Below are 115,343 nucleotides of genomic sequence, written 5' to 3' on the forward strand. Positions count from 1 at the left end.
ATGGAAAATTTCTGGCAGTCCTGTTCCCAGCAACTGGAACTTGAGCTGACGCCGCAACAATTCAGTGCCTGGATTAAGCCGCTTGTGCCTCTCGATTTCGAGAACAACAAGCTGCGTGTTGCTGCGCCAAACCGGTTCAAGCTGGATTGGGTAAAGACCCAATTCGCGAGCCGCATCACGGCCCTGGCCTGCCAGTATTGGGAAACCGTCATCGAGGTGCAGTTCGTCCTCGACCCGCGCACCCACGCCCCGAAAAAGCCTGCCGCACCGGCCGTGGTCTCCGGCCCGCTGAGTGACATGCGCCCGGAAAGCCCGGCCGCCGCCGCCGCCCCGACCGCCGCCGCCGAATACCAGAACCCGAAAACCCGCGAAAACAGCCGCATCAACCCGGACCTGACCTTCGAATCCTTCGTGACCGGTAAGGCCAACCAGCTGGCGCGCGCCGCCGCGATCCAGGTAGCGAACAACCCTGGCGTGTCGTACAACCCGCTGTTCTTCTACGGCGGCGTAGGCCTGGGCAAGACCCACTTGATCCACGCGATCGGCAACCAGGTAATGGCCGACCAGCCAGGCGCCCGCATCCGCTACATCCACGCAGAACAGTATGTTCGCGACGTAGTGACCGCTTACCAACGCAAGGGTTTCGACGACTTCAAGCACTACTACCACTCGCTGGACATGCTGCTGATCGATGATATTCAATTCTTCGGCGGGAAGTCCCGCACGCAGGAAGAATTCTTCTACGCGTTTGAAGCGCTGATCGCAGCCAAGAAGCAGATCATCATCACCTCGGACACGTATCCCAAAGAGATCACCGGCATGGACGACCGCCTGATCTCGCGCTTCGACTCCGGCCTGACGGTGGCGATCGAGCCGCCGGAACTGGAAATGCGCGTGGCCATTCTGCTGAAAAAAGCCAAGTCCGAAGGCGTGACCCTGAACGACGACGTCGCCTTCTTCGTAGCCAAGCACCTGCGCTCCAACGTGCGTGAGCTGGAAGGTGCGCTGCGCAAGATCCTGGCTTACTCGCGCTTCCACGGTAAGGATATTTCGATCGATATCGTGAAAGAGGCGCTGAAGGACCTGCTGTCTGTGCAAAACCGCCAGATTTCTGTGGAAAACATCCAGAAAACGGTGGCGGACTTCTTCAACATCAAGGTGGCGGACATGTATTCCAAGCGCCGCCCAGCCAACATCGCCCGCCCACGCCAGATCGCCATGTACCTGGCCAAGGAGCTAACCCAGAAATCGCTGCCGGAAATCGGCGAACTGTTTGGAGGACGCGACCACACCACCGTGCTGCATGCAGTGCGCAAGATTGCGATGGACAGGACCAAGAACCCGGAGTGCAATCATGAGTTGCACGTTCTCGAACAAACGCTGAAGGGCTAAAACCGGCAAACCGTTGTCTGACCCGCAGGGTCAGACACCAAGTATGCCAAGGCCGCTGGCCGTAGATCAGATGGTGTCTGACCCTATGGGTCAGACACCGGTTTACCGGGTCCCAGACTGCTATACTGTCGAGTTAACAAAAGAACCAACGTACCAACCCATTAACTGAGGATATTTATGCAACTGGTCAAAACCACCCGAGACACGCTTCTCCGGCCACTGCAGATTGTGAGCGGTATTGTCGAGCGTCGGCACACTATGCCGATTCTGGCCAATATCCTCATCCGCAAGGAAGGCGAAAGCGTCTCGTTCCTTTCCACCGACACCGAAGTCCAGATCACGACCCACGCAGACATCGGCTCGGGTGCCGACGTCACCGGCACCACGGTCGCCGCACGTAAGCTGCTGGACATCCTGCGCGCCCTGCCGGAAGCCGGCGACGTGACCATGACCCTGCTGAACAAGCGCCTGACCGTCCAAAGCGGCAAATCGCGCTTCGCCCTGCAGACCCTGGCCGCCGAAGAATTCCCGACCGTGCAGCAAGCCGAAAGCTTCACCGCCAGCTTCCAGCTGCCGCAAAAAACCCTGAAGCACCTGTTCAACATGGTGCACTTCTCGATGGCGCAGCAGGACATCCGCTACTACCTGAACGGCCTGCTGCTGGTCCTGGACGGCAACAAGGTGATCGCCGTAGCGACCGACGGCCACCGCCTGGCCTTCTGCCAGGTAGAGACCGACCAGAACTTCGCCCGCGAAGAAGTGATCATCCCACGCAAGACCATCATCGAACTGCAACGCCTGCTGGAAGAAACCGACGAACCAGTCTCGCTGGACATCGCCGCGAGCCAGGTCAAGCTGACCTTCGCCGACATCGAGCTGATCTCCAAGCTGGTGGAAGGCAAGTTCCCTGACTACACCCGCGTGATCCCGAAGGGCTACACCAACAACTTCACCATTGGCCGCGAAGAGCTGCTGCGCTCCCTGCAGCGCGCCGCGATCATGACCAGCGATAAGTTCAAGGGCGTGCGCTGCATCATCACCCCAGGCTCGCTGAAGATCTCGTCCACCAACGCGGACCAGGAAGAAGCGGTTGAAGAACTGGAAATCGACTACGGCGGCGACAGCGTGGACATCGGCTTCAACGTGACCTACCTGCTGGACGTGCTGAATAACCTGAAGTGCGACCAGGTGAACGTGGCGCTGGGCGATAGCAACTCGTCCGCGCTCATCTCGATTCCTGAGAACGCAGACTTCAAATACGTTGTAATGCCGATGCGCATTTAAAACCGGTAAAGCGGTGTCTGACCCGCAGGGTCAGACACCGGTCTGCCGGAGCCGCTGGCCGTAGAACAGATGGTGTCAGACCCTACGGGTCTGACACCGGTTTACCGGTTTAAAAAAGAGCAGAAAAAGAAATTCGTTAAGAGAGAAAGCAGTCCATGTCCGAAAGCCACAACGAACAACCAAAGGCCAAAGCAGAAGAATACGGCGCCTCCTCGATCCAGATCCTGGAAGGCCTGGAAGCAGTCCGCAAGCGTCCCGGCATGTACATCGGCGACACGTCGGATGGCACCGGCCTGCACCACCTGGTATTCGAGGTGCTGGACAACTCGATTGACGAAGCCCTGGCCGGCCACTGCTCCGAGATCCACGTCACCATCCACAGCGACAACTCGATCTCGATCACCGACAACGGCCGCGGCATTCCCGTCGGCCTGAAGATGGACGACAAGCACGAGCCAAAACGCTCCGCAGCCGAAATCGTGCTGACCGAGCTGCACGCCGGCGGCAAGTTCGACCAGAACGCCTACAAAGTCTCCGGCGGCCTGCACGGCGTGGGCGTCAGCTGCGTGAACGCACTGTCCAAGCTGCTGCGCGTGACCATCCGCCGCGACGGCAAAGTCCACCAGATGGAATTCGTCAAAGGCGTCGCCCAGAACCGCGAGATCGAAATGATCGACGGCGTGGCGACCTCCCCGATCAAAGTGATCGGCGAAACCGACAAGCGCGGCACCGACGTGCACTTCTGGGCCGACGAAGAGATCTTCACCCACGTGGAATTCCACTACGAGATCCTGGCCAAGCGTATCCGCGAACTGTCCTTCCTGAACAACGGCGTCAACATCAAGCTGACCGACCAGCGTACCGGCAAGGAAGAAGTGTTCGCATTCGAAGGCGGCACCCGCGGCTTCGTTGAATACATCAACAAAGCCAAGACCGTGCTGCACCCGACCGTGTTCCAGGCCACCGGCGAACGCCAGTCCGACCAGGGCACCACGATCTCGGTCGACGTCTCCATGCAATGGAACGACGCCTTCAACGAACAAGTACTCTGCTTCACCAACAACATTCCGCAACGCGACGGCGGCACCCACCTGACCGGCCTGCGCGCGGCAATGACCCGCGTGATCAACAAGTACATCGACGAAAACGACTTCGCCAAGAAAGCCAAGGTCGAAATCAGCGGCGACGACATGCGCGAAGGCCTGACCTGCGTGCTGTCCGTGAAAGTGCCGGAGCCAAAGTTCTCCAGCCAGACCAAGGACAAGCTGGTCTCCTCCGAAGTGCGCGGCCCAGTGGAAGAAATCGTCGCCAAGACGCTGACCGACTTCCTGATGGAAAAGCCGAACGACGCCAAGATCATCTGCGGCAAGATCGTGGAAGCAGCACGCGCCCGTGAAGCAGCGCGCAAGGCCCGCGACCTGACCCGCCGCAAAGGCATCATGGACGGCCTGGGCCTGAGCGCCAAGCTGGCCGACTGCCAGGAAAAAGACCCAGCCCTGTCCGAACTGTACATCGTCGAGGGTGACTCCGCAGGCGGCTCCGCCAAGCAGGGCCGCGACCGTAAGTTCCAAGCCATTTTGCCGCTGCGCGGCAAGGTGCTGAACGTGGAGAAGGCACGCTTCGAAAAGATGCTGTCGTCCGAGCAGATCACCACCCTGATCGCCACCCTGGGCACCAGCATCGGCGCCGACGAATTCAATATCGAAAAGCTGCGCTACCACCGCATCATCATCATGACCGACGCGGACGTCGACGGCGCCCACATCCGCACCCTGCTGCTGACGCTGTTCTACCGCCAGATGCCGCAGCTGGTCGAGCGTGGCCACATCTACATCGCCCAGCCGCCGCTGTACAAGGTAAAGGCAGGCCGCGATGAGCGCTACCTGAAGGACGACTTGGAAGAAGCCGGCTACATGATGAATGTAGCGCTGAACACCGCCGCCCTGACCCCGCGCGAAGGCGCCGACATCATCCAGGGCGAAGCGCTGGGCGAACTGGCCCGCACCTACAACATGGCCAACGCGATCATGACCCGCCTGACCCGCGTGATCGACCGCGCCGCGCTGACCGCCATCATGACCGGCGTAACGCTGGACCTGGGCACCATCGAGTCCGCACAGAAGTCCGCCGAAGCGCTGATGGCCAACATCGACGACAGCGCTGTGAAAGTCGTGGTGACCACCGACGAAATGACCGACAAGCACACCCTGCGCATCGAGCGCCTGCACCATGGTAACGTGAAGGTCTCCTCGATCGACGCCGACTTCGTGCAGGGCGCCGATTACAAAGTGCTGGCCGACGCCGCCGCCACCTTCACCGGCCTGATCGGCGAAGGCGCCGTGATCCGCCGCGGCGAAGGCGAGCGTACCAAGGAAAGCGCCGTGGTCGACTTCCACCACGCCATGCAATGGCTGCGCGACGAAGCGGAACGCACCGTTTCCAAGCAGCGCTACAAAGGTCTGGGCGAGATGAATCCAGAGCAGCTGTGGGAAACCACCATGGACCCAACCGTCCGCCGCCTGCTGAAGGTGCAGATCGAAGACGCGATTGCCGCGGACCAGATCTTCACCACGCTGATGGGGGATGATGTGGAGCCGCGACGGAACTTCATTGAGACCAATGCACTGCGCGCAGGTAACATCGACGTCTAAAGTTTATCGTGTAGGGAGTCACGATAATTGAAAAAATCGTCACTCCCGTGAAAAAAATCGTCACAACAAGTGATAAAGAACAGGGGCCATCGGCCCCTGTTCTTTTTTCCATACTATCTTCTAGAAAACCGTAGGCACTTCCCTGCCACAAATGGAAGTATCTCCTCGCATGCAAAACATAGTGACCTCTCTTTGAACTATTTCCGTCAGCCGAATGCAGAGCCACGAGGGACGCTGTAACCGCAAGGCAAACAGCGCCCCTTCCGTGAACTTGTAACCTAACGATTGAATTACATCGGTATCTATGGAAAAAACGTAACTGCTCTGAGCTCCATTAATTCCGACGCAGTGGGCAAACCATCGGCATATAGCTCCCTAGGTAGGATCGACGCGATGAAAAGATGAGTCTTTTCGGAGATTCATGGCTGCATGAAAATCAGAGGACGTGCCCCGATTTCCAAGCATGCGTGCATAAACCCGCTCAAGAGCCAGAAGGCCTGGATGGTGCTGAGACCGGCCGTACCAGCTCGGATATTTCCCAATTCGGCGGTGAGATAGGCTGCCGAATAATTGGGTACTACCAAGGCGACCTCATATACTGCCATTGGATCCGATGCGGTCGTGTCAAACATGGTTCGCATAGCATTGAGGTCGGCAACCGCGCCCCGGCGTACTCGCGCAATAGAACTCGCTCTTGGCAAAGAACAGTGCTCTACCAGCCAACGCTGGCATCGCTGATCAAAAGTTGCTTCTGATGAGGAAATGCGCAGCCTCGACAGGTTCTTTGTAGCTTGTCCAACTACCTCCTGAAGGTCAGACGCGCTCAAGGACCGAGAAAGCGAGACGGGGCCATACTCTTTGTCTGAAAGTGGTTGTCCAGCGCGCTCCTGCTGAGCTCGCCTCGCCCGACTCGCAGGCGTTTCGACTCGCTGAACCTTAGCGTGAATCCACCTCATCCGAGGCTGCATTGCATCGAGCTCCAGATAGTCACACCACTCGTCTGTAGAGTCGTCACAAATAAGCACTGATGTGGGAGCGCTGAGTGCAACATCGTTTTCGATTGCAAAGAATGCGCTCGATGGCGAGAAACTACGACTTCGCTGCGCGACGTTTCCCTTCTCTGTTTCAACATTTGCCAGCGCATTAACGGGACGGAAAATCTTCGTAAGCTGATTCGTTGCTAGCTCCAGATTGCTTGACCGGAAGGCGCCCTCAGAACAAAACAGCGCACTCCCATTTTCGAAAACGACCCGAAACGTGATCGTTTCATTTAGCAGTTCATCAAGAGGTGTTGGATCAACCTGACCGTTCTGCAACGCGAAACGTCCAGCACCCTTGGGTAGGATGACCTTACATGTTCGCGTCGTAACACGCACCTTCAGAGGATCGTTTCCTGCAAAATGCGTAAGTGGTGGGTCAGGAAAATAGAAAACCTCCTTAGGTAGCGGATTCATTGCGATCACATTTCCAGAGCGATCTCTTGGGGTGGGGTCAAGTCGCATTGGTTCCGATAAGTGCTCGATCATTTCCTCCAACGTCCATCCAGCCGGTGTCCTTCTCGCGTCGGGCTCCCAAACTTTGCCCGTCGATGCCATAAAACGCAGCGTCGCTGAGTTTAACCGTTGCCGTTCTATGAAGAGACTCGACGGTACTTTGTCGACTAAATCAAGAAGTGGTTGCGCCATTTGAGCGAGAAAGGGCGACGCAACGGTTACTACGTTTCTTGAGGAAAAGAACCCCACTGTACAAGTCGAGATCCAGGTAAGTAGACCCTCATACGAAATCCTGGATGCGCCAGTGCGCACACGGTGCCGGTGCGGTGACAAATCCATCTGCTGGCTTTTAGCGCCCGCTTGCCTGGTCACTGTCATATTTCCGGCAATCGTCCGGTGTAATCCCAAGCTAGATGTAGACGCCGCCACGTCATACGAATCGATTATCTTCTGCCGTATCTCACCTTGGGCTGATGCCATCATACGCATGGCCATTCGTTCAATTCGGGTTGGTGCGCGCGTACCTGGCTGATCGTCAATGAATTGATGAAGAAATGCCGCGAAGTCGATCTGCTCTGTGAAATTGCTGAACCCGTGCTTCATGGGATCAATTGCACCGTCGCGCTGAACAAATAAGTACTGCCTCCTATCTGCGCCTCGTTGCACGCTGAGCTCAACTACGAAAAGGTAGGCAAACGTGTACTCTATTAGCCCGGACCGGGGCGCAAACACAGGTGCATGAGCATAGGACCTAACAAACAGAGAGGCACGAAGGTCCACTGCATGCCCTTCAATTTGTTTCTGCGCTATTACACGTCGGATATCTCGACGTTCAATGTTTGCATTGGCCGCAAGAGGCCCGTGCAGTACCCCTTGAGGGCCGGCGGCCGGGATTCGTTGGTTTTGTTCTCGAATAGCCGCGTCAAATAAGTCAGTAACAGCACCGTCAGTAAGATCACCCGTCAGCAAGAAGAACTGTCCGGCGCGCTGAAATCTCAGGGTGTCACGAATAGTGTCCAAATGAATATCCTTACGTGATAAGGGAGTACCAGCCCAACTATCGGGCCGGCTAACTCGCTACCGCAGGTAAGAATCTCACAAGAACAAGTCCTCCCACAGCAGGCTAAACAAAAGTGATCATTCCGTCATCAGAAGCTGAGCCGGTGACGGATCAATTGCCCCAATTACTGGACGTCGCATGTGCGTAAAGCTGACCAGTGCCTGGCCGGGTCCTAGACTACGCACCAGCCCCCACAAACTGTCATCAGAGTTGGGGATATAGCTCTTAAGGCGACGAATAGTTGCTTCATCGACTTTGTACACAATCCAATTGTTCACGAGGCCGAGCACATCATCAGGCAAATCGTTCGGCGACTGAGTAACAAAAGTCAGCCCCAAATAGCGCTTACGTCCGCGTTTCGCAATCTTCATTAATTGATCACGCAGCGTTGGCATCTTCTGAATCCGCCGCGCAGACAGGAATTCATGAGCCTCTTCGATGATTACATTAGTCATCAACGGAGTTGTCTCCGCCTTCACTGCAGCGTCATAAGCTACTTGCTGCTGTGCCAGAAAGCCGCGCAACATCTCTGCAATCGCCAAATTGCGAACGTCCATATTCTCTACGTCGGACAAATCAATTATGTTCACGCGTCCCGCCGCAAGCATGGTCTTATAGTCAATGGCGTGTTGCGTTCCACGATCGAAGATTTGAAGACGCTGTAATCGACTGATTTTGGCCATGAGCGCCTTCCAGCTAATTGGGTGCGAGATCCGAAGCTTCTCCGGTTTGTCCTTACTCTTTTTATCAGTTTCCTGGCTTGCCTCACCGCCACCAAAATATGAGCAAATACGTTTCTTGGCCTTGTCCCAGTGTCCATAAAACTGAGAAGCGCGAAACTGAGGCTCTCCCTCACTAGTTTGCTCGGCGATTGCAATGATCCCGCTAATAAGGTAGCGAAGATCCTCTAGCTTCATACGGGGCCAACCTGAGTCGAATTCGTCGATGTCAAGCACACCTCGTTCATCAGCCTTAGTGGGGAAGATTTCAAGCTCCCTCATCAGCTGCTTAGCAATTTCATATGTCTGGATCAGTCGCTCGTTTTGCGGGTCTGAGAGGTCCATGATCTCTGCAAACGCAAAGGGCGAAATCTGATCGAACTGAAGGGTAAATTCATGAGATGAGGGATGACCTTCGTTTGCTGCAGCGGTGCCCACCAATCGATACACATGCGTATTTGCAACTCCATCCTCCCTTAGCCCTCGCTGCGAGAGGACCTCTCCCATTTCTGCGTTGTCGGTAGCCTTGTTGAGTGCTGTATATTCGCCCTCCACATCAAAGACAATGACGCAGATCCCCGCCTTTTGAAATTCGTAGATCGCTCGACCAACACCCGTACTCTTCCCCCCACCCGTCGTTCCGATGTGAGCACTATGACGAGGCAACACGCTCTTCTTTTTCGAGTCAACACAGATCTGAACGTCGTCATGGCCATTCAATAAGCCCAGCCGTATTTCGCCCGACAAATTTAGGATGGACGACACGTCTGAACTGGAGACCAGGTGAACAGGCGAGTTCGGGCGGGGGCGCAGCCGAGCCGGGATAATCCCCTTACTGGTCTTCTCGCCGATAATGGTTGCCTGGAGCCGACCATGATGCCGTGGCATTGACCGATGCCCACGCACTGCGGTGACGACGAGCTGAGGTGCAGTTGCAGACAGCCCGTCTGGTTCACAGAAAGGCCCCGCTGTTACTGTAGCGATGTACTCGTGACCATCCGGTTGGCTGATGATGTGCATGAGGCTCTGAGATGGAATATCTCCTATACGCTCAGCCGGAAATACAATTGTTAAAGACCCGTCTTCGCTTGATCGGTCATCGAAAAGAGTTCGCCCAAAAGCACCGGCATAAGCGCCCTCAGCTTCGAATGCACCTCCGTTGTGGGCAGCCTCATCTGCCAACACTTGCGCAGCTGACACGGGAGCTGGCCTGACAATGTCCTGCACAGAGGTTTCACGGTTGCCCGTTGCGGTGCTATTGGACGTCATACTCATGCTTTGGATCCTTTCCATTTCAACTAGATCAAACGCGTGTTGCTCGTTCAGCCAAATGACGGAACGGCGCGTCAGTTGCCCCGAAGGCGGCCAACGCTGGTCGCTCAATTGACTGTGCGCCGAAGTAGGTGCGGCACATGTTGTCAGCCACTTCTATCAACATTGGAAAACCTCGATGATCAAGATAAGAGCTGTCCGCAATGACGATGCGAGCAGCTTCGTGAACAAAATCTCGGTGTGAATAAAACAGCTGCGGAGGTGAAAATTCAGATGCTCGGTAAGCGCCCACAACAATCTGCTGGGCTGCATCGTCCATAAATCGCTCAAGCCCATCTTCAAGTACGGTGCGCCACTCCCCGCGATAACCGCCGCGCTTCAACCTGCCCACGTACTCCGACAGGTCATCAATAATTGCGTATTCGCGCGGCTCAAGTGCATCGCCGATTGTCTTGTAATGCAGTTCGTTGGTATCGCTTGGTACAAAAATAAATTTGCGATGGTCAAGCAGACTTTGCAAAACTGGAATACTCAGCCTAATGAGGTCGTGGCTGCCGGATCCCGTAAGCAACTCATAAGGAAGCGGGTGCCCATGTCCGATGCGCCACGGTGCGCGCAATGCAGTTGCTAGAATCTGCCGCTCCATATATGTCATCACGCCCCGCGTCATCATGGATGTGATCTTGCGCTGCTTATTGTTGTCCTCGTCGGGGGAACGCAACTTCAAGAGCTTGAGTGTTTCCTCGACGATGTCCGCCTCGGGCGTAATCCGAATGTCTCGCTTAAAAACTCGATGAGCCCAGGACTCCTCCTGAGCACGATAGCTAACCCCTACAACTGCAATCTGGACAATTTGGAGCGCCATAGTATTGAAGAGATGCACGTTTCCGTCGCAACCTTCGACCAGACCATTCATCAGCACATCGCGCTGAGTCTGTTCAATGTCTTCCACACTGAGTTTCCAGACGCCAGCATCTTTCAGATTGGATTTGACCTCCCTAAGAGCGGGAAAGATCATTTCACGAATTGCGCGTCGAACCTCTGCCGACGTCGACTCAGCCGCCGCTACTTCGGCTTCGATCTTGTTGTAATCACATAGCGCTTCGATGCCTTTTTTCCAACGTGAGATATCGACCGTGGATTGAAGATCTTCTCCGGTCATTTTTTGGAACACGTCGGCCGTGATCTCGAACTCCGGTGGAGAGTCCGATGTCAGGGTGAAATCCTCGTCGGAAGACAGCGGCGAATCTAGCACTTTCATGTGGAAAACTCCTTGCTCGTTTACTTAAAGTTCTCGCCGTGCGGCAAAGTTCGACAGCGTTAGGAAATTTTTTTTCTTACGACTAACTCAAGACCTCTTACGAGCGATTTTTTGGGGACTGCCTTAATCTTCATCGTCCGGGCGTATTCAGCAGCAGCCCATGAGGGCAACCCAAAATGGTCGATCAAATACCGTGTAGGCTCGGCAGAACGTGGCATCCGCTTCACATCCTTTTTCGGAGCCAATAGCTCAAGTGCAACCAGATCAGCTTGCTCTTCAATAGCTACGATCGCATCAGTAGGCCGCGCCTCGGCGCCTCGTCCCAAATAGTCTTCAAAAGTTCCTATCTGCAAGCCGCGTAGTACGCCTGCGAGACGCTCTGCGGCGGTAGCTAATCGCTTACCGTCGAGAACAGGAAGAATTTCCGAACCGAAATGCGCTAACGCAGCTTGCCTAGGCCCGAGGTAGTGAACAATAAAATGTGCGAATTCATGAGCAATGGCAAAACGCCGCTCATCTTCGGCGAGTAAGCTGTCCAGAAAAATGAGCCCGTGCCCGCCTCGTGCGATTAGGCCCGCACTTAGTGGCCGGTCCCTCTTCTGGCCAAGAACCTCGCGTCCCCGCTCGCTTAACCAGCCGGAAATTCCGGCAATGCTCAACCGAGGCAATTCGACAATCGCGACAGGATATGCCTCCATAACCGGCAGCGCTAAGTCGCGGGGGAACGCCGGTGGCGAACCGACGTGAGCCCAGATCTGGCAAGCGATTTCTTGTGCGTCAAAGTGCTTTTTCAAGGCGCATCTTTCTCACTGTCTGAGTGGGCCAGACTGTCACGCGCCGCGAGAAGAATTTGACTATTCGTTTGGGCCAAGGCTTCAATACTCTGGGCCTGTCGAACGATGGCCAAGAACCTCGTCTTATCAATGCTCGTTTCTTCGACAATTCTTTCGACGTCATTCCGAAAGGTCTTTTGCTCAATTCGAGGTGCCCGCATTAGAGATACTCGAAGTGCCATTTCTGTAGGACACCTCAACTCTTCGGCGACTCTCTGCATCGAGACATCTCCTGCGAACGCGATCGAGAAAACGTGCGCCAGAAACCCAGGTCGGCTTGCAAGTCGAACAACAGCGCCTTCGATTTGGACTGCTTCGGATCCGGTGATTTTTGAATTCATCATTTTCCCTTTAGCCGTTTCAGTCTCTTTTCAATTCGATCTTTTCGCCGCTTAATCTCGGCGGTTTGAGCATTGACCGAAAGATCATTAAGTTGAAGTGCCTTCGCATAGACGCTGTAGTCTCGTTCGTCTTGAAGGATAAGACTCAGAACTGCCTCGTCAGACGGGTCGCTCACGATTTCGTCGAAATTTCGCTCCAAGATACCCATAGCATCCATCTTGATTCCCGGGTCTACTTCATAAGTATTCCCGCCGATCTCTTGAACTTCGACAGCATGCATCGAAAATATTTGTTCGCGATTTCTGAGATCTCGTCCCCAATTTATCGCGTCGCCGTCCAACGCCATACAGAGGTAACCAAATAGATTACCTCTCCCATCCTGAAATTGCTCGGGACGCTCAATCAGGCTTACCAGCACGTTCAGGGCGAGATCTGCCGCTCGGTCACGATCAACACCGAACCGGTGATGTTTCTTCAGGGCATAAGATGTTAAAGGCAGATAAAGCGTTTCAATGAGATCCGCACTCGCAATGGGATCGCCCTCTAACAATCGAGCATGTAGAGGGCCTAGCTGCGCAATGTCAACACGTCGTGCCTGTATCACCGTCGCTTAGTTGGTACGTTCAAATGTAAGGATGGTTTCTGTTCTCATCCGCTTTCCTAAGGCACCCTCTTGGGTTACCGGTAAATAACGACTTCCTGCTGGCAAGTCGCGCTCATAAGAATTTATCTCCCGGAAACCAAGTATTGACGCCGCCATGGCAACTCCTGCTGAATTTTGCACAAATGTACCTTTTAAGCAAGAATTTCCAACTACAAACGTTGCAATCCCGCCGGGCCTGGTAACGCGGGAGATTTCCGACAGCATCTGATAGAGGTCCTGTGAATATCTGTCGATCATTGGCCTAAATCGGGGCGGCAAGCTGGTCACGTCACACATTGCAGTTCGAATGGCATCAAGTTGCTCGTTGCGCCCTGGGCGATCAGGGGCGCGTTCAGCGCCGATTGAATTTGATCGAATATTTCGCAGCTTCTCAACGGGGTGACCAAGCCAAACCAATGACATCCTGTGCCCGCGCAAATAATCAATTGCATTGAGATATGGTGGCGACGTAAGAACTGCGTCGACGGACGCATCCGCGAGACCAGAGAGTGCGCGAGCATCGCCCAATTCAACGGATGCACGACCAGCTGGTGGATTTTCAAGCATTCGCTTCCTGACTTGTTTTAGCGATCGCGCCAGCCCATCAAAGACATCATAATTTGATTCGTCGGCAACCTTGTGTGGGCGGCTATGAGAAGTATCGCGAGCAAGCGATGCAGCCTGCTCTTTCGTCACAATGATGCGGCTCAATGCGATTCTGACTAGATCCGCGGCTGCATGATTTTCCGCCGGAAGATCAAGTGATGAATATTCGGACAGGACATGCGCTAGCTTCCGCAAAGGGGTTCTTTGCCGCAACCCGAACCAATATTTCACAAATTCTTTTGTTTCCTCACTCTTATCAATCCAAGGTAAGCGAACATCTTTTGCCTTCATGAGGCGGGCCTGGTCGATGATCTGCTGTCCCACTTGTTCGACCAATGCATCGTCAACCCTTGTGGTCCAAGCCCGCGCCATAAGAACCGCTAAGGGATCCATGTCGAATCCAATGGGTTTGAGCCCCAATTCCGCAGCTTGGCGCATAACGGTCCCCGAGCCTGACATCGGGTCCAGCACCACACTGCCAGCAGGCAGAGAGGCTAACGAGGCCAACGCAAGCTCTGGTGCCATGCGAGCTGGAAATGGGTGGATAGAACGGATCATGGATTTTCCTTGTTATTAGGACGAGCGTTTGGGAAATGGGACTTAGCAGTTATCACAACCGCCTCGGCGTCAGGATCAAAATAGACTTCGAGTTCGTCTCCCACGTCGACACCCAAATTCGCGAGCGCGGCCGGGCCAAGAGCAAGTCGACCTGATGGCTGCACTTTAGATGTCGTCAAAAAGACTTTTTTTAGACGTTTTATAGGATTCATAGGGGCCATGATACGACATCTGTGGATCCTCATCCAGACGCTATAGCAATGGCCAGCGGCAAGCTGAACTAAGTTAGGTGGAAATCAAGACAATCTAAGACCTGATTCATCAAACACTTGCAAGTCGATGGCTGCTTATGCTTCTGAAAAGGTCAGTGGGGATACTGGAGCATTGAAAATTGCGGCCGTCGGCCGCATGTCTGCGGAGGCAACGTGTGGCCTTCCCCCGCCATGACGGACTCTTCCGAAAAATGTTCAACGATTGCGACGTCCCTGCGTCCTAAGGCAAGAACACATTTTTGCGATGATAGTCGAGATACGGAAGCTGCGCAGCGCGGAAGGGAGCACGTGCCTGGTTGATCGCGTGCTCCAGTCCAAGTCGGGAAATGTCTGACGAATCGTAAGCGTACAGTCACCACCGTCTGGACCGTCTAGCAGGTCCCAGCCATGATTGAATTTTGGCACAGCAGTTGTGCCCACAAATTTGATTATGGACACGAATTTTCAACCAGTCATTCAGCGCGCGCCGAGAGGTAATTACCGGCGCCACTCCCTGGAGTTTAAGCGCAGGCTCGTCGCGTTGACCTTGGAGCCTGGCGCCTCGGTCGCTCGCATAGCGCGCGAACACGGCGTGAACGCAAACCAGGTATTCAGTTGGCGCAAGTTGTTCGAGGCGGAACTGCCGGTGCCCGATGGGTCAACGCAGGAGGCTGCGTTGCTGCCGGTGATGTTGGCGGCGCCAACAACAGCGCCAGTGCCGGAACAGCCCAACACCGGTGCCATCACGCTGGAGATTGGGCGTGTGAGATTGCGCATTGACGGTCAAGCAGATCCCTCTACGTTGGCGCAAATACTGGATCGGGTGCTGCGATGATCGGCCTACCGGCGGGAACCAAAGTCTGGCTGGCGGCCGGCACCACCGACATGCGCAGCGGATTCAACGGCCTGGCTGCGAAGGTAGAGACCGCGCTGGCGGAAGATCCATTTAGCGGCCACGTGTTTGTGTTCCGTGGCCGGCGCGGTGATTTGATCAAATTGTTGTGGTGGACCGGCGACGGCTTGTGCCTGTTGGCCAAACGGCTTGAGCATGGCCGCTTCATCTGGCCACAGGCCAGCAGCGGCAGTGTGGCACTGACGCAGGCGCAGTTGTCGATGCTACTGGAAGGCATTGACTGGCGCCGGCCCGAGCGAACTTGGCGCCCACAGTCGGCCTTGTAAACATGACAGCATTCTCGTAAACTGAGACGCATGCTGACCGCCACCGATCTCCCTGACGACATTGCCGCCCTGAAGGCAATGCTGTTGGCGCGCGACGAGCAAGTGCAGCGCCTGACGGCGCAGCTCGACACCCGCGCGGCAGAGATTGAACACCTAAAGCTGTTGATCGCCAAACTGCAGCGCATGCAGTTTGGCCGCCGTTCCGAAAAGTTGGAACGCCAGATCGAGCAGCTGGAGTTGAAGTTGGAAGACCTGGAGGCTGAAACGGGCGCCGCCGAAGAGGCCGAACCAGAGTCCAACCCGCCAGCGCGCCGCAAGGCGGCGCGCAAGCCGTTGCCAGATCATCTGCCACGCGATGAATGCGTGCATACCCCGGAGGTAGATGCCTGCCCGGCATGCGGCGGCGGCTTGCGCCACCTTGGCGAGGATGTATCGGAGCAGTTGGAATATGTGCCAGCCAGCTTCCGCGTGGTCCGCCACGTGCGTCCGAAGCTGGCCTGCAGCTGCTGCGACGTCATCGTGCAGGCACCTGCGCCAAGTCGGCCGGTGCAACGAGGGATTGCTGGCCCTGGCCTGCTGGCTCACGTGCTGGTGGCAAAGTACGCTGACCACCTGCCGCTGTATCGCCAGAGCGTGATCTATGCGCGCGAAGGCATCGAGTTGGATCGTTCGCTGCTGGCCAATTGGGTTGGCGCCGCTAGCAGCTTGCTGCGCCCCTTGGTTGATGCGGTTCGGTGCCACGTATTTGCCGCCACCAAGCTGCATGCTGATGACACCCCAATTCCGGTGCTTGCACCTGGAAACGGTACAACGCGCACGGCACGCCTGTGGACCTATGTGCGCGATGATCGTGCCAGCGCATCGGCGGTGCCGCCGGCTGTCTGGTTTGCCTATAGCCCAGATCGCAAAGGCATCCACCCGCAAACCCACCTGGCCCAATTTAAAGGCATCCTTCAGGCCGATGCGTATGCCGGCTTCGATGCCATCTTCGACAGCGGCCAGGTACGCGAAGCCGCGTGCTGGGCGCACGCGCGACGCAAATTCCATGACCTGCATGTGGCACGGCCATCGACCGTGACCACCGAGGCGTTGCGGCGTATCGGCGCGCTCTATGCCATTGAAGCCGAGATCCAGGGCCAGCCACCGGATCTGCGGCGCGACGCTCGATTGCTGCGCGCACGCCCCTTGCTGGACGATCTTGAACGCTGGCTGCGCGCCACGCTCACCACCTTGTCGAACAAGTCCGACACGGCCGCTGCCATCACGTACTCGCTCAAGCTGTGGCCAGCGCTGACCCGCTATTGCGATGATGGCCAGATCGAGATCGACAACTCGGCCGCAGAGCGCGCCCTGCGCGGCGTTGCCCTGGGTCGCCGCAACTACCTGTTTGCCGGTGCAGACAGCGGCGGCGAACGCGCAGCCGCCATCTATGCGCTGATCGGCACGGCCAAGCTAAACGGTGTCGACCCCGAAGCTTGGCTGCGCTATGTGCTGGCCCACATCGCCGACCACCCCGTCAACCGCGTTAACGAGTTCCTGCCTTGGAACTGCGCGGCGCAGCTCGCACCTTCCAATTAACTACACGCCGCTTCCCAGCGGTGTGTTCACATCATCAGGGAAGTAGGCGCTTCATTCAATACGGTATTGAACGGACGCTTACGACGAATCCACATGCGACGATACGATTACACTGCCGTCCTCCATAAAGCCGATGAGGCCTCGATCAAACAAGAGATCAACGTTTGGCGACAGTAGGAGGCCGTTATTCCCGTCAAGACGCTCGTTGCCGTTGACGCAAGATCGCCAAGGCTTGATGTGGCTGGCGATCAGGAACTGTGGTGAAGAAATTCCGGTTAGTCGACAGCTGCTCTCAAAGCGCATCACGTTTTCGCGAAACGCCCCCTGACCGCAACGCGCATTGATCTGCTGCTTCTTCTCAGTACTTGAGAGAGTGATGTCGGCTCTGATCTTCTCTTGAACCTGTTCATCCGTTAACGTTGTTTGTAGCCCGTTCTATACCGCAAAGCTGGCATGTCCGAACAGTGCGTCAAGATTGATTTGTTCGGGCCGAATTAGTTCAACGAAAAGTTCTTCACTTATCTCTGCAAGATAAACCGCCTGATTGCCATGACCGGTCTTCAAGTTCAATGGCGAGTACTTTGAAGGAAATAGTGTTCGCGTTCGTTCGAACGATGCTTTCGGACTGATCTTGGGGGTCAATGGGCGCCATAAAATTGGAAGCATCCAACCTTCATTGTCCCAGGCGTCCCCAGCAGTCCCAAACTCGTCTGGCTTGATTCGACTAAAGGCGAAATCGCAAACTTGGCCAATGTGTGAAATTTGACCATCTGCATAAGAGAGTACAAAGTCACCAGGCTCAGCACGCCTCATATTGTCGTAGAAGCGATTCGACGAGCCATCGCGCTTCAGTTTGGGCGACCATAGATATCCCCCGCCGATCTCTTCGCGCGAAGTTTGTTTATGGTTTACCCACCAATATCGTGTCATTCTTTCTTGTCGGACTTTATCGACAAGATATTAATTTTTAAACCTTCTCTTAGTCAACCTTAACTATTACTTTTAAGTTGATGGCTGCTTGATTGGCCTACCCTATCGTGGATGATGACAATTGCCGTCGCATGCAACACCTCGCCTCTTGTAGTATTTCGAATTCATGAAGCTTCCCCCAGATAATTCACCCGCGATGAAAAGCACCACCGATCACAAAGTCCGACGCGAGCCCAGGCAGCAAAGGTCAAGGCAAACCGTGAATACGATGCTCGACGCCGTCACGGTTGTGCTCAAGCGCCATGGTCCTGATGGTGTCACGACCAATCGCATCAGCGAGGTTGCGGGTTTTAGCATCGGCTCGCTCTATCAATATTTCCCTGACAAGCAGGCAATCTACCGGGCGCTTCACGAACGCCATGTGAATGAAGTGCGCGCAGCCATTACGCAGGCGATAGCGGAAAACGCATCCGGGTCGCTTGAAGACTTCACTCGCGCACTTGTAGAAGGGCTGGTCAATGTCCATTCCTCCGACCCGCAGCTGCATCAACTCATCACGGCCCTGGTGCCGGAAGGCCCGGCGGAGTTTCGCTCAGCGCTGTGCGAGATTTTTGAACAAGTCGCCGTTCCCGCCGACGATGAAACAAGGCGGATGCTCTTTGTGCTTTCTGGTCTCATTGAGTCGCTGGTGCATGGTTTGGCCGAGTGGCCTCCTCATATCCCGCTCGAAGAGACGAAAGCGGAGACCGTCAAGACTGCGCTCTCCTACCTCGAGACTTGCCGGGCGCTGCGAACTCAGTGACGTTCTCGGCCACCCATTCTTCGAAAGAACGCGGTGCTCGCCCGAGGATGCGTTGAACCGCGTCCGTCGTCGTGGTTACGCGCCCTTCCCTGATCGCCCGCCAGATATCGGTCATCGCTTCCGCATAGGCATCGCTACCGAAGCTCGCTTCATCGTCACTGATGGGAACGTATCGAATGCGCCTTCCAATTGCGGCACCGATCATTTCCGCCATCTCGGCATAGCTCAATGCTTTCGGCCCGGTGATCACCACGGCTTGGCGACGAAGATCGCGCGTAGTCATGGCATGGACGGCGATATCTGCGATGTCGGCCGGGTGGATGAAGGCGATTTTGCCCTTGCCGGTCGAGGACCGCAGGATGCGCTCGGTCTGGATCGCTTCCGCCCAATACAGCGCATTGCTCATGAAACCTGCGGGCCTGATGAACGTGTAATCGAGTCCGCTCTCCTGCACCGCCGTTTCACTCAGGGCATGCCAAGGCCCCGTACCGACGCCAGACAGGACGTCCAGTGTGGAGAGTTTGACCAAGTGACTGACGCCGGCTTTTTTGGCGGCAAGCGCTGCCACGCGGTCGCGGGCGGCAAGGTCGGGGCCGCTGTTGAGGAGAAAGAGCGTGTCAATTCCCGCAAAGGCGGCGGCTAAAGACCGCTGGCTTGCACCCAGGTCTCCAACGCGTATATCGACAGCGTCGCCAAACAGCGCGCGCGCCCTCGCTTCGTCGCGGACAAAGATGCAAGGCCGGATGCCGCGTTCAATCAGGCGGTGGGTGACCAGTGAGCCGATGTTTCCAGTTGCGCCTGTCACGAGATGCTTCGTGGTCATAGTACGCTCCAGCCGCGGACCACTTCACGGGCGATGCGCTTTTGCCCCTCAAGTGAAAGGTGGAGGCCGTCGTCCATCAACATTTCCGGCGCTGGCAGAGCACCCAAGGCTGAGAAGAGGTCGATCACGGGGTCGCCAAGGATGCGCACATGTTTCGCGACCTGCGCCACGTCTTCATTGCGTAAGCGGACGCCGAAGCGTGACAGGCCCCAGTGCGCAGCCACTTGTTCTTCGTTGACCGCAGGCGGCGTGATCCACAGGCGCTGTGCCTTGCATTCGCCTATGGCGCGGCTGCGCATTTCGACGAGGTTGCGCGCGGTCTCTTCGTGGCTGACGATCGTTTTGGTCGGCTTAGGCCCCTGCGTTCGGGCGTCGTTGGTGCCCATGAAGAAAATCAGCCAATCGGGCTGACCCACGAGTGATTCGCCAAGCCGCACCAGCCCATGCGCTGTCGTTTCGCCCGGGACCGCGCTGATCATCACTGTCAAGGCGTCATTGGGCCGGCACGCAGCGAGCATTTCCGCCAGGATCACAGCCCAGGCCTGGGGATCGGCGGTCAGGCTGTCACCGAAGACAATGATTTGCGCACCCTTGCGCAGCGGGAGTTGGTCGACCAGCTTGGCCATGCCTGGTTCATCAAGCAGCGCGGCGGCGGCTTCCTTCGCGTTTTGGCGCATCGTATTGAGCTCTGATCGGTAAAGCTCCGGATCAATGCCGATGAGTGCGGCGAGACTGTCTTCGGTGAGCGCAGCAATGCCAGGCAATGAGGCCAGCGCCTTCTCTGGTTGCAGCACTTTCAAGAGCCATTGAATTCGTTCGTTTGACATGAATACTCCTTTGTAGTGCAAGGAGCTTAGAGCTCGAAGAGGTGTTCCGTCAGCTCGCTTTACGAGTTCAGTAAGCCATTGAATCTGTTGCCGAATTTTGAACGTTCGGGGCAATTACTCAAATTTGAAACGCTCAACTCATGCTTCCAAAACAGTGACGCAAATCTAAAACTCATTGAACGTCGCGACGTTCGCAAGGTCATGATTGCCACCGTTATACGGCTTCGGCTGTAATTTCTACCTGCGGCACCACCGTCTTCGCCGTTTATAAATAGCAGGCTCAACTAACCAACTGGCGGTATTTGCCGTGCTAAACTTGGTTGCATCTAATCAATAGGCATGCAACCAACTTTATGGCGACAGGTCCGAGCGAGGTAAAGACTGACGATTGGTCTTCGTTCGAGCTGGAAGCTGCCGTGGTCGCCTATCTGGAAATGCTCCGGCAAGAACTTAACGGGGCTAAGTATGTGAAGGCGCATTTCAACAAGGCCCTTCGCGAAAACGAACTGTCCTCCCGCTCGCCTGGCTCCGTCGAGATGCGCATGCAAAATATTTCGGCAGTCATGATGGAGCTAAGGCTCCCGTTCATTCCTGGCTATTTGCCCAAAGGGCAGGTAGGCAGTCGCGTGAAGCCAGTCTTGATTGCCGCAATTGAGAGACATAGCGGGAACATGCCGTGGGCTGCAACCTCCGATCCGAGAACGTTGGATGAACGCGTTGCCGTCATGCTTTCGCAGCCGCTGGTGGATGCGCCGCCGGGGAATTCGACGCCTAAGCAGTCTATATCTCAAGTCACTGTATTTGAGCGTAGTCCAGCAGTTAAGGCTTGGGTACTAAAGCATGCCGGACCATATTGCGAAGGCTGTCACTCAGTCGCGCCTTTCGAGGTTCAGCCTGGGGTTCCATACCTGGAAGTGCATCACGTGGTGCCACTGGCTGCTGGAGGCGAAGATACGGTGGAAAATTCCGTAGCATTGTGCCCAAACTGCCACCGTCGCTGCCACTATTCACACGCACGGTCGGAGTTCATTCGCGAACTCTATTACAAGGTTCCGCGACTATTGCCGCGGCCGGCCGAGGATGATCAGTTCAATGCCTTCATCTGACCGAACAGAATGACGGGCTCTGGACAAATATTTCGCTTATTGATGAACTAGCTCGTTGGCCTGGGTCTAATGGAGCTCAACACCTTCTCCCATAGGTAAAGGGCCTCGCGATCAGAGATGCTGGCTCTAACGCCGCCAATCACGTTGTCTTTAACTCCGGTCTGCATCTGAATATCCAACACTGGCAGCAGAGGGTTCTTTGGTTCCCCTTGGCTCACGTATCCAAATTCGTGATGTTCGTCTCCGGTCTTTTGTGCGGGCATCCGGGCTCCGACTTCGAAGCCATCCCAGTTATCCACCTTCCTCGGCCCTCTGCTCAAAAACTTGATGCGGCTATGCCACTCCCCATTCCCATTTGCGACTGCATCCCTTTCTGCAGCCTTCAATCGCGGTTCGAGTGCATCCGAATCGATGTATATGTCCTTTTTGGTCATCTCAATAGAGATATGGACATCTGCGAACTCCTTCAGGCGTATCCCGATTGAGACCGCTTCCACCATGTATTTGTGAGGCGGATCAGCAAGGAAAGCGCCATCAATACACACGCCGGGTTCGCTCGGTATTTCGTCTTCCGCACGCGGGCGAAGGCGCTTGGCGACTTGCCTGGCGTCGTCGACATCGTCCAGGAACTCGTCTCCTTCGCCAAAGGCTTCGTACTCTTGCACGTAAAGATCCGAGCCTAGCTTTATCAACGACTGCACATTGTAAAAAGCACCGTCGCCCCGGCCTACACCAAAGACTATTTTCTGGTTTGGAGAGAAGCCTTCTCTTATCGTCCCAACCAGCGAACCTTTTTCCTTTAACGGCCCGTAAGCAAGCCATCTTCTCGACTCGCTCTCAGCCACCGCGCTCTTGATCGAAGCGTCGAAATTATTGCCTTCACCCGCCTTCCTCCAAATCTCAACAGGCAAGCGAGCTGGCCCGAAGACTATCTCCGCATTCTTCGGAACATCGACAATGAAACGTCCAATGCAAGTTGGCCTGACGTCTTCCGTTGTTGAAATGAGCCGATTCGAATCATTGTTCATTCTTCGCTCCGTTAACTTTCCGCAGCCAATACCAGCCACCATTGCGGTAGCGCACGCAAGAAGTTGGGTCCGCAAACCGATTCTGCTCACGTGCCCTCCCATCGCATTTGAGCAGCAATCTTGGCGATGCTGAACAACGTCGAGTGTAGGGCCCGGACATCCTTGTAGCTATTCTGATGTTCGTAGCCTGTCTGGAGATATTGCACCCTATTTGGCTTAAGCTCGGTCCACACGGTGAGCTCCTTGAACGTGAGCTCGTCACCTACGAGCTGGTTGGACCGTTATGACGGAAAGCTGAGCGCGCACACAAGCGCAGCACGTTTATATCGGGCATTTAGCCGCGCCTTGCGGGCGAGCCGGATGTGCACACCAAGTTCATCGAAGCGCATCGCGGGGCTTAGCGATCTGCTCGACATGGCGTTACCGCCGAAGTCGGTCAATCGGCAATTCACCGGCGTGGAGTGCTTTGCCCGGCGCTACGTCTTCGGCCCGGTGATCACCACGGCCTCGCAACGAAGATCGCGCAGGATTACCAGCCATGCGGAGCAAGTACACTGGAAGCGGAGACCGTGGGGCTCACTGGCGGCGGTGGCGCCTATTTTCGCGGCTTACCGATGGCCCATGGCCTTATGGAGGACGTAATCCTGTCCCAGAGGTAAAGTGCCTCTTGGTCAGATATGCTCGATCTCATACCGCTCGCCTTATTGCCCTTTACCCCCGTATCAAGCTCAATCTCGACTGACGGGACCATATGATTGCCGGGCTCTCCATGCGAAAAGAATGCGAATTCATGCGACTCCATCACCTGATTAATTCTTGGCTTTCTAGCCAGATACTCCGATCCAATCCAATTGCCGATCTTTCGTTCTCCTCGACGAATTACCCGAACCCGGTCGTACCAGCCTCCAGCACCGGACTGCCTTGCATCTTCTTCCGCAGCTGCGGAACGCGCTTCTAGCGAATCGCCTTCGACTTTCCTATCTTTGGTGATCAACTCTATCGAGAAATGGACGTCAGGAAATTGGTGCAAGCGAACACCCAACGTTACCGCCTCATAAATGGGTGATGAGGGTTCTACGATGAAGGCTCCATCAAGGCAGATTCCCGGTTCCGCTGGCACAGCGTCTGATGACCTAGCACGCAAAAGTGGCGCTATGTTTTTGAGCTGCACGACCGCATCGCGATACGCATCTCCGTATGACGTAGTCCTTTGGATGAAAAGGTCTTCTCCGACCCTTTGAATCGATTCAATTTCGTAAAACGAGCCAATTGACTTTGCGGCGCCGAAAATGATCTGTTGGTCTGCGACGGAACCGCTAATTACTTTACCAAACATTGAGTCACTCTTCAGCAATGGGCCTCTCGCACGAGCACGATCTTCTTCAATCTCTGAGAGCCGACTGTTGATCATTTCATCCAACTTCTCGCCGTACCCAGGCCATCTTTCGATTATGTATGGCAGTCTCGCAGGGCCGTATATCACTTCAGACTCCATTGGAATCTCCAAAACGAACCTGCCGACACAAACGATTCGCGTAGTCTTGAAGAGAGTAACAAGTCGATTGTTCGAATCCTGGTCCATGGCACGTCCTTTGTTTGCTATGATATGAAGCCCAAGTGCAGCCGCAGTAAAAAGTACTGCTAGCAGGGCCCTCTTACCTGGCCTCATTTGGACCACCACATTCTTGCGGCGATCCGCACCACGCAATACAAGGTGCTATCTAAAGCGCGCTCGTTCTTGTAGCTCTCTTGATGTTCGTAGCCTGTCTGACGAAAGACTCCTTTTACGTTCGCGCTCAACAGCTGGTGCTCTGCCGAGCGAAGCGGCACTGTTTGATCTCCTGCGCCAGATGAAGGTCCTAGACGTATTTTTGTATGGAGTTTGCGGCCGCCTTCCAGTTGTTCTACAGCCTCTAGCTCACCCTTCTTGTCATCCTTCACGATTTTCAAGTCGTGCCAATGGCGGCCGGTGTAATCACGGTGAATCTCCCAGACAACCGATTCCCAGGACGGTTGCGAGTTGTCGGCTCCGTAATGAACGTAGGTTCGCGGATGGTAATACTGTCCCAGCTTGTCGTGGAAGTCGCGCGCATCATCGACGAAGCCGCAAAAACGCAAAAATGTCGCATCAGGCGACCTCGCGGGATTTAACCATTCTTCACGAATTAACCCGTACCAGCGATCTCGCAATTTGTAGATTTCTTCATATGGATCGCCGTGCTTTGGAAAACTATCGTACTGGATACCATTGTGACGCACTATCAACCATCCGTTTCCATAGGCCTTGCTGGGCAACAGTTGCAAACCGCCAGGCGAATTACCTAGTACGGCAGTTACCTCACTTCCCTTATTGCCTATGATTTTTGGGACCGGGTCGAGGCCGGCCTTCTTCTCTTCAAATCCACATCTCATTCTCTTGTAGGCTGCCGGCGCACCGATGGCGGGAAGTACTCCGTGGACAACCCCTAGAATTTTGTCACTCATGTTCGCCATTTCAGGATGAGCCAACGCACGTGCTACAAGACCTCCCATTGAATGAGTGATGATGATGACTTTTTCGCATTCGAAACCGTAATCTTTATAATTTTCGATGAGCTTCTCTATGCGCTTGCGTATCGACAGCGCCGATTCATAATTCGATTGAAGCCAGTTGTAGCCCATCGCATGCACGGGAAAGAAATTCCCAAGCATTGCCCTCATGAGTTCGTCTTTTGACAGTGGTTTCAATGCCGGCGCATGGTGGGCTTGCCATGCACCCGGGTCAACTCCTATCATTCTCGATAGGGGCCCATTCTCGATTGGTGTATTCAGCGCCTCCTCAAGGCGCTCGAGTAAAATCCTATAACTGCCAAAGAACACTTCTCCCCACCCACGGCTCCTTGCCTTTTTTTCGATAGAAAGGCTGTTGCAGCCGAACCGAGGCTCGCCAACGAGTAGTGGAGAACCAGCCGAATATGCCAAGTCAACATTGATGTCATCAACTTTGCTATTTCTTTCGTCGGCTGTTTCATCAGGATCGCCGGTAGGGTTCGAATAAGGATCGTATGTATCGACCTCCGTGGCCTCCTGGTCCAGCAACCGTTGCCGTCCCCCAGTGTCAAAATAGTTGTCGCTCCGATAGATCTGAGAAAATGGGGGCGATAACAGGAGTGTGAAGTGGCACGGTACGGACAGGAATTTAAGGATAAGGCGGTAGCGCGTTTGTTGCCGCCAGAGAGCGCGTCGATCAAGGATGTCGCCTTGTCGATTGGCGTGAGCGAATCGACATTGGAACGCTGGCGCAGTGAAGCGCTGGCCAATCCGACGCAACGCCGCGAATGGACGCCCGCCGCGCGGTTTGAAGCGGTGCTGGCGACGTCCATGATGGACGAGGCAAACAAAGGCGCTTGGTGCCGCAGTAATGGCGTCTATCCGCACGAGCTGGCAGTGTGGCGCGAGCATGCAATCAATGCTTTAGCCGAACCTGGAGAGAAGCGCGTGACTGCGGCAGAGGCCAAGCAAGACAGGCGCCGCATCAAGGAACTGGAACGCGAGATCCGCCGCAAGGACAAGGCGTTAGCGGAGACTGCAGCTTTGCTCGTGCTATCAAAAAAAGCCGAGGCGATCTTCAGCAAGTACAAGGCCGAGGACGAATGATCGGACTCGAAGATCGCCAAGTCATGGCCCGAGATATCGCCGACGCTTGCCAGGCCGGTGCACGCCTGAGTGAGGCATGTGCCACAGTCGGCTTGAATGCGCGCACCCTGCAACGCTGGCAAGCGCACGGCGGCTTGGAAAACGGCGACCGCCGGCCGACGGCAATACGCCCTCTGCCTTCGCATGCGCTGACGGAGAACGAACGCGCTGCCGTTTTGGCCGCCGCGAACGAACCGCGTTTTGCTGACATGCCGCCGGCTCGCATCGTCCCCATGCTGGCCGACGAGGGCGTCTACTTGGCCAGCGAATCGACATTCAGTCGTATCCTGCGCGCCCATGGTCAGATTCGCCATCGCGGTCGGGCCAAAGCGCCGCGTCGGCAGCGGCCGCCGACCACACATATCGCCACTGCGCCCGGCCAGGTCTGGTGCTGGGATATGACCTATTTGCCGGCTCGGGTGGCGGGCCGCTGGTTTTACCTCTACTTGATCCTGGATCTCTACAGCCGCAAGATCATTGGCTGGGAGGTGCATGCCGAGGATGATGCCGACCATGCCAGTCACTTGGTGCGCCGCACCGCATTGGCCGAAGGCGTCGCTATGAACCGCAACAAGCCAGTGCTGCATGGCGATAACGGTGCCACACTGAAGGCGACCACGGTGTTGGCCATGCTGCATTGGCTGGGCATCAAGCCTTCTTACTCGCGCCCGCGTGTGAGCGACGACAACGCGTTCGCCGAGGCACTGTTCCGCACCGCAAAGTATCGCCCGGAATTCCCATCGGGTGGCTTCGCCGATCTGGCCGCCACGCGCGACTGGGCCGCCCGCTTTGTGCAGTGGTACAACGTCGAACATCGACACAGCGGCATTCGCTATGTCAGCCCCGCACAGCGCCATGCTGGGCAAGACAAGGCTATTCTGGCAGCGCGGCATCAGCTCTATCTGGCTGCCCAGGCGCGCCATCCGGCCCGCTGGTCGGGCAATACGCGCAACTGGGCACCTTGTGGCGCCGTTACCTTGAACCCAGAGCGCGATCACGTCGTTTCCACCAGTGCAAAGGAGAGCCATACTCAGCAAATTGCTGCTTGAATCGGGCGACAACTACCTTGACACGCGCCGCCGTCGCCAAGGCCCTGTGTAAAGTAGACTTCCGACTTCACCTACCTTATCGGGAAGCCATACTGAATTGTTGGAATTTCCAAGTTCCTTTTGACGTTGGTCGCTAACTCGAAGATTTGAACCCATAATGCCGGGCAAGAAAACGATTGGTATCACGCGCCTAGGAGGCACGATCATTTTTTGTGGCGCACGGTCTTCTGTTGGGGTCGCAAACCCGTTCGCCTTCATACCACCGGACTTGAGATCAACTGCAAGTTGCGTTGCCATAAGGGCTCCTCGAATTCCGTTACTCCTTGGGCGATGAAGTCGTCAAAGGAGGCATGCAGGATGTGGTAACCAGGGTTGCGGCGGATTGACTCGCTGCCTTGCGTTGCTGCACAGGCACGTCTTCCAGCATTTGCGTCCAATGCGTCTGACACAGTTGCAATGGACGGCGGTAATCAGATCCTTGTATTGCTGCAAGAAACTCAGCAGGACGTTGCCCCCAGCGGGCTCCCGTCGTCTGTTTGACGCGAGAGTCTATGTTGGCATCCGTAATGGCCGCCGACATTGATCTACTGCAAAAGGCCTTGAGGTGGAAGTCTTTTTGGAGAGTGGTAATCGAGTCCGCTCCGGCTCTTCTGTTTCGCGAACTTGATCCTGAACAAAAGTGTGAATAGTTGCCAGTGGCAATATCGAACGGCAACCAAGTTCACATCATGCCAACAGATGCAACAGAAGTGTTGTATTATCAGGCTTAGGGCCATGAAATACAGCGAGTTCCGACGTTGGCTGGAGCGGCAAGGCGCCGTCTTCTCACCCGGCCGTGGCAGCCATCCCAAAGTGGATCTGAATGGTCGAACAAGTGTATTTCCCGACCACGGACCGAAGGAAATCGGTACCGGATTGGTCAAGAAGATCAAGAATGACCTCGGACTGAAATGAACGCATTGGCTCGACTTGAGGGACCAAATCCAAGTTGAACTACCCCGTCACTTTGACCCCCGACAGCAACGGCTCCTTTCTGGTTGGGTTTCCGGATTTTCCTGAAGCTAATTCAGTAGGAGACACTGTCGAGGAAGCATTGCATGAAGCGGTCGACGCCTTGATTACTGCGTTGGAAATTTACTTCGATGCGCGCCGTCCGGTACCGCAGCCTTCTGCGCTGGCCAAGGGCCAACATACGGTCGCTCTTCCCGCGCTGGAAACTGCCAAGGTACTCCTTTGGAATGAAATGCAGCGACAGCAGTTGCGCAAAGCGGACCTGGCGCGAATGCTGAATGTGCACCAGCCACAAGTGGATCGCCTGTTTGACTTGCGTCATTCTTCCAAGCTGGACTTCGTTGAGCAGACTGCCAGGGCACTCGGGCGACGTTTGACTATTGGCTTGCAGTGAGTCCTAGTGCTTGCACGGCATGGTGTCAGTCATCGTGAGCAATGACCTTAACCGCTTACAATAGCGACCGAATCGCAATCTCCCCAGTTCGGCTGCAATCCAGACAGCATTTGCCATGTCCATTCAGTTCCAAATATTCCCAGACCGTTCCGGTGCCTTCGACTATTCCAGCAACGCCACGAGAGTCGCCGGTGAAAAGGTCGACGAGCTTGCCGACCTGTGGCAACAAGGCCGTTTGAGCGAGAAGCGCTTTCAGGCCGCGCTTGAACAGCAGCTGCAGCAAACTCCATGGCTGCTGGATGCACACGTCTTCCTCGCATCGAACTATTTCGACCTCGGCAAGCCGGTCAAAGCGCTCGAAGCGGCGCAGCGAGGGTTGGACACTGCCCATGACATGATGCCGGAAGGGTTTTCCGGCAGGGTCGAATGGGGCCATCTGGAAAACCGCGCGTACCTGCGGATGCTGCATATCGCGCTGCTCTGCCTCTCACGTCGCCGCAAGCACACGGAGGCGGCGGAGATCGCCGTCCTGATGCTGGCTCGTAACCCAAACGACAACCAGGGTGCGCGTTTCGTGGTTGGCTCAGAACTGCTGCGTGCCGGCATGCGTAAAGAAGCTGCGGTGGCGCTGCAAGAGCACGCCGCTGACTATCCGCCTTACTGGTATGAACTGGGCCTGTGCCACGCTATCGACGATAACTGGGTGGCTGCCGCGACCGCATTCCGCCGCGGCTTCGCTGCTAATCACTACATTGCCGAGCTGCTGTTGAATGAAAGCCAGCCTCTGCCACTCCTGATTCATCACGGCAGCAACTTCGATGAGCCATCGACTGCTGCCGAGTACGTCAGCATGTATGGCGATCTATGGCTGGCACCGAATGGCGCGGTGCGCTTCCTGCGATGGCTGTACAACCAATCACAAGTGATAATTGAGCGTGCCGGAGTCCTGGCCTGCAAGGAGGAACTGCTGTGGGCGGCAAACAGCGCTGACGCGGGCAAGATCGTTCAGCGGCTCGATACGCTGACAGGCATGATTGACGACAAACTCTCCAAAGCGATTGTGCAGCAGCGCACCACCAGGCGCGGGCAAACTGGCTGGCCCTGGAACCTGGCGCTCGGCATGCTCTGAGACCGGATTACATCAATCCCACGCGCTGCAAGCGCTCAATCCAGGCGCGCCGACGTCTATGAGTGGACAACAGTTTCACCAAACCGCGCTGGAACTCGGGCGCCCGTCCGCCAGCCTTGAGTGCCTCGTGTAGTTCCAGTATGGCGCGTTGTGCCCGTTCATAGGCGGCGCCGGAGCCGGCGCGCAAGCAAGCGTCGATCTCCTGCCAGATTTGCTTCGCACGGTCCGCTACGCCAGCCAATTCCAGCGCCCGCTCGGCCTGTTGCGGCGCGCCGGTCATGATGAGTCGAACGACACTGCGCATCTGGTCAGGGGGCAGGTCGCGCATCCACTCTTCCAGCATCGCTGCGTGTATGTCGGCGCCGGCATCTTCTTCACTTGCGGACTGGGCAACAGCAAGTAAATCCTGATCAAGCTGCAGGAATTCGACAAGCGCCTGCTGCGCCGCGGTCAAGGTTTGCAAGCCCGGCGGAACCGGCGGCTCCAGGTCGTCGTCGTCAAGCTCTTCGCTGCACAGGGCGCCGAGCCAGCCCAGGTACAGCGGCCGCCGGTCCCCACGCAGCAATTCGTCGCGCAGCGGCGCCAGGCGCGCCATCCAGCCCGGTCCATCTTCGTCCGATTGAAAGCGTTCGTCGTATCCTTCTTCATCGGTGTAGGACCAGTCCAACAGCCAGTAGTGGCCACTGTCATGAATGGAAAACGCGCTGCAGCCATAAGAGCCCCGGTCTCGCCCGAACCCGGTTGCCTGGATAGCTTCGTTCGGCGAAAACAGCGGCTTGGGAACGCGCAAGATGAATTGGCATTGCCCAAAGTCCGATGAATAGACATGGGCATCGAAATAGCGCTCCATCCATTCGTACGGGTCGCCTTTCAGGTCGCCCCAATGGTAGGTATTGCTGAAGCTGCTGGCGGTGATGGTGGCCCGGGTTGAATAAGACCGCAGCTCGGCTTGCTCAGCCTTGCTGAGTGGCCGATCCAGTACTGCAAATTCATAGTATTGGTCCTCGCTCATCTTGATCCTCGATTATTGGGGACGTCGAGCCGGTACTCTGCCAGGCGCGATGCTGCACATGAATCATGCTCACGGCTGCGGACCTTCATCGCCTGGGAGAGCGATTTGGACTGGTACTTGCAAACGATCGGCTTCATCAGCGACATGGAAGCAACCAGCCAAGGCATGGATATCACGCGGCGCCACACCAGCTTCCCGGAACTCGTCGCGCCACGTCGATGCAATTGCTTTCACCTCGTCGATGATCGTGTGCGCTTCCTCTTTGGTCAGCAGGAACCGGCCACATTGGGAAAGTGCATTCGCAATGGTGCTCGCCGGCCCGAGCTCACCGACGCCGATACTTTGCGGCCGGCCTGGCGCTTCGAGATGCGGGACGATGTCAAATGCTGGAGAGAGCCGGTACTGACCTGGTTGAAGCATAAGGAAAGCATGATTGCGCAGGTGGTCGTCAACGTTACCCACCATGATATTGAGGATCATGCGCCTGTATAGCTCGTGTGCGTCTGCACGAGCGTCCAAGCCGTAGGGGCGCAAAATTTCGGCAATGCCTGCGTATGAGAAGTTTGTCACATATTCTCGACCGTCGTGACTAAGGGGGCGAGGGTCGAGGAAGCTATGCGCGCTTGCGTAGTGAATACGTCTGTCGCCGACGCGATCAAATCGCTCGACGAGCAAGACCGATCGATCCCTGATTTTGATCAGCTCGAACGAGGGAATATTGATACCTGCCCTGGTGCCGAGTCTCAGTGCCGCATATTCAGCTGCGGGAACGTCGAACAGGTCGTCGGGTCGACTGAATTTAGCGATATGTTCCGTTCCGTCGTGGATGACCACTGTTTTTGGGCGCACTCCGCCCAGGCCACTTCCGGGAAATAGCAAGTGAGCCGTCTCTGAATCAAATTTCGCCTCCGGGTCGATGGCGTAGGCCTCCATTTCCCGCAACGCCCTCGCTGTCAGCGCACGCGAACTTTGGATATCGGCTTTAAGCTGAGGTGGCGTATGGTGGTCGGTTGAAAATCCAAGGCAACCGGACCCATGGTGTAGTGAGCTGAGGAACCACTCCACAGCATTCTGGGGCGCTAATTTATTAGATTCACGAAGGAGTTTGAGCGTGAGTTGGGCGCCCCATGCGTTAGGGCCAGCATCGGAGAAAACACCATATGAGGAGTCTCCCCTCCGTGGAATTGCCATCTCAGGTTGTTGTAACGGCACATGGATTGGATCAAGCGCGAACGCGTGGGCCGTCTGCAAATACTTTAATCCATACCCGAACCGTCCGTTCCCATGCCCATCGAGTGCAAAGCGGCCAACTGGAATTGGGTTGGCAGGATTCGCACAGTCAAAAACGACACAAGATTGAATCGGCATTAGAAGTCCCGCTCAAGAGGAACATCATCGCTCGATCGCAAGTGTGCCGGCACACTTGGTTGGTTTACGAGCAGTTCAACGCTCGAAAGCTCTCTCAACGCTTCAAGGACGCTAAGCAATACGCCAATCGACACTCCAGGATCGCCCTGCTCGAGGCGTGCCAGCGTTTGTCGATGAACGCGGCAAGTCCTTTCGAGATCGGCCAATGATCGCTTTTGCGCCTTTCTCGCCTTACGGATGCGGTCGCCCAACCGTTGAGCGGCATCTTGAACTGCAGTGGAATTGAAGCTCTGGTCGCGTCGCATGATCGGGAAAGCTAACTGTATGGGCCTAACGCATACTACATCAATTTGATGCATAGATTCACCTTTTTACGAACAAAAGATGGATGTATGCACCCTAATGGAGGCCTGTGTATCGCACACCCGGCCATGCCTTACAATATTGCTTTTCCCCCAACTCTACCGCCCAACGGTGAAACTCGATCACGCAACCCTTGAGGGCCTGCGCGCCAACCACCCCGCCTGGCGCTTGCTGGCTGCGCGCAATGCGCCGCTGATCGTAAGCTTCCTGCAGCGGGTCTTCATCGCGCCCAATATCCGTACCATGGGCGCCGCCGACCTGGCTGAAGCGCTGGAGGACGAACTCTATGGCCTGCGCGAGCGCATCGGGCAGGACGCCTACGCTGGCGCGGCGATAGATTTCCTCAACGCCTGGGCCAAGCCGGAAAACGGATGGCTACGCAAATTCTATCGACAGGGCTCGGACGAGCCCCAGTTCGACCTGATGCCGGCGACGGAGAAGGCGATCGCGTGGCTCGGCACGCTGGCCGAGCGCAGCTTTGTCGGCACAGAATCGCGCTTGCTGACCCTGTTTGACCTGTTGCGCCAAATGAGCGAGGGCAGCGAAGTCAATCCAGAGCGCCGCCTGGCCGAACTGCAAAAGCGGCGCGACGAGCTGGACGCGGAAATGGCGCTGGTACGCGCTGGCCACGTCGAGGTGCTGAACGACACGGAACTGAAGGACCGCTTCCAGCAATTCCAGCAACTGGCGCGCGAGCTGCTGACCGACTTCCGCGAAGTGGAGCATAACTTCCGCCAGCTTGACCGCAGCGTACGTGAGCGCATCGCCTTGTGGGACGGCGCGAAGGGTGCGCTGCTGCGCGAGATCATGGGCGAACGCGACGCCATCGCCGATTCGGACCAGGGCCGCAGCTTCCGCGCCTTCTGGGACTTCCTGATGTCCAGCACGCGCCAGCAAGAGCTGACGGACCTGTTAACGCGCGTCCTGGCGCTGGAGCCGGTGGCGCAATTGAAGCCGGATGTACGCACACGCCGCGTGCACTACGACTGGTTGGAGGCGGGCGAGCATACCCAGCGCACTGTGGCGCAGCTGTCGCAGCAATTGCGCCGCTTCCTGGACGACCAGGCCTGGCTGGAGAACCGGCGCATCATGGATATCCTGCATGGCATTGAGGCCAAGGCGCTGGCCTTGCGCGCCACGCCGCCGCCGGGCGAATGCATGTGGCTCGACGACAGCGCTGCCGATATCGAACTGCCCATGGAACGCCCGCTGCATACGCCTTCCATCAAGCCGCAGTTCGACACTGCGGCCCTGCTGGCGGGCGATGGCGCCCTCGATGCTTCGGCCCTGTACGAGCAGGTGGTGATCGACAAACAGCAACTGGCACGCAACGTGCGCCAGGCTTTGCAGCAGCAATCGCAAGTGAGCCTGCGCGAGCTGTGCGAACGCCAGCCGCTGCAGCACGGCCTGGCGGAGCTGATCGCTTACCTGCAACTGGATGGCGGGGCCTTCCACACTGTGGTGGACGAAGACGAGAGCGACCTCATTTCCTGGCGTAGTGTGGACCATGACGGCAGCATTGCGCTGCGCCGCGCGCACCTGCCGCGCGTGATTTTTGTGAGAACCAGCAATGGATAATTTGCAGCAAGCCGCGCCGGACCAGTTGTCCGTGCTGTCGATCACCCTGCTCAAGGGCGTCCTGTACCGCGAAGCGGACGAGCGCTTGTGGAGCGACCTGCTCAACTTGCAGTCGCAGGTGCGCGACTACATGGCGGTCCTGCGCCTGGAACTGGCCCTGGACGAAGCGGAAGGCTATGCCTTCCTGCGCCCCAGGGCCGCAAGCGAAGATGAAGGCGAGTCGAAGATGCCGCGGCTGATGGCGCGGCGCCCGCTTTCGTTCCCGGTCAGCCTGTTGCTGGCATTGTTGCGCAAGAAGCTGGCGGAGTTCGACGCCAGCGGCGGCACACGGCTGGTGCTGACGCGCGACGACATCGTGCAGATGGTGGCGCTGTTCATGCCATCCGGCAGCAACGAAAGCCGCATCGTGGACCAGATCGAAACCCACATCAACAAGGTGGTGGACCTTGGCTTCCTGCGCGTGCTAAAACAAAGCACCGGGCCGGCCAGCTATGAGGTCAAGCGCATCCTGAAGGCCTTTGTCGATGCGCAGTGGCTGGCGGAATTCGACAGCCGCCTGGATGCGTACCGCAAGCAACTGGCGCCGGACCCCGCAGGTGAAGCCAATGCTTGATACGGCCAGCATGGACCTGGAATTCCAGGACGACGATACGCAATCGGGTTTCCGTCTGGCGCGCCTGGAAGTCTATAACTGGGGCACCTTCGACAAGCATGTCTGGTCGCTGGACCTGGATGGGCGCAATGGCCTGCTGACCGGCGACATTGGCTCCGGCAAATCCACGCTGGTGGATGCGGTGACCACCCTGCTGGTGCCCGCCAACCGCATCGCTTACAACAAGGCGGCCGGCGCCGACAATAAAGAGCGTTCGCTGCGCTCCTATGTGCTGGGGCATTACAAGTCCGAGCGCAACGAGGCCACCGGAGCATCCAAGCCAGTCAGCCTGCGCGACCACAATAGCTATTCGGTCGTCCTGGGTGTGTTCCGCAACACAGGATATGGCCAGACTGTGACTCTGGCCCAGGTGTTCTGGATGAAGGATGCGCAGAGCACGCCGGCACGCTTCTTCGTCTGCGCCGAGCAGGCGTTGTCGATCAAGGAACATTTTTCGCAATTCGGCAGCGACATGGCGCAACTGCGCAAGAAGCTGCGCAACCTCGGCGCCGAGATAGAGGACAGCTTCCCCAAGTACGGGGCATGGTTCCGCCGCCGCTTCGGCATCGACAACGACCAGGCGATGGAGCTGTTTCACCAAACGGTGTCGATGAAATCGGTCGGCAACCTGACCGACTTTGTGCGCAGCCATATGCTGGAGCCGTTCGAAGTGGCGCCGCGCATCGATGCGCTGATTTCCCACTTCGATGACCTGAACCGCGCGCACGAGGCGGTGCTCAAGGCGAAGAAGCAGGTTGCCATGCTGCAGCCGCTGGTGCAGGACTGTGACCGCCACCTGGACGTGGTGCGGAAGGTGGAGGAGATGCGCCAGTGCCGTGAGCTGCTGCGCCCTTTCTTCGCGGAGCTGAAAACCGGTTTGCTGGACAAGCGGCTGGACAACCTGGAAGAGGAACGCCTGCGGCTGGAAGCCCAGGTGCGGCGGGCAGAGGAAGGCCGCGCCGCCCAGCAGATCCAGGCGGACGAACTGAAACGTGCCGTGGCGGAGAACGGCGGCGACCGCTTGGAGCGCCTGCGCGCGGAGATTGTCCAGAAGGAGGGTGAGCGCGCCAGCCGGCACGCCAAGGCACAGCGCTACGGCGAACTGTCGCAACTGGCGGGCGAGCCGGCCGCACAGGACGAGGATGGCTTTATCCAGCAACGGCAGCGCTTTGCGGCGCTGGCGACGGATGCGCGCGCCCAGGAAGCGAACCTGGACAACGTGCGCCAGGAACACGAATACCAGTTCCGCCAAGGGCGCGAGGAGCATGCCGCACTGGCCGGCGAGATCGCCAGCCTGCAAGCCCGGCGCAGCAATATCGACGACCAGCAGGTGCGCATCCGCAGCGCACTGTGCGAGGCATTGGGGCTGGACGAAGACGAGATGCCTTTCGCCGGTGAGCTGATCCAGGTGCGCGACGATGAGCGCGACTGGGAAGGCGCGGCGGAACGCCTGCTGCGTGGGTTCGGCCTGTCGCTGCTGGTGCCGGACAAGTATTACAAGCGGGTGGCGGAATGGGTGGACAGCACGCACTTGCGCGGGCGCTTCATCTACTTCCACGTCAATGCGCCGCGCGCCGGCAACTTGCCTGAACTGCATCCGGATTCGCTGGTGCGCAAGCTGGCCATCAAGCCAGACTCGCCGTATTACGCGTGGCTGGAGAACGAGCTGTCGCACCGTTTCAATGTGGCTTGCTGCGAAACACAGGAGCAGTTCCGCCGCGAACCGCGCGCCATCACGGCGGCGGGCCAGGTCAAGGACCCTACCGGCCGCCATGAAAAGGACGACCGGCGCCGCATCGACGACCGCTCCCAGTACGTGCTGGGCTGGTCGAATGCCGGCAAGATCGCGGCCCTGCAGGGCAAGCTGCGGCAGCTGGAGCAACGCCTGCAGGCCACGGCGGATGCGCTGGCCGGCCTGGCCCGCGAGCGTGAGCAACTGCGCGAGCGGCTGCAGGCGCTGGGCAAGCTGGAGGAGTTCAAGGATTTTCGCGAACTGGCCTGGACCGACCTGGTGTCCGAGATCGCACGCCTGCAGGACGAGTATGCAAAGCTGGAAGCGGCATCGGACATTCTCAAGCAATTGAATTCGCAACTGCAGGCCGTGCTGGCCGAACTGGCGGCGCTGGAGGCGGATCTTGGCCAGCGCGGCAAGGCGCTGGGCGCGGTCGCCTCCAAACAGGAGGCAGCCCAGGTGCTGCGCCAGCAAGCGCAGGAAATCCTGGCGGCGGCACCGGCGGAACTGCTTGACGCCCAGCGCGCAACCCTGGCAGCCTATCGCGACCAGGCTTTGGGCGAGCATCAGTTGACGGTCGAATCCTGCGACAACCGCGAGCAGGACGTGCGCGGCTGGCTGCAAGCTGCCATCGACGCCGAGGACAAAACCGTCAAGCGTCTGCGCGACGGTATTACGCGCGCCATGATGGCCTTCAAAGACGAGTTCAAGCTGGAGACCAGCGAGTTCGACGCCAATATCGATGCGGACTTCGAATACCGCAACCTGCTGGCACAGCTGATGCGCGACGACCTGCCGCAGTTCGAAGCGCGCTTCAAGGAACTGTTGAACGTCAACACGATCAACGAGATCGCCAACTTCAACGCGCAGTTGTCGCGTGAGCGCGAAACGATCAAGGAAAAGATCGAGCACATCAACCATTCGCTGACGCAGATTGACTACAACCCGGGCCGCTACATCGAACTGGAATGCCAGCTCAGTCCCGACGTGGAAATCCGCGATTTCCAGCGCGACTTGCGCGCCTGCACCGAGGGTGCCCTGACCGGCTCTGAGGATGCCTTGTATTCGGAAGCCAAGTTCCTGCAGGTGAAAGCGATCATCGACCGCTTCCGCGGACGCACCGGCCAGACAGACCTGGACCGTCGCTGGACCAGCAAGGTAAGCGATGTGCGCAACTGGTTCACGTTCGGCGCGGCCGAACGCTGGCGCAGCGATCACTCCGAGCATGAGCACTATTCCGACTCCGGCGGCAAGTCCGGCGGGCAGAAGGAAAAGCTGGCCTACACCATCCTGGCGGCCAGCCTGGCCTACCAGTTCGGGCTGGAATGGGGGGCGGTCCGATCGCGTTCCTTCCGCTTTGTCGTCATCGATGAAGCGTTCGGGCGCGGCTCGGACGAATCGGCGCAATATGGCCTGCAGCTGTTTGCCCAGCTCAACCTGCAACTGCTGATCGTGACGCCGCTGCAGAAGATCCATATCATTGAACCGTTCGTTTCCAGCGTCGGCTTCGTGCAAAACGAACATGGCCGGGACTCGCGCCTGCGCAACCTGACCATCGAAGCCTATCGCGAGGAGAAGGAGGCGGCAGGCAAATGAGCTGGACCACCGCCGCCGACCTTCGCGCGCAGGTGCTGCGGCTATGGGAGCGCGGGCTGCTGTTGTCCGCTGCAGCCGGGCAGGGGGAGTCCTTCCCTTGGCGGTTGCAGCTCAAGTGCCCCAGCTCGGGTGAGATCGCCGCCAGCTTTGAGCAAGTGCGCGCGTGGGCCGGCGCGCTGCATGGGGCAGCACATGTGCGCATTGAGATGCGCAGCTTCAATCACCGCATTTTCGGCCAGAATAGCTTGCCGTGCGAAGCGTGGCTGGATAGCCTGGACGATGCCCTAGCCCTGATCGGAAAACGCGAGGCCACAGCGCGCTTCCGCCAGATGCTGGAGCTATGCACCGTCAGGCTTCCCATCCTGCAGCCATGGCTTCTGCGCAAGCCGCTGCGCAGCCTTGAGTTGGCGGATGCCTGGCCCCAATTGCTGGCAGTGGTCGAATGGCGCAGCCAGCATCCTCAACCCGGCATCTACCTGCGCCAGGCGGAGGTGCCGGGGGTGCACACCAAGTTCATCGAGGCGCACCGCGGCGTGCTTGGCGAGCTGCTCGACCTGGCACTGCCGCCGGAGTCGGTCAATCGGCAATTCCCCGGCGTGGCGGGCTTTGCCCGGCGCTATGGCTTCTTGGACAAACCTCCACGGGTGCGATTCCGGATGCTCGATTCCGAACTATCCGTCATTCCCAACCAGAGCGGGGCGGATATCAGCGTGGATGCGGCGACATTTGCCCGCCTGTCGCTTCCAGTCCGGCGCGTTTTTGTGACGGAGAATGAGATCAATTATCTTGCCTTTCCTGCCACTCCCGGCAGCATGGTACTGTTCGGCGCCGGCTACGGGTGGGATATGTTGGCGGACACCGTATGGTTACACGAAGTGCCGGTGTGGTACTGGGGAGATATTGATACTCACGGCTTCGCGATCCTGCATCAACTGAGAGAACGCTTGCCGCATGCAAGGTCGTTCCTCATGGACCGCGACACCCTGGTAGCGCATTCATACGCATGGACAACCGAGGACAGTCCTGTCTCTCATGAGATGCCGTTGCTGACCGAGCAGGAGCGCGAGGTGTACGACCTTCTACGTCGGAACGCACTGGCAAAAAACTTGCGCCTCGAACAAGAGCTGGTCGCATTTACATGGCTCGCCAACGCCATCAATACGAAGGACTAAGTTCTCCTGCCTGAACAGTGCAGCATTAGTTCGTTAGCCTAAGCCTGATGGAGCTCAACACCTTCTCCCATAGGTAAAGGGCCTCGCGATCAGAGATCGCTGGCTCTAACACCGCCAATCACGTTGTCTTTAACTCCGGTCTGCATCTGAATATCCAACACTGGCAGCAGAGGATTTTTTGGTTCCCCCTGGCTCACGTATTCGAATTCGTGATGTTCGTCTCCAGTCTTTTGTTCGGGCATCCGGGCTCCGACTTCGAAGCCATCCCAATTACCAACCTTCCTCGGCCTTTTTTGTCATCTCAATAGAATTATGGACATCCGCGAACTCCTTCAGGCGTATCCCGATTGAGACCGCTTCCACCATGTATTTGTGAGGCGGATCAGCTATAAAAGCGCCATCAATACACACGCCAGGATCGCTCGGTATTTCGTCTTCCGCGCGCGGGCGAAGGCGCTTGGCAACTTGTCTGGCGTCGTCGACGTCGTCCAGGAACTGGTCTCCTTCGCCAAAGGCTTCATACTCCTGAATGTAGACATCCGAGCCTAGCTTTATCAACGACTGCACACTGTAAAAAGCACCGTCGCCCCGGCCCACACCAAAGAAGGGGCGACACAATTTCATCCGCATGTTTCTCTCGCCCCGAGAAAGATTTCATGACGTATCTTACCGATGGGATGCTGATGGCATGGAACATTGCAACGCTCAAAGCTTTCGGCCCTGTGATCACCACTGCCGATCGTTGAAACCTTCGTGACCAATATCCTTATCCGCTTACAATAGCGACCGAATCTCAATTTTTCCAGTTCAGCTGCAATCCAGACAGTAATTTCCATGACCATTCAGTTCCAGATTTTCCCAGACCATTCGGGCGCCTTCGACTATTCCAGCAACGCCGCACGAGCGGCCGGTGAAAAATTCGACGAGCTTGCCGACCAATGGCAACAAGGCCGCCTGAGCGATAAGCGCTTACAGGCCGCGCTTGAACAGCAGCTGCAGCAAACTCCATGGCTACTGGATGCCCATTGCTTCCTCGCGTCGAACTATTTCGACATGGACAAGCCGGTCAAAGCGCTTGAAGCGGCACAGCGAGGACTGGACGCCGCACATGACCTGATGCCGGAAGGGTTTTCTGGCAAGATCGAATGGGGCCACCTGGAAAACCGCCCGTACCTGCGCTTGCTGCAGATAGCACTGCTCGGCCTCGCTCGTCGCCGCAAGCACAAGGAGGCGGCGGAGATCGCCGTCCTGATGATGGCTCGTAATCCAAACGACAACCAGGGCGCGCGTTTCCTGGTTGGCTCAGAACTGCTGCGTGCCGGCATGCGTAGTGAGGCCGCCCTTGTTCTGCAAGAGCAGGGCGCGGACTATCCTCCCTACTGGTATGAGCTGGGCCTGTGCCACGCTATCGACAATAACTGGGTGGCTGCCGCGACCGCATTCCGCCGCGGCTTCGCCGCCAATCATTACATTGCCGAGCTGCTGCTGAATGAAAGCCAGCCTCTGCCACTCCTGATTCATCACGGCAGCAACCTGGAAGAGCCATCGACCGCCGCCGAGTACGTCAGCATGTATGGCGATTTATGGCTGGCGCCAAATGGCGCGCAGCGCTTCCTGCGATGGCTGTACAACCAGTCGCAAGTGATGATCGAGCGTGCAGGAATCCTGGCCTGCAAGGAAGAACTGCTGTGGGCGACAAACAGTGCTGACGCGGGCAAGATTGTTCAACGGCGCGATACGCTGGCAAGCAAGATTGACGACCAACTGTCCAAGGCGATTGTGCAGCAGCGCACCACCAGGCGCGGGCAAACTGGCTGGCCCTGGAATCTGGCGCTCGGGATGCTCTGAGACAGGATCACATCAATCCCACATGCCGCAAGCGGTCTACCCAGGCGCGCCGATGTCCATGAGTGGACAACAATTTCACCAAGCCGCGCTGGAACTCAGGCGCTTTCCCGCCAGCCTTGAGTGCCTCGTGTAGTTCCAGTATGGCGCGTTGCGCCCGTTCATAGGCGGCGCCGAAGCCGGCGCGCAAGCAGACGACCAACGAACCTCAAATTGACGAAATAAGCTTTGCGCCACAACCCGTTCGGTGCCCATCATAGGCAACCTCTTTGCCATTATGGGTTCGTTCACTATGGGAGGTCTTAATGGGAAAGGTGCCTCGGCATTGGGGACAAAACGTCATGTCACCATCAACAGCAACTGGCTTACCTAACACTTTGAAATCGCTTGTCGCGCTTATGACTTTTCCGCCGTGCGAAGTCTTATCGCCTAAGCGAATGGTGCCGCGGCCTTTGCTGTCTTTCATGATGCTCTCGCAGGATAGGGCGCCACATCGTTTAACGGTGATACTTCTTCCGCCCAGAGTTCTGCATTTTTCGATTCGCTTTGCCCAGACCAACCGATGACTTCCTTCCTCGGAAAGTGAGGATATTCGTTTCGGTGTTTGGCCAGTACCGTCGCAGCCCAACCAATTGGGGTTTTTCCAGAAGGTTGTGCGTGAACGTCGCTGGCCTCTACAGCGCAAAGCCGATTTACATCATCCGGCCAGATCGGCGCACGGCATGTTGATAATGACAGGACACGCAAGCATGTCAATCCCAGGATGGCAGGCATAAAAAGGATTCGGAAGACGATGCCCGCTGAATGGTCGATCTCGTACATGCAATGCAAGAAGGATTCGCGAACGTCTTCTTTCTCGGACAAATAAAGCATTGGCGAAGGCAAGGTCTCGGGACCATCATTCATGAACGCGCAGTAGTAGTTCCACTGTGCCAGCAGGTACTCCAATCCAGGAAGCTCAGGCCAGTCCTTGCCGATTGCGAACGCGCGCTCAACTAATCCTGATTCGTCGAGTACATATCCCATTATCTGGTAGTTGGTGAATGTAGTTTTTGTTCCTTTGTGAACACAAAAGATGGTCCTGTCAGACCAAGGAACTTCCCAACAAATATCGCCTTCGCCGGGTTTGGCGAAGAAGCGTCGGCGTCGGATCTGGAATATCTTCTTCTCTTTTCTATGGAAGCGAATTGTTCGGCGCGTAAGCGAGAAGAATTCGTCACGCCCGGTGCGGAAAGCTAGATAACCAAAACCGAACATCGCCGGCACAGTCACAGAAAGAAAAGTAAGCGATCCGCCAATATCCTGCGGGCCTAGGCGATTGTCCAAATATGGAAGCATTGAGAAAAACAGCCCAACCATACAGCCGGCTAAAGCAACCAAGGTCGCTGCACTTATCCATTGTCTCCCACAAAACGGCTCGTCACTCACATCCATGTAACTTGAGTTGACACGGAATATCGTTCCGTCGTCTGCCATAGCTGGACCAACCCTTCCAGCAATAGGCAATCGATGGTTGCTATCCCATTCTGGAATCGGTTGTCCACACTTGTTGGGAACGATCCGCTCATCCATCCTAACCTCCAGCAGCTTCGTTGAACGATTTCAATTCTTCTTCGCTCGAAAGGTACCTATCACTTTCGGTGCCAAAGTAGCATCTACTTACCCATGTTCGCAGTTCTGCACGATTCAGATATGGCAGCAGGAGAGCGAAGGCCACCGCTGCCAAGAGAGGTATCCATAGCGCTGGGACCCCTGTACACGCCGCAAAAGTCAGGAAGCCACCGGCCACACCGGACAAAACATACGTAGTAGCAGCACCAGTACGTTTGTCATGCCAGGCAATCCACGCCTTTTGCAAATCAAAAAAGGTGCCGAGCAGTCCAGCGATCCCGCCAATCACGCGAGCGGACGCTCCAACCCTTGCCAAAGTAATTGGAGTGATTTTCCAATGCTCAAGCAAGTACAGTGAAAGAGGGTGCGTCGCTGATTTCTTGGCCGTCATTGCAGCAGCTTCGGTTACCGTCATGAGGATGGTGACAGCTGCGCCTCCGGCCTTGACTCGCGTTTCCAACTCGTTGTACCGGTTGTTGTCATTCAAGTCCTTCAGCGCGAAACCCAGCGCTATCAGTTGGACAATTGACGTCACCAGACCTAGCCTGAATTCCCGTGGCGCGGAAGAGTTAAGCCATTTCTTTACCTGATCTACTCTTGGAAACTTGGAGCGGACGCTACTCGCAGCAATAAGCCCCTCCTTTTCAATCGATTTCATATCAATCTCAAGGATGCCAAACGATGACGATTCGTCCTGAAGCCTGATTCCTGTTTTCGCCGCGTCAAATGCCGCGGCTCGGGCTTGCTGCCGGGTCTGCGACAACGGCAAAGATTTTTTCTTTACTGCTTCGATTACCCACTCCCACAGCTCTCTCTTTGTTTTGTCTCGAGCCCAAATAACCACTTGGCCAGTACAACTAAGAGTTGCCATCACAAGGTTTCTGGCGGTGAATGAGGCTGTACTTACTACTGCATCGATCAGCACGTTAGCGATTGTTAGCACTAAACTGTCGACTAGCTTTGCGGCCTCAGCCTTCGACACCTTTTCAAGTGCTCTCTTGTAAAGATTAAGAATTCCTTCGGTCGGAAAATCGCTTAACTTTAAATGCGGGGTTGTGGCGTTAATTAGCTCTGCCTGGTTAAATAGCAGTGCCTTTCCGAGTAAGTTCTTGTTCTCCGTGACGCTTTCAGCACTGAGCCAAGCGAGTAAGACTTCCTTGCACTGAGCTGTATTCGCACCATGGCCAATGCACTGAGCAAGCGACTCACGATAAGCGTAGCCACTGCGAATATCTTCGTCATCGTGTACGGCCAGCATCCAGTTAGCAAGCTGGTCGGACTGAAGCCATGTGCTATGCAAACCGGCGAGCCTGCTGGCCTTTGATTCAAACCCTTTCATCGCAGCGGCGTATTTTGATGGGAACTCCTTCATTCGATCCCTATCCAACAATGACTTTCCGTCGACGATCAGTTCTTCCCACGCTACGTCTACATCACTCTGGATAGCCTTCTCGCGTTCAGCTTCTGTTCTATGGAAGACTCGCCTGTCGTTCTTGGGAAGGGCGCCGCCCCGAACAACCATCATTTCGACCTTGGGCTGTGGGCCGGTGACGTGCCGCGCTTCGGCCTTGAGCCGAGCGTCGCTCCGCACGCCAGACTCCAAGGAGTCGAGCAAATTCATACAAACAGAGCCTCGATGAGCACTTTCATCGAAGCCCGCATAGGAAGTTGGCAACGTCAGTTCACTTAAGTCGTTCGCAATCCCTACTGGGTCGTCCAGCGCGACCACGAATGCCTTTCCTACCGAACTGCTCTTGGCGAGAATCTGCTCGAAACGAGGGCGCAACAACCGCCGCTTTCCCTCGGCTTCGGTCGGTGCACCACTAAAACCAAAAGCGGCTTTCAGCGCTTGGGCGTTAGCGACAAAATGTGGAATGCTGCCCGCAGCTGATGAAAACTGGCATGCATGCTGAACTTCGCCCTTCAGCATGGACGTCACGTCAAAGCATTTCATATGCAGCCTGCGCCAGGAGATATCCGACACCTTGGCCCTAAGTCGCTTTGTCCAGAAGGTGCTTGTCCAGCCGCACCAAACCCGACCTGCGGGGTCCGATTCCGAATGATCGACGGAAAAGCATGTAGAGACTACCGCATGAATTGAAAAAACACAGGCATGAGATGTATCCTGTGCTTGCTGCACGGGGTCATAGAACTCGTCGATCGGTGACAGAGATCCGGTCGGATGCACAACAAATGCCTTAAGCCGTCTCCTCTTTTCGTCGTAGACGTACAGATATCCCGATCTCAGGCTCCGCAATGTGAATTTGGCGGGACTGATATCTTGGGGTCCCCCTTCGACGCGGAACGTGCCTGATAAACCCGATACGCCCAACGCGCCGGCAGGGCAGGCGACGGCATAGCGAACGGGATAAAATAGGATGCCGCTGCGGTCACAGTAGCTGCAAGTCTGTTTGGCCATGCATTACCTCGTCTGGACAGAGAATTTGAATTCTGGCGTCAAGCGATCCAGTTCCTCCTCATCCACCAATATCCGGAATTCCGACCACTGCATATGTCTCTTGGCCAGCTTCTCGCGCATGCCTTCGAGCGGGCGATGGAATTTGAAAGCATCCCCGAACAAGACCAGTAGTCGGGCATATTCTGCTTGCTGGGCCGGTTCCACCAATCCCAGATTGGTCGCTGCTTCACGCATACCTCGGATAACCGCTTGCTGTACGGCGGGAGCGGCTTTGGGCTCAATCGACCTTTTCGCACAGATCTCTGTATGAATGCGATGGATGAATTCACTGATTGAGAAAGTCGTCCATTGGTCGGGGGTTGGCCAAGACTGATTCGCTATGCCGTATGCGCTGGAATGATCCTGTGCCCCTTCGATTCGCCACCATTGGCCAGACCATGGGAGTACCCAAGACTGGATATCTTGGAAAAGCGCGTCGCGCTGTTCCGGCGTCATTACGTTACATGCTAAGGACGTCACCCTTGGATCGTAGAATCGCCAGATCAACCGATGCCCACCGTTACGTCCAACAAGGCGTTCAGCCACTAACGCAGCCAGATCAACACCATTCAGTTCACTGCTAATCCAGGCACAGACGTAAGGGGGCCTGGCATGCTCAAGTTCGGCAACACAGAGATCTTCAAGCAATTCGCCATCGGATTCTGAGATTGTTGAAAGGTCGATTAACTGAGGCATTAGGTGTTCAATTTTTTCCAGGCCGAAGGGAACGCATGGAATTCCAGCCAGGCTTTTATCATCAATGTAGTGTGGCCGATTAGACGGTTCGAGCAGTACGAATCCCTGTTGTGGAACCAATTGCCATCCTTCCTGGAGATTCATCGTCAACCTCCATTCAAGGCATACGATGCACGTCCAGATTGGGCGGCACTTCCAGCCTGCTTTTCGCAACCATTCGCGCCAGGGAAGTCTGCCTTCATTGACTTTCCTTTCATCGTTTGGTGCTCAGCAGCATGCATTTCATTCCTTCCCGATGTATAGCCCTTAATTCCCTCAGAATTCAATATGAGCTCACTGCCACCTCCGTGCAGCCTGATCCCTTGTTTTGCCTTCAGGTTGATCCAGTCAGCAGTGCTGATGAGTTCAACGACCTTCTTCGCCACAATTTCAACTGCGTCTAGATTGGAGTTCAGTTCAATTTTTCCTACTGCGGCGACCACTTTTGCTCCACCTTGATTTGCGAAGAGCCGAAGACCCTTGGCCGAACGGACATAAGTCATTCCTGCCGACGAAAAGCGGGTCGCGTTACTGCTACAGATGTCTGTGTCGGTGGCAGCGCTGATCAACAACGGGCCGCCACTTGTAAGGGCAACACCTGATGGGCTATTAATTGCCGTCAATTGCGATCCATGTTCGTCCCACCCGGCAAGCGACTTTTCCAGCTGCTGCAGTTCATCGCACGTATCTTCGTCATTCGCATACTTAGCAGCCAACTTCGACAATTGCTCTGCTATCCGTCTTGTCCCCAACACAAGCTCCATGAAGGCGGAGCGATGCAACATCTTCGCGTCGTCGCCCGCGACAGCTTCACTCGTGATGAGAACGCCTTCCATTCCTCGAATTACTGTGCTGAGTTCACTCCGAAGTTCGGCCCCTTCCCCACGGGTCTTCGCGGCACCACTTTCACGCTCTGTGGTCAGAAAGCCCATATTCAGTTGCGCTCGTCCGTGATCGCTGGCCAACTGCACGGCAATCTCACCTGCTGTGTCATCGAACCTGAGTTGATTCGAGCGGTCGCCGCCAATTTCTCGACTTCTGAGGCCTGATAGGAATCGGTTTCCCGGCAATCCGCTTTCTCTGCTTAGCGCAGGAGGCTGGCCTGCCTGGTTATAAGCGTGTCCAATGACAATGGGCTTGTCGGGGTCTCCGCCGAGAAAGGCGACAAGTACTTCACTTCCCACGCGAGGGAGGAGCACGCTGCCGCATTGATTCTGAAAGCCTGGCCCGTTACCGGCCCAAGCACTCGCCACGCGCACCCATGCAGAATCAAAGTGTCTATCAGCGGCACCTGCGCCTTGGGCGTGTTGATGATCTTCTGTTCGCATAGCCCGAAAGCGGATCTTTACCCGGCCCAGTTCGTCACAGTAGACCTCCTCGCCTTCCGGGCCGACGACAATGGCGCTTTGCATCGGCACGTTCGGAAGATCCGAACGCGCGTCATATGCCGGCACGATGGAGATTCCGCGCCGGACAGCAGTGATATTTACTTTGACACGCGTGGCAGATGATCCACATTCATGCGTCGACATCCATCGACTACCGGAAAACAGCCGTTCAACTCGCGCGGTCAGTTCTTTCGATAGGTTGTTCGTGACCGCCATCTGCAGTGACGTGATGACAAATTCACGTTCACTACTGCCGTGGGCATCGATCTCTGGGTGACCTTCGAGTTCGAAGTGTTCGCCAACGCAGAAGTCACGCACACTGCCTTCTCCATAAAAGCACTTGGTGTCAAAGTCATGACGGTTCATCGTCAGCTGACCAAGTCGGCAAAGGTCGTCGTAGTCATCGCCTGCATGGGGCGACAAGGTCAGGTAATCATCCAAAGAAGCCGACATTTCGTTGCCGTTCTCCCCTTGATCGGAGCGGCCCTCGACCTGGGTTCTCATAAAATCCGTACCTTTGGGATTCCTGTAATTCCAACTGAAGCGCGACACCCGGCCCGGCTGCAGGGCGCGAACAGCGCGCCATGAAGTGATGGTGTCGCGTTCTTCAGTAGCAGCATCGCGGTGGTAGCGTACAACGCCGACGGCATTGGGCGGCAGCGTGTCAGCGCTGTCGAACAAGACCATCGTATGTGAAGGCCAGTTGGACTTACCTGCGCGGAAGTACCAGGCAATGCCTCGGCGTTTGAGCAGGCGGCGGATAAAGGCTGCATCTGACTCGTTGTACTGCATGGTGAATTCGCGCTGTGGGTATGCATCGACCTTGAACGAATCATCCGTCTCGTGGCGGAAGCAGGTGCCGATGATAGGGTTGGTATGTATCCATTCATCCAGAATAATCTGCACGATCTCCACTTCATTCTTGCAGCGGAACACACGGGTGTTGTTGCGCTTTTCCATGATGGAAAGCGCATCGCGCAGCACCAGCTGGTAGCTGGCCAGGCCGCCGTCGCTGTCGCCGGCATGTGCTTCGGTGACAATGCCGCATACGCTGCGCAAATCGCCGCGGTCAGTCACAATATCAACCGCCGCGGGGAGTGCGATGAGCTCCTTGAGCGGGATGAAGGCATCGAGAGAGAGGCAGAGGATACGGTATTCAACGCTGCCGCAGATGGATTCGCTGCCTTGCACATGCTGGGGTAGCAGCACGTCTTCCAGCATCTGCGTCGGATGCGCCAGGCGCAGTCGCAATGGACGGCTGTCGGTGATCAGGTCCTTGTCTTGCCGGAAGAAGCTGAGCAGGGCGTTGTCCACGTTTGGCTCCGTTCGTCTGGTTGACGCGAGCGCCTATAGTGGCACGCGTGATTTGTACCGGCCTTGATGTTTGGCAAATATGCTCGTCGCACCAGCATTGCCAAATTAGCCACATTGGTAGCCGGACTGGTTATAATTTGCAGCCGTCTTCCTGCGGCCGCATAAAAGCAAACTTATAAATCCTCGTCCAACACCCATGCACTTCTTCGCTCGCACCCTGCTGGCGGCCTTGCCGTTTGCCGCCACGCCCGTTTTCGCAGCAACGACCTACCCTCCTTCAGCCTACCGCGATGGCGCGGTCAAATGCCAGCAGCTGCGCCAGCTCGATTGCGCGGAAAAGAACTGGGTGCAGTACATCAAGATGAACCCCACCGACGTGCATGCCATTGCGAGCCTGGCGGTCATCTACAGCTGGGACGAAAAGCACGCACTCGCCATCGTCCAGGCAGAAAAAGCCATCGAGATGGGCCAGGGCACGTACGACCTGTTCGCCGCCTATGCGCGAAGCCTGGAGAAGGTGGGCCGCATCGACGAGTCGATCGACTGGAACTACAAGACGCTGGCGATCATGCCCAAGCTGGTGAATGTGCGCGGCGACCTGGCCAGGCAGCTGGTGGCGAAGAAGCGGGAATACGAAGCCTTGGCGCTTCTGGCCTCGTTCGACGCCACGCTGGAAGAGAAAGGCCATGGGCACTACTTTGACGGCCAGCGCATCGCCATCGAAACGACGATCGAACGTCAGGGCCAGGCACTGGCCGGTGCACAAAAGAGCCTGCGCCTGTCGAAGACCGGCGACCATTTCTATGCACCGGTACGCATCGGCGATGCACGGCCGACAGCCTTCGTTGTGGATACCGGGGCCGCGAAGACCATGCTCAGCGAAGACATGCTCGCCGGCTCCAGGGCAAGCTACAAGGTGCTGCAGCCCAAGGTCGTGATCGGCCTTGCCGACGGCCGCCGCTCCACCGCGCGACTGGTTGTGCTGGATGCGCTCAATATCGGGCCTTTTGAGCTGCGCAAAGTCACCGCCATTGTCTGCTCTACCTGTGTACCGCTTTTGGGCCAGGCATCGCTTTCCCAGTTCAATATGGCTTCGGCCAAAAAGCAGGGCGTGGAGTTCATGACGCTGGAACCACGGGCGGTACGGTAACGGGCGCTGAAATCCGCGAACTATGAAAGCAGCTATGACAGATCCTGAAACCAAACAGATGGCCGAATTCCTCGTGAAGATCGAATTGACCCTTGCCCAGGTGTTGGATGCCCAGCGTGAGCACAACCAGTCCGAGCGCGATTGGTTTGCTGCGGATATTCGACTTCGAGAAGAACAACTTACTCTCCAACAAGCTCTGCTTCAAAATAGTAGGGCCGCCCAACGAAAAAGCACGCGCAATGTGCTGGTGATGGGAATGTTGGCCGGGGCCATGCTCTTGCTGGGGCTTGGCCTTCTAACGGAGCCTTGGTGGATGCCAGTGGTCTCGGGCGGCCGATAACGTGCTGCGAGTCACTGAAAGGCATGGTTCTTTCAGAAACCGACAAACCGCCCCCCTCGTGACAGGCAAAACCATTGCAGTCACCCAGTTTGACGGCTCCGTCACGCTGATGAAGATCGACCTGGCCACCGGTGCCAGGGAATTTGCTCCGTCCACAGAAGTAGACGCAGAGAAGGTCGCGTTCGGGCTATACGAGATTGAAGAGAGCGGCCATCACGCGGAATCGATTGTCTTGCTGGCGACTCCTGATGGGCCCCTTCTGATTTTCCACGACACCCTGTACCACCCTGATGCCGATGAAACCACAGTCGAGATCGCGGATCAGGAGACGGTCTCGCACTTCCGCGTTCTTCATCGCGGCACACCAGTTTTCGAGTTGGCGTACGAGAAGAAATCTGCAATAGGTCTACATCCCTATGCTCGACATCGCGAAGACGTGGACTTCTACTTCTGGCTCAAAAGCAAAGTCAACGAGCCGGCTTTTTATCGCGCCTACACCAGGGAAATTGTCTTCGTGACGTAGTTCAGTGTTGCGTATTTCACCCTATCAGTTGCCAGTTGATTAATAGCCGCCTGCCTTTGTGATAGTCTGTGGTGATGTCCTCAGCAATCACACTCGGCCGACTCAATAGCTTTCAGCGCGAACCGTGGCGACTGAGCTCTGCGCTCGTGATCTCCGCATTCGTTCACGCACTGCTTTTGAGCATCAGCCTGGGTGGCCAGACATTCGGGCTTCCCGCACTCAATTTCCCGTGGCAAGAACCCCGACTGGGGGCCAACGACTTGCAGGTCTTGCTGCTGCCGGCCCAGCCGCCTGCAGCGCCCATATCGGGGCCGCTGCAACTGCCAGCGGAACCGACGCGGCCAACAGTCCCCGCGCCGGCGCCGCCTGCGTCCGAAAAGACCGCGCTTGCGAGCACCGTGACAACCATGCCCATGTCACCTCCCGCCGTGCCTCCAACGCCGACACTTGCGCCAACGCCCGTTCCCGCGCCGGCACCAGAGCCCACAGTGGCGTCGAAGCGCCCCGATGTTCCGTTGCCGACAGCGCCCGCCGCGCCGCCAATCGTTACGCCCAAGGCGAACGACATCCCGCTGAAGCAGCCCGAGCAGGAAACCCGGGAGCGCTCGCATGAACAGGCCAAGCTGGAGCAAGAGCAGCAAGCCGCAGAAAAGCTGCGTCAATCTGAGCTGATCGCCGAGGCCGAGCGCGAGGCCACGCGCCAGGAGCAGCTCCGCCAGGAAACCGCCCGCGCCGAACAGGCAGCGCGTATCGAGGCTGCTCGCCTGCAGGCCGAACGCCAGGAGGTTTCTCGACAAGAGCTGGCACGCGCCGAAGCCGAGCGCGTGGAGGCTGCCCGCAAGGAGGCCGTGCGCCAGGAACAAATCAAGCAAGCGCAGCTCGAAGCAGCCCGGCAAGAGCAATTGCGGCTGGATGCCGCGCGCGCGGAGCAGGCAGCCAAAGCGGAGGCTGCACGTAAGGACGCCGAACGTCAGGAGCTCGCCCGCCAGGAGGACGCCCGCCGGGAGCGCGCGAAACAAGAAGAAACGGCACGGCAAGAATTGGCCCGCCAGGAGCTGCAACGCGCTGAAACCGCGCGCCTGGAAGCAGCGCGCAAGGAAGCCGCCCGACAAGAGCAGGCGAAGCAGGCGCAGATCGAAGCAGCACGTCAGGCGCAGCAACTGGAAGCTGCCCGCCAGGACACAATCAGGCAAGAGGCGGCCAGGCAGGAAGCAGCCAAGCAGGAGGCTGCGCGCCAGGAACAGGCAAAGCGCGAGCTGGCGCAACGTGAGAAGGCCAAGCAAGAGGAAGAGCGTGAGGAACGCCTGCGCGCCATCGGCCGGCAACTCAACGAAGAGGCGGCCCAACGCGATGCGGCGGCGAAGAACCCATCACGCTCGCTGCTTCCCACTGTTAGTGGCCTCCGCCGCGGCTGGCTTTTCGGGCGCGCCGATCCGAACATCGACCTCGTTCAGTACGCGGAGGCGATGAGCAAGAAATTTGAGCTGAACATGGCGTTCGACATGCTGCGCGACGTGGTCAAACAGCGCCACGTGTCACCGATGGTGACCGTCGCCATCCGGGCCGACGGCTCCGTGGAAAAGGTGACTTTTGTCGTCTCCAGCGGCGTGGCCGCAATCGACGAAGCAATCCGAAAAGTCATCTCCAGCCAGGCGCCTTATGGCGCCTTTCCACCTGCGCTCGCGCGCCAATATGACGTCATCGAAATCCGTCGGACATGGGTGTTCGACACTGCCATTCGCTTGCAATAGGCTGGTTGCCCAACAAAAGGCCGCATGCTAGTCTCGGTCGCGTAGAGCGAACTTGAGAAAACCGAATGAACAAGTCCAACAGCGTAGAGCTTCGAAAGCTGCGTGAATCCGAGCAGCGCCGCAAAGACATCATCAAGGCCGTGCGTGCCTTGATCAAGGCGGGCGGTGCGCGCGAGATTACGCTCCGCAAGGTAGCGGAGAAGGCCGGCTTTTCGACGACCGTGGTCTACAACCTATTCCAGAACAAGGCTACGCTGATCACCCAGGCGATGGACAGCGACCTGCTCGACCTGGTCAAGGCCATGCGCAACGCCGTGGATGCAAAGCTGCCGCACCTCGAAAACATCCGCCGCGTAGGCCGAGCCTACGTGACCTTTGGCATGCGCCACCCCGACCAGTACGCGCTGGTCTTCATGGAGCGCAGGCCGCACGCACCGATTGAGAGCTCCCGTGTCGAACACGGCAACCAGGCGCAGGACCCGTATGCGTTCGCTTGTCAGCTCTTTGTCGACCTGGCTGGCACTGGGCAGATTCCACTGGACCAGGCGGAAGCGATCGCCCAGATCTTCTGGGAAGGCCTGCACGGCATGGTGTCATTGCGCCTGGTATTCGGGGAGAACGAACCGTGGTTCGAGCATGACGAATTCAATCGGCACCTGGATGCATTGATTGACGTGCTGTTGGCCGGTATCCTGCATCGCTTCGCCCCTACCGCCTTGAGGTGATGCTGATGAGTGAAAGCCTCACAGTTGGGGTTTCATCTGCTGGACACTGGACTAAAAAAAGACCAAAATTGGTTCATAGGATCCAGGACTCCACATGAAATACTCAGCCCAAGTCAAACCAATCAGCTACCTGAAGAGTAACGCTGCAGAGGTTATCAAAGAACTCACCGAGTCGCGCGAGCCCATGTTGATCACCCAGAATGGCGAAGCCAAGCTCGTCGTCATGGATGTGCGTTCATACGAAGAGCACCAGGAAACCCTTGCCATGCTTAAGCTACTTTCCATAGGCAAGAAAGAGGCGCTCAGTGGCGAATATCGCGACGCGGAGGATGTGTTCGCCGATTTCGATAAGAAAGATGGCGAGTGAAAGTTGTCCTGCTCGCTGGCGCCGAGCAAGATTTGATTGAGCTACGAAATTATGTAATCAAGAATTTCGGCAAACTAGCTTGGGTTTCGACATACCAACAGATTAAGTCCGCGATTCGTTCATTGCGCGACTTTCCCACGAGCGGTGCCATTCCTGACGAAATCGCAGAGCTTCAGCTTGGGCAATTCCGCCAGGCTATTGCAGGCATGAACCGCATAATCTATGAAATCGTCGGGAACGTGGTCTTCGTCCACATCATTTGCGACACTAGGCGCCAACTGCGATCGATCCTTACCAGGCGGCTTCTGCGCGCGAAATAACGTTCGAAAAACTCGTTGTAGCATTTTCGACAATGCATCCGTGCCCCCAGGACAAAAACATTGTTTTTTTCGAAGTTCATCGTTATTCTCGCTTGACGTTGTCCCACTTGAAGAAGGGGAGTCGATGCGGGCGTTGTTGCGAATGGCGATTCTGGCAGGCCTGTGCGCCTGTTCTGCTGCCAAACAGGAGCCGGCTGCGGCCGACCTGCAATGGGCTGATACGGCGCGGCCGGGAGAGTTGCGGCTGGCCGAGCGCTACGAGCGTTCGTGCATGATGTGCCATGCGCGAAACGGCAGCGGGGCGCCGCTGGCGGGCTTCGCGCCGCACTGGAAGCCGCGTCTCGACAAGGGCATCGACCAGCTGGTGCGGCATGCAAGCGATGGCTTCAACGCCATGCCGGCCATGGGCCAATGCAACGACTGCAGCGCCGATGACCTGCGGGCTCTCACCCTCTTCATGGCAAGGAGCGGATCATGAGGCAGCGTCGCCTGTTCCTGAAGGCCGGCGCCATGGCGGCGGCGGCGGGTTTGCTAACGGGTCGTGCGCACGCAGCGCCGATGCAACCCCGTCCCTTCCGTTGGAAGAACTGGTCGGAAGTGCAGCAATGCCAGGCGCAATCGCTTGCCACGCCGGCCGACGAGCAGGCACTCGCAGACCTATTGCGCAATGCTGGCGGCACGGTGCGCTGTGTAGGCGCGGGCCACTCCTTCACTCCCCTGGTGCCTACCAACGGCACGATTATTTCGCTGGAGCGCATGTCCGGCGTGCTGTCGCACGACAAGGCGGCCATGACTGCCACGCTGCGCGCAGGCACCCGCCTGGCTGCGATCTCGCGCGAGCTCGATGGCGTTGGGATGGCCTTGCGCAACCTGCCGGATATCGACATGCAGTCGCTGGCAGGCGCCATCAGCACCGGCACGCACGGCACGGGGGCGAACCTGCAAGCCATGCATGCGGACGTGATGGCGCTGCGCCTGGTCACGCCGCAAGGCGAGATCGTGGAGTGGGACCAGGAGCGCCATCCCGAGCAAATGGCGGCGGCGCGCGTTTCCCTCGGCAGCTTGGGTGTCATCACGCAGGCGACCGTGCGGGTTGTGCCATCCTTCAGCCTGCACCGCAAGGTGTGGCTGCGACCTGTGGGTGACATGCTGGAGCAGGCCGGCGAGCTGGCGCGCAAGCATCGGCATTTCGAGTTCTACTACCTTCCCTTCACCGGCTTTGCAGCGGGCATTGCGCATGACGAGTACCAGGGCGGCGATGTGCTGGTGCCGCATTCGCAGGATGAGGAGATGTTGAGCGACCTGCGCAAGCTGCGCGACTGGCTGGGCAGGTTCCCCGACCTGCGGCGCTGGGCGGCAGGCAAATTGATCGATCCGGACCTGACCGAGGAGGCGAAGAACCGCTCGTGGAAGCTTCTCTCCACGGTACGGCCAACGCGTTTCAACGAAACGGAATACCACGTGCCGCGCGAGGCGGGCATCGCCTGCGTGCGCGAAATCATCGCTGCGCTGGAAAAGCGCAATGAAGTGTTCTTCCCGATGGAGTTCCGCTTCATCAAAGGTGACGATGCTTGGCTCAGTCCCTTCCACAAGCGTGACAGCTGCTCCATTGCCGTGCATGCGGCGCATGGGGAGGCTTACGATTACCTGGTGACCGAGCTGGGCCCGATCTTCCGCAAGCATGGCGGCAGGCCGCACTGGGGCAAGCTGCACAACCTCACGGCAAAGGAGCTGGCGGCGCTTTATCCGCGCTGGAACGACTTCCTGGCGCTACGGCAGAAGATGGACCCGCAGGGCCGCATGCTCAATCCGCATTTGCGTTCGATGTTTGGGGTGGCGTGATGGTGGCGTTGAAACGACGTGCTGTGATGACGGCCATCGGCGCAGGACTGGTGGGCGCTGCTGCGCTGGCGGTCCGCCCGCGTGACAAGGGTGCGCCGCATGCGGAATACTTTGCGCGCGCTTCCAGGGCCTTACGTGCGGCAGGTATTGCCACGCCTACCATGGTGATCGACCGCGACCGCCTTCTGGCTAATGCGCGCCAGGTAATGCGCAATGTGGATGGGCGCCTGCCGTTGCGCTTGGTGGCCAAGTCCCTTCCCTGCCTGCCCTTGCTGGATCTACTGATGCAAACCATGCAGACGCGCCGGCTGATGGTGTTCAACCTGCCTTACCTGCAGCAGCTTGCGGCGCAGCGCGGGGACGTGGACCTGTTGCTCGGCAAGCCTCTCCCTGTTGCTGCGGCAGCGGAGTTCTATCGGAGCTTCCAGGGTGGGCAATTCAATCCGGAGCGGCAGTTGCAGTGGCTGGTGGATACGCCGCAACGCCTGGCACAGTATCGCGACCTGGCAAAGGCGCAGCAGCTGGATATGCGCGTCAGTCTGGAGATCGATGTGGGCTTGCATCGTGGCGGCGTGGATAGCGCGCAGATGCTGCAGCAGATGCTGGCGATCTTGCGTGAGGAGCCTCGCCTTAAATGGGCGGGGATGATGGGATATGACGCGCACGTTGCCAAGCTTCCATTAGCGAGCTTGCGCGAGAAGGCGCTGGCAGAAGCCAAAACCATTTACCGTGAGTACGCCGGGATTGCCACGCAGGGCATGCGCACCCAGGGCGAGGCAGATGCGCTGGTGTTCAATGCGGGCGGTTCACCGACCTACCGGCTGCATGACGGCAGCGGGGCTGCAAACGAAATTGCGCTGGGCTCCGCGCTCGTCAAGCCGAGCGACTTCGATACCGACTTGCTGCGGGATTTGTCTCCAGCTGCTTTCATCGCTACGCCGGTGCTGAAGGCCGATAGACGCTTCCAGATGCCGATTGGCGTTGAGGTGCTGGGCGATGCGGCGCGCGCATGGGACGTGAACCAGGAGCACGTCTACTTCGTCTATGGGGGCAACTGGATGGCGGAACCGGTGTCGCCGGCGGGGCTGGCGGCTAGCGGCCTGTATGGAAATTCGTCCAATCAGCAGGCCTTGCTGGGATCGGGGGCGCAGCAATTGCAGGTCGACGACTACGTGTTCTTCCGGCCGCGGCAGAGCGAGGCAGTGCTGCAGCAGTTCGGCGACATCGCTGTTATGGAAGATGGGAACATTTCGAAACGCTGGCCGGTTATGGAAGCCATGCCTTGAATGGATTGGAATCAAATTGAGGAAATCAGCTTCGCGCCGCAAGCGGCCTGATCACCTTCATAGGCGACAGCTTTACCCTTATGCTTGCGCTCCGAGCTGCCTACTTTAACCGGAAACATGCCACGACATTTTGGGCACATTGTCATGTGCCCTTCGCACGCAATTGGTTTTCCAAGGACCTTGAAAGTTGGATCAGCCATGATGATCTTCCCGCCATGTGAGGTTGTGTCCCCAAGCCGAATAACACCTTTCCCTTTCGAGTTCTTCATTTGGCCCCTCGCTCGCTATGCGATTTGCTGGACTTTAGTATTGTCATCGCCCAACTCGGCATTCAACGGCTTATCGGAGCCTTGGAAGCCCTTTCTGTAGCGCCAATAGCCAGTTGGTTCTTTCAAGTCTGCGCAGAATCCTGCGTATGAGTCGTGAACGTAATGGTCGAAGAAGTCAGCGAACCCATTGGCTGGGATACCAAAATCAATAGCTTGCTTCAACACTACTCCGGCTTCATCTTCAAGTTCATCCGAAATGGCCACCGGCGTCACGAAATCCAGGACTGGGGGCCCAGACTTATAGATCATATCTTTTACCGCAGAAACGCGCGTCGATTTCCCAGCTTTCGATAGTAGGCGTTCAGCATCTGCAATCAGCTTGCGATTTGCCCATAGCAGCAAATGCTGGTCCTTCTTTGCACGCCGAACATGGCCAACTTCACTATAGCTTTCTCGAATATGCCAGCGCCAGGCAAGATAAATCCTTGCCCAATCTGCGAGAGTTCGTTTATCTGTTCCGTTGATGGCTAAGAAGGAGTTAAATGCGGCCTTAAGGTCCTTCGACATCGCAAACGGATCATAGTAAGAACGCTTGTCCTTGGCCGACTCCTTGCTAAGTGGGACGCCGGCCGCAAGCGCATAGTCATACAAATGGTTAAGCGGAATCTGGGATAGCTTCGTCGAATCGGCCAGCGGTGTTGCAATACCTGCGGCTATTCCAAGCTCACCTGGAGAATATCCACCGCCGACGTCGCTATGAGAACCGGGATACGCCAATTCAAGAAAATTTGGCGAACCCACCCCTCCCTTGAAGATTGAGTCGACCGGAAAATTCTTGCGAAACTCATGCATCGCAACAAAATGCACGCAATTCAGCGCTTGCGACGGGATGCGTAGCGATTCGGGACGAGCCCATCCACTGTGGCCACCAGTTGACTTTTTCAAGGCGTTAGAAACCATCTCGACCAGGCCTGCAGACGCGACCGTATCGAGTAGCCCCATGAATCGGATCGTCAATGGAACGCCGGCAAATTTTCCGCTAACAAGCGTCTCGCAAAGCCAAGTTGCATATGCCCTTGCCTCCGCAGCTCCGCGAGAAAAACCAAAGATGTCGATGACGATACTTTTCACGCGCACGGCTGAACTTCGCGACTTCTTCCCAAGGTCTGCAGTCTCTCTATGAAAATACGCTTGTCGCCGCCTACCAAGATCATCGCCAAGTTCCTGCAAGCCGCATGCCAGCCCCATACCTAACAGGGTCCGCTCCTTCGCCTTGGACGTCACCAGGCTGTATTGACAGAGAATGTTCAGCTGTTCCTTGGTAAATGCTGGCTTTTGCGGGTCGATGAAATGGCGAACAAACTCTAGCGTCTTCAGCAACGCATACAAGACCCGTGCCTCGCATCCGATGCCAAATGCAGTCCCGCGCCATCCCTCCGCTTCCGCGCCAATCTCAGGGAAAGTTGTGCCGACACCAGGCACGTATAGTCGCGAGATTCCTTCTTCTGGCCGCCTAGGGTAGGCTTTCCATAGTCGAGCGATGTTAGAGTCACCTAATGCAGCCTTGTCGCGTTCATAGTTATTGTCGGTACCGTCGAAGAACAGGCCAAATTGAAGTGCGACCTCGCAGTCAGGTGATTTAACGCTTTCAGCCCTGAACTCATTCATCCTGTCTAAAAATGGTTCCGGTTCTGCAGGCGCAAACAGATTCGTCTCGATCATGGCCATCTTCTCCTCCGCTCTCTCCATCTTTCGCGTTCTTCGAGAATCTCGGCCTCTTCTTTGGCTGTGAAGGCCTCGCTGACTTTTTGGCCGACTATTGCCTTCGCTTCGGCCTTCAATATGCTTCCCTCTAGGTCCGTCTTGTCACGGAAATCGCGAACTCCCGGCGCAACCCTTACCCTCCCGCCATTGAAAAAGTGAACAAAGACATCATCGGCTTCTTCATAACGCTCGACCGGAACCTTTGCACGATAGATTCCAACGAGTTTCACTTTTTCCCAGTCAAAGTGCTCCTTATCTTCTATTGGAGACTCCGTCCAATCACTGACAACCCAACGGACATCGACCTCCATTCCTGGCCGCCATTGCTTCGGTAGCCACAAACAGCACATCCCCATATCTGCATACCCATCAAAGCCGGAATTTCCATAAGCAAGCCGATCAACGTAAAACTCATCAATCCGGTGATTTGGCGGGAAGTAATGTGCGGCGGCGATCGATACCCAGACCTTGTCCTCATCTCGTGTCCCCCAATAGATCAAAGCGCCACTAATCACGACTACCGACAAAAGCGGCCATCGGTATTCGGCGATGAACTTCATGACCATCTTCCATTTTGCGCAGCGGTCGCACGCTCAATAGATCTCCGCACGAGTACCGGGTCGTCTTGGGATAGGATTTGCTTCAAAGTGGGTAGTTCTAATAGGCTCCCCTTTGTGTCGAATACCGATCGCGCAAATATCAGGAGAGTCGCCGAATCTATCTGTCTGGACTCTCGCCATACTTTCAGAACCTTCTCGGCGAGTTCAAACTCCAATTGCGGACTCGCCGCCCAACGGTGATCATTCCGCATTGCGCGCAGATTAGACAAGAGCTGGTCTGGCTCATGTGAGTTTTCCAGAGCGGCGATTTGGTGTGCAGAGAACATCAGTGGAGCCTCCACTGGTTTAACGTCTTTTGGGCCAGGCAGCGCAGTAAGTTGCCCTTCTCGCGAGTGAGCCGTCCAACGACGAATTGGCTGATGGACTGCGGCCCATTGCTCGGGACTCATGACTTCTTGGATCCAGCGGATGGCAATACCATCTGCAATACGTAATGTGAGCTCTCCTCTCGCTTCGCTTACGACGTAGCTGAATTGGCGAAGATGGTCCGCAAGATCGATGGCAGATAGCTTGGTATCTATGAATGAAACGTGAACTCCCATTCGTAAAAAGTTCGACATCGCCATTACTGCATCAATCCTGTTCCTCAGGTAGGCAGCTTCAATGTCGACAATGAATGGACTAACGTCCCACGCTTGTCGCTCGTAGATCGAGACCATCCAACTGGGACGACGCTTACTCTTCGTCCAAGGTTTGCACTCTGCATCCACCATTAAGGATGCATCCATAAGAGCATATGTCGAATAGTCGTTCATTTTGATGGCGCGAATGGGCTATGGCTTTGAGCGGCAATTGCCAGACATGGAACACAGACCTTGTGAACTTGTTTATCCCCCGGAAACTGCAGGACTTTCCCTTTCCCCGGAAAAGTTTGATGATCGCCGGCGTACATGTGATGGCTGCCGCTCGTGTAGCCCTTTATTCCACCCGATGTCAGCTCAATTTCTGATCCACCGCCATTTATTCGGATACCGTTCTTCGCGCTGATAGTTATCCAGTCTGAGGTACTGATAATTTCGACGACCTTCTTCGCAAGAATTTCCATTTGCTCTGATTGCGCCTGAATAGAAACCTTACCGCCCGCCGAAATAGCCTTGAGCGCCCCTTCATTCGCAAACAGGCTGATGTCTTCGGCCGACCGAATCGCTGTGCTTTCTCCTGCGGAGAGCGAAATATTCGTGGCCGTACCAAAATCGATATCTTGGGCAGCTGCTACCGAAAAACCTGCATGACTGCCATTAACAATGCCCTTGGTCGCAGCGAGAACGACCATCGAAGCAGGTTGATCCGCCCCAAACGTCCTTAGATCGTCGAGTGCTTTTTCCAACTGCTCCACCGACAGACGGTCCCCTTCACTTTCCCTTGCGCGTTCTTTCAGCTCTTTTGCCAGATTAACGATGCCCTCAAGGAGTGAGGTCATTCTCGTCACATCCATCTGCCGTCCTTCAGTTGCGCTGGACCGCTCTGTAGTGACGATGACTCCTGCCTCGCCGCGTACAGCAATGCTTTTATCGCTACGTAGTTCAACTCCTTCTCCTCGCGGATCTGCACAGCCATCCATGCGAGGCGCTGTTAGGAACCCCAAGTTCAGTTGAGAGGTCCCGTGGTCGCTCGCCAGTTGCGCACTAATCTCCCTCGTCGTATCGTCAAAGCGCAATCGATTGGCTCCGCTGCCGCGAATCTCACGGCTTCTGATCCCAGAAATGTACCGATTACCCGGCAACTCACCTGCCTGGCTCAACGCTGGTGGTTTTGCGATCTCGTTGTAGGCCTGGCCGACGACTACCGGCCTGTCTGGGTCGCCACCGAGAAATGCCACCAGCACCTCACTGCCTACACGCGGCAAATGCAAGCTTCCGCACTGGTTTAAGTTTCCGGGCCCATTCCCAGCCCAGGCACTGGCGACGCGCACCCAGGCCGAGTCGACATCGCTGTCGGCGGCACCTGCACCCTGCGCATGTTCATGATCGGAGGGCCGCGTGCTGCGAAATCGAATCTTCACGCGGCCCAGTTCATCGCAGTAGACTTCCTCGTTCTCCGGGCCTACAACGATGGCGCTCTGCATCGGGACATTTGGAACCTCGGCTCGCGGGTCGTATGCCGGCACGATTGGAATACCCCGGCGTACTGCGGTGAAGGCGACCTTCATGCGCGTACTGGACTGGGACGGATCAAAATGCGCCAGCGCATCGCCCGCAATCCAACGGTTGCGCGAGAAAACGCGCTGAACCCTTTCCGCGATGCCTTTGGAAAGGTTGCTTGAAATCGTAAGCTGCACCGAGGTGAGAACAAAGTCGCGTTCACCGCCAGGGTGGCCGTCGATCTCCGGGTGGCCTTCAAGCGCGAAGTATTCGCCCGCACACATGTCGCGCACACTGCCTTCGCCGTGAAAACACTTTGAATCCAGGTCATGGCGGCTCATTGCCAACTCGCCTAGCCGGCACAAGTCATCGTAATCGTCGCCTGCGTGGGGCGATAGCACTTGGTAATCATCCAGGCTCGCTGCCATTTCGTTGCCTGACTCGCCCTGGTCGGCGCCGCTTCGGGCAGTGGCAAGCATGAGGTCCGAAGTACGAGGATTCTTGTAGTTCCAGCTGAAACGGGTCACGCTGGCAGGTTGAAGCGTGCGGACTGCACACCAGGAATTGATGGTGTCCCGTTCTTCGGTGGCGGCATCGCGGTGATAGCGCACGACGCCTGCGGCGTTCGGCAATAAGCTATCCGGGTGATTGAACAGCACCATCGTATGCGATGGCCAGTTGCCTTGATCTGCACGGAAGTACCACGCAATGCCGCGGCGCTTGAGCAGCCGCCGGATGAATGCAGCGTCTGATTCGTTGTATTGCATGGTGAATTCGCGCTGCGGATAGACCTGGTGCGCGAACAAGTCGTCCATCTCGTAGTGGAAGCAGGTCGCGATGACGGGATTCGTCTGTATCCATTCATCCAGGATCAGCGTGACGATCTCCACCTCGTTCTTGTTGCGGAACACGCGGGTGTTGGTGCGCTTCTCCATGATGGAGAGCGCATCGCGCAGCACCAGTTGATAGCTGGCCAGTCCGCCGTCGCTGTCTCCGGCGCGCGCCTCGGTGACAATGCCGCAGATGGTGCGCAAATCTCCGCAGTCAGTGACGATGTCGATCGCTACCGGCAGTGCGATCAGTTCTTTCAGCGGGATGAAGGCGTCAAGCGAGACGCACAGGATGCGGTATTCAACGCTGCCGCAGATTGCTTCGGCGCCCTGCACCATCTGCGGCAGCAGCACATCTTCCAGCATCTGGGTCGGATGGGCCAGTCGCAGGCGCAGCGGTCGATTGTCCGTGATCAGGTCCTTGTCTTGCTGGAAGAAGCTGAGCAGGGCATTGTCCACGGCAGGCTCCAATCGTCTGGTTGACGCGAGAGCCCAGTTTGCGCGTGTAAATTTTGTCGACGTTGATCTTCAGCAAATCGTGCGCGAGTTACCAGCGACACGATACGCACTTGGAACAGTCCTGGGCGGAAGACTTGTCGCTCTTGCAGCCGGCGGAACGCATTGTGTACCAGGGTTTGCGCGCGCACCGCTGGGGACACTGCGTTAGGCTGGAGCAGGAACGCAACTCATGGGAGGTGGTCCTGCATGCATTGAGCACCAGTTGCTGATCACAACTTTGTTTCAGAGCAGGTTTGGCGGGATGCGGCTTGCCTCTCTGGAGATTGCTTCCAGCCGGTGAGCCTGTGATAGGGCAAACTCCACAATCTTGTTCACCAGTTCTCGTTCCTCCGGCAAGTATGGCTGGCTATTTGCCACGTCTGCGGCATGCTGCCACACTCCATCCCGCAGGCGGCGACACTCACGCACCAGCAATTGCCGATCGATTCCGCAGCGCTGGGCAAAGTCGGCCAGCGAGAACGCCTTGATCTGATCAAGGTTGAATTCATCGCCAAATGCCATGGCCAGGTCGTGAGAAAACTGAGGATATTGCACGACACTTACCAGGTCATACCAGGGCGCAGCTTGCAGGCCTGACCTGTTCACGAAGAAGGAGAAGTTCTTGCCGTGAGCGTCGCTATTCCCGATCACGAGCTGGAACAGCGCCCAGCGCAGCATCGCCAGCCGGTCGGCAGCCTTGCGGGTTGCGTGCGCAAGCAGGCCGAATAGCCTCGGCAGGCTGACACCGTCACGGTACAGCGCCGCCTCGCCTACGCTGCCGATATTGCGTTCGTATTTGTATGCGGCCGGCAAGTCGCTGGCCTGGCAGGCATCGATGATGTGCTTGCGCTCCACCCATGCGCCACTTGTATCGTTATGCGTTGTGCGGTCAAAGCGTGCGATCGCAAGGACGGGCCGCGGCGTGCGGAGGATGCTTACTATGGCTGCCGGCAGACCAAGGCGCTTTGCCAACGTCATGCAAAAATGTTCGTTGGCGACCATATGGGGCAGGCGAGCGTCGACCGGCTCCGGTTTAAGAATGTGGGTAGAGGCCAATGGGAAGTCGGGCAGGAACATTGGCGCTTCGCTTGGCTCGCCGTTTGCATAGACCAGCAATTTGTCCTGGTAGCCAGCTACAGACATGCGGACCTTGCCATCCCATTCAGCGAGGGGACGTGATTCGCGTTCACCAATACGCTCGTCCAGTTCCGCAAGGGTGATCTCGCGCGGACGGATTCTCGCGGGCTCTGTACTACCATCCTCGCCGTGTGGCAAGAATCGGAATGCGCCCGTGGTTTCAGTGCCCAGTGCGCGAATCAGGCCATAGACGTTACTCTTTGCGACGCCTTGTGCCGATGCCACGATGTCCAGCGCCCGCCCCTCAGGCAGCAGGTTTTCGATGAAGCGGCGTATCGGGGCTGAACTGCATTCTGTGTTAAGCGGAATGGCCGGCGAGAGTGCAAACGCCTGGAGGTCTTCCCTCCATTCATCCGTATAACGCAAAGACCAGGCTTCGTTCAGCGGCTCGTAGCCAATATCCGCCACATGACGCTTGTGCAGCCATAGGCTTAGCTGGTGAGTTGGCTGTTTCATGCCGCTTCGTTACCGGCAAGCCTGTCTTGGGGCAGGCGTTGAAGTAGTTCGTGATCCTTCGGCGCGATAACCAAGGCAAGGCCAAGACCGTCCAGCACCGCCAGGAGCTTGTCGGTGCGAATACCCCCGGCGCCGTTTTCTAGGCGCGACAGCAGATCCACAGAGACGCCGTTCAGCGCGGCGGCATCGTCAATGCGTAATCCTTGCTGTTTGCGGTGGGCTCGTACCTGGCGGCCAACGTCGGCCAATTCTCGTATGACCTGCACGGCCGGCAGTGCTGGAAAGGTGGCTTGATTCATATTTCGGAATTTCAGAAAGTCGGACGACGATAACCAGTATATTCCAGCTATTTCTGATTTGCCGAAATTTCTTTAACATACACCCTTCCCCAGCACTAGTTTCTGTTATTCCGAAACTCCAAGCTTCGTACTTGCTACTGTCGCGTTTTGACCAAGATCATCGGCAAAAAGAAAAACGCTGTTATTCTCCAAGTTCGTCGTTTTTCAAACAGCAGCGGCAAAGGGGACGGTCATGACGAAATATTTTCGGTTCGTGCGCCTGGTTTCTCTGTTGGGCGCAAGCGTGGTTTGCAGCACGGCATTTGCAGATCCTTACCTGGTCGGGCGCGGCATGTCCGACATCACGGGCGAGGCGGCCGAAGTGGGCATGATGGGCTATGGCTCAACCTCGCAGGTGACGGCCGGCATCCACATGCGGCAGCGGGCGCGGGCTTTCATCGTGGTGGACCAGGCCAGCGGCAAGCGCATGGTCTTCGTCAACAATGACCTGGGCATGGTGTTCCAGGGCGTGCAGCAGGCGGTCTTGCGGCAGTTGCAGGCGAAGCATGGCAGCCTGTATTCGGCGGAGAACGTGATCCTGTCGGCGACGCATACGCACGGCGGGCCTGGCGGCTTTTCGCACTACGCGCTGTACAACTTCACTACCTACGGTTTCAACCAGCGTACCTTCGATGCGATTGTCGGCGGCATTGTAGCGGCCATCGACAAGGCGCATCGCGACCTGAAGCCGGGCAGCATCGCGATCGGCAAGGGCGAGTTGACGGATGCGAGCAATAACCGTTCGAACCCGGCCTACCTGCGCAATCCGCAGGCGGAGCGCGAGCGCTGGGGGCGCAATATCGATCCGGAGATGACGGTGCTGCGCTTCAGGCAGGGCGGCAACGATGTGGGCGTGATCAGCTGGTTCGCCACGCATGGCGTGTCGATGACGCCGCAGAACCGCTTGATCACGCCGGATAACAAGGGTTATGCGGAATGGCGCTGGGAGCACGACATGAAGGGCGTGCGCTATAACTCGGATGGCGATTTCGTGGCGGCCTTTGCGCAGTCGAATGCGGGCGACATGACGCCGAACCTGAACCTGGACGGCACAGGGCCTACGGCGAATGAGCTGGATAACACGCGCATCATCGGCGAGCGGCAGTTGCAGAAGGCGCTGGCCATCTATAACGGCGCGCTGGAGCCGCTGGCGGGGCCGGTGGATTACCGGCAGCGCTATATCGACTTTTCCCGCGTCACCGTACAGGCGCGCTTCGCGGATGGCGTGGTGCGCAGCACCTGTCCGGCAGCCATTGGCAGCGCTTTCGCGGCGGGTACCGAAGACGGGCGCGGGCTGGATGGCTTCAATGAGGGCGATCTGACGGGCAACCCGTTCTTCCAGGCGCTGGGCGGCATCATCGCGCCGGCGCCGCAGTGGGTGCGCGATTGCCAGGGCGTGAAGCCGGTGCTGCTGTCGACGGGCACGCAGGCGCCCTTCCCCTGGTCGCCGGAGGTGCTGCCGATTTCCATCGTGCGGATCGGGCAGTTGGCGATTGTTGCGGCGCCGGGGGAGTTCACCATCATGTCCGGGCGGCGCGTGCGCGAGACCGTCAAGGCGGCGTTGGGCGATAGCGTGAAGCACGTGGTCTTTGCCGGGTATGCGAATGCCTATTCCGGCTATGTGACCACGCCGGAGGAGTACGACGCACAGCATTACGAGGGCGCCTCGACGCACTTCGGCAAGTGGACGCTGGGGGCTTACCAGCAAAGCTTCCATGAGCTGGCGACGGCGATGCGGCAAGGGACTGCGGCTGGCGCCAGCGCGGCGGTGCGGGATTTGAGCGGCAACCAGATGTCGTTCCAGACTGGTGTGGTGCTGGATAACACGCCGATCTTCAAGAGCTTTGGCGATGTGGTGCAGCAGGCCAATGCGAGCTATTCACGCGGCCAGCGTGTGGAGGTTTCGTTCTGGACGGGGCATCCAAAGAATAACCTGCGCCTGAACGGCAGCTTCCTGGAAGTACAGCGCTGGGACGGCTCGGCGTGGCGTACCGTGGCGGTGGATGGCGACTGGAACACCAGCTATCGCTGGGTGCGGATCGATCCGGTGTGGGGTACTTCGCAGGCGGTCATTGGCTGGACGATTCCGGCCGATGCGGAGACCGGGCAATACCGCATACGGCACAATGGGGACTACAAGAACGGCTGGAACGGCGCCGTGTATGGGCTGAGCGGGACCAGCAGGACTTTCGTGGTGAACTGAGGTTCCGCCGGCCGGGCCGCCGCTCTAGGCGAAAGAGTGGGTCGTTGCGGCGGCATACAGCAAGCCATACACGGCGAACAGCGCCGGCGCCAGCCAGAACTGGTGGGCGAGCGACCTGCTCCTGAAGAACAGCGCGCCGCCAACGGCGCCAAACAGGAGCAGGTACGGCGCCAACGCCATCGTCCCAAAGATCACTTCATACCCGACCGCGTCCCTCGCGAGAAGGAACAGGATGAAGATGATTGCCGAGTACACGACCGTGATGAGTCCAATGATGCCGGCAGTGATAGGGTGGCGGCGGATTACTGCTTCTTCCTGCATTGAGTCCATGCTTCGGTCGTCGTGTAATTATCAAAACGGAAACGATAGCAGAGTTGATTTTTTCCGGCCACACGTTTGGCTTGATCGTCGTTCTCACAGTTCGCACCTGCCAGCGCTGCCTACAATCGGGTTCACGTGCGATTTGAGGAGCCTACGATGGAATTCCGGGTCTTTGATGACAATTCAGGAGCATTCGTCTTTACCGCGCCGGGTTCGCATGAAACGTCCGACAAGTTCGACCGGCTGGTGGAGGCTTTCGAAGATGGGCAGATACAACAAAAGCGCGTGACAACGATCTGCGAGAGCATTCGTTATCCGGTCATGCATTTCTGGGCAAATGAGCAGCCGCCGCTGGCCAAGCTGTACCTCGGCTCGCGCCAGGATGATGGCATGCCTGGAGCAGCGATCCATTGACGTGAGCCTGCCGCCGCCCGATGCGCAGGTTGCGCATTATCGAGAACTTGTGGCCGCGATTGACGCCGCGCTTTCCGGCGACATTGTGCAGCGCAGGCCTCATGGCGAGGGCTACATGGAGTGGCCGTGGCAAGTCTATAGCTGATTCACACGAGCTGCCGCGTGCCGGCGCGGGGCGTGGAAAGGTAGAGGATTCGGCCCTGCCGGTTGGCGATGCGAAGTTGGGCGAAGCGGTTTTCGCGCAGCTTGTCGGCAAGCGCGGCGGCCAGGATCTCGCCGAGCACGTGGATGCTGTGGCCACGCAGCCCACTCTCATCGGCCAGCAGGGTGAACTCTGTGCCGTGCATGTGAAGCCGGCCCATTGGATGCACCAGCCAGGCGCTGGATGGCTTGGCGAACAGGCTTTCCAGGCTTTCGCTGAAGGGGCAGCCGTGGAGTTGCAGCTGCTTGTGCAAGGCTTGCAGGCCGGTGTCCTGCGTGTAGAGGCTGTCGCATAGTTCGCCAGGGCTGGAAAGGCGCTGGTCCCCTGCCGGGCCATGGACGAAGCTGATCGGAAAGCCGCCGGCGCTTGCTTCTGTCGTCAGCCTGGCGCCACGCTGCGGCAATTCATTGTTGGTGCACGTGAGCTGCACCGCGATCGTTCCTGTCTCGAGCCTGGCGGGGCGCTGCTCGCGGTCGACGAGGGCAAGGGCGAAACCTTCCTGTTCGTCCAGTTGCCAGTAAGGGCCTGCCGCCGTGTGTGCAGCGCCGTGGAAAGGCGGCAGGACGCGCTCGCCGTTGCGGCTCATGAGCGAGACCTTGTCGACGCTATAGATCCCGCATCCCGGCTGGTCCGGCGCAAGCGGGTAGGACTCTTTTCTGCCGTCCAGGCGAATCGGGTCTGCGGCCTGCTGGAAAAGATTGACGACCGGCGTGCATGAGAGCTGGAAGTTTGCGGCGCCGGCAAGGCGCAGTTCCGGCTCGCAGCCGGGAAGGACGACGTGCAGCGTGAGGCGTTTGCAGCCGGGCGGGCAGCGCGCGGCAATGGCCTGCAGGTCCAGGTCGATGAAGTCGAACTTTTGCGGCATATGGAAGAACTCCGTCAGCAGCCGCTGGCTTTGCTGGCCGGCGCGCGGCGGCAGGATAGCTTCCTCGGCGCCGGTTCCGACCGGTGAGAATGGCGATGCAGGCAACAGGCGCCAACTGCCTTCGGCTTCCAGGCATACGCACAGGCGGTGCATCAGGATGGCGTCAAAGAGCGCTGCGCGCAACGGCGCGTCGCCATCCAGCCACAGTCGCAGCGTGGCGATGGGCGGCTGGTCGAATGCGGCGCTGCCGGCGGTGGCCTCGAGGCTGAGGCAGAGCGCCGACCTGGCTTCGCTTGGGAGGCGCAGCGTTGCCGGCAGGTCGATCGTGGGCTGGAACCTGGCGCCGGCGACAGCAATGGGGGCAATGCGGACATCATAGGCGGTTGCGAACTTGCTGCCGCCGCAGCGCAGGATTGCGCCGCGCGGCAGGCGGCTGGCGGTACTGATTTCGTTGGAGCGCGCAGCCGAGGTGTCGATCTGGATAATGCCGCAGGCGGGAACCAGGCGCAGGTAGTGCGGCTGCAGCGTTTGCAGGAGAGCCTTGTGGAAGTCGTTGCGCCCATCCTCGATGGAATGCTGCATGCTGGCGTTGAGCAGCGCGATCGATTGCAGCAGGCGCTCCACTTCGGGATCGGTGCTGGCGCCGGCTTCCAGTTCAAGCGCGGCGGCGGTTTGCGGGTGCGCGTCGGCATACTTACGGATGGTCCGGCGCAGGCGTGTGAGCTCTTGTTCGTAGTGATGCAGGAGCTTGTCCATGCTCAGCTCCCACTGCGCAGGTTGACGACAACCTTTACCCCCGAATCGCGTTCGAAGCGGCGCAGGCGAAAGATCCACAGGTAGGCATGCACCACCATGCGGGAGAAGGCGTGCATCGCCATGGGCGTGGTGAAGAGGGCGCAGATTGCAAGGCTCGCTCCGGCACGGTCGTAATCGATGCTGGCCGCGAGAATGGGCGCGCCGGCGGCGGCGGCGGCGATCATGGACCAGCCGTCGATGCGGCTTGGCTCGGTGGCGTGGCGGCCAACGTGGTTGAGCAATCCACTCAGCGAACTGGCGGTGATGGCATCGCCTTTCAGCTGCTCCGCCAGCCATGTTTCGAAGCAGTGGCCGGTGTTCTTGCCGGTGGCCGTGCTCCACAGGCGCACCAGTGCCAGGGCCGCGCCGCATGCGGCCATGATGGCGATGACCGCCAGCCAGGAGCCTGCCGGCATCGCGTATGCCGCCAGCACGATCACGGGCGCGGCGAGCATGCATAGGGGGACGATGTAGATGAAGGCCAGCGTAATGATGGCGATGTCCAGCAGGCGCTCCGGATTGCCGTGCCTTGCAAGGCGCCACATGTAGAACACGCCCCCGATGTGCACCGCCGTCAGGCAGAGCTGCAGGCGCATGCCAAGCGGGTTGACGCTGATGGGCATGGCAAACAGCGACAGCAACAGGAGCGAGGTGCCCCATACCAGGGCGGAAAAATGCCAGAGATTGGGACTGCGCTGTGCGGCGGATTGTGGCTTGGACATGAGGTCACCATTAGTCAGGGGATAGCCCTGCCAATGGTGGCACCCGGGAGCAGGTCAGCGTTTGAGGTGAAGCAAAGGTGCAGCGCGCGGCGGTCAGGAAAGCATGTCGCTCCAGATGTTTTGCGCCCAGCTGTCGGCGTAATGCCCTTCGAGCTCCGACGGGCCGGGGCTGACGCCGCCGCTGCCGGGTACCACAAGCAGCGTTTTCTTTTCGGCGTTGTAGGCGTGCACGCTGGCGACGTGGATCACGTCCTTGTCGCTTACATAGCTGTAGCAGGTGTTGGTCAGCAATGGCGTCTGCTCGGGCACGCGCCCGCTTAGCAGGTCGACCACGGCGGCGGCGCAGACCTTGGCGTGCTGGTTGGCCATGTGGCCGGACTTGGGCATCAGCGGGGAAACCTGGATGGCGTCGCCGATCACGTGGATGTTCCTTGCCTGCGTGGATTCGAAGGTGATGAAGTCGACTTCGCACCAGCGCTTGTTCATGTTGGCCAGGCCGGTCTGCGCGGCGATCGCGCCGGCCCGGTGGGGCGGCACGATGTTCAGCACGTCGGCCTTTACCTTGTCGCCCAGCTCGGAGATGGCGGTGCGGGCGGCCACGTCCACGTCTACCGTCTTGAAGCTCGGGCGGTACTCGATGATGCCGGCGTAGCGTTCTTTCCAGACCTTCTTGAACAGCGGGCCTTTGCTGACCACGTCCTCGTTGGCGTCGAGCAGGAGGACCCTGGATTTCGGCTTGTGCTGGCTGAAGTAGTGGGCTACCTGGCAAACGCGTTCATAGGGGCCGGGCGGGCAGCGGTAGGGTGCGGGGGGCACGGTCATGACGAATACGCCGCCGTCGTGCATGGCTTCGAGCTGGCCGCGCAGGGCGGTGGTTTGCGGGCCGGCTTTCCAGGCGTGCAGGATCTTGTCCTGCGCGCCTTCCACGCTCATGCCTGGCAGCTCGCCCCACAGGAATTCAATGCCGGGGCTGAGGATCAAGCGGTCGTAGCTCAGGACCTCGCCGCTTAGCAGCTTGATGGTGCGCTTTTCCGGGTCGATGCTGGAGGCGCTGTCGTGCAGGATCTTCACGCCGTGCCTGCGCTGCAGCTCGTCGTAGCTGCGGGTCAGGTCTTGCAGCTTGCGCGAGCCGCCCAGCACCAGGTTTGAAAGCGGACAGCTGACGAAGCTGGCATTCGGTTCGATCAGCGTGACGTCGATGCCGCCCTGGCTCCACAGGCGCACATGCTTGGCGGCTGTGGCGCCGCCGTAGCCGCCTCCGACGACCACTACGTGCGGCCTGGCCTGGCCGCCGATGCTGGCACAGCCGGTCGTGGCGGTGAGGATCGCTGCTTGCACAAATGTTCGACGGTCCATGGTGCCTCCTCAATCAGGTTTGCATTGCATCTTCCACATAACTGATACGGTCGCGTCCTTCGCGTTTCGATCGGTACAGGGCTTCGTCCGCCAGGTGCAGCAGCTCGGTAGCTGCAACCTGCCGTTGCGGTGTGAACGCCACCACGCCGAAGCTGGCGGTCACTGGCAAACCTGCCTCGCCGCCAATGTCGACCGGCTCGCTGCGGATAGCCCGGTGCAGGGTTTCGATGCGGGCAGCGCCGGCTGGCAGGGTCAGGCCAGGCAGCAGTTCGATGAATTCTTCGCCGCCGTAGCGGCCTACGGCGTCGTAAGAGCGCGTTGCAGCGATCAGGCGGCGGGAGGTTTCCACCAGCACGGCGTCGCCTGCCAGGTGGCCGTGCGTATCATTGACGCGCTTGAAGAAGTCCAGGTCGAGCAGGACCAGCACGAAGCTTTCGCCCGTGCGCTGGCATTTTCCGATTTCGCGCTCAAGGATTTCCATCATCGCGCCTCGGTTCCAGGTGCGTGTCAGGGCATCTTTCAGCGCCCTGACACGCAGCGCTTCCTGGGCCTCTTCCAATTCGCGCGTGCGTTCCTGCACCATGGCTTCCAGCTCTGCTTCGTGGCGCTTGTGAACCAGCAGCCGCATGCGGTGGAACAGCAGGAAGCCGAAGATCACGGCCGCAGCGCACAGGGCATAGAAGGGATAGCTGCGCCACCACGGTGGAGCGATGGAGAATGCGAGTTCGGTGGGCTTCGGCTGCACGGCGCCTTCCACATCCACGGCCATGGCCTGGAAGCGGTAGTCGCCGGCAGGCAGCGCGGCGTAGCGCATTTCAGGCAGCACTGATTCGTTCCACTGGTCTTCCATGCCGGCCAGGCGGTAGCGGTAGCGCAGGCCTTGCCGCCCTTCGAACTGGAGGCTGGCGAGGCGGAATACCACCGGGTCCTGCGACCATGGCAGGCGCCCGGCATTTGCTGCCAGCGGGCGGCCGCCGCGCAGGGCTTCTTCAATCACGGCTTCCGGCGTGCTTACCTCGAACAGGGTTTCCGGGCGCAGCACGTGGGACAGGCCGTTGCTGGTGACGATCCACATCGAGCCGTCCTTGTCCTCGTAGAAGCCCACGCCATTCAGGTCATTCCACACCAGGCCGTGGGTCTCGTTCAGCATGCGCCAGCGGCTTCCATTCCAGACGGCGAAGCCGGCGTCGGTGGCGATCCACAGCCAGCCGCGGCTGCCTTCGAACATGGCGTACATCGTGCGGTCGCGCAGCACAGGGGCTTCGATGCGTGTCGCCTTTGCTTCGCCCTGCACTTTCAGGCTCCACAGCGTGCCGCCGGTGCTGGCCCACAGGGTGCCGTTGCGCGAACAGGCGATGCCGTCGAAGGTGCCGTCGCCTAATGCGGCGCCGAACTCCAGCACTTTCCACGCAGTGCCGTCGTAATGCAGGATGTCGGACTGGCTGGGCAGCCAGATGCCGCCTTGCGCGTCCATGCAGCCCGGGCCGACCGGGTTTTCGGGGTGGCGGTTTGCGGTGGACGGCATCTTTACCACTTGCGGCTGCGTGCCGGCTGGCGCGTTGTCGGGCAGGGTGTAGACGCCTTTCCAGGTGGTGAGCCACAGCTGGCCTTTGCGGTCGGCCAGCACCTGCGAAATGAAGGGCAGCCTGGCGACCAGTTCGGTCTTCCGGGTGTCCGGCAGGGAGCGCATCAGCATGCCGGAATAGCTTCCGGCCCATAGCCTGCCGTTGCGGTCCGTTTCCATCGTGGACCATTGCTGGTCGGCCAGGGCTGGCGGGGTCGGCGGCGTTGTAAATCCGTTCGCTCCGGGCTCCATCACGGCGTGGCCGGAACGGGTGCCTACGTGCAGGCGGCCTTCGTGGCCGCGCTGGACGGAGATGATCACGTCATCCGGCAGGCCTTGCTGCATGGTCCAGCTTTCCCAGTTGCCGTAGCCGCGCCAGTGCAGCAGGCCGCGGCCGCGCGTTGCCAGCCAGGTGCCGCGTCCGCGATCGCGCAGGATGTCGGTGACGCCGCCGCCGGCATCGAGGCCGTTTTCCTTGCCGTAGATCTCCCAGCGGCCCTGGCGCCAGCGCAGCAGGCCGTTATCGGCGTTGGTAAGCACGTTGCCGCTGTCGTCGATGTGCAGCTCGCTGCGCAGCATGTGCTTGCGCATCACGTCTTGCGACGGCGTGCGGTTTTCGAAGCGCGTTGCGCCTTGGGGCAGCGTGTAGATGCGCTTTTCGCTGCGAATCCAGAGGTTGCCGGCCTTGTCGCTTGCAATGCTGGTCCATTGGTCGTGCGGCAGGCCTTCCTGCTCGCTGAATACGCGAATGTCTTTCCCGCTGGCCTGGCAGAGCGATTCCTTGCATGCCATCCACAGCGTGCCTTTTTCGTCGACGTGGACGCTGCGGACCGACTTCAGCTCGGCGTGCGCCTGCAGCGCGGCGGCGTCGAAATACAGGCGGATGCTGGTGCGGTCGCCCTTCGCGGCCAGGACGAACAGATCGCCCTCGCTTGCCAGCAGCGTTTCGCCGGCAGGGCTTTCGGCCATGGGTTGGAGCGGCCATACGGGCAGCTTCTTGCCTTCCCATAGCACGGGAACCAGGCGGCCCTGCTGCAGCCGGTACAGGCTTGCGTGATTGCCGACCCATAGCGCGCCGGACGAGCTGCTGTGCAGGGCGGTGACGAAGGTGTCGTCCATTCCCTGCGTGCTGCCGTAACGGCGGAATTCCGCGCCGTTGTAGCGGAACAGGCCATTCTCGGTGCCTACCCACAGGTAGCCGCTGGCATCCTGGGCCAGTGCCGTGAGCGAAAGGTTGCCGAGGCCTTCGCTTTGTCCGAAGTGTTGCAAGGAGATGTGCTGGGCGCCGGCGCCACATGTGGTCAGCGCCAACGCCGCAGCCAGCAGGCTATGGGCCAGTTTGAATCGCATTTTTATTTTTTCTGGGCGGCGAAGTACGCTGCCAATATTTCCAATTGTTCGTCAGTGTACCCTTTGGCGAGCTGGGTCATGATGGTGGCGGGGCGTTTTCCAGCCTTGAAATCCTTCAGGGACTGCTGGAGCTGGTCCTTTGGCTGGCCGGCCAGGGGCGGCAGCGCAGCGCCTTGCGTGGCGCCGTTGGTGCCGTGGCAGCCGGTGCAGCTGGCGGCGAGGCGGGCGCCGCTGGGGATGGCCTCTGCGGCGATGGCGGGGAGCGTGGCGGACAGCGCGAGCGTCAGTGCGGCGATTGTCTTCATGGGCGGACTCCTGGGGTTTCTAACGGCATGCCCTGGGCGCGCAGGGCAAGGTAGGCTTCAAGGTCTACCAGGTCGGGAGCGCCGTAAGGAGGGACTTCGGCTCGCACGCCGCTCATGCAGTTGCGCAGGCGGCGTTGCAGGCTTCCTGCGCCTTGCCATTCCAGCCGGTAGATGGGATAGGCGTTGGCGTGGCCTTGGGGGATGGGGGCGCCGGCCAGGCGTTTGCCGGCGTTGTTGTCGTGGCATTGGGCGCAGCTCAGGTTCAGCTGGCCGATGCGGGTGGTGAAGAGTTGTTGGCCGCGTTCGGCGGCTTGTCTGGTTTCCTTGTCGGTTGCCGGCGCCAGGGGGAGGCCGCGGCTTTGCAGGGCGATGTAGGTTTCCAGGGCCAGCAGGTCGGGTGATTCTGGCTTCAGCGGGGCGGCCTTCAGGGCGCCGGTGCGGCATTGATTGACCTGGCCGGATAGCGTGATCACTTTGCCGGCTGATTGGCTGAAGCGGGGGAATTTTGCGGCTGCGCCGCGCATGCTGGACTTGGCGTCGGTGTGGCAGGTGGCGCAGGATTTGCCGTTGCCGCCGATGGGAGCTGTGCGCCAGAGCACTTCGCCGTTGGCGACCCAGAGCATGGCGGGGTTTTGGGTGTCGTCGGCTTGCATCGCTTGCGTGGCGGGGGACATGTAGTCGCGGCCGGATTGGCGCTTTAAAACCGGTAAACCAGGGTCAGACCCGGAGGGTCTGACCCTGTCTGCGCTGGCGGCTGTGGTGACGGCTAGCGCCAGTAGCAGTGCGAACGTTGGCTTCATGGTTGCACCTGCAGCTGCCTGGTTTCGGTTTGTGCGAAACTGTTGTCGCCGGTCCAGGTGAATTCGAGCGGGCCGCTGGTGGTTGCCTTGATGAAGAAGGCTATATACGGGTTGGCGCTCATGGCGGGATGCAGCTCGGCGCTGATGACCTGCTTGCCGTTGTAGCGGCATTCGAATTTGCGGATGATGTCGCGCGGGAGGGGCTTGCCGTCGGGGCCGGGGCGGAAGCCGGTCTCCATCATGTGGGCGATCAGGGCACGTACTTCGATTATCTCGCCGGGCCTGGCGCTGGCGGGCATGTGGATCAGGGCGCTGGCCATGTCAGATGGGCTCCCCTTCTACGCAGGCCGCCAGGGCGACGATCACGTCGACCGTCTGCTGCCACCATTGGCCGTCGCTGGTGCGGGCCAGGGCGGTGAGCGTCTGGCTGGTGGCGAGGCGGATGCGGGTGCTGATTTCCGGCGTGCCGGCCAGGGCCGTCAGCTTGAATCTCGCGACGTCGGGGAGCGGGTTCTTTTCGTTGAAGATGGCGATGTCGGTGACGTGGGCTTGCTCGGTCATCGGGCTGTCGACCCTTACCGTGATGGGGACTGCGTTGCCGTTGTCGATCAGTTGGGCGATGTCGATCTGCACGCGGCCGCGCTGGATGCTGGCGTTGCTGGTGTAGGCGGCGATGGCGGCTGTCATCTCGGCGGGCGTCGCTTGGGCGGGGCGGACTAGCGCCAGTAGCGGCAACGCGGCGAGGAGTTGGCGGCGGGTGGTCATTTCTTTTCTGCGGCCTTGAGCGTGACGAGGTAGGCGACGACGTCTTCGATTTGCTGCGTTGTGAGGATGGTCTTGTCGCGGTATGTCGGCGCTACGCGTGTCAAGCCCGTGGTTTTGGCGTACGAGGGCATGATGGTGCTGGGGTTGACGGCACTGTTGTCTGCGATTCGCTGGCGGAGCTCGGCCCTGGTGTAGCGGTCGCCGACGCCGGCGAGGTCGGGGGCCAGGTTGCCTTGGAAGCGTTCCTCGGGGATGGGGGCGCTGTGGCAGAGGAGGCAGAGGCCTTGCTGGCGGTTGGCGACGATGGCGCGGCCAGCTTCTGCGTTGCCTTCCTGGGCTTGGGCGGTGTTGAGCGTCAACAGGGCTGCAAGCAAAAACCGGTAAACCTGGGTCAGACCCAAGGGTCTGACCCAGTCTGCTCGCGGGCCGCGGACTGGCGGCATTTCTTTATGCCTTTTTCAGGCTGTGGTTCTTTAGCGGGAGGTCGCGGATGCGCTTGCCTGTGGCGGCGAAGATGGCGTTCAACACTGCGGGGGCGGCGACGGCGATTGTCGGTTCGCCAACGCCTCCCCAGAAGCCGCCGCTTGGCATCACGACCGTTTCGACCTTCGGCATTTCATCCATCTTCAGCACGTTGTAGGTGTCGAAGTTGGTTTGCTCTGCTGCGCCGTCCTTGATCGTGATCTCGCCGTAGAGCGCTGCGCTCAGGCCGTAGACGAAGCTGCCTTCCACTTGCGCTTCGATCTGCTGCGGGTTCACGGCGTGGCCGGGGTCGGTGGCGGCGACGATGCGGTGGATCTTCAGCTTGCCGTCCTTGCTGACCGAGACTTCCGCCACGGCGGCGACGTAGCTGCCGAAGCCCATCGTTTGCGCGATGCCGCGGTAGATGCCTTTCTTCGGCGGCTTGGACCAGCCGGCTTTTTCGGCCACCGCGTTCAGGACTGCCAGGTGCTTTGGGCTGTCCTTCATCAGCTTGCGGCGCAGGGCCAGCGGGTCCTGTTTCGTGGCGTGCGCGATTTCGTCGAGGAAGCATTCGACGTAGATCGTGTTCTGGTTCAGGTTCACGCCGCGCCAGAAGCCTGGCGGCACGGCAGGGTTGCGCATGGCGTGGTCGATCAGCAGGTTCGGGATGGTGTAGCCGAACGAGGCTTCCGGGCCGGGCGGGTTCAAGCCCTGGAAGACTGCAGGGTCCTTGCCGTCCTTGACGTTCTGCGGGAACAGCGCGGCCAGGATCGATTGGCCGGCGATGCGCATGTGCAGCGACGTTACCTCGCCTTTTGCGTCCAAGCCTGCGGTCAGCTTGCACTGGGTGACCGGGTGGTAGCGGCCGTGCTGCATGTCTTCTTCGCGGGTCCAGATCAATTTGATCGGCGTGCCCGGCATTTCCCTGGCGATCTTCACGACCTGGGTTACCCAGTCGTGCGTGGCGCCGCGCCGTCCGAAACCGCCGCCGAGATGCAGCTTGGTCACGTCGCATTTGGACTGCGGCAGGCCGGCTGCCTCGCTGGTCGCGGCCAGGGCGGCTTCGCCGTTCTGCGTCGGGGTCCAGACGTCGCAACGCTCCGGCGTCCACACGGCGGTGGCGTTCATCACCTCCATGGTGGCGTGGTTCTGGTGGGGGTAGCTGTAGACGGCTTCGATCTTGCGGTGGGCGCTGGCCAGGGCAGCCTTGGCGTCGCCGTTGCTGTTGCCGACTGCCGCTTCCGGTGCATCCAGGCCGGCCTTGATCCAGGCGGCGGTGTCCTTGCTGTTCATGCCGGCGTTGGGGCCCTTGTCCCATTCGATCGGCAGGGCGTCCAGGGCGCTGCGGGCGCGCCACCAGGTGTCGGCCACGACGGCCACAGCGCTGTCGCCGACCTGCAGCACTTTCTTCACGCCGGGCTTGCCGGCGATGGCGGCGGCGTCGAAGCTTTTTACCTTGCCGCCGAAGACCGGGCAGTCCTTGATCGCTGCGTTCAGCATGCCGGGCAGCTTGAAGTCCATGCCGTAGATTTGCTTGCCGGTGGTCTTGTCGGCCGTGTCCAGGCGCGCCAGGCGCTTGCCGGCCAGCTTCCAGTCTTTCGGGTCTTTCAGGTTGATGTCGGCAGCGGCGGGCGCCTGCAGCTTGCCTGCTGCGTCGGCGACCTTGCCGTAGGTGAGCGTGCGGCCGGATGGCGTGTGGGTGATCACGCTTTTCGCTGCCGCGCATTCGGCGGCTGGCACGCCCCACTGGGCGGCGGCGGCCTGCACCAGCATCATGCGGGCTGCGGCGCCGCCCTTGCGGACGTATTCATGCGATTCGCGCACGCCGCGGCTGCCGCCGGTGGAGAAGCTGCCCCAGACGCGATTGCGCGCCAGCTGGCGGCCGGGCGACGGGTATTCGGTGGTGACCTTGCTCCAGTCGCCATCCAGTTCTTCCACCACCAGTTGCGCCAGGCCGGTCAGCGTGCCCTGGCCCATCTCGGAACGGGCGATGCGGACCACGATGGTGTCGTCCGGCTTGACCACGACCCAGGCGTTGATCTCGGGCGCATCTGGCGCCGCGGTGGCCTGCGCCTGCTGCGCTTCTGCGAACGGGATATGGAAGCCGAACATCAGGCCTGCGGTGGCGCCCAGCGAGCGGCCGATGAAGCCGCGGCGAGTCATCATGCTCATGCCTTGCTCCCTTCCACGATGTCCAGGCCTGCAGTCTTCACGTCGCCGCCCCTGGCGATCATGTGGATGGCCTTGCGCACGCGGTTATAGGTGCCGCAGCGGCAGATATTGGTCATCGCCGCGTCGATGTCGGCGTCGGTCGGGTTCTTCTTCTGCTTCAGCAGCGCGGCGGCGGCCATGATCATGCCGGACTGGCAGAAGCCGCATTGCGGCACGTCCAGCGCGGCCCAGGCCTTTTGCACGGGATGGCTGCCGTCGTTGCTCAGGCCTTCGATGGTGACGATCTTCTGGTCGGCCGTCACGGTGGAGACAGGGCGCACGCAGCTGCGCGTCGGCTCGCCGTCAATGTGCACGGTGCAGGCGCCGCATTGCGCCACGCCGCAGCCGTATTTGGTACCGGTGAGTCCCAGCTGTTCGCGGATCACCCACAACAGGGGCGTATCTTCTTCGGCCTCGAACTCGCGTACCTGGCCATTGACGTGCAATTTCATTTCCTGCCTCCGGGGATAGGGTGGGATGTGAATTCGCGAATCTTACTCTCGTTTTAGCTAACTTGTGTTCGTTCGGGCAATTTTGACTTAGGTCAAAGATTTTGCTGCGTCGCATCAATAGACTTTTACTTACCGAATATCAATGACCACATGAAAGAGGTAGTGAAATGAAGAAAGCGATTTTGGCAGCTGTCCTGGGTAGCGTGGCGTTTGGTGCAATGGCGCAGCAAACGCCTTGGCAAGTACGCGCACGTGCCGTGCACATCAACCCCGCAGACAAGTCCGACCCGATTGCCGGCGTGGGCCCATCCGACCTGATCACCGTCAGCAGCAAAACCATTCCGGAAGTGGATATTTCCTACTTCTTCACCCCGAATATCTCCGCCGAGCTGGTGCTGACCTATCCGCAGAAGCACACCGTGTATGTGGCTGGCGAATCCGCCGGCACGTTCAAGCACCTGCCGCCGACCCTGCTGGCGCAGTACCACTTCACCCCATCCTCGCAGCTCAGCCCTTACCTGGGCGTGGGCGTGAACTGGACCACCTTCTCCAAGAACAAGATCCTGGACGGCCAGGGCAGCCTGGAACACGACAGCTTCGGCCTGGCCCTGCAGGCTGGCGTGGACTACAAGCTGGACAAGAACTGGTCGCTCAACCTGGACATCAAGAAAGTGCAGATCCGCAGCGACGTGCTGCTTGCCGGCACCAAGGTCAGCAAGGTCAAGGTTGACCCGGTCATGTTCGGCGTGGGCGTAGGCTACCGCTTCTAACGGCTGGCACCTAGTTGCTGAACAAGCCGCCCTGCACTTCCGCGCGCAGCTCCTGGGCCAGCGCGCGGCGGCGCGGGTCGGTGGCGAAGTAGCCGATATCGACTGCGACGCCATTCGATTCAAGGTGAATCAGGTCGCCGTAGCGGGCGGGCATCTGCAGCCGGAGAAAGTAGAGTTCGAGCTGCGTTACGCTCATTTTGCCGGCGGAGACCTGCTCCACCAGCAGCTTGCCGTTGGCGAGCACGATGTGTTCATAGTCCGTGGCATGGCGGGCGAAGTAAAGGAAGGCGGCCGCCACGGCCGTCATCTCCAGCGCGGTGAACAACAGCACCTGCCACATGCCCATGATCACAAAGCCGGTGGCAACCGCAAACGAGAGCAGGCACATCAGGGCATAAGCCATCCCCATCTGCTGAGGCGACAATGAACAATTGCGCCGCAGCAGCCATTCCCTGCGTTCCCTGAGCAAGTCCCGGTTCATGGGGACATTCTAGGCACAACTCGCTGGCAAAGGCAAAATGTCCTTGGTGCTTCCCGTGCCCGGCGTGGGCTTTTCGTCGGCGCGCGGCAACGTGAAGATGAAGGTGGCGCCTTCGTTCGGCTTGCTGCGGGCCGAGAGCGTGCCGCCGTGGGCTTCGGCGAGCTGGCGCGAGATGTAGAGGCCCAGGCCCAGGCCGGCCGGCATGCCTTCCATCTTTCCGCGTTCGAAGGGTTCGAAGATTTTCGGCAGCACTTCCTCGGGGATGCCGACGCCCTGGTCGATCACCTCGATGCGGGCGTTCTGGCTGTCGGCATGCAGGCGCACGTCGACCGGCTTGCCGCCGCCGTAGCGCAAGGCGTTGTTGATCAGGTTGACGATGACCTGCTCCACGCGGAACTCGTCCCAGCACCCGGCCACGGGCTGCACGATCGACAGGCGCAGTTCGCTGTGCATGTCGGCGGCGTGCTGCGACAGGTCGCCGACAATCCGCTGCAGCAGCGCTTCCAGGTCGACGCGGGCCGGACGGATCGACAGTTTGCCGGCGCGGATGCGCGAGACGTCGAGCATGTCGTCGATCAGGCGCACCATGGCGTGGATCTGGCGCATGTCGCGCGCCACCATGCGTTCCAGCTGCTCCGGCGCGAAATGGTCCATGTTGCCGCGCTCGAGCTGCAGCTTGCGCATCTGCGCTTCCAGGTACAGGGTGTTGAGCGGCGTGCGCAGTTCATGCGCCACCATGGACATGAACTGGTCGCGCATTTCCAGCGCGCGTTGCAGTTCCTGCTGCACGGCGTTCAGCTCGCGCACCGTGGCCTCTCGCTGTTCGACGATCTGTCGCACCTCCTGCTTTTGCCGGAACAGGTCGACAAAGACATTGACCTTGCTTCGCACCGCATCCGGATCGAGCGGCTTGTAGAGGAAGTCCACCGCGCCCGCTTCGTAGCCCTTGAAGGCGTAATTCAGCTCCTTGCCGGCGGCGCTCACGAAGACGATCGGGATATGGCGCGTCTTGCCGGTGCCGCGCATCAGCTCCGCCAGTTCAAAGCCGTCCATGCCCGGCATCTGCACGTCGACGATGGCCAGCGCGAATTCATGTTCGAGCAAGAGGGCGAGCGCCTCTTCGCCGGTACGGGCCTGGTAGATCACGCGGTCGTCGGCGCGCACCAGGGCATTCAGCGCGCGCAGGTTTTCCGGCAAGTCGTCCACCAGCAGGACATTGGTCGGTTCCATCAGTGCTTCTCCAGCATCAGCAATAGTTGCTTGATTTGTTCCAGCGGCAACACCAGGTCCGGCTGGCGCACGCGGATGGCCTCCAGCGGCATCACGCCGACATTGGCTTCTTCCGGGTCCTGCACCACCGTCAGGCCGCCCGCCTTGCCAATGGCGGCCATGCCTTGCGCGCCGTCGTCATTGGCGCCGGTCAGCAGCATGCCCGCCAGGCGTGATCCATACACGTCTGCCGCTGATTCCATAGTAATGTCGATTGCGGGACGTGCAAAGTGCAACGGTGCGTCGCAGCTCAGCGAAAAGCTGCGTTCATTTTCAAGCAACAGGTGGTAACCGGCTGGCGCAAAATACAGGGTACCCGGAATGATGTCTTCCTTGTCGCCCGCTTCGCGCACCGGTACCTGCACCCGTTGTTGGAAGACGTCCACCAGCTGGTTTTGGCGACCGCTCCTCACATGCAGCACCACCACGATCGGCAGGCGGTAGCCGCGCGGCAGTGCCGGCAGCACCTGGATCAAGGCGTTCACGCCGCCGGCCGACGCGCCAATGACGATCGCCTCCGTGGTGCGGCCTCGCACAGCCATGTCCAGCGCAGGGTCGGTTTGCATTATTTTTTCCTGAACAGGCGGTCGCGCTTGGCGAGCACTTCAAACCGGGGAGCGTAAGTGGAGAAGTCGATGCTCTCCTTGCTGCCCAGCCCCAGGAAGCCGCGATGGCAAAGCGACTCGTGGAACAGCCCGAGGGCCCGTTCCTGCAGCTTCTTGTTGAAGTAGATCATCACGTTGCGACAGCTGATGAATTGGGTCTCGGCGAACACCGAGTCGGTAGCCAGGCTATGGTCGGCGAAGGTGACGTTTTCGCACAGCGAGCGGTCGAACAGGGCGGCGTTGTAGGCGGCCGTGTAGTAGTCGGAGAAAGCGCGCTTGCCGCCGGCCGCCTGGTAATTGGCGGTGTAGGTGCGCATGTTCTCGAGCGGGAAAACGCCTTTCCTGGCTTTTTCCAGCGATTGCGGATTGATGTCGGTGGCGTAAATGAGGCTGCGCTCCAGCAGGCCTTCTTCCTTCAGCAGGATGGCGAGCGAATACACTTCCTCGCCGGTGCTGCAGCCCGCGACCCAGATCTTCAGCGAGGGGTAGGTTCCGAGCACCGGGGTCACATGCTCGCGCAGGCCGATGTAGTACGTGGGGTCGCGGAACATTTCCGTGACGGGGATGGTCAGGTATTGCAGCAGCTGGCTGAAGGCGTTGGGCTCGTGCAGCACGCGCGATTGCAGCTGCGAGACGGTGGCGCAGCCCATTTCACTCATGGCGTGCAACACGCGGCGTTTCTGCGAAGCGCCGGTGTAGTCGCGGAAGTCGTAGCTGTACCTGAGGAAGATCGCCTCCATCAGCATGCGCAGCTCGATGTCGACGCTGCCGATTTGTGCGCCGTCGCTCATCACACCGTGTCCAGGGCAGGCATCCACACGCGGAGCAATGAATACAGGCGCGACAGGTCGATCGGCTTGGCCAGGTAGTCGTTTGCGCCGGCGGCCAGGCATTGCTCCTGGTCGTCCTTCATGGCCTTGGCGGTGATGGCGATCACCGGCAGGCGGGCGAAGCGCGGGTCGGCGCGCAGGCGGCGCGTGGCTTCCAGGCCGTCCATGCCGGGCATCATGATGTCCATCAGCACCAGGTCGATGTCGGGCACGGCATCGAGCTTGTCGAGGGCTTCTTGGCCATTGCGGGCGATTTCCACCAGGGCTCCCTGTTGTTCGATGGCGCTGGTCAGGGCGAAGATGTTGCGCACGTCGTCGTCCACCAGCAGGATGCGGCGGCCTTCGAAGACGCGGTCGCGGCTGCGCACTGCCTTCAGCATGGTTTGCCGTTCGCTGGAGAGCAGGGACTCGACCTTGTGCAGGAACAGGGTGACTTCGTCCAGCAGGCGCTCCGGCGAGCGGGCGCCCTTGATGATGATGGAGCGCGAGTATTTCGACAGCTCCGCTTCTTCGGCGCGCGTCATGCTACGTCCAGTATAGACAATCACCGGCGGAAAGCTGGCGATCTCCTGCTGCGACATGTGCTGCAGCAGTTCGCTGCCTTGCATGTCGGGAAGTTTCAGGTCCATGATCATGCAGTCGAAGATGGTGGCGCGGAGCTGCTCCAGCGCTTCGGCGCCGCTGGCGACGGCTGCGATGGCGATGTCCTCGTCTTCGATCAGCTTGACCATGCTGTCGCGCTGGCGGGCGTCGTCTTCCACCAGCAGGATGTGCTTGATCTTTTGCGTGAAGCGGCGTTCCAGGCGCTCGAACGCGGCCAGCAGCTGGCTGCGCCCGGCGGGCTTGTGCACAAAGCCGATGGCGCCCAGGTGCAGGGCTGCTTCGCCGCTGTCGGCGCCGCTGATCACATGCACGGGAATGTGGCGGGTTTGCGGGTTGTCTTTCAGCATTTGCAGCACCGACAGGCCAGAACGGTCGGGCAGGCGGATGTCGAGCATGACGGCTTGCGGCTGGTGTTCTTCGGCCAGCTTCAGGCCTTCCTCGGCGGTGAAGGCGACCAGGGCGCGATAATTCGATTCGTGCGCCAGGTCGTACAGGATGCGGGCGAAGTCGGGGTCGTCTTCGATGATCAGCACTTTGCGCTCCGGCGGCGGGGCGGCGGCGCGGTCGTCGTCGAAGGGGCGCAGCGGGGCGCCGGCCTCGCCCGGACCGGCGGCGGCGATCGGCGGGTCGCCCGGCATCGATAGCGGCGCGGTTGCGGCGACAGGCGGTGCGGCGGCGGGCCCGCTAGGCGGTGCGTCCGCACGGCCTGCCGGCTGCAGCGCCGCGTCGCCGGGCGGCGCAGCTACCGCCCACTGCGTCGGCAACAGCAAAGTGAAGGTGCTGCCCTGCCCTTCCACGCTGGACAACTCGACTTCCCCGCCCAGCAAGCGCGCCAGGTCGCGCGAAATCGACAAGCCCAGGCCGGTCCCGCCAAAGCGCCGGCTTGGCGTGCCGTCGCCCTGCTGGAAGGCATCGAAGATCGCGCCCTGCTGCTCGGCCGGAACGCCGACGCCGGTATCGATGACGGCAAAGCGCAGCAAGCCCGCCTCGCCCGGCGACACGCGCAGGATCACCTTGCCGCGATCGGTGAACTTGACCGCGTTGCACAACAGGTTCTTGAGGATCTGCTCCAGCCGCTGCCGGTCGGTATAGACCTTTTCCGGCAGGCCGGGCAAAAGGTCGACCACGAACTCGAGCTGCTTTTCCCGCGCCAGCGGGACAAAGGCCGCCTGCAGGGAATCGATCATCGCCTGCAAGGCCACTTCTTCCGGCGCCAGTTCCAGCTTGCCCGCCTCCACCTTGGAGATATCGAGGATATCGTTGATCAGCGCCAGCAGGTCGTTGCCGGCGTTGTAGATGGTCTGCGCAAACCGCACCTGCTCCTCATCCAGGTTGCCCTGCGCGTTGTCGGCCAGCAGCTTGGCCAGGATCATGGAACTGTTCAACGGCGTGCGCAGTTCGTGCGACATGTTCGCCAGGAACTGCGACTTGTATTCGCTGGCCCGCTCCAGGTCGCGCGCCCGCGCCTCCACGTCGACGCGCGCCGCGGCCAGGGCGGCATTGCGCTGGTCCAGCATTTCCGCTTGCAGCTCCAGCTTCTGGTTGCTCTGCTCCAGTTCCAGCTTCTGCGTTTCCAGGCTGACCTGCGAGCGCTCCAGCACGCGCGACTGCTCCTCCAGTTCCTCGTTGGCGGTACGCAGCTCCTCCTGCTGCACCTGCAATTCCTCGTTCAGCGACTGTGTTTCGGCCAGCACCTCGGCCAGGCGCTGGCGGGCAACGGTCGCCTCGATCGCCATGCCGACATTGCCCGCGACCAGTTCGAGGAAGTCCAGCTCGCGCCGCCCCACTTCGCGCAGGAAGCCCAGCTCCACCACGCCGTTCACCCGGCCATCGCTATGCACCGGCAGCAGCACAAGCTGTTGCGGCATGCCGTCGCCCAGCGACGAAGACACCTTGATATAGCCGGCCGGCAGCTGCGCCATGTGCACGGCGCGCCGCGTGCGCGCAGCCTGGCCCACCAGGCCTTCACCCGGCAGCAAATGCTGCCCCTTCGCCTCATCCTCCTGGCGGAAGCCATGGGCCGCCGTGCGCTCCAGCGATCCATCCGGCTTGACCACGTAGAACGAGGCCACCGCCACGTCCAGGTAGCGCGCCATGAAGTCCAGCAGCGTCGACGACAGCAGCGGCAAGGCCATCTGGCCTATGCCCTGCTCGGCCAGCTGGCTCTGGCCCTCGCGCAGCCAGGCCTGGTGCTGCAACTGGTAAGCATGCGTGTGCTGCTCCTGCAGCGCATCGCGATAGACGTCCGACAGCCGCATCAGGTCGCGCCGCCCGAGCCACGCCAGCAGGCTGCTCACCGCCAGGCTGACGGCAAGGAAGATCGCCACTGTCCAGAAGCCCACCACGCGCACCGCCTCGCCGCGATTGGCGCGCTCCCGCTCTTCATGCGCGATGAACGCGCGGAACTGTTCGCGCAGGTCTTCCAGGGCCGCCTTGGCGGCGCCGGCGCGCAACATGCCGAGGTAGTCGCCCTGCTGGCGGCGGGTTGCGATCATCTGGTCCGCCGCACGCATCCACGCCTGGTGCTGGGCGCGGATCTGGCGCAGGCGCTCGACCTGGGTGGAGTCGTCCTCCACCAGTTCGCGCAGCGACTCGGAAGAGGCCTCGAAACGCGGGCGCGCGGCAATGTAGGGAGCAAGATAGGCATCATCACCTGTCAGCAGGAAGCCGCGCATGCCGCTTTCCATGTCGACCGCCAGCTTGCGCAATTCCTGCGCATTGCCGATCGCGCGCTCGGTGGATTCCACCGCGCTCCATGTACTCATCAGGTAGGCGAACAGCACAACGAAAATGCCGGCAGCAACGATCCCGCCGAGCAGCGGGACCTTCACATTCCGGTTGAGGATTCGGCGAAAGCCCTGGTCATCGATGGTCGAACTTCTTTGCATTGAAATGGTCAGACAGTCATCGGAAGCTCCCAGTGTACGCCTACGGCGGAGCTTGCGCGGCAATCGTGCGCGGAGGCTATAATTGCTTTCAAACCAATCACTTCCTTTCGCCCATGCGCAAAATCCTGACTGTCGTGCCGCTGTTATTGCTGGCTGGCTGCGTTAATGATTCCGCAACCTTCTATGCGGACGGCACGCGCGAACATACGCTGACCGTGCGGCGGCAGCAGGAATTTTTCTGGAAGGAAGATGCGCAGTACACGCTGATGGCCGCGCGACTGCCGGAATGCCAGCGGGCGATTTCCTTGGGCGAGATGCCGCTGGAAGGACTGGAGTTCGAGTTGTTCGCCAGCGGCGACAATGTCTGGAGCCTGCGCGCCGGAAAGTATGTCTGGCAGGTGGAAACCCAGGGCTGCACCCTGGTCGCCGAGGGCGGCAATACCACCGCCAGCGGAACCAAGCTGGGGACTTACGTGGCGGAGAGCAAGAAGTCGAAGATGCGTTTCGACGCGGAGGCTGCGCCGGCTGGCGCCTCGGCCGATGCTCCGCCCGCGCCGCAATAGCCGCCCTGCTCAGGCAATATTTACCACTACTTTACCTCCCCCGGCTGCTGCATGCGCGTGGTTCGCTTGCGCGAGCGTGAAGCGCTCGGCATTCAACTGCACCGACAGCTTGCCTGCATCGACCAGCCGCGCGGCCTCGCGCAGGATGGCGCCATGCGCCGCGCGCCCCTTGCCCGACAACAGGGGCAGCAGGGTGAATACGCCGGAATAGCTGGCTGCCCGGAACGACAGCGGCGCCAGGGCATGGGTACCCCAGCCAAGGGCACTGACCACGTGCCCGCCGTACTCGCGAACCACGCGAAACGATGCATCCAGCACTTCGCCGCCGACCGTGTCGTACACGATGTCGAATTCCTCGCCTTCGGCCTGCTCGATGAAGCGCGCCCCAAGGGCTTCGATCGCTTCGCGCTGGCCGGCACGGCCGGTTGCCGCAACCTGGGCGCCAAAGGCCAGCGCGAGCTGCACGACCATGCGGCCAACACCGCCTGCGCCGCCCTGCACCAGCACCGACTGGCCGGCCTGTACGCGCGCCCGGTCCACCAGCCCTTCCCATGCGGTGATGAAGGCCAGCGGCAGGGCTGCCGCTTCGCGCAGGCCGATGGTGCGTGGCGCATGTGCCAGCAGGTCGGCGTCGACAGCAGCATATTCGGCCAGAGAGCCCTGCACGCCACCCACGCCTCCCGTCATGCCGAATACGGCGTCGCCCGGGGCGAATGCGGTAACGCCAGGGCCGGCCGCCTCCACCACGCCCGCCATGTCGATGCCCAGCACCGCCGGCAACGGCATGCGCGCATGGGCAGCCTTTCCGGCGGCGATCTTGAGGTCGAGCGGATTGACGGCGCTGGCATGGATGCGTACCAGCACCTGACCTGCCGCCGCTACCGGCTTGGCGATTTCGGCTTGGACCAGCGGCTGGCCGGCCGCTTTGAGAATCATGGCTTTCATGGCGAGGGCTCCTGTGGGTTTCGATGACTGGCAGTGTAGGCATTGGCAGGCGCCGGAAAAACAGGGGCTGGCTGCAAACAGAATCCACGAATTGTGGATAATGGCGTGATGGACAAACTTGATGCCTTGCGCGTCTTTTGCGCGGTAGTGGAAACCGGTGGCTTCTCGCGCGCAGCGGAAAGGCTGGGCATTTCGACATCGTCCGTCACCGCGCAAGTCAATGCGCTGGAGGCCCACTTCGAGGTCAAGCTGTTGAACCGCACGACGCGCAGCATGTCGCTCACTGGCGAAGGGCGCGAGTGCTACGAGCAGGCGCAGCGCCTGCTGTCCGGAATGGAAGAGCTGGAGGCGAACCTGCAGCATGCGGCCCGCGAGCCGCGCGGCACCTTGCGCGTCAACATGCCCGGCCTGGTGTCACGGATCTACGTGGCGCCGGCATTGCCGCGCTTCCTCGCTCGCCATCCCGGCATTGTGCTCCAGGCCAGCGCCAGCGACCGCCTGGTCGATATGGTGGAGGAAGGATACGACGTGCTCTTGCGGCTGGGCGAAATCGGCGATGAGCGCCTGATCGCGCGGCAATTGCTGCAAACACGCTTCATTTGCTGCGCATCCCCGGCCTTCATCGCGCAACATGGCACCCCTTCGACACCGGGCGAACTGGCAGGATTCGCGTGCCTGCAATTCATCCTGCCGCGCGCCGGCCGCCTGCGCGCGTGGCGGTTCTCGGATGGCCTGGCGTTCACGCCGCCGGCGCGCGCCGCGTTCGACCATGTGGATTCCCTGGTCGAAGCATGCAAGGCCGGCGCCGGCATTGGCCAGTTCCTGTCGCTTTCGGTGGAAGGGGAGCTGCGCAGCGGCGCCCTGGTTCCGCTGCTCGCCGACTACCAGGCGCCCGGCCCCGCATTGACCGCGCTGTACCAGCAGCGGCACCAGCGAGCGGCCAAGGTGCTGGCGTTCGTCGACTTCCTTGGCGAGGTTTTCGCCTAGGCGGCCTTTTCACTGTCGAGGTGGGAAAGCTGGTAGTCGTTGTAGCGGCCGCCGGCTGCGGCGCCTTGCGGCACGATCAGCTCCAGCGCTGCCAGGTCGGATTGCAGCAGCACCGCGTCGAGCGCGCCCAGCGCTTCCTGCAGGCGGGTACGGGTGCGGGCGCCGACCAGGGGCACGATATCGGTGCCCTGCGCCATCACCCAGGCAATCGCCAACTGCGCCACGCTGATGCCCTTGGCCTGCGCCACCGCCCGCATGCGTTCCACCAGTTCCAGGTTGTGCTTCAGGTTATCGCCCTGGAAGCGTGGGCTGTGCAGGCCGCGGTAATCCTGCTCGCCTTCGCGCTGCGCGCTCCAGTGACCGCTGATCAGGCCACGCGACAGCACGCCGTATGCGGTGATGCCGACGCCCAGTTCCCGCGCCGTTTGCAGCAAGCCGTTTTCGATGCCGCGCGAGATCATCGAGTATTCGATCTGCACGTCGGCGATCGGGTGCACGGCATGGGCGCGGCGCAGCGTGTCGGCATTCACTTCGGACAGGCCGATGTGACGTACATGGCCCTTGCGCACCTGCTCCGCGATGGCGCCGACGGTGTCCTCGATCGGCGTGGCGGGGTCCAGGCGGGACGGGCGGTAGATGTCGATGTAGTCGGTGCCCAGGCGGCGCAGCGAATAGGCCAGGAAATTGGCCACGGCCTGCGGGCGCGAGTCGTAGCCGATAAAGCCGCCGTCCGGGTCGCGCAGGGCGCCGAACTTCACGCTGACCTGCACCTGCTCGCGGTGGCGGCCCTGCAGCGCCTCGCCCAGCAGCATTTCATTGTGGCCCATGCCGTAAAAGTCGCCGGTGTCGAGCAAGGTGACGCCGGCATCCAGCGCGGCGTGGATGGTGGCCAGGCTTTCGGCGCGGTCGGCCGGGCCGTACAGGTCGGACATGCCCATCAGGCCGAGGCCGAGTTGGGAAGTTTGCGGGCCGGTGCTGCCAAGTTTGCGGGTTTCCATGCGTGCTCTCCAGGTGGGGTTTCGATGGGAACCATTGTGCTATTATCGAATCCAACAATAAATGCCTCGTTTATTACATCTTTATTCGGCAATAGATAACAATGGACCAGTTCAAGGCCATGCAGGTCTTCCTGGCGGTGGCCGACAGCAAGAGCTTCACCCAGGCCGCCGAACAGCTCGACCTGCCGCGCCCCACCGTGACCAATGCCGTGCAGGCCATCGAGCAGCAGCTCGGCGTGCGGCTGCTCCAGCGCACCACGCGCAAGGTCAGCCTGACGGTGGAGGGGCAGCTGTATGTGGAGCGCTGCCGTGCGCTGCTCAATGAACTGGAGGACATCAATGCCCTGTTCCTGTCCGATGGCCGCAAGCCTTCCGGCACGATCCGGGTCGACCTGCCGGAGCGAATCTCGCGCTTGAGCGTGATTCCTGCGCTGCCGGACTTCTTCTCGCGCTACCCGGAGATCAAGATCCGGGTCGGGGCCAATGACCGCATGGTCGACCTGGTGGGGGAAGGCATCGATTGCGCGGTACGGGCGGGGGTGTTGCGGGACTCCACCCTGGTGGCCAGGCCGCTGGGGGCGATGGTGCAGGTGAACGTGGCGTCGCCTTCTTACCTGGCGGCGCATGGGACGCCGCGGACGCTGGAGGATTTGCGCGAGCATTGGGCGGTCAATTACTTTTCCAGCCAGACCGGGCGCGACCTGCCCTGGGAGTACGTGGTGGATGGGGAGGTCAGGACGCTGTCGGTGCGCAGCAGGGTGTCGGTGGGGAGTTCGGAGGCTTACCTGGGGGCTTGCCGGGCGGGGATCGGGCTGGCGCAGATTCCGTTGCCGGGGATTGAGCACTTGCTCGCCAGCGGGGAGCTGGTGGAGGTGCTGCCGGCGTGGCGGCCGGCGCCGTTGCCGGTGTCGATCATTTACTCGCACAACCGGCATCTGTCGCCGCGGGTGCGGGTGTTTGTGGATTGGCTGGCGGAGGTCTTGCGGCTGGGCTGATTTGACCCCTGGTACGCGACGGCCGCGTATCGGTGTCTGACCCTGTGGGTCAGACACCGGTTTACCGGTTTTAGATACCCGCCCGCAAAGCGTCAACCAACGCAAGCCCCGCCGGCAGCTTCGCCACCAGCTTCTGCGCCTGCGTCAGGTTACGCTGCTTGAACCCATCCGGCGCATTGGCAAAATCCTGCCCCAGCGCCGCGGCCGCAGCTTCGATACGCGCGGTATCGCCCGGCGTGGTATCGATCAGCGCCAAGAGGTAGGTCGCCCCCCACTGGATACGCGTCGCCGGCCCGACCGCCGAACGCCACGCCTTCTCATACCAATCCAGCATGCCCGGCAGGTCGCCGCGCCGCTTGGCCGCCGATGCAAGGCTCAACTTGAAGTAATACGGCGCATGCGATTCCACCAGCACCGACTGCAGCAAAGCTTCCGCCTCCGCATGCAGCCCCGCATCATTCAGCGCGCTGACCGCCGTGTTGACCAGCGTATGCCGCCCATACTTGTCATCCACCAGCGCCAGCGCCTGCTGCACACGGGTACGCACAAGCTGCGGCAAGCCTTCCGCCACATGGCCCATGCGCGACATGCGCACCTGCAAGCGCACCGCAGTCAGGCGGTCCGGCGCCGACAACCACATGTCCTCGGCCCATACCTGAGCGGCACCGGCCATGGCAGCCGCCAGTTCAGCGTGGCGCGCCGGCGCAGCGCGCACCAGCTGGTGGCCGCTGTTGCCGAAGATGTCCATATTGGCGCGCGCAACGCGCTCGTCGCCCAGCACCTTCAACAGGAATTCAGGCGACGAGGCATCGACCACGCGGCCGGCCTGCGCCACCATCGCATGCAGGCGCAGGCGCACGGCGGCATCTTCCACCTGGCGCGCCGCAGCCGGCGCCTCGCCGGTCACGGCGGCGGCAGCCAGTTGCGACAGGGTGGTCAGCGTCACGCCCAGGTCGCGCCCTTGCAGCAGCACGCCTTCATCGGTATCCCACGAGTAGTTCGACAGCAGCGTCCATTCGGACGGCGACAGGGCACGCTTGCCATCCAGCGCAGCAGCCATCGACTCGCCCGCCGTATGGCCGGCAAAACGCGCCGCCATCAGGGCCTCGCCAAACAGTTCGCCATCGAGTTCGCACGGCAGACGGGTGATCTCGCTGCCATCCGGACGGTACATCACCATGGTCGGATAGCTGCGCAGCTTCAGGCGCGCCGCCAGTGCCTGCGCGTTCGGGCTGTCGCCATCGAGCTGCATCGCCACCATGCTTTGCAGCCTGGCCTGGAAATCTTCGCGGCCGAAGATTTCGTACTTGACCCGGTTGCACGGCGGGCACCACACGGCGCCCCAGTACAGGAACAGCGGACGGCCGGCAGCGCGGGCTGCCTCCAGTGCGGCGTCGAAATCGCCTTCGAACCATTCGATAGCGTTAGCCATGGATCAGGACTCGCGAGCCAGTGCCAGGAATTCGGTGCGCATCGCCAGGTTCGGCTGCAGCTCGCCCAGCATGGCGGAGGTCACGGTCTCTTCGCCGGCGGTGCGGATGCCGCGCGACTCCATGCACAGGTGGCGGCACTTGACCACCACGCCCACGGCCTTCGGTTCCAGCACTTGCATCAGCGCTTCGGCGATCTGCATGGTCATGCGTTCCTGCACCTGCAGGCGCTTGGAGAACACGTCCACCAGGCGGGTCAGCTTGGACAAACCGACAATCTTGCCATTCGGGACATACCCCACGGTGGCCTTGCCGAAGAATGGCGCCAGGTGGTGCTCGCAATGGCTGTACACCGGGATGTTCTTCACGACGATCAGCTCGTTGTACTGCTCGGCGCCATCCTCGAAAGCCTTCAGCACTTCCGCCGGGTCCTGGCCGTAGCCCGACACCCAGTGCTTCCACGCCTTGTGGACGCGGTGCGGGGTTTCGATCAGGCCTGGACGGTCCGGGTCTTCGCCCAGGTGCTCCAGCAGGCGGCGCCAGTCGGCTTCGGTGAATACTTCTTTAGTCATGATTGCAAGAACCGTGAAATGTGGAATCTAATCCACCAGTATACAGCGTTCAGGGTCGGTTCGCTGCCAGCAGCTCGCTGGCGATGGAAACCGTATGCGTCAGTGCCGGCCACTCATCTTCGGGGCCAAACCAGCGCGCATCGCTGATTTCGCTGGGGTCGGTGACGATCTCGCCGTCCAGGTATTCGGCGGTGAAGGCGATCATCAGCGAATGCGGGAAAGGCCAGGACTGGCTGCCGAAGTATTTGAGATTGTGCACGCGCAGGCCGACTTCCTCGAACACTTCGCGGTGCACTGCTTCTTCCACCGATTCGCCGGCTTCCAGGAAGCCCGCCAGCGCCGTGTAGCGCTTGTACGGCGAATTGGCGTGCGCCGCCAGCAGGCGCTGCCTGCCCTTCCTGATCAGCACCATCATGGCAGGCGAAATGCGCGGGTACGCAAGGTGGCTGCAGGCGGTGCAGCGCATGGCGCGCTCGCCGGGCGCCAGCAGCATCGGCGAGCCGCAGGCGCCGCAAAAGCGGTGCGTGCGCGCCCATTCGGCGATCTGGTAGCCGCGCCCGGCCACGCCGAGCAAGCCATCGTCGACGGCGCCGAACAGTGCGCGCAGGCCGACGTAGGCGTGGCCCTCCAGCGGCGGGGTGTCGTGCGGCGCCTGCGCGACCTGCCAGTAGCGCCCTTCCCAGGTGCCGAGCGGCATCGCGCCGGCCAGTTCCAGGCCGGCGGCAAGCAGTTCCGCGTGCGGCGGCAGGGCCAGGCTCTCCTCCCGCAACAGCAGCCGGTCTTTGTGGAAGACCAGCGTCTGGATGTTTTCAGCAGGAGCTGGCTGGATCAGGGGCAGGAAACCGGCGGGGGTCTGTAGCATGGCGTTCAATATAGTCCTGGCAACAGGGCGATCATACTTGAACTTCTAGCGCCGCGAGCGAATGGCCTCGAGCACCTGGGCTGCCGTCAGCTTCTTGCCGATCTTGTGGCCGGCCTGCTTGTATTCACGCAAGGCGCGCTCGAGCTCGGCTTCGCTCGGCTTCACCGGCGCCAGGGATTTCGCCAGCAGCGGCAGGATTTCCTTGCGCATGAAGCGCGGCCCCGAGGCGATGAGCTGCCAGATCAGCAGGCCAAAGCCGGCCACCAGGCCCAGCAGGAAGCCCGGCGGACCATAGCTTGACGATATGGCCGAGCCAATGACAGGCAAGACAAAGCACAGGCCGATGCCGCCGGCGATTGCCAGCGCCACCCCGCCATCCATATGCGTGGTGGCGAAGTGCCGTTCCACCTTGGGCGACAACAGGTTGATCGGGGAGTAGATCAGCCCCAGGCGCTCTTCTTCCGACAGCAGGTGCGGTGCGGTCTTGACGCGCACTTCGAGGGCCAGGCGCTGTTCCAGGGCCTCATCCAGGCCGGGGTGGGTCTCGCGCTTCAGGGTTTCCATGGGACCGGAGCTCTTCGAGACGCGGGCATAGGCATTCACGTCGGCATCGCTGAACGCGCCGCAACTGGTGCAGGTGCGCTGGTGCCCGACCAGCTTGCCCTCGCCGAAGCTGATGTAATACACGTGGCCGGCCGAGCCGAGGCGCGTCATGCGGAAGGCGCGCGGCACCCTGCAAACGCCGCAGAAGTCCGCGACATATCCCACTGTGCGGCGCGTAATCTTGCGCCCCCAGACAATGAACACGATCTTTTCCTTTGGGAAATAAATATCAAATCATGAATGACCGTGTATTTTCTGTCAATTACAAATATTACATAACTACTTTTTTTGTCGCATCAGCGCCAACGGCAGGCCCACCAGCATAGCCAGCCAGGGGAAGCGGACGATGATGTGCGATACGGCGACCACCAGCACACTGAGTACCGCAATCGCGGCGGCGAGGCCGATGCGGCGCGTCCACTTGCCTTCCGCCGGTGGCTGCGCTGCGCCGACGGGCGCCAGGTTCAGGGGCGCGGCCCGAGCCGAAGGCGCGACCGGCGCTTGCTCGGGCGCCGGCGGCGGCTGGAGCAGGCGTGCGCCGGCATGCTGCGTGGCCGTTGCGCTGCCGATATTGGCGGCGCGCAGCAGGACTTCAGCGACCCAGCTATCGAGACGCTCGCCCCAGTGCCGCATGGCTGCCGCGCCCGCCTCGTCCATGTAGTGGTAGCTGCTGTTTTCGTTCTTGGAATTGGTGTCGTTTGCGAATTTTCCCTGCTTGTGGACCAGCGTCGCCAGCACCCGGTGCGCCAGCGAGTCGGCGCCGTGGGCGACGAACAGCGGCATCCTGGCCCACTCAGCGCTCGCCCTGGTTTCGGCACAAAAAGGCGCGGCCGGCACCGCGTCGGAAGGCACCGGGGCCGCGAGATCGGCGGCGATCTCGGCGGCCAGCTTCTTCCAGTCCGTATGCGGCACCTCGAGCACGCCCGGCCGCTCCTCCAGGTACAGGTAGCAATCGACGTCGCCGGCATGGCTGGCGGCGCTGGGAACACGCTGGCTGCCGTCATTCCACGCGGCCCGTTCCTTGCCAACGGCCCAGAGCTGGTAGCGGTCGGGAAAATGGACCGCCACCACATGCCGGCTCCAGTCCATGGCCGGCAAGGCGGCGATGCCAAGCCCCGTTGCCGGATGCAGTGACAGCCGCGTGGCCCCGGCTTGGGCCAGCGTGGCCAGCCACAGGGGGAAGTCGTCGGCCAGCAAGGCGTTCCCGCTGCGGTCGCGGAACTGCAGCCGCGCGCCAAAGAAAATCCCATGCTGGTACCAGTCCTCGAGCGCAAGCTTCTTGCGCAGGAAGGCGCTGCCATGACTGACCAGGGCCACCTGGCGCTGGATAGACTCCCGTTCGCAGCTCATTGAGTCCAGTTCATCTGGTGCAGGTCGCGCTGGATCTCGCTCACCAGCAGCGGCGACAGGGAACGCCAGGACGCTCCGCCCAGCCCGCAACGCGTGATCGTATGGATCGCCGCCGGATCGGCAGGTCCACCGACGAACCACTCCCCTTCCAGGGCGAGGCAGACCGTCTGCCCGCCGTCGAGCGTCTTGGTGAACGAGCCGATGCAGCCGCCATCGCCGACTTCGCGCTCCCAGCCGCGGTTTTCCAGTCCCAGCAGGGCGCCCGTGCTGACTTTGCGGTCCCGCCATTCGGGCAGGATGCTGCCGTCGAGCGTCGCCTCGTCCAGGCGGTAAGTGGCGCGGCCCAGTTGTTCGAAGGGCTGCAGGATGTCGTAATCGGCGAACAACTGCGCAAACGCCTGCGCGTCGGCATCCGCCAGTTCGAGGCGGTGCGGGATGCCTATCCTGGCGTCCTGCGGCAGTTGCACGGCGCTGTCGTCGACGCCGGCATAACTCAGGTCTTCGGCAACCCGGAACAGGATAAGCAAGCTGCCGCCCGCATCGTAGGCGCCCCACGCCAGCCGCGAGACCAGGTGGCGCAGCAAGGGATGGCGCACCAGCAGGGTTTCGAACTCTTCCACCGTCCAGCGCCGCTGCTTGCACATGGCGCTTTCCAGGCGAGCGACCTGGGTGCTGGCGACGTTCTTCGCCTGCTTCTTGAGGTCCTTGTAGCGCTGGGAGGCGGCCTTGGCGATCGCTTCATCGTCCTTGCTGTTCGGCTTGGGCAAGTCCTTGATGCGCTTGCCGTCGCTGTCGCACACATAGGGCAGCAGGTGTTCGTCGAAGCGCACGATGAAGGAACGCGGGCCGAAATCGAGCGCCAGTCGGCCGGTTTCGTCCAGGCCCAGGTCCGGCACTGTGCGGTCGGCCAACTGCTCCATGCTGAGGCCACGCTGCTGCGCGAGGTCTTGCATCATTTCTTCGGCACGCTCCTGCAGGTCGTTGTAGCGGGTCTGTTCGCTCAACTGGTGCAGGTACATCAAGGCGACGTCGGAACCGATCTGCACCAGCATTTCCATCGCATCGTAGGCGCGCACGCGGATCAGCGCGGCGCGCCACTGCTTCAGCGCCACGTTCAGCTGGCGGGCGGTTTCGTCATTGCCGATCACGCCCTGCATCCAGAAGATCCAGCGCTCCTTGGGCGGCGTATCGCTGTCGCGCCACCATTCGAACAAGGCTTGCCCGAACCTGGCGAGCGAGCCTGGCGTCAGCGCCTCACGCAACGCGAGCAGCCCGCTGGACGGGGCGTCCTGCTTGGACAGCGCCATCATGGTCAGCACGTGCGGTACCGCGTCGAGCGGCAGCGCCTTGCCGTTCGACGTGAGGTACAGGCGCGGCAGGCCGGGCACGTGCAGGCTCTTTGGCGGCGTCGGCAGCTTGTCCGGCAGCCATTCGCGCTGCGGCTCGGACAGCATGATGCGCAGCGCCTCCGCCGCAGCGTCGCCGTAGCGTGCTGCCTGTGCCGCCAGCACCGCCTCGTGGCCGTTGCCGGCAAGGTAGCGCAAGGCGTTCTGTGCGATGAAGCGCTCGCCGGGATCTTGCCCGACTGCCGCAGGCAGCAGTCCGCGTGCGGCGGCGGCCGGGTAGGCAAGCAGCCAGTCGCCGGCGGCATCCTTGACCCAACGGTTTGCGTAGAAGGCCCGTGCGACGTACAGCGCGATCTGGTCCCACTCCAGGCACGCGGCCAGCGTCATCGAACTTAGCGATGCGGTCGGAAAGACGCGCGTGAAAGCCGGCAGGCCGTCCTGGCCCATCCACGCAAACACCGCGGCCATCTGGCTGGAGTAGCGCAAGCGTGAAGCGGGAATATTGCAAAAGACCGAGCTGGCCAGTTTCGGCGGCAAGGCCTTCAGATAATTTGCCGTGTACCAGCCATAGACGGACGACTCCGCGAAATCGCCTTCGCTCACGGTTTCAGTCGCGATGGCACGCTCGATTGCGCCAGGCTCGATGCCGATAATCCAAAGCACCTTGCGCGGAAGATCCCATGCTGCGGTTTCCGGCGGCAAGTAGGTATTCAGGTACTTGAGCGCGTACTCGTCGGGATCGTTCAGTTCCAGGCCGTCGCTGCCGGACCATTTCGACCAATGGAAGCACGGCGCGTCATGCATTGCCTGCAATGCCAGCACCGGCACGCGGGAAGGCTCGCGGTTCGACCAGGGCAGCTCGCGCAGCACCAGTGGAAGGTCCGCCGGCGCCGCTTCTTCCGCCGCATCGGCAACTTCGAGCAAACGCTCCAGCGCATTCGCCTGCGCTTCGTCGGCCTGCTTCCGCAACAGCGGCAGGCAGGCCGGGTCCTGGCCAAGGATTTCCTGGATCAGCAAGGCAGCCGGCTGCTTTTTCGACGGATTCACATCGAGCAGCTTGCGTAGAACCACGATCGGCCATTTCTTCGCCTGTTTCAGGACCAGCGGCCGAAACTCTGCGCTGCGATGCCGTTCGACCACGGCGTCGACAGCCTGCTCGCTGTGGATGTTCAGCAGCGCCGTCTGCACCGCCGGCGGGCTGTAGCGCTTTGATTCGATCCAGTCCACGAACAGCGGCAAGGCATCCACGCCATGCAATTGCAGCAGGCGGAAAGCAGACGGCACCCAGTTTTCCTTGCCCAGCAGCGCCTTGTGCTGGGCAAGGTTGTCCTCGAAGCTGGCGCCAGGCGGGAACAGGCCCGCTTCGTCGACGAAGAGATCAAGGCATTCCTGCATGCCCTTGGTCCAGTGGACTTTGCCGTCAGGCGCCGCCAGCAAGGGATCGGTCGTTGTTTTTCGTGCCACGATAACTCCCGGGTTTCAAGCCGAACGTGCAATTTCGGCGAGTAAAAGATAAAGCGTTGCCAGCTTGCCGGGCAAAGGCTGCTTGTCCGGCGCCTGCATCAGGCTCACGGCCTCGCGCAGCAGGGCGGCGGAAGCGGCAAGGCCGTTGCGCTCCATGGTTGCCGCAAGGTCCTCGGCTTCCTTCAAGGCGCCCGCAGCCTGGTGCCGCAAGCCTTGCCGCATCCATCGGCCAAGCAGGGCGTGCACCTGGCCGGCCAGGTGCACCAGCGGCGGCGCCTCATACAGCAGCGCGGCCGGCGCAAGTTCGCGCGCCGCCGTGCTCTCCACGTCGGGCACCACGGCGCGCTGTTCGGTCAGGACGGCAAACGGATCGATGGCCACCAGTCCCGCTTCCAGCGTGACCGTTCCGGAGACCGCTAGCGGTGCGCCGAATTCCCCGGACAGCGCGCTTGCCAGCGCATCGACGGCATGCGGCGCGGCCGGGTTGTGGCGCTTGCGAAGGAGCAGGCGCTGCCCGGGCTCGTGCAGCCCCTGGCCCACTTCGATCCAGGCCGACAGCGTCTGGCGCGCCGCATTCCACTCCCATTCGCCTACCTGCGCCACGGGAACGACGTGCATGTGTTCAATCGCCTGCAGCGGCCTCGCGAAATCCGGCACGGCATCCAGCAGGTAGTCGCGCAAGCCCTCGGCGGACGACTGGCGCAGCGGCGCCATCAGGTCGTCCCAAGCCCTGGACGACAAAGGCAGCACGTTGGTCTGGCGCGCACCGGCGGCAATCTCCAGCGCACCGTTGGCGCGGCGCCGTGCGCCGCTGGTGACGACCTGGCTGGCGGCCAGCCTTTCTACCGACTGGCCCGCGATCCTGCGCGACTTGATGGCGATGCCCGGCTCGCCCGCCTTCGGCTTGGGCCAGCGGCGCTCAATCACGGTCACCGCAAGGGTGTCCGGGTCGGCAAATACCAGCAGCGCGCCCTCGGCTTCGTCATCGGCCCAGAGCTGGGTGCCGAGGGAGACCAGCCGCAAGTGATCCAGCGCCACTTCGCCCTTGACGCCGATGCCGAGCAACTGGCTGGCCGGCACTTCCGGCAGCCGGCCGGCGGCAGCCTGGCCATCCGCCAGCACTGCCGCCGCAAGGCGCGCATGCAGGTCGGCGAGCGCCGACAGCAGCAGCTTCGGATCGAAGCGGCTGGACCGCGCATGCTGCGCCAGCATCAGGTCCTTCATGCCGTGCAGGGACTCGCCGATCCAGCACCATTCGAGTTGTTTGGCCAGGCCAAAGACTTCTTCGAAGCGCGCCTCCAGTGCCAGCATCGGCTGGCTGGAACCGTCCAGCCAGACTTGCAGCGCCAGGGCCTGCGTGCGTTCCAGCAGCGTTGCAGCCGCCTGCGTGCCGAACACGCGCGCCACGGGCGCCGGGCCGCCTTCCTGCGGACTGGCCAGGGTCACGCTGGCTTCGGCAAAACCCGGCGACTTCAATTCCGCCTGTGCGAACGCCCACACGGCCAGGACGATGTGGGCGCAACCGCTGCCCTCCTTGCAATCGCATCGGGCGTGCGTCAGGCTGCTGCGCGAGAAGAAGCGCACATTGCACATCGGCAGGCGGGCGCTCGGCACCGCAGCCGCCTCCTGCCACGCGATAAGCTTGACCACCGGTTGCGCCGCCGCCAGCCTGGCCGCCTGTGCCAGCGTCGAGGCAGGAACCGTATCAGCCATCGTCGCTGCGAAATGCGCCGGCGACCAGGGGCCGGCATCGTCGGCAGCCTGGTTCTCCGGCTGCGCCGGCGACAGCGCCCTGGCCTGCGCCTGGTACGCCAGCACCAGCGTGACCCGGTGCCGGCACAAGCCGCTGGCCGGACAGGTGCAGCTGGCGTCGCGCAGCGTGCTGTTGGGACCAAGCACGGCGCAATGGCCATCGGCGTAGGTGGCGCGGATCGTGGCGTCCGCGAGTTCCTCGAGCGCCGGCAGGTTGCCTTCGGCCAGGTCCTTCTGCGCGCGCTTGACGAAGCCCGCATTGGCCAGGGCGATCAGGGCCTCGGGCGTCAGTTCCAGCAGGTCGGTTCGCCGGGCGTTCATCCGCGCACCTTTTCAGCCAGCCAGGCTGCCAGTTGTCCGGGCGTCATGGCGCCCACGTGCGCGCCCTCGCGCACCAGGCGCGCCGCCATGTCGCGGTCGTAGCAGGGATCGGCGCGCGCATCCAGTGCTGCCAGTCCCAGCATCGTGACGCCGGACTGCACCAGCGCCTTGACCCGGCGCACCAGTTCATTTTGCGAGCCGCCCTCGCAGAAGTCGCTGACCAGCACCACCACCGTGCGCTGCGGATTCTCGACCAGGGACTGCGCATAGCCGACAGCCTTGGCGATATCGGTGCCGCCGCCCAGCTGCACCTTCATCAGCAGTTCGACCGGGTCGGACACGTCCGAGGTCAGGTCGACCACTTCCGTGTCGAAGGCGACCAGGCGAGTCCGCATGCCCGGCAGATTCCACAGGCAGGAGGCCATGACCGCGGAATGGATCACCGATTCGACCATCGAGCCGCTCTGGTCGATCAGCAGGCAGATGTCCCAGCGCTCAGTGTGGCGCCGCACGCGGCTCATGAAGACCGGAGTCTCCAGGAACAGCTTTCCGCGCTGCGGGTCCCAGCGGTGCAGGTTGCCTTGCACCGTACGCTTGAAATCGAAATTGCGCGCCACCTTCAGCATGGAGCGGCGGCGCCTGTCGCGCGCGCCGGCGAACGCCTGCCGCACGTCGGTCGCCATCTTCTCGATGATCTGCCGCACGACTTCAGCCACCAGCCGCCGCGCAGCGGCCAGCACTTCGGGATTCATCAGGTGCTTGGTGTGCAGCACCGCGCGCAGCAGTGCCTCCGACGGCTCGATCCGCTCCAGCACCTCGAGGTTGGTGACCACTTCGTCGATGCCGTACAGCTCCACCGCGTCGCCCTCGAGGCGCTCGATCACTTCCTTCGGGAACAGTTCATGGATCGTATTGATCCAGTCGGGCGTGGAAAGCTGGGAAGGCCCCAGGCCAGCACCGCGCTCACCGCGCGCGGCGACCTCGCTATCGCGCCCGTACAGCCAGTCCAGCGCCATGTCCGCCGATCGGGCCGCGCCGGACAGGCCGCCCAGCGCAGGCGTCGCCGCTTCGCCGAGCAGCAGGCGCCAGCGCGCCAGCGAATCAGGAAGTTTCAAGTTCATGCTGCCAATCCCCAGGAGGCAAGTTTGCGCAGCGCGGCCTGCTCCAGCAGCGCCGCCCTGGCCACGTCTTCCGCATCCGCGCCGGCGAAGTGCGCGGTCAGCGCGCGCCGCGGCAGATGCGCCGCGTTGTGCTGGGCCAGCACGGCGTCGGCCAGCATGCCGCGCTCCTGCGGCGGCAGCCAGCTGAAGGCATTGCGCATGGCCGGCAGGGCGAGCACGAAGTCGATGTCGTCCAACGCCTTCACCATGGCATCCAGCCCGGCAACGAAGTGCGCCTCCTGCACCAGCTCATCGCGCGCCAGCGCCAGCATGCCCGCCAGCGCATCGCCCACCTGCGCCGGCGCGATTTCGCCCAGCAAGGCCAAGGCCTGCGTGATGGCTTCGCCGCTGGCGGCGCTACGTCCGGCGTTCAGGCTGACCAATCCTCCCAGCGCGGCGCCGCGGCTGAGCGGCGCGGCACGCTGGTCGGCAAGCTTGCGCTGCCATACAGCGAGGGCGCGCCCGGCCTCCACCTGCAAAGGCAGCGCAGCATCGCCTGCCAGCGCATCGCGCGCCACCTGGCGCAGGGCGAGGAAGCCATGGATATGCGCCGCGAATTCTCCCGCCGGTACCGGCCCCGTGGCCTCCAGCAGCCATAGCGCGCGGTCGAAGGCCGCCGCGACTACCGTGCGCAGGACCGGCGCGCCCGCCATGCCGAGCGACTGCCCGTGGCGCAGCAGGGAATGCAGCACCGGCAGCGCAGTGCCGAAAGCTTCGAAACGCGGTTCGCCGCCGACCGCTATTTCCAGCTCGGACAGGATGCCGTCGCTCATGCCGGCCAGGCCGGCAAAGGCAGCCTGGTTCAGTGCATCGGCGAGTTGCGCGAAACGGCTCTCGCCGTTGGCGCGCCCCGCAGCGCGCAGGCGTTCTTCCAGCTTCATGCGCGCGGCGTCTTCCAGCGAGGCGCCATAGGCCGCCGCCTCGATCAGCGCGGCGCGCTGCTCCAGCGGCGCCCGCAGCGACCATTCCTCGCGGCGCTCGCCGGACAGCGCCAGGCCGGGGCCGGCGCGCCGGTCGATGCCGGGAATCTCCAGCAGCAGCAGGCGATGCAGCACGCGGCTCTTGTCGCGGTCCGCGGGCTTGAGCAGGTCGAGGGAGAGGTCGGCGGGCAGCTTGATGCCGCGGGCTTCGAGTTCGGCCTCGACCGCGAGCACCAGCGGCGGTTGCGGCGTGCCGGGCGCCAGGCGGCCCGCAACATCGCCCGCCAGCACGTCCATGATTTCGACCAGGATCGGGTCGGTGCCGAAGCGCAGCGGCCCGCGGTAAGTCCACGGCAGCGGCGCATCCAGCGCATCCTTGACCAGCGAGCCGGCCAGCGCGTCGAGCCAGTCGCAGCGTGCCGGCAGCGCATGGCCGCGCAGGCGGGCCAGGGCCTCGGCCCGCGCGTGCACGGCGATCAGGTCGGCGGTCGATGCCGCCAGCTTTTTGTTGCGCAGGCGCTGCGTGACCCGCTGCAGCAGCGCCGGCCCGGCGCCCTGCATGCCCTCCTCCCATGCCAGCTGGTAGAAGAACGGCGAAGGCATGCCCGATGCGTAGCCGGTGAAGGAATCGAGCCGCTTGAAGGTGTACGGCACCAGGTAGGAGCCGAAGCGCACGGTCCCGCCGGCGTCGTCCGGCAGCGGCAGCGCCGGCGGGCTGGCGCCGTCCTCGCTGCGCCAGGCACGCTGCAACGCCGGCGCATGGTAGCCGCCGCAGACCACCAGCACCGGGCCTTCGCCGCGCGCCATCGCCCAGGCGATCCAGCGCGCCATCATGCGTTCGCGCGCCTGGTTGCCGATCGAGCCCGCATCGCCCGCGCGCAGATGCTCGAAATGGGTGGCAAGACCCTGCTCCAGCAGCTCCAGCGAATCCTGCTGCTCGAACAGCGTGTCCCACAGCGCATCCCTGCTGTCGACCGCCATCTTGCGGCGCAGCGCATCTTCGTATGCGGCGGCGCGTTCGGCCTGCGTCTCGTCGCTCACGTCGGCATAGCGATTGAGCACGTCGGCAAAGGCATCGTCCCACGCCGGCAGGTCGATGAAGCGCAGCTGCGCGCCTGTTTCACGCCCGACCGCCAGCGCCTGCCACTCCGGCGAATGCTCGGCAAACGGCGACCAGGACGCGCGGTGCCCGCCTTCCGAGGAAAGGAAGCTGTAGACCGCCAGCGGCAGCTGGTGCGGCAGCGAGAGCTGCTCCAGCTTGTCGTTGAAGTCGGCTGGGCCTTCGATCAGGACGTAGGCCGGCCGCAGGCTGCGGATCTTGTGCGCCACCAGGCGCGCGCAGGCCGGGCTGTGATGCCGCACGCCGAGAATGACCGGCTCGTTCGACACGTTCGGCTCGTTCGATACGGGCGTCACGGCAAACGCTGCCTCGCTTCGAAGTAGGCCTGCCAATGGGCGCCGTTCTTCCTGGCCACCTTCTGTTCGAAGTAGCGGCGCAGCTTGGCACGGTCGTCGGCGTTGTCCTTGACCACCGTGCCGGCAATGCAGTCGACCAGGTCGGCCGGGCTGCCGTCGCGCTGCTCGAGGAACCAGGCGCGCACGCCGACCGCATGGGCGACATTGACCGCCTCGGCGGTCGACATGACAGCTGTCAGCCGGTCCATGGCCGCGTCGCCGCCGTGCGCCTGGACGGCGCCGCGCAGGTCGCGGAAGGTGGTCACCAGCAATTCCAGCACCGGCACCGGCAGGCTGCGCGGAATGGCGCTCTTCTCCAGCAGGCGGGCGGAAGCATCCTTCACCAGCGCCAGCTCATGGTCGAAGTCGAGGATGGGGAACACGGTTTCGAAGTCGAAACGGCGCTTGAGCGCTGCGCTCATTTCGTTCACGCCGCGATCGCGCGTGTTGGCCGTGGCGATGATGTTGAAGCCGTCGCGCGCATACAGCATGCCGTCTTCGCCCGCCAGTTCAGGCACGCTCATGACGCGGTCGGACAGCATGCCAAGCAGGCAGTCCTGGACTTCCAGCGGCGCGCGCGTGATTTCTTCGAAGCGCACCACCTGGCCGTCGCGCATGCCCTGGTACAGCGGCGCAGGCACCAGCGCGCGCGGGCTCGGGCCCTCGTTGATCAGCAGGGCGTAATTCCAGGAATACTTGATCTGGTCTTCGGTGATCGAGGCGCCGCCCTGGATGGTCAGGGTCGACTTGCCGCAGATGGCGGTGGCCAGCAGTTCGGACAGCAGCGACTTCGCCGTGCCCGGCTCGCCCACCAGCATCAGGCCGCGGCCTGTTGCCAGGGTCACCAGCATGCGCTCGATCGATGCGGCAGGCGCCACGATCTTGCGCGTGACATCCAGCGTGTCGTCGCCCAGGATGAACTTGCGCGCTGCGGTCAGGCTGAGCGCCCAGCCCGGCGGGCGCGGGCCGTTGTCGCTCTCGCGCAGGCGCTGCAGCTCCTGCGCATGGAGGATTTCCGCCGGCGGGCGCTGCAAGGCCGGCGATTCTTTGATGGGTGTTTTCTTCATGGTGTCATGCCCGCAAGGATTCGAGGTCGCGTATCAGTTCACTGGTGGCGATCGGGTCGAGGATCGCCAGGCTTTCGGCCGCCCTGATCTCGCCCCAGCTCGATGGCGAACCGACCGAGACGGTCTGCAGCGTCTGTTCCGGATACTCGTCCACCATGCCCACGATGATGCCGGGGTCGAGGGTCAGTTCGATCACCCTGGAGCGGCTGAGCGGCTTGTGGAAGAACCAGATGCCGCCGGCGTCCTGCGCCTGCCCGCGCCGCCAGCCTTTGTTGACCAGGCCAAGCACGCGGCCGGTGGGAACGACGGCGCCTTTCCAGCGCTCCAGGACCGTCGCGGACTGCTCTTCGGCGTCCAGCGCATAGGTATCGCGCCCCAGCTGGGAAAACGGCTGCAGCAGCTCATAATCGGCGAACAGCTGGCCGAACTGCGCGGCAGTTTCGGCCGCCAATTCAAGCGGATGCGGCAGGCCGACGCAAAGATTGGCGCCTTCCGGCATCGTGAAGCTGTCGTCCTCGCCGGTGGTCCAGCTGCCGTCTTCGGCCACGCGGAAGCATGCCAGCAGCTTGCCGCCGGCGTCGCCGCTGCCGGCCATCTCGTAGACGCCCCACACCAGGCGCTGCACCAGGTGGCGCACCAGCGGATGTTGGGCCAGGAACTGGCGGAAGTGCTCCGGCAGCCAGCGGCGCCGGCTGCACATGGCCCATTCAAGGCGCAGCACTTGCTGGCTGGCGATGGTGCGGGCGTCCTTCTTGAGCAGTTTGTAGCGTTCGACGGCGGCGCCGGCCAATGCCGCGTCGTCGCTTTGCTTCGGCTTGGGCAGGTCGGCCAGGCGCTTGCCATCGCTGTCGCGCACATACGGCTTCAGCGCCTCGTCGAAACCGACGCGGAACTGGCGCGGGCCGAAGTCCAGCAGCACGCTGCCGTTGTCGTCCAGGCCCAGGTCGGGCGCCAAGCGGTCTTCCAGCTCCTCGGTGGTCAGCTCCCGCTCCTCGGCAATCTTGTCGATCTTTTCGCGCGCCTTGTCCTGCAGGCCCTTGAACTTGACCTTTTGCGCGATGCCGTTCAACAGCATCAACGCGGTGTCGGTGCCGATGTCGGCCAGCACGTCCAACGCCGACACGGCACGCGCATGCGCCGACTCGCCCGGCCAGGCGCGGATGTACGGCGTGAGCTTGCGCGCCGTGTCGTCCGTTCCCAGCCAGCCCAATGCGGTCATGGCCCAGCCTTCCTTGGAATTGCCGCCGGCATTCAGCCAGGACGAGAAACAGTCCCAGGCAAAATCCGCCAGCGATTCCGCAGTGAACGCGTCCTTGATTTGCGCAATGCCCGGGTACAGTCCTTCCGCGGTTGGCAACATCAGCATGGTGCCGATGTGGTCCAGCGCCTGGTCCGGCACCGCCTTGCCCGCGCCGGCGCCGCAGCTGTCATTCAGCACCGGGCGGCGCCATCCCAGCGGCGCCCAGAAATCAGGCAGCTTGGGCAGCTTGGCCGGCAAGCGTTCGAGCGGATCTTCATCGAGCAGGGCGCGCAATGCCGCGTCAACTGCAGCGTCCTCGTAACGTGCCGCGATGTCGAAGATCAATGCCTCGTGGCCGTTCATGCGCAGGTAGCGCAGTGCCGACGCCGCGCAATCACGGTCCTCGCCCGCCTTGCCGAGCGCCGGCGCAATCAGGCCGCAAATCGCATGTGCGGGGAAGCGCAGCAGCCACTGGCGGGCTTCCTCCTGCACCTTTTTGAGCTTGGTCGCGGCGCGCGCCATGGGCGATGCCATGCCAACGGCGCCGAAGCATTTGGCCAATGGCGCCATATCTGCCGGACGGCGCGCCAGCATCGCCTCGAAGCCGGGCAGCGCGGGCAGCCCAAGCCTGGCGAGCAGGAAGGCAATCTGCGGCGGGTAAGGATCCACGTCGCTGGCCAGCATATTCCAGGCATCGGCGCCCATCGCGCCGGGCAACAGCGGAATAGCCATCGCGCAGATCACTCGACCAGCGTCCCTCTGCCGGTACATGCGCCAGGCTGCGGCCAGTGCGTTGGCATCGGCATTTGCAATGGCCTTGCTGGCCTGGGTGCACGCTTCCACATCGGGTTCGTGCCAGTGGAAACGCATCGCCCATGCCATCTGGTCGGGAGCTTCAGGCTCGCCCTCGATACGCCCCCAGTAATGGCTGCGTGCAGCGGACAGCCATTCCTCGCGGTCGATGTCGTCCCAGCGCTCGACCGGCGCCAGGGGCAAGGGCTGCACCACCAGTGCGGGAGCAGGCTTCTTGCGCGGCCGCAGCCATGGCGGATCGGCCAGCACGCCCGGCAGGTCTTCCTGTGCGGCCAGCGCAACCGTGGCGCTGGTTTTCTCGAGCTGGCGATGCAGCAAGGCCTGCGCGGCAGGAGACAGCCATGGCATCAGCTGCGGAACCTGACCGGAATGGATGCGCAGCAGCATCGCCAGCGTCAGCTGCAGGACTTCGCCTTCCTTGCCGCGCCGTTCGCCCAGTTCCGCCAGGGCAGCAATACCCGCCAGGGGCGCGTGCATGACCGCGGCCGAGAAACTGGCGCGCGCCAGTTTCAGCGACACGGGAGTCCAGGTACTGGTATCGGACACCTCGGCCAGGACCTCGACCAGCAGCTTGACGGCTTCCGGCGTGCCGACGAAAGCCAGGGCTTCGTTGGCCGGTTCGCAGTACGGCATCAGTTTCAGCACTGCGAAGGCATGCGGGCCGCGCTCCTGCACCATCGTCGCCGCCAGCATCGGATTCCTCGACCAGCGCTCATGGCTGGAAATCTTGATACCGGACTTTTCCAGCAGGCCGGTATCGCTGGCCGCCAGCTGCAGCAGGGGCAGGGTCTCCAACGCCGGGCCTTTGGACAGCTCGGGCACCAGCCGGTCGGCAACCTCCGGCCGCTCGGGCAACTGTGCCGCCAGTCCGGCCCTGCGCAGCGCGTGAACGGAGGGGATGGCATTCTCGATCTTGTCGGCGCACGCCTGCCATACTGCTTCCGGTGCCGACGACAACTGGATCCGCATGGCGACTTCGACCGGCGTCATCAGGCTCGAGGTGCCCAGTTCACTGGTGATGATGGACGTGATGCTGACTTTGCGAGGCAGGTTTCCGGCACTCTGCCACTTTACCTGCATGCGCTGCATTTCGATAAAGGCATCGACGCAGTGCTCCAGGCCCTTGTGCTTGACGAGGGCATGCAGCATCTTTAGCGCCAGCAGCTCATTCTTGCCTTCCCAGTCATAGGGAAGCTTGGCCGACAGCGCGAGCAAGACGGCGTCCGATTGCAATGAGCCGTCCAGGACCTGGTTCCGCAGCCGCTCCCATGCTTCTTCGAATGCGGGCCGCAGTTCGGCGTCTGTCGCGTCGGCATCCGGCTGCTGGCACTCGAAGAAGCGGCGGAACACGTCCTGCGCATCGACCGCCGGCACCGGTTTCGGGAAGCGGCGCGATGCCAGCGCTGCTGCCGCCAGCTTCCTGGGCAGCGACACGGGCGGCATGTGCACCAGCCAGGGCGGCGTGGTCGCCGGATCGGCGGCGGCAACGGGCGCCGGCGCAGGGGCCGCCGCCGGTGCCGGTGCCGGCGCTGGTGCCTCCGCAGCGGCCACGGGCTCCGGCGCCGCCACCGGCTTGGCCGCAGTCTTGCCGATCGCGGCAGCCGGCGCCGTGTCCACTTCAGAATAGCCCTTGCCGGTCTTTTCGGCGATGAGCTTGGCCATGGCGGCGCTGCACTTGGCATTGTCGGCAAAGGACTTGGTCTGGCTCTGGCCCTGGGTACCGATCCTGCCCCAGCGCAGGTTCAGGTCCAATCCATCCTGTTCAATTTCCCAAAATTTGTTCGAGCTGTCGTCGACGAATTCAAAACGGCGCATAGGAGTTCACATTCAAGTAGTGTTTGCGGGCGCTCATGCCCGCAGGGATTCGATGTCGCGTATCAGTTCACTGGCGGCGATCGGGTCGAGGGCAGCCAGGCTTTCGGCCGTCTTGATTCCGCCCCAACTTGCAAGCATGCCCACGGAGATGCTTTCCAGCGACTGCTCCGGATTCTCGTTGACCATGCCCGCGTAGATGCCAGGTTCGAACGTCAGCTCGATGATCCTGGAACCATTGGCCGGCTTCTGGAAGGAGCAGATCAAGCCGCCGTTGATGGCCTGCCCGCGCCTCCAGCCCCTGCTGGCCAGGCCAAGCACGCGGTTTGTGGCGATCACCACGCCCTTCCAGCGGGCGAGCTGCGCTTGCGCCTGTTCGCCGGCTTCCAGCGCATGGGTATCGCGCCCCAGCTGGACGAAAGGCTGCAACAGCTTGTAGTCGGCGAACACCTGGCCAAACTTCTCGGCGGCTTGCGGCGGCAATTCGAGCGCATGCGGCAGTCCCACCCGGATATGCTCGCCCTCCGGCAAAGTGAAGGCATCGTCGTCGCCGGTGGCGTAGCTGCCGTCTTCCGCGACGCGGAAGCAATCCAGCAATTGCGCGCCATCGCCGCCCACCGCATACACGCCCCAAACCAGGCGTTGCACGAGGTGGCGCAGCAGCGGGTGCTCGACCAGGAACTGGCGGAAGTGCTGGTGGCTCCAGCGGCGCCGGCTGCACATGGCCCATTCCAGGCGCGCTACCTGCTGGCTGGCGATGGCGCGGGCGTCCTTTTTCAGGGCCTTGAAGCGCTCGACCGCGGCTGTGGAGAGCGCCTCGTCATCGCTCTGCCTCGGCTTCGGCAGGTCGGGCAGCCGGTAGCCGTCTTCGTCGCGCACAAAAGGCTTCAGCGCCTCGTCGAAGCCGGCCCGGAAGCGGCGCGCACCGAAGTCCAGCACGAGGGTGCCGTCCTGCCCGAGGCCCAGGTCTGGCGCCATGCGGTCTTCCAGCTCCTCGGTCGTCAGGCCGCGCGCCTCGGCGATCCTGGCGATTTTTTCGCGCGCCTTGTCCTGCAGCGGCTTTTGCCTGGCCTTCTGCGCGACGCTGTTCATCAGCATCAGCGCAAGTTCGCTGCCGATGTCGGTCAGCACGTCCAGCGCCGCTACCGCCCGTGCATGCGCCCCTTCCGGCGGCCACGCCTTAATGAACGGCATCAGCTTGCGGGCGGTATCGTCCGTGCCCAGCCAGCCCAGGGCCGACATCGCCCAGCCGTCCTTGACGACGCCACCGGCATTCAACCATGCCATGAAACAGTCCCAGCTAAAGTCCGCCAGCGATTCGGGGGTGCAGGCATCCCGGAGCTGGGCGATGCCGGGATACACGCCATCGACCGTCGGCAGCATCAGCATGGTCCCCACATGCACCAGCACGTCGTTCGGCACCGCCTTGCCGGCACTGGCGCCGCCGGACTCATTCAACACCAGGCGGCGCCACCCGCGCGGCGCCCAGAAGTCAGGGAGCTTGGGAAGCTTGGCCGGCAGGCGTTCAAGCGGATCTTCATCGAGCAGGGCACGCAGCGTGGCAGAGACTGCGGCGTTCTCGTATCGGGCCGCAACCTTCAGGATCAGCGCTTCATGCCCGTTCGCGCGCAAGTAGCGCAACGCAGACATGGCGCAGGACTTCTCTTCGCCCGCCTTGCCGAGCGCCGGTGCAATCAGCCCGCAAATCGCATGTTCGGGGAAGCGCAGCAGCCATCGCCGCCCCTGCGCCTGCAGTTTCTTGAGCTTGACCGCAGCGCGCGCCATCGGCGCCGCCATGCCGACGGAGCCAAAGCACGGGGCATACTCGACCACTTCGTCGAAGCGGTGGCGCAGCAAAGCCTCAAAGCCGGGCAGCGCGCGCAAGCCGAATCGCGCCAGCAGGAATTCCAGGCACCTGCCACTGACGTCGACTGAATTGGAAAGCAGGCTCCAGGTCTCGACGCCCATTTCTCCCGGCAGCCGCGTAATCAACGGCGCATAGAGGCGCGCCCACGGATCGCCCAATACGTACAGCCGCCAGGCGGCCACCATCGCCTTGCTGTCGGCTTCTGCGATGGCCTGGATCGCCTGCCTGCGGGCTTCATCGCCGGACGTCCCCGGATTGCGGCTGAACCCCAGCTCCGCCACCCACGCTGCCGGATCCTTGCGTGCGCGCTCGAAGGTGTCTTCCCACCATGGGCCCGCGTTCGCCCATTCTTCGCGGTCGACGTCGTCCCATCGCTCCACGGGAGCCAGCGGCAACGGCTGCAAATCGATCGATGCAAGGGCCTTCTTGCGCAGCCGCAGCCACGGCGGGTTCGCCAGCACGCCCGGCAGATCCTCGCGCGCCGCCTCTTCCAGCGAAGTATCGCGTTGTCCGAGCAGGCGTTGCAGCAATGCCTGCGCAGCCGGGCTGACCCAGCGCAGGAGCTGGGGAACCACTTCGGCATGCTCGCTGACCAGCGCCGCCAGGCTGGACGACGCCACCATGCCAACCTTGCCCGGCCTTTCGCCAATCTCCGCCAGCGCAGCGATGCCGGCAACGGGCCATTGCTGGAGCGCCGCAGCCAGGCGCACCAGCGCGGTCCGGCGTTCGACCGCGGTATCCCATCCCTCGTATTCCGGATCGGTAGTCTGCGCGACCGATTCGACCAGCAGCCGGATGGCTTCCGGGGTGCCGATCTGGGTCAGGGCCTCGCTGACCACATCGCGCGTGACGGCAACGCTGAAGGGCGAGCATGCCTGCACGCCCTTCCCGGCCAGGATGGTCGCCGCCAGCATCGGGCTGGTGAAGTAGCGTCCGCGCTCAGGCATTTTTTCGCCCAGAACCCGCAGCAGTTCCGGCTCGTCGGCCGACACCAGCAGCAGCGGCAAGCTTGCATGCGCCGGGCTGCCTGCAAGTTCATGCACCAGGCGGTTGGACAGCTCCGGACGTTCCGGCAACTGCGCGGCGAGTGAAGCCCTGCGCGCGAGCGGGATGGCGGGCAGCGCTTGCTCGATCTTGTCGGCACAAGCCCGCCAAGTCGCCTCCGGTGCATTGGACAGCTGGCGGCGCAGGGCAATTTCGGCCCCGCAGAACGGCTCATACTTGGCCAGCGGAAGCAGCTCGCGGCACTCGATGACCGCCTTCCGCTTTTTCTCCCGCGACGGCAGGAAGCCCACTTGCAGCTTGAGCATTTCGATGAAGACGTCGACGCAGTACTCCAAGCCTTTGTGCGCGGCGATGGCACCGAGCATCGGCTCGCCAAACGGATGCACATCCTCCGCGCCGCTGCGGAACACTGGATTGTTCGACATGGCAAGCAGGATTGCATCGGACAGCAGCGAACCGTCGAGGGTTTGCTCCTGCAGCCGCTGCGACGCTTCCGCGCATGCCTCGCGAAACTCGGCATCGCTGCGCGCCGGGTCAATCTCGAAGGTCTCCCACATGCTGCGCAAAACCTGCTTCGGGTCGACTTGCGGAACCGGTTTCGGCGCGCGGCGCGAAGCGAGTGCCGCTTCCGCCATCCTTTTGGAAATCGCCAGCGGCTCACCCTGCGCCAGCCAGGGTGGGGTCGTCATATCGGGGAGCTCATTACCGTGCATGAAAGTTCAATTACCTAAAGGAAACTTGTAATTTTGACTTTACCACGCGGCCGCTCAGGTTAACAAGGACTCCATGTCCCGCACCAGCTCACTGGCGCTGACGGGATCGAGGCTGGCCATGCTGCCATTCCGCATCGTGACGGCGCCAAGCGTCTGCTCCGGATATTCGTCGGCCAGGCCGACGATGATGCCCGGATCGAGCATCAGTTCGACCACCCTGGCGCCGGCAACCGGCTTGCTGAAGTACGAAACGCCGCCGCCGTCCATGGACGATCCGCGGCGCCAGCCCCTGCTTGCCAGGCCGAGCACGCGGCCGGTGGCGACCACCTTGCCTTTCCAGCGTTCCAGCGCGGTGGCGGAATGCTCCCCGGCTTCGAGCCGGTAGGTATCGCGCCCAAGCTGGGCGAAAGGTTGCAGCAGCTCGTAATCGGCAAACAACTGTCCGAATTGCACAACATCCTGCTGCGGCATGTCGAGCGGGTGCGGCAAGCCGACGTAAATAAGCTCGCCTTCCGGCAGCGCGATCGGGTTATCGTCCGCGTCCGTATAGCTGCCTTCTGCAGACACACGGAAGCAATGCAGCAGCTTCCCGCCGCCGGCCTTTCCTTCTTCCTGGACGTAGACGCCCCAGGCCAGGCGCTGCACCAGGTGCCGCACCAGCGGATGGCCGGCAAGGAACTGGCCGAAGTGCTCGGGGCGCCAGCGGCGGCCGCTGCACATGGCTTGCTCCAGGCGCAGCAACTGCTGGCTGGCGACGGTGCGGACGTCCTTCTTCAGTGCCTTGAAGCGCTCGACCGCGTCGGCGGCCTGCGCTTCGTCGTCGGTCTTTTTCGGCTTGGGCAGGTCCTTCAGGCGCGTGCCGTCGCTGTCGCGAACATAAGGTTTCAGCATTTCGTCGAAGCCGACGCGGAACTGGCGCGGGCCGAAGTCCAGCAGCATGCTGCCATTGTCGTCCAGGCCAAGGACGGGCGCCAACCGGTCTTCCAGCTCCTCCCTCGACAGGCCGCGGTTCTCCGCGATCTGGTCGATCTTTTCGCGTGCCTTGACCAGCAGTCCCGTGAACTTCAACTTTTGTGCAATGTCGTTCAGCAGCAGCAGTGCGACGTCGGTGCCGATATCGGCCAGCACGTCCAGTGCGGCCACCGCGCGCGCATGCGCCGCTTCTCCCGGCCAGGCGCGGATGTAAGGGGTGAGCCGGCGCGCCGTGTCGTCGTTGCCCAGCCATCCCAGGGCCGACAGGGCCCAGCTTTCCTTGGCAGGCCCGCCTGCGCTCAGCCAGGCGGTAAAACAATCCCAGCTGAAGTTCGCCAGGGACTCGGGCGTGCAAGCCTCCTTGAGCTGCGCAATGCCGGCGTACACGCCGTCCACGGTCGGCAAGGCCAGCATGGTGCCGATGTGATCGAGCACTGCGTCCGGCACGGCACCGGCGGTGCCGTTCAGCAGCGGACGGCGCCAGCCCAGCGGCGTCCAGAAATCGGGCAGCTTGGGCAATTTGGCCGGAAGGCACTCGAGCGGGTCTTCGTCCAGCATGGCGCGCACTGCCTCGGCAACCGCAGGATCTTCGTAGCGCCAACTCATGCCGACAATCAGCGACTCATAACCGTGGCCGCGCAGGAAGCGCAGCGCCGACAATGCACTACTGCGCGCCGCGCCCGCCTTGCCGATCGCAGGGGCGATCAGGCCGGCGATGGCATGTTCAGGAAAACGCAACAGCCAGCGGCGCGCCTCGTCCTGCAGCTTCTTGAGCTTGGCCGCGGCGCGCGCAACCGGCGCCGCGAGTTCCACCGCACCGAGGCATGGCGCCAGCGGCAGCATCTTGTCAACGCTGTCGCGCATCATTGCCGCAAAGCCGG

93 protein-coding genes and 2 pseudogenes (1 of these 95 running past the window's edge) are annotated in these 115,343 nt (G+C 60.7%); 34 read left to right on the plus strand and 61 right to left on the minus strand.

All coding sequences use genetic code 11. The annotated features are described in order from the left end of the window. The 3 genes from dnaA (at nucleotide 1) to gyrB (ending at nucleotide 5,327) form a co-directional block, all read left to right on the plus strand. Nucleotides 1-1,392: a chromosomal replication initiator protein DnaA gene (gene dnaA / locus ACN9MU_RS00005; RefSeq protein WP_426343929.1), complete on the plus strand. Its 1,392-nt coding sequence runs from the start codon at nucleotides 1-3 to the stop codon at nucleotides 1,390-1,392. Nucleotides 1,393-1,569: 177 nt separating this feature from the next. Continuing rightward, entirely contained in the window at nucleotides 1,570-2,676 is a 1,107-nt protein-coding gene (dnaN, locus tag ACN9MU_RS00010; RefSeq protein ID WP_426166308.1) for a DNA polymerase III subunit beta, read from the plus strand. 155 nt (nucleotides 2,677-2,831) lie between these two features. Continuing rightward, a complete protein-coding gene (gene gyrB, locus ACN9MU_RS00015) occupies nucleotides 2,832-5,327 on the plus strand; it encodes a DNA topoisomerase (ATP-hydrolyzing) subunit B (protein ID WP_426343930.1) in 2,496 nt (831 codons plus the stop codon). Nucleotides 5,328-5,746: 419 nt separating this feature from the next. On the opposite strand, the gene ACN9MU_RS00020 is transcribed toward gyrB, so the two are convergent. From ACN9MU_RS00020 to ACN9MU_RS00045, 6 genes are all read right to left on the minus strand, one after another. Continuing rightward, nucleotides 5,747-7,840, minus strand: a complete 2,094-nt coding sequence (locus ACN9MU_RS00020) for a hypothetical protein (RefSeq protein WP_426343931.1) — start codon at nucleotides 7,838-7,840, stop codon at nucleotides 5,747-5,749. A 117-nt stretch (nucleotides 7,841-7,957) separates the two neighbouring features. Then, the gene (locus tag ACN9MU_RS00025) at nucleotides 7,958-9,874 is read right to left on the minus strand and encodes an ATP-binding protein (RefSeq protein ID WP_426343932.1); all 1,917 of its coding nucleotides are present in this window, start codon (nucleotides 9,872-9,874) and stop codon (nucleotides 7,958-7,960) included. A gap of 28 nt (nucleotides 9,875-9,902) precedes the next feature. Further along, a complete protein-coding gene (locus tag ACN9MU_RS00030; RefSeq protein ID WP_426343933.1) occupies nucleotides 9,903-11,132 on the minus strand; it encodes a hypothetical protein in 1,230 nt (409 codons plus the stop codon). A gap of 59 nt (nucleotides 11,133-11,191) precedes the next feature. Beyond that, nucleotides 11,192-11,926 carry an ImmA/IrrE family metallo-endopeptidase gene (locus ACN9MU_RS00035; RefSeq protein WP_426343934.1) on the minus strand — a complete coding sequence of 245 codons (735 nt, stop codon included), beginning with the start codon at nucleotides 11,924-11,926 and terminating at the stop codon, nucleotides 11,192-11,194. A gap of 379 nt (nucleotides 11,927-12,305) precedes the next feature. Next, nucleotides 12,306-12,857, minus strand: coding sequence for a hypothetical protein (locus tag ACN9MU_RS00040; RefSeq protein ID WP_426343935.1), 552 nt, complete (start codon nucleotides 12,855-12,857; stop codon nucleotides 12,306-12,308). A gap of 60 nt (nucleotides 12,858-12,917) precedes the next feature. After that, nucleotides 12,918-14,114, minus strand: coding sequence for a hypothetical protein (locus tag ACN9MU_RS00045; protein ID WP_426343936.1), 1,197 nt, complete (start codon nucleotides 14,112-14,114; stop codon nucleotides 12,918-12,920). Between the two features lie 786 nt (nucleotides 14,115-14,900). Here ACN9MU_RS00045 and tnpA point away from each other — a divergent pair. The 3 genes and pseudogenes from tnpA to tnpC form a co-directional block, all read left to right on the plus strand. Then, a pseudogene (gene tnpA / locus ACN9MU_RS00050) lies at nucleotides 14,901-15,200 on the plus strand (IS66-like element accessory protein TnpA); the annotation flags it as partial. Continuing rightward, nucleotides 15,197-15,544 carry an IS66 family insertion sequence element accessory protein TnpB gene (tnpB, locus tag ACN9MU_RS00055; RefSeq protein ID WP_426317946.1) on the plus strand — a complete coding sequence of 116 codons (348 nt, stop codon included), beginning with the start codon at nucleotides 15,197-15,199 and terminating at the stop codon, nucleotides 15,542-15,544. The pseudogene tnpA and the gene tnpB, both read left to right, overlap by 4 nt. Before the next feature lie 30 nt (nucleotides 15,545-15,574). Then, the gene (gene tnpC, locus ACN9MU_RS00060; protein WP_426317945.1) at nucleotides 15,575-17,122 is read left to right on the plus strand and encodes an IS66 family transposase; all 1,548 of its coding nucleotides are present in this window, start codon (nucleotides 15,575-15,577) and stop codon (nucleotides 17,120-17,122) included. A gap of 78 nt (nucleotides 17,123-17,200) precedes the next feature. Here the strand turns inward: tnpC and ACN9MU_RS00065 are convergent, their stop codons facing one another. Next, on the minus strand, nucleotides 17,201-17,425 hold the full coding sequence (locus ACN9MU_RS00065) for an HNH endonuclease (RefSeq protein WP_426343937.1): 225 nt from the start codon (nucleotides 17,423-17,425) through the stop codon (nucleotides 17,201-17,203). 132 nt (nucleotides 17,426-17,557) lie between these two features. Continuing rightward, nucleotides 17,558-18,052: a hypothetical protein gene (locus ACN9MU_RS00070; RefSeq protein WP_426343938.1), complete on the minus strand. Its 495-nt coding sequence runs from the start codon at nucleotides 18,050-18,052 to the stop codon at nucleotides 17,558-17,560. Between the two features lie 268 nt (nucleotides 18,053-18,320). Here ACN9MU_RS00070 and ACN9MU_RS00075 point away from each other — a divergent pair, with 268 nt between their 5' ends. Then, entirely contained in the window at nucleotides 18,321-18,854 is a 534-nt protein-coding gene (locus ACN9MU_RS00075) for a TetR/AcrR family transcriptional regulator (RefSeq protein WP_426344912.1), read from the plus strand. On the opposite strand, the gene ACN9MU_RS00080 is transcribed toward ACN9MU_RS00075, so the two are convergent. Both ACN9MU_RS00080 and ACN9MU_RS00085 read right to left on the minus strand, forming a co-directional pair. After that, on the minus strand, nucleotides 18,802-19,677 hold the full coding sequence (locus tag ACN9MU_RS00080) for an NAD(P)H-binding protein (RefSeq protein ID WP_426343939.1): 876 nt from the start codon (nucleotides 19,675-19,677) through the stop codon (nucleotides 18,802-18,804). The genes ACN9MU_RS00075 and ACN9MU_RS00080 overlap by 53 nt on opposite strands. Then, nucleotides 19,674-20,504: an SGNH/GDSL hydrolase family protein gene (locus tag ACN9MU_RS00085; protein ID WP_426343940.1), complete on the minus strand. Its 831-nt coding sequence runs from the start codon at nucleotides 20,502-20,504 to the stop codon at nucleotides 19,674-19,676. Before ACN9MU_RS00085 ends, ACN9MU_RS00080 begins: the two co-directional genes overlap by 4 nt. Before the next feature lie 416 nt (nucleotides 20,505-20,920). Here ACN9MU_RS00085 and ACN9MU_RS00090 point away from each other — a divergent pair, with 416 nt between their 5' ends. After that, nucleotides 20,921-21,610 (plus strand): HNH endonuclease, encoded by a 690-nt coding sequence (locus ACN9MU_RS00090; protein WP_426343941.1) that lies wholly within the window; start codon nucleotides 20,921-20,923, stop codon nucleotides 21,608-21,610. 47 nt (nucleotides 21,611-21,657) lie between these two features. On the opposite strand, the gene ACN9MU_RS00095 is transcribed toward ACN9MU_RS00090, so the two are convergent. The 3 genes from ACN9MU_RS00095 to ACN9MU_RS00105 all read right to left on the minus strand — a co-directional run bounded on the left by ACN9MU_RS00095 (nucleotide 21,658) and on the right by ACN9MU_RS00105 (nucleotide 25,716). Next, nucleotides 21,658-22,638, minus strand: a complete 981-nt coding sequence (locus ACN9MU_RS00095) for a T6SS immunity protein Tli4 family protein (RefSeq protein ID WP_426336652.1) — start codon at nucleotides 22,636-22,638, stop codon at nucleotides 21,658-21,660. 595 nt (nucleotides 22,639-23,233) lie between these two features. Then, nucleotides 23,234-24,049 carry a T6SS immunity protein Tli4 family protein gene (locus tag ACN9MU_RS00100; RefSeq protein ID WP_426337669.1) on the minus strand — a complete coding sequence of 272 codons (816 nt, stop codon included), beginning with the start codon at nucleotides 24,047-24,049 and terminating at the stop codon, nucleotides 23,234-23,236. A 254-nt stretch (nucleotides 24,050-24,303) separates the two neighbouring features. Continuing rightward, nucleotides 24,304-25,716 carry an esterase/lipase family protein gene (locus ACN9MU_RS00105; protein ID WP_426343942.1) on the minus strand — a complete coding sequence of 471 codons (1,413 nt, stop codon included), beginning with the start codon at nucleotides 25,714-25,716 and terminating at the stop codon, nucleotides 24,304-24,306. A gap of 78 nt (nucleotides 25,717-25,794) precedes the next feature. Here ACN9MU_RS00105 and ACN9MU_RS00110 point away from each other — a divergent pair. From ACN9MU_RS00110 to ACN9MU_RS00125, 4 genes are all read left to right on the plus strand, one after another. Then, a protein-coding gene (locus ACN9MU_RS00110) for an IS3 family transposase (RefSeq protein ID WP_426343943.1) occupies nucleotides 25,795-27,362 on the plus strand; the annotation gives its coding sequence in 2 pieces (ribosomal slippage) (nucleotides 25,795-26,233 and nucleotides 26,233-27,362; 1,569 coding nt in all). 774 nt (nucleotides 27,363-28,136) lie between these two features. Then, nucleotides 28,137-28,316, plus strand: a complete 180-nt coding sequence (locus tag ACN9MU_RS00115; protein ID WP_426336654.1) for a type II toxin-antitoxin system HicA family toxin — start codon at nucleotides 28,137-28,139, stop codon at nucleotides 28,314-28,316. 34 nt (nucleotides 28,317-28,350) lie between these two features. Next, nucleotides 28,351-28,767 (plus strand): type II toxin-antitoxin system HicB family antitoxin, encoded by a 417-nt coding sequence (locus tag ACN9MU_RS00120; RefSeq protein WP_426343944.1) that lies wholly within the window; start codon nucleotides 28,351-28,353, stop codon nucleotides 28,765-28,767. Between the two features lie 115 nt (nucleotides 28,768-28,882). Then, the gene (locus ACN9MU_RS00125) at nucleotides 28,883-29,896 is read left to right on the plus strand and encodes a hypothetical protein (RefSeq protein WP_426336656.1); all 1,014 of its coding nucleotides are present in this window, start codon (nucleotides 28,883-28,885) and stop codon (nucleotides 29,894-29,896) included. A 7-nt stretch (nucleotides 29,897-29,903) separates the two neighbouring features. Here the strand turns inward: ACN9MU_RS00125 and ACN9MU_RS00130 are convergent, their stop codons facing one another. The 3 genes from ACN9MU_RS00130 to ACN9MU_RS00140 all read right to left on the minus strand — a co-directional run bounded on the left by ACN9MU_RS00130 (nucleotide 29,904) and on the right by ACN9MU_RS00140 (nucleotide 32,635). Continuing rightward, nucleotides 29,904-30,908 (minus strand): hypothetical protein, encoded by a 1,005-nt coding sequence (locus tag ACN9MU_RS00130; protein ID WP_426336657.1) that lies wholly within the window; start codon nucleotides 30,906-30,908, stop codon nucleotides 29,904-29,906. A gap of 69 nt (nucleotides 30,909-30,977) precedes the next feature. Continuing rightward, nucleotides 30,978-31,841, minus strand: coding sequence for a type II toxin-antitoxin system HipA family toxin (locus ACN9MU_RS00135; RefSeq protein WP_426336658.1), 864 nt, complete (start codon nucleotides 31,839-31,841; stop codon nucleotides 30,978-30,980). A 434-nt stretch (nucleotides 31,842-32,275) separates the two neighbouring features. Beyond that, complete coding sequence (locus ACN9MU_RS00140; protein WP_426336659.1) at nucleotides 32,276-32,635, minus strand: helix-turn-helix domain-containing protein; 360 nt, start codon at nucleotides 32,633-32,635, stop codon at nucleotides 32,276-32,278. A gap of 115 nt (nucleotides 32,636-32,750) precedes the next feature. On the opposite strand from ACN9MU_RS00140, the gene ACN9MU_RS00145 reads away from it, so the two are divergent. From ACN9MU_RS00145 to ACN9MU_RS00160, 4 genes are read left to right on the plus strand one after another with little or no spacing between them, the layout of a single operon-like run. Continuing rightward, nucleotides 32,751-34,217 carry a DUF3375 domain-containing protein gene (locus ACN9MU_RS00145; RefSeq protein WP_426343945.1) on the plus strand — a complete coding sequence of 489 codons (1,467 nt, stop codon included), beginning with the start codon at nucleotides 32,751-32,753 and terminating at the stop codon, nucleotides 34,215-34,217. Beyond that, nucleotides 34,210-34,830, plus strand: coding sequence for a DUF4194 domain-containing protein (locus ACN9MU_RS00150; RefSeq protein WP_426336661.1), 621 nt, complete (start codon nucleotides 34,210-34,212; stop codon nucleotides 34,828-34,830). The genes ACN9MU_RS00145 and ACN9MU_RS00150 overlap by 8 nt, the downstream gene beginning before the upstream one ends. Continuing rightward, nucleotides 34,823-38,197, plus strand: a complete 3,375-nt coding sequence (locus tag ACN9MU_RS00155) for an ATP-binding protein (RefSeq protein WP_426336662.1) — start codon at nucleotides 34,823-34,825, stop codon at nucleotides 38,195-38,197. Before ACN9MU_RS00150 ends, ACN9MU_RS00155 begins: the two co-directional genes overlap by 8 nt. Next, nucleotides 38,194-39,369 (plus strand): Wadjet anti-phage system protein JetD domain-containing protein, encoded by a 1,176-nt coding sequence (locus ACN9MU_RS00160; protein ID WP_426336663.1) that lies wholly within the window; start codon nucleotides 38,194-38,196, stop codon nucleotides 39,367-39,369. The genes ACN9MU_RS00155 and ACN9MU_RS00160 overlap by 4 nt, the downstream gene beginning before the upstream one ends. A gap of 89 nt (nucleotides 39,370-39,458) precedes the next feature. Here ACN9MU_RS00160 and ACN9MU_RS00165 read toward each other — a convergent pair. Beyond that, nucleotides 39,459-39,999: pseudogene (locus ACN9MU_RS00165) on the minus strand (T6SS immunity protein Tli4 family protein). A 204-nt stretch (nucleotides 40,000-40,203) separates the two neighbouring features. Here ACN9MU_RS00165 and ACN9MU_RS00170 point away from each other — a divergent pair. Continuing rightward, complete coding sequence (locus ACN9MU_RS00170) at nucleotides 40,204-41,217, plus strand: hypothetical protein (protein WP_426336664.1); 1,014 nt, start codon at nucleotides 40,204-40,206, stop codon at nucleotides 41,215-41,217. Nucleotides 41,218-41,422: 205 nt separating this feature from the next. On the opposite strand, the gene ACN9MU_RS00175 is transcribed toward ACN9MU_RS00170, so the two are convergent. The 5 genes from ACN9MU_RS00175 to ACN9MU_RS00195 are packed head-to-tail and all read right to left on the minus strand — an operon-like array spanning nucleotide 41,423 to nucleotide 48,720. Next, on the minus strand, nucleotides 41,423-41,680 hold the full coding sequence (locus ACN9MU_RS00175) for a PAAR domain-containing protein (RefSeq protein WP_426343946.1): 258 nt from the start codon (nucleotides 41,678-41,680) through the stop codon (nucleotides 41,423-41,425). Beyond that, nucleotides 41,677-42,786 (minus strand): DUF6708 domain-containing protein, encoded by a 1,110-nt coding sequence (locus ACN9MU_RS00180; RefSeq protein WP_426343947.1) that lies wholly within the window; start codon nucleotides 42,784-42,786, stop codon nucleotides 41,677-41,679. The genes ACN9MU_RS00175 and ACN9MU_RS00180 overlap by 4 nt, the downstream gene beginning before the upstream one ends. 1 nt (nucleotide 42,787) lies before the next feature. After that, entirely contained in the window at nucleotides 42,788-45,244 is a 2,457-nt protein-coding gene (locus ACN9MU_RS00185; RefSeq protein ID WP_426343948.1) for a T6SS effector BTH_I2691 family protein, read from the minus strand. A 3-nt stretch (nucleotides 45,245-45,247) separates the two neighbouring features. Beyond that, the gene (locus ACN9MU_RS00190; RefSeq protein WP_426343949.1) at nucleotides 45,248-46,123 is read right to left on the minus strand and encodes a DUF4123 domain-containing protein; all 876 of its coding nucleotides are present in this window, start codon (nucleotides 46,121-46,123) and stop codon (nucleotides 45,248-45,250) included. 2 nt (nucleotides 46,124-46,125) lie between these two features. Beyond that, nucleotides 46,126-48,720, minus strand: coding sequence for a type VI secretion system Vgr family protein (locus ACN9MU_RS00195; RefSeq protein WP_426343950.1), 2,595 nt, complete (start codon nucleotides 48,718-48,720; stop codon nucleotides 46,126-46,128). A 196-nt stretch (nucleotides 48,721-48,916) separates the two neighbouring features. Between ACN9MU_RS00195 and ACN9MU_RS00200 the strand changes: the two genes are divergently transcribed. The 10 genes from ACN9MU_RS00200 (at nucleotide 48,917) to ACN9MU_RS00245 (ending at nucleotide 57,024) form a co-directional block, all read left to right on the plus strand. Next, nucleotides 48,917-49,870 (plus strand): aspartyl protease family protein, encoded by a 954-nt coding sequence (locus tag ACN9MU_RS00200; protein WP_426343951.1) that lies wholly within the window; start codon nucleotides 48,917-48,919, stop codon nucleotides 49,868-49,870. Between the two features lie 34 nt (nucleotides 49,871-49,904). Beyond that, a complete protein-coding gene (locus tag ACN9MU_RS00205; RefSeq protein ID WP_426343952.1) occupies nucleotides 49,905-50,210 on the plus strand; it encodes a hypothetical protein in 306 nt (101 codons plus the stop codon). 109 nt (nucleotides 50,211-50,319) lie between these two features. Then, nucleotides 50,320-50,733, plus strand: a complete 414-nt coding sequence (locus ACN9MU_RS00210; RefSeq protein ID WP_426343953.1) for a hypothetical protein — start codon at nucleotides 50,320-50,322, stop codon at nucleotides 50,731-50,733. A 488-nt stretch (nucleotides 50,734-51,221) separates the two neighbouring features. Then, nucleotides 51,222-52,484, plus strand: a complete 1,263-nt coding sequence (locus ACN9MU_RS00215) for a TonB C-terminal domain-containing protein (RefSeq protein WP_426343954.1) — start codon at nucleotides 51,222-51,224, stop codon at nucleotides 52,482-52,484. A gap of 65 nt (nucleotides 52,485-52,549) precedes the next feature. Then, nucleotides 52,550-53,209, plus strand: a complete 660-nt coding sequence (locus ACN9MU_RS00220; protein WP_426319764.1) for a TetR/AcrR family transcriptional regulator — start codon at nucleotides 52,550-52,552, stop codon at nucleotides 53,207-53,209. A gap of 94 nt (nucleotides 53,210-53,303) precedes the next feature. After that, entirely contained in the window at nucleotides 53,304-53,576 is a 273-nt protein-coding gene (locus ACN9MU_RS00225; protein WP_426319766.1) for a type II toxin-antitoxin system Phd/YefM family antitoxin, read from the plus strand. Next, nucleotides 53,573-53,896: a type II toxin-antitoxin system RelE/ParE family toxin gene (locus ACN9MU_RS00230; RefSeq protein WP_426319768.1), complete on the plus strand. Its 324-nt coding sequence runs from the start codon at nucleotides 53,573-53,575 to the stop codon at nucleotides 53,894-53,896. Before ACN9MU_RS00225 ends, ACN9MU_RS00230 begins: the two co-directional genes overlap by 4 nt. A 142-nt stretch (nucleotides 53,897-54,038) precedes the next feature. Then, nucleotides 54,039-54,374 carry a c-type cytochrome gene (locus ACN9MU_RS00235; RefSeq protein ID WP_426319770.1) on the plus strand — a complete coding sequence of 112 codons (336 nt, stop codon included), beginning with the start codon at nucleotides 54,039-54,041 and terminating at the stop codon, nucleotides 54,372-54,374. Further along, entirely contained in the window at nucleotides 54,371-55,738 is a 1,368-nt protein-coding gene (locus ACN9MU_RS00240) for a D-arabinono-1,4-lactone oxidase (protein ID WP_426319772.1), read from the plus strand. The genes ACN9MU_RS00235 and ACN9MU_RS00240 overlap by 4 nt, the downstream gene beginning before the upstream one ends. A gap of 8 nt (nucleotides 55,739-55,746) precedes the next feature. Further along, complete coding sequence (locus tag ACN9MU_RS00245) at nucleotides 55,747-57,024, plus strand: alanine racemase (RefSeq protein ID WP_426343955.1); 1,278 nt, start codon at nucleotides 55,747-55,749, stop codon at nucleotides 57,022-57,024. A gap of 11 nt (nucleotides 57,025-57,035) precedes the next feature. Here ACN9MU_RS00245 and ACN9MU_RS00250 read toward each other — a convergent pair whose 3' ends face one another. From ACN9MU_RS00250 to ACN9MU_RS00270, 5 genes are read right to left on the minus strand one after another with little or no spacing between them, the layout of a single operon-like run. After that, nucleotides 57,036-57,293, minus strand: a complete 258-nt coding sequence (locus ACN9MU_RS00250) for a PAAR domain-containing protein (RefSeq protein ID WP_426343956.1) — start codon at nucleotides 57,291-57,293, stop codon at nucleotides 57,036-57,038. 15 nt (nucleotides 57,294-57,308) lie between these two features. Further along, entirely contained in the window at nucleotides 57,309-59,015 is a 1,707-nt protein-coding gene (locus ACN9MU_RS00255) for a T6SS phospholipase effector Tle1-like catalytic domain-containing protein (protein ID WP_426343957.1), read from the minus strand. Continuing rightward, complete coding sequence (locus tag ACN9MU_RS00260; RefSeq protein ID WP_426343958.1) at nucleotides 59,012-59,617, minus strand: DUF3304 domain-containing protein; 606 nt, start codon at nucleotides 59,615-59,617, stop codon at nucleotides 59,012-59,014. The genes ACN9MU_RS00255 and ACN9MU_RS00260 overlap by 4 nt, the downstream gene beginning before the upstream one ends. Beyond that, nucleotides 59,614-60,432: a DUF4123 domain-containing protein gene (locus tag ACN9MU_RS00265; RefSeq protein ID WP_426343959.1), complete on the minus strand. Its 819-nt coding sequence runs from the start codon at nucleotides 60,430-60,432 to the stop codon at nucleotides 59,614-59,616. Before ACN9MU_RS00265 ends, ACN9MU_RS00260 begins: the two co-directional genes overlap by 4 nt. Then, the gene (locus ACN9MU_RS00270; protein WP_426343960.1) at nucleotides 60,429-63,047 is read right to left on the minus strand and encodes a type VI secretion system Vgr family protein; all 2,619 of its coding nucleotides are present in this window, start codon (nucleotides 63,045-63,047) and stop codon (nucleotides 60,429-60,431) included. Before ACN9MU_RS00270 ends, ACN9MU_RS00265 begins: the two co-directional genes overlap by 4 nt. Before the next feature lie 62 nt (nucleotides 63,048-63,109). Here ACN9MU_RS00270 and ACN9MU_RS00275 point away from each other — a divergent pair, with 62 nt between their 5' ends. Then, nucleotides 63,110-63,316 (plus strand): Wadjet anti-phage system protein JetD domain-containing protein, encoded by a 207-nt coding sequence (locus ACN9MU_RS00275; RefSeq protein ID WP_426344913.1) that lies wholly within the window; start codon nucleotides 63,110-63,112, stop codon nucleotides 63,314-63,316. A 13-nt stretch (nucleotides 63,317-63,329) separates the two neighbouring features. Here the strand turns inward: ACN9MU_RS00275 and ACN9MU_RS00280 are convergent, their stop codons facing one another. Continuing rightward, nucleotides 63,330-64,679: a HipA domain-containing protein gene (locus ACN9MU_RS00280; protein WP_426343961.1), complete on the minus strand. Its 1,350-nt coding sequence runs from the start codon at nucleotides 64,677-64,679 to the stop codon at nucleotides 63,330-63,332. Then, entirely contained in the window at nucleotides 64,676-64,978 is a 303-nt protein-coding gene (locus ACN9MU_RS00285) for a helix-turn-helix domain-containing protein (protein WP_426336683.1), read from the minus strand. Before ACN9MU_RS00285 ends, ACN9MU_RS00280 begins: the two co-directional genes overlap by 4 nt. A gap of 232 nt (nucleotides 64,979-65,210) precedes the next feature. On the opposite strand from ACN9MU_RS00285, the gene ACN9MU_RS00290 reads away from it, so the two are divergent. Then, nucleotides 65,211-67,220, plus strand: a complete 2,010-nt coding sequence (locus ACN9MU_RS00290; protein WP_426343962.1) for a neutral/alkaline ceramidase — start codon at nucleotides 65,211-65,213, stop codon at nucleotides 67,218-67,220. Between the two features lie 24 nt (nucleotides 67,221-67,244). On the opposite strand, the gene ACN9MU_RS00295 is transcribed toward ACN9MU_RS00290, so the two are convergent. Further along, complete coding sequence (locus ACN9MU_RS00295) at nucleotides 67,245-67,550, minus strand: hypothetical protein (RefSeq protein ID WP_426336685.1); 306 nt, start codon at nucleotides 67,548-67,550, stop codon at nucleotides 67,245-67,247. 147 nt (nucleotides 67,551-67,697) lie between these two features. On the opposite strand from ACN9MU_RS00295, the gene ACN9MU_RS00300 reads away from it, so the two are divergent. Then, nucleotides 67,698-67,955, plus strand: a complete 258-nt coding sequence (locus ACN9MU_RS00300; protein WP_426166392.1) for a hypothetical protein — start codon at nucleotides 67,698-67,700, stop codon at nucleotides 67,953-67,955. 146 nt (nucleotides 67,956-68,101) lie between these two features. Here ACN9MU_RS00300 and tssF read toward each other — a convergent pair whose 3' ends face one another. The 11 genes from tssF to ACN9MU_RS00355 all read right to left on the minus strand — a co-directional run bounded on the left by tssF (nucleotide 68,102) and on the right by ACN9MU_RS00355 (nucleotide 79,804). Further along, nucleotides 68,102-69,778 (minus strand): type VI secretion system baseplate subunit TssF, encoded by a 1,677-nt coding sequence (gene tssF / locus ACN9MU_RS00305; protein WP_426343963.1) that lies wholly within the window; start codon nucleotides 69,776-69,778, stop codon nucleotides 68,102-68,104. A 2-nt stretch (nucleotides 69,779-69,780) separates the two neighbouring features. Beyond that, the gene (locus ACN9MU_RS00310) at nucleotides 69,781-70,539 is read right to left on the minus strand and encodes a hypothetical protein (RefSeq protein WP_426343964.1); all 759 of its coding nucleotides are present in this window, start codon (nucleotides 70,537-70,539) and stop codon (nucleotides 69,781-69,783) included. A gap of 93 nt (nucleotides 70,540-70,632) precedes the next feature. Then, nucleotides 70,633-71,895, minus strand: a complete 1,263-nt coding sequence (locus ACN9MU_RS00315; RefSeq protein WP_426166401.1) for an NAD(P)/FAD-dependent oxidoreductase — start codon at nucleotides 71,893-71,895, stop codon at nucleotides 70,633-70,635. Nucleotides 71,896-71,908: 13 nt separating this feature from the next. Beyond that, complete coding sequence (locus ACN9MU_RS00320; RefSeq protein ID WP_426343965.1) at nucleotides 71,909-74,809, minus strand: diguanylate cyclase; 2,901 nt, start codon at nucleotides 74,807-74,809, stop codon at nucleotides 71,909-71,911. A gap of 2 nt (nucleotides 74,810-74,811) precedes the next feature. After that, entirely contained in the window at nucleotides 74,812-75,114 is a 303-nt protein-coding gene (locus ACN9MU_RS00325; RefSeq protein ID WP_426343966.1) for a c-type cytochrome, read from the minus strand. Further along, nucleotides 75,111-75,788 carry a sulfur oxidation c-type cytochrome SoxA gene (gene soxA / locus ACN9MU_RS00330; protein ID WP_426343967.1) on the minus strand — a complete coding sequence of 226 codons (678 nt, stop codon included), beginning with the start codon at nucleotides 75,786-75,788 and terminating at the stop codon, nucleotides 75,111-75,113. The genes ACN9MU_RS00325 and soxA overlap by 4 nt, the downstream gene beginning before the upstream one ends. A 122-nt stretch (nucleotides 75,789-75,910) precedes the next feature. Then, nucleotides 75,911-76,234 carry a thiosulfate oxidation carrier complex protein SoxZ gene (soxZ, locus tag ACN9MU_RS00335; protein ID WP_426343968.1) on the minus strand — a complete coding sequence of 108 codons (324 nt, stop codon included), beginning with the start codon at nucleotides 76,232-76,234 and terminating at the stop codon, nucleotides 75,911-75,913. A gap of 1 nt (nucleotide 76,235) precedes the next feature. Then, nucleotides 76,236-76,679 (minus strand): SoxY-related AACIE arm protein, encoded by a 444-nt coding sequence (locus ACN9MU_RS00340; RefSeq protein WP_426166416.1) that lies wholly within the window; start codon nucleotides 76,677-76,679, stop codon nucleotides 76,236-76,238. Continuing rightward, entirely contained in the window at nucleotides 76,676-77,080 is a 405-nt protein-coding gene (gene soxX, locus ACN9MU_RS00345) for a sulfur oxidation c-type cytochrome SoxX (protein ID WP_426166419.1), read from the minus strand. Before soxX ends, ACN9MU_RS00340 begins: the two co-directional genes overlap by 4 nt. A 46-nt stretch (nucleotides 77,081-77,126) precedes the next feature. Continuing rightward, a complete protein-coding gene (locus ACN9MU_RS00350) occupies nucleotides 77,127-79,313 on the minus strand; it encodes a molybdopterin cofactor-binding domain-containing protein (protein WP_426343969.1) in 2,187 nt (728 codons plus the stop codon). Continuing rightward, the gene (locus tag ACN9MU_RS00355) at nucleotides 79,310-79,804 is read right to left on the minus strand and encodes a (2Fe-2S)-binding protein (RefSeq protein ID WP_426343970.1); all 495 of its coding nucleotides are present in this window, start codon (nucleotides 79,802-79,804) and stop codon (nucleotides 79,310-79,312) included. The genes ACN9MU_RS00350 and ACN9MU_RS00355 overlap by 4 nt, the downstream gene beginning before the upstream one ends. A gap of 167 nt (nucleotides 79,805-79,971) precedes the next feature. Here ACN9MU_RS00355 and ACN9MU_RS00360 point away from each other — a divergent pair, with 167 nt between their 5' ends. Continuing rightward, nucleotides 79,972-80,574, plus strand: a complete 603-nt coding sequence (locus ACN9MU_RS00360) for an OmpW/AlkL family protein (protein ID WP_426343971.1) — start codon at nucleotides 79,972-79,974, stop codon at nucleotides 80,572-80,574. 10 nt (nucleotides 80,575-80,584) lie between these two features. On the opposite strand, the gene ACN9MU_RS00365 is transcribed toward ACN9MU_RS00360, so the two are convergent. Genes ACN9MU_RS00365 through ACN9MU_RS00385 form a run of 5 tightly spaced genes read right to left on the minus strand, consistent with a single transcriptional unit; the run spans nucleotide 80,585 to nucleotide 87,250 of the window. Further along, nucleotides 80,585-81,055, minus strand: coding sequence for a DUF2244 domain-containing protein (locus ACN9MU_RS00365; RefSeq protein WP_426343972.1), 471 nt, complete (start codon nucleotides 81,053-81,055; stop codon nucleotides 80,585-80,587). A gap of 9 nt (nucleotides 81,056-81,064) precedes the next feature. Further along, on the minus strand, nucleotides 81,065-82,285 hold the full coding sequence (locus ACN9MU_RS00370) for a hybrid sensor histidine kinase/response regulator (protein WP_426343973.1): 1,221 nt from the start codon (nucleotides 82,283-82,285) through the stop codon (nucleotides 81,065-81,067). Beyond that, nucleotides 82,285-82,890: a chemotaxis protein CheB gene (locus ACN9MU_RS00375; protein ID WP_426319814.1), complete on the minus strand. Its 606-nt coding sequence runs from the start codon at nucleotides 82,888-82,890 to the stop codon at nucleotides 82,285-82,287. The genes ACN9MU_RS00370 and ACN9MU_RS00375 overlap by 1 nt, the downstream gene beginning before the upstream one ends. Next, nucleotides 82,890-83,720: a CheR family methyltransferase gene (locus tag ACN9MU_RS00380; protein ID WP_426343974.1), complete on the minus strand. Its 831-nt coding sequence runs from the start codon at nucleotides 83,718-83,720 to the stop codon at nucleotides 82,890-82,892. Before ACN9MU_RS00380 ends, ACN9MU_RS00375 begins: the two co-directional genes overlap by 1 nt. Next, nucleotides 83,720-87,250: a response regulator gene (locus tag ACN9MU_RS00385; protein ID WP_426343975.1), complete on the minus strand. Its 3,531-nt coding sequence runs from the start codon at nucleotides 87,248-87,250 to the stop codon at nucleotides 83,720-83,722. The genes ACN9MU_RS00380 and ACN9MU_RS00385 overlap by 1 nt, the downstream gene beginning before the upstream one ends. A 113-nt stretch (nucleotides 87,251-87,363) precedes the next feature. Here ACN9MU_RS00385 and ACN9MU_RS00390 point away from each other — a divergent pair, with 113 nt between their 5' ends. Then, the gene (locus ACN9MU_RS00390) at nucleotides 87,364-87,813 is read left to right on the plus strand and encodes a hypothetical protein (protein ID WP_426166440.1); all 450 of its coding nucleotides are present in this window, start codon (nucleotides 87,364-87,366) and stop codon (nucleotides 87,811-87,813) included. A 9-nt stretch (nucleotides 87,814-87,822) separates the two neighbouring features. On the opposite strand, the gene ACN9MU_RS00395 is transcribed toward ACN9MU_RS00390, so the two are convergent. Then, nucleotides 87,823-88,758 (minus strand): zinc-dependent alcohol dehydrogenase family protein, encoded by a 936-nt coding sequence (locus ACN9MU_RS00395; protein ID WP_426319820.1) that lies wholly within the window; start codon nucleotides 88,756-88,758, stop codon nucleotides 87,823-87,825. A gap of 108 nt (nucleotides 88,759-88,866) precedes the next feature. Between ACN9MU_RS00395 and ACN9MU_RS00400 the strand changes: the two genes are divergently transcribed. Then, nucleotides 88,867-89,745 (plus strand): LysR family transcriptional regulator, encoded by an 879-nt coding sequence (locus tag ACN9MU_RS00400; RefSeq protein ID WP_426172352.1) that lies wholly within the window; start codon nucleotides 88,867-88,869, stop codon nucleotides 89,743-89,745. Here ACN9MU_RS00400 and ACN9MU_RS00405 read toward each other — a convergent pair. After that, a complete protein-coding gene (locus ACN9MU_RS00405; RefSeq protein ID WP_426319822.1) occupies nucleotides 89,742-90,743 on the minus strand; it encodes an aldo/keto reductase in 1,002 nt (333 codons plus the stop codon). The two genes, ACN9MU_RS00400 and ACN9MU_RS00405, sit on opposite strands and share 4 nt — an antisense overlap. 101 nt (nucleotides 90,744-90,844) lie before the next feature. On the opposite strand from ACN9MU_RS00405, the gene ACN9MU_RS00410 reads away from it, so the two are divergent. Beyond that, nucleotides 90,845-91,738 (plus strand): LysR family transcriptional regulator, encoded by an 894-nt coding sequence (locus ACN9MU_RS00410; RefSeq protein WP_426319824.1) that lies wholly within the window; start codon nucleotides 90,845-90,847, stop codon nucleotides 91,736-91,738. A 70-nt stretch (nucleotides 91,739-91,808) separates the two neighbouring features. Here the strand turns inward: ACN9MU_RS00410 and ACN9MU_RS00415 are convergent, their stop codons facing one another. The 13 genes from ACN9MU_RS00415 to ACN9MU_RS00475 all read right to left on the minus strand — a co-directional run. Then, the gene (locus ACN9MU_RS00415) at nucleotides 91,809-93,170 is read right to left on the minus strand and encodes a thioredoxin family protein (protein WP_426319826.1); all 1,362 of its coding nucleotides are present in this window, start codon (nucleotides 93,168-93,170) and stop codon (nucleotides 91,809-91,811) included. A 3-nt stretch (nucleotides 93,171-93,173) separates the two neighbouring features. Continuing rightward, nucleotides 93,174-93,740: a GTP cyclohydrolase I FolE gene (gene folE, locus ACN9MU_RS00420; protein WP_426166450.1), complete on the minus strand. Its 567-nt coding sequence runs from the start codon at nucleotides 93,738-93,740 to the stop codon at nucleotides 93,174-93,176. 49 nt (nucleotides 93,741-93,789) lie between these two features. Beyond that, complete coding sequence (nudC, locus tag ACN9MU_RS00425; protein ID WP_426319828.1) at nucleotides 93,790-94,602, minus strand: NAD(+) diphosphatase; 813 nt, start codon at nucleotides 94,600-94,602, stop codon at nucleotides 93,790-93,792. A gap of 45 nt (nucleotides 94,603-94,647) precedes the next feature. Next, on the minus strand, nucleotides 94,648-95,409 hold the full coding sequence (locus tag ACN9MU_RS00430) for a hypothetical protein (RefSeq protein ID WP_426319830.1): 762 nt from the start codon (nucleotides 95,407-95,409) through the stop codon (nucleotides 94,648-94,650). A gap of 75 nt (nucleotides 95,410-95,484) precedes the next feature. Further along, nucleotides 95,485-96,555 carry a hypothetical protein gene (locus ACN9MU_RS00435; protein WP_426319832.1) on the minus strand — a complete coding sequence of 357 codons (1,071 nt, stop codon included), beginning with the start codon at nucleotides 96,553-96,555 and terminating at the stop codon, nucleotides 95,485-95,487. Further along, nucleotides 96,552-99,365 (minus strand): DUF4132 domain-containing protein, encoded by a 2,814-nt coding sequence (locus ACN9MU_RS00440; RefSeq protein ID WP_426336700.1) that lies wholly within the window; start codon nucleotides 99,363-99,365, stop codon nucleotides 96,552-96,554. Before ACN9MU_RS00440 ends, ACN9MU_RS00435 begins: the two co-directional genes overlap by 4 nt. 15 nt (nucleotides 99,366-99,380) lie before the next feature. Beyond that, nucleotides 99,381-101,438, minus strand: coding sequence for an SWIM zinc finger family protein (locus ACN9MU_RS00445; protein ID WP_426336701.1), 2,058 nt, complete (start codon nucleotides 101,436-101,438; stop codon nucleotides 99,381-99,383). Beyond that, entirely contained in the window at nucleotides 101,435-102,559 is a 1,125-nt protein-coding gene (locus ACN9MU_RS00450) for a VWA domain-containing protein (RefSeq protein ID WP_426343976.1), read from the minus strand. Before ACN9MU_RS00450 ends, ACN9MU_RS00445 begins: the two co-directional genes overlap by 4 nt. Further along, entirely contained in the window at nucleotides 102,556-104,907 is a 2,352-nt protein-coding gene (locus tag ACN9MU_RS00455) for a DUF5682 family protein (RefSeq protein ID WP_426344914.1), read from the minus strand. The genes ACN9MU_RS00450 and ACN9MU_RS00455 overlap by 4 nt, the downstream gene beginning before the upstream one ends. A gap of 23 nt (nucleotides 104,908-104,930) precedes the next feature. Then, nucleotides 104,931-106,040 (minus strand): ATP-binding protein, encoded by a 1,110-nt coding sequence (locus ACN9MU_RS00460; protein ID WP_426343977.1) that lies wholly within the window; start codon nucleotides 106,038-106,040, stop codon nucleotides 104,931-104,933. A 4-nt stretch (nucleotides 106,041-106,044) separates the two neighbouring features. Beyond that, on the minus strand, nucleotides 106,045-109,908 hold the full coding sequence (locus ACN9MU_RS00465; RefSeq protein ID WP_426343978.1) for a WGR and DUF4132 domain-containing protein: 3,864 nt from the start codon (nucleotides 109,906-109,908) through the stop codon (nucleotides 106,045-106,047). Nucleotides 109,909-109,941: 33 nt separating this feature from the next. Further along, nucleotides 109,942-113,466 carry a DUF4132 domain-containing protein gene (locus ACN9MU_RS00470; RefSeq protein WP_426343979.1) on the minus strand — a complete coding sequence of 1,175 codons (3,525 nt, stop codon included), beginning with the start codon at nucleotides 113,464-113,466 and terminating at the stop codon, nucleotides 109,942-109,944. 78 nt (nucleotides 113,467-113,544) lie between these two features. Next, nucleotides 113,545-115,343, minus strand: partial view of a DUF4132 domain-containing protein gene (locus ACN9MU_RS00475; RefSeq protein ID WP_426343980.1) — the 3' portion only. It continues 1,720 nt past the right edge of the window; the window shows 1,799 of its 3,519 coding nt (coding positions 1,721-3,519); the start codon falls outside the window, past its right edge; the stop codon is at nucleotides 113,545-113,547.

The organism is Pseudoduganella sp. R-32, from assembly GCF_049913245.1.
GTDB lineage: Bacteria > Pseudomonadota > Gammaproteobacteria > Burkholderiales > Burkholderiaceae_D > Rugamonas.

Excerpts from the sequence above, each read along its gene's own strand:
- ACN9MU_RS00235 (WP_426319770.1), top strand. The coding sequence starts at position 54,039 with ATGGCGATTCTGGCAGGCCTGTGCGCCTGTTCTGCTGCCAAACAGGAG.
- ACN9MU_RS00205 (WP_426343952.1), top strand. The coding sequence starts at position 49,905 with ATGACAGATCCTGAAACCAAACAGATGGCCGAATTCCTCGTGAAGATC.
- ACN9MU_RS00030 (WP_426343933.1), bottom strand. The coding sequence starts at position 11,132 with ATGAAAGTGCTAGATTCGCCGCTGTCTTCCGACGAGGATTTCACCCTG.
- dnaN (WP_426166308.1), top strand. The coding sequence starts at position 1,570 with ATGCAACTGGTCAAAACCACCCGAGACACGCTTCTCCGGCCACTGCAG.
- ACN9MU_RS00080 (WP_426343939.1), bottom strand. The coding sequence starts at position 19,677 with ATGACCACGAAGCATCTCGTGACAGGCGCAACTGGAAACATCGGCTCA.
- gyrB (WP_426343930.1), top strand. The coding sequence starts at position 2,832 with ATGTCCGAAAGCCACAACGAACAACCAAAGGCCAAAGCAGAAGAATAC.
- ACN9MU_RS00255 (WP_426343957.1), bottom strand. The coding sequence starts at position 59,015 with ATGATCGAGACGAATCTGTTTGCGCCTGCAGAACCGGAACCATTTTTA.
- ACN9MU_RS00125 (WP_426336656.1), top strand. The coding sequence starts at position 28,883 with ATGTCCATTCAGTTCCAAATATTCCCAGACCGTTCCGGTGCCTTCGAC.
- ACN9MU_RS00320 (WP_426343965.1), bottom strand. The coding sequence starts at position 74,809 with ATGCGATTCAAACTGGCCCATAGCCTGCTGGCTGCGGCGTTGGCGCTG.
- ACN9MU_RS00395 (WP_426319820.1), bottom strand. The coding sequence starts at position 88,758 with ATGAAAGCCATGATTCTCAAAGCGGCCGGCCAGCCGCTGGTCCAAGCC.
- ACN9MU_RS00375 (WP_426319814.1), bottom strand. The coding sequence starts at position 82,890 with ATGCAAACCGACCCTGCGCTGGACATGGCTGTGCGAGGCCGCACCACG.
- ACN9MU_RS00285 (WP_426336683.1), bottom strand. The coding sequence starts at position 64,978 with ATGAATCAAGCCACCTTTCCAGCACTGCCGGCCGTGCAGGTCATACGA.
- ACN9MU_RS00280 (WP_426343961.1), bottom strand. The coding sequence starts at position 64,679 with ATGAAACAGCCAACTCACCAGCTAAGCCTATGGCTGCACAAGCGTCAT.
- ACN9MU_RS00290 (WP_426343962.1), top strand. The coding sequence starts at position 65,211 with ATGACGAAATATTTTCGGTTCGTGCGCCTGGTTTCTCTGTTGGGCGCA.
- ACN9MU_RS00175 (WP_426343946.1), bottom strand. The coding sequence starts at position 41,680 with ATGAAAGACAGCAAAGGCCGCGGCACCATTCGCTTAGGCGATAAGACT.
- ACN9MU_RS00435 (WP_426319832.1), bottom strand. The coding sequence starts at position 96,555 with ATGAGCTGCGAACGGGAGTCTATCCAGCGCCAGGTGGCCCTGGTCAGT.
- folE (WP_426166450.1), bottom strand. The coding sequence starts at position 93,740 with ATGACTAAAGAAGTATTCACCGAAGCCGACTGGCGCCGCCTGCTGGAG.
- ACN9MU_RS00180 (WP_426343947.1), bottom strand. The coding sequence starts at position 42,786 with ATGGATGAGCGGATCGTTCCCAACAAGTGTGGACAACCGATTCCAGAA.
- ACN9MU_RS00310 (WP_426343964.1), bottom strand. The coding sequence starts at position 70,539 with ATGTCCAAGCCACAATCCGCCGCACAGCGCAGTCCCAATCTCTGGCAT.
- tnpC (WP_426317945.1), top strand. The coding sequence starts at position 15,575 with ATGCTGACCGCCACCGATCTCCCTGACGACATTGCCGCCCTGAAGGCA.
- ACN9MU_RS00295 (WP_426336685.1), bottom strand. The coding sequence starts at position 67,550 with ATGGACTCAATGCAGGAAGAAGCAGTAATCCGCCGCCACCCTATCACT.
- ACN9MU_RS00085 (WP_426343940.1), bottom strand. The coding sequence starts at position 20,504 with ATGTCAAACGAACGAATTCAATGGCTCTTGAAAGTGCTGCAACCAGAG.
- ACN9MU_RS00210 (WP_426343953.1), top strand. The coding sequence starts at position 50,320 with ATGAAGATCGACCTGGCCACCGGTGCCAGGGAATTTGCTCCGTCCACA.
- ACN9MU_RS00365 (WP_426343972.1), bottom strand. The coding sequence starts at position 81,055 with ATGAACCGGGACTTGCTCAGGGAACGCAGGGAATGGCTGCTGCGGCGC.
- ACN9MU_RS00100 (WP_426337669.1), bottom strand. The coding sequence starts at position 24,049 with ATGATCAACAGTCGGCTCTCAGAGATTGAAGAAGATCGTGCTCGTGCG.
- ACN9MU_RS00220 (WP_426319764.1), top strand. The coding sequence starts at position 52,550 with ATGAACAAGTCCAACAGCGTAGAGCTTCGAAAGCTGCGTGAATCCGAG.
- ACN9MU_RS00130 (WP_426336657.1), bottom strand. The coding sequence starts at position 30,908 with ATGAGCGAGGACCAATACTATGAATTTGCAGTACTGGATCGGCCACTC.
- ACN9MU_RS00140 (WP_426336659.1), bottom strand. The coding sequence starts at position 32,635 with ATGCATCAAATTGATGTAGTATGCGTTAGGCCCATACAGTTAGCTTTC.
- ACN9MU_RS00325 (WP_426343966.1), bottom strand. The coding sequence starts at position 75,114 with ATGAAGACAATCGCCGCACTGACGCTCGCGCTGTCCGCCACGCTCCCC.
- ACN9MU_RS00075 (WP_426344912.1), top strand. The coding sequence starts at position 18,321 with ATGCTCGACGCCGTCACGGTTGTGCTCAAGCGCCATGGTCCTGATGGT.
- ACN9MU_RS00265 (WP_426343959.1), bottom strand. The coding sequence starts at position 60,432 with ATGAACGACTATTCGACATATGCTCTTATGGATGCATCCTTAATGGTG.
- ACN9MU_RS00400 (WP_426172352.1), top strand. The coding sequence starts at position 88,867 with ATGGACAAACTTGATGCCTTGCGCGTCTTTTGCGCGGTAGTGGAAACC.
- ACN9MU_RS00185 (WP_426343948.1), bottom strand. The coding sequence starts at position 45,244 with ATGGCCAAACAGACTTGCAGCTACTGTGACCGCAGCGGCATCCTATTT.
- dnaA (WP_426343929.1), top strand. The coding sequence starts at position 1 with ATGGAAAATTTCTGGCAGTCCTGTTCCCAGCAACTGGAACTTGAGCTG.
- ACN9MU_RS00340 (WP_426166416.1), bottom strand. The coding sequence starts at position 76,679 with ATGACCACCCGCCGCCAACTCCTCGCCGCGTTGCCGCTACTGGCGCTA.
- ACN9MU_RS00445 (WP_426336701.1), bottom strand. The coding sequence starts at position 101,438 with ATGAACGCCCGGCGAACCGACCTGCTGGAACTGACGCCCGAGGCCCTG.
- ACN9MU_RS00095 (WP_426336652.1), bottom strand. The coding sequence starts at position 22,638 with ATGAACAATGATTCGAATCGGCTCATTTCAACAACGGAAGACGTCAGG.
- ACN9MU_RS00360 (WP_426343971.1), top strand. The coding sequence starts at position 79,972 with ATGAAGAAAGCGATTTTGGCAGCTGTCCTGGGTAGCGTGGCGTTTGGT.
- ACN9MU_RS00250 (WP_426343956.1), bottom strand. The coding sequence starts at position 57,293 with ATGAAGAACTCGAAAGGGAAAGGTGTTATTCGGCTTGGGGACACAACC.
- ACN9MU_RS00465 (WP_426343978.1), bottom strand. The coding sequence starts at position 109,908 with ATGCGCCGTTTTGAATTCGTCGACGACAGCTCGAACAAATTTTGGGAA.
- ACN9MU_RS00045 (WP_426343936.1), bottom strand. The coding sequence starts at position 14,114 with ATGATCCGTTCTATCCACCCATTTCCAGCTCGCATGGCACCAGAGCTT.
- ACN9MU_RS00385 (WP_426343975.1), bottom strand. The coding sequence starts at position 87,250 with ATGCAAAGAAGTTCGACCATCGATGACCAGGGCTTTCGCCGAATCCTC.
- ACN9MU_RS00300 (WP_426166392.1), top strand. The coding sequence starts at position 67,698 with ATGGAATTCCGGGTCTTTGATGACAATTCAGGAGCATTCGTCTTTACC.
- ACN9MU_RS00155 (WP_426336662.1), top strand. The coding sequence starts at position 34,823 with ATGCTTGATACGGCCAGCATGGACCTGGAATTCCAGGACGACGATACG.
- ACN9MU_RS00460 (WP_426343977.1), bottom strand. The coding sequence starts at position 106,040 with ATGAAGAAAACACCCATCAAAGAATCGCCGGCCTTGCAGCGCCCGCCG.
- tssF (WP_426343963.1), bottom strand. The coding sequence starts at position 69,778 with ATGGACAAGCTCCTGCATCACTACGAACAAGAGCTCACACGCCTGCGC.
- ACN9MU_RS00370 (WP_426343973.1), bottom strand. The coding sequence starts at position 82,285 with ATGGAACCGACCAATGTCCTGCTGGTGGACGACTTGCCGGAAAACCTG.
- ACN9MU_RS00410 (WP_426319824.1), top strand. The coding sequence starts at position 90,845 with ATGGACCAGTTCAAGGCCATGCAGGTCTTCCTGGCGGTGGCCGACAGC.
- nudC (WP_426319828.1), bottom strand. The coding sequence starts at position 94,602 with ATGCTACAGACCCCCGCCGGTTTCCTGCCCCTGATCCAGCCAGCTCCT.
- soxA (WP_426343967.1), bottom strand. The coding sequence starts at position 75,788 with ATGTCCCCCGCCACGCAAGCGATGCAAGCCGACGACACCCAAAACCCC.
- ACN9MU_RS00355 (WP_426343970.1), bottom strand. The coding sequence starts at position 79,804 with ATGAAATTGCACGTCAATGGCCAGGTACGCGAGTTCGAGGCCGAAGAA.
- ACN9MU_RS00240 (WP_426319772.1), top strand. The coding sequence starts at position 54,371 with ATGAGGCAGCGTCGCCTGTTCCTGAAGGCCGGCGCCATGGCGGCGGCG.
- ACN9MU_RS00150 (WP_426336661.1), top strand. The coding sequence starts at position 34,210 with ATGGATAATTTGCAGCAAGCCGCGCCGGACCAGTTGTCCGTGCTGTCG.
- tnpB (WP_426317946.1), top strand. The coding sequence starts at position 15,197 with ATGATCGGCCTACCGGCGGGAACCAAAGTCTGGCTGGCGGCCGGCACC.
- ACN9MU_RS00135 (WP_426336658.1), bottom strand. The coding sequence starts at position 31,841 with ATGGAGGCCTACGCCATCGACCCGGAGGCGAAATTTGATTCAGAGACG.
- ACN9MU_RS00415 (WP_426319826.1), bottom strand. The coding sequence starts at position 93,170 with ATGGCTAACGCTATCGAATGGTTCGAAGGCGATTTCGACGCCGCACTG.
- ACN9MU_RS00470 (WP_426343979.1), bottom strand. The coding sequence starts at position 113,466 with ATGACGACCCCACCCTGGCTGGCGCAGGGTGAGCCGCTGGCGATTTCC.
- ACN9MU_RS00390 (WP_426166440.1), top strand. The coding sequence starts at position 87,364 with ATGCGCAAAATCCTGACTGTCGTGCCGCTGTTATTGCTGGCTGGCTGC.
- soxZ (WP_426343968.1), bottom strand. The coding sequence starts at position 76,234 with ATGGCCAGCGCCCTGATCCACATGCCCGCCAGCGCCAGGCCCGGCGAG.
- ACN9MU_RS00380 (WP_426343974.1), bottom strand. The coding sequence starts at position 83,720 with ATGAGCGACGGCGCACAAATCGGCAGCGTCGACATCGAGCTGCGCATG.
- ACN9MU_RS00450 (WP_426343976.1), bottom strand. The coding sequence starts at position 102,559 with ATGAACTTGAAACTTCCTGATTCGCTGGCGCGCTGGCGCCTGCTGCTC.
- ACN9MU_RS00170 (WP_426336664.1), top strand. The coding sequence starts at position 40,204 with ATGACCATTCAGTTCCAGATTTTCCCAGACCATTCGGGCGCCTTCGAC.
- ACN9MU_RS00225 (WP_426319766.1), top strand. The coding sequence starts at position 53,304 with ATGAAATACTCAGCCCAAGTCAAACCAATCAGCTACCTGAAGAGTAAC.
- ACN9MU_RS00260 (WP_426343958.1), bottom strand. The coding sequence starts at position 59,617 with ATGAAGTTCATCGCCGAATACCGATGGCCGCTTTTGTCGGTAGTCGTG.
- ACN9MU_RS00315 (WP_426166401.1), bottom strand. The coding sequence starts at position 71,895 with ATGGACCGTCGAACATTTGTGCAAGCAGCGATCCTCACCGCCACGACC.
- ACN9MU_RS00160 (WP_426336663.1), top strand. The coding sequence starts at position 38,194 with ATGAGCTGGACCACCGCCGCCGACCTTCGCGCGCAGGTGCTGCGGCTA.
- ACN9MU_RS00200 (WP_426343951.1), top strand. The coding sequence starts at position 48,917 with ATGCACTTCTTCGCTCGCACCCTGCTGGCGGCCTTGCCGTTTGCCGCC.
- ACN9MU_RS00065 (WP_426343937.1), bottom strand. The coding sequence starts at position 17,425 with ATGCGCTTTGAGAGCAGCTGTCGACTAACCGGAATTTCTTCACCACAG.
- ACN9MU_RS00405 (WP_426319822.1), bottom strand. The coding sequence starts at position 90,743 with ATGGAAACCCGCAAACTTGGCAGCACCGGCCCGCAAACTTCCCAACTC.
- ACN9MU_RS00350 (WP_426343969.1), bottom strand. The coding sequence starts at position 79,313 with ATGAGCATGATGACTCGCCGCGGCTTCATCGGCCGCTCGCTGGGCGCC.
- ACN9MU_RS00070 (WP_426343938.1), bottom strand. The coding sequence starts at position 18,052 with ATGACACGATATTGGTGGGTAAACCATAAACAAACTTCGCGCGAAGAG.
- ACN9MU_RS00190 (WP_426343949.1), bottom strand. The coding sequence starts at position 46,123 with ATGAATCTCCAGGAAGGATGGCAATTGGTTCCACAACAGGGATTCGTA.
- ACN9MU_RS00025 (WP_426343932.1), bottom strand. The coding sequence starts at position 9,874 with ATGAGTATGACGTCCAATAGCACCGCAACGGGCAACCGTGAAACCTCT.
- ACN9MU_RS00115 (WP_426336654.1), top strand. The coding sequence starts at position 28,137 with ATGAAATACAGCGAGTTCCGACGTTGGCTGGAGCGGCAAGGCGCCGTC.